92 protein-coding genes, 1 tRNA gene and 1 pseudogene are annotated in these 100,625 nt (G+C 65.8%); 54 read left to right on the plus strand and 40 right to left on the minus strand.

Annotated features, from left to right (window positions below; translation table 11 throughout):
* Positions 1 to 568 precede the first annotated feature (568 nt).
* Positions 569 to 937 carry a CapA family protein gene (locus ACQR1F_RS25195; RefSeq protein ID WP_434882859.1) on the minus strand — a complete coding sequence of 123 codons (369 nt, stop codon included), beginning with the start codon at positions 935 to 937 and terminating at the stop codon, positions 569 to 571.
* Between the two features lie 212 nt (positions 938 to 1,149).
* Between ACQR1F_RS25195 and ACQR1F_RS25200 the strand changes: the two genes are divergently transcribed.
* The 11 genes from ACQR1F_RS25200 to ACQR1F_RS25250 all read left to right on the plus strand — a co-directional run bounded on the left by ACQR1F_RS25200 (position 1,150) and on the right by ACQR1F_RS25250 (position 16,329).
* Positions 1,150 to 2,334: a hypothetical protein gene (locus ACQR1F_RS25200; RefSeq protein WP_315802381.1), complete on the plus strand. Its 1,185-nt coding sequence runs from the start codon at positions 1,150 to 1,152 to the stop codon at positions 2,332 to 2,334.
* A gap of 119 nt (positions 2,335 to 2,453) precedes the next feature.
* Complete coding sequence (locus ACQR1F_RS25205) at positions 2,454 to 3,623, plus strand: hypothetical protein (RefSeq protein WP_315802380.1); 1,170 nt, start codon at positions 2,454 to 2,456, stop codon at positions 3,621 to 3,623.
* 38 nt (positions 3,624 to 3,661) lie between these two features.
* Positions 3,662 to 6,157, plus strand: a complete 2,496-nt coding sequence (locus ACQR1F_RS25210; protein WP_434914055.1) for a hypothetical protein — start codon at positions 3,662 to 3,664, stop codon at positions 6,155 to 6,157.
* Positions 6,158 to 6,250: 93 nt separating this feature from the next.
* Positions 6,251 to 7,075: a DsbA family protein gene (locus tag ACQR1F_RS25215; RefSeq protein WP_315802378.1), complete on the plus strand. Its 825-nt coding sequence runs from the start codon at positions 6,251 to 6,253 to the stop codon at positions 7,073 to 7,075.
* Positions 7,076 to 7,297: 222 nt separating this feature from the next.
* On the plus strand, positions 7,298 to 10,138 hold the full coding sequence (locus tag ACQR1F_RS25220) for an AMP-binding protein (RefSeq protein ID WP_434914056.1): 2,841 nt from the start codon (positions 7,298 to 7,300) through the stop codon (positions 10,136 to 10,138).
* Positions 10,139 to 10,149: 11 nt separating this feature from the next.
* Positions 10,150 to 10,596: a YbhB/YbcL family Raf kinase inhibitor-like protein gene (locus tag ACQR1F_RS25225; protein ID WP_434839789.1), complete on the plus strand. Its 447-nt coding sequence runs from the start codon at positions 10,150 to 10,152 to the stop codon at positions 10,594 to 10,596.
* 408 nt (positions 10,597 to 11,004) lie between these two features.
* Entirely contained in the window at positions 11,005 to 12,816 is a 1,812-nt protein-coding gene (acsA, locus tag ACQR1F_RS25230) for an acetate--CoA ligase (protein WP_315802375.1), read from the plus strand.
* On the plus strand, positions 12,813 to 13,817 hold the full coding sequence (pdhA, locus tag ACQR1F_RS25235; protein WP_315802374.1) for a pyruvate dehydrogenase (acetyl-transferring) E1 component subunit alpha: 1,005 nt from the start codon (positions 12,813 to 12,815) through the stop codon (positions 13,815 to 13,817). Before acsA ends, pdhA begins: the two co-directional genes overlap by 4 nt.
* A gap of 6 nt (positions 13,818 to 13,823) precedes the next feature.
* Positions 13,824 to 14,831 (plus strand): alpha-ketoacid dehydrogenase subunit beta, encoded by a 1,008-nt coding sequence (locus tag ACQR1F_RS25240; RefSeq protein WP_315802373.1) that lies wholly within the window; start codon positions 13,824 to 13,826, stop codon positions 14,829 to 14,831.
* 8 nt (positions 14,832 to 14,839) lie between these two features.
* Positions 14,840 to 16,051, plus strand: coding sequence for a dihydrolipoamide acetyltransferase family protein (locus tag ACQR1F_RS25245; RefSeq protein ID WP_434914057.1), 1,212 nt, complete (start codon positions 14,840 to 14,842; stop codon positions 16,049 to 16,051).
* Positions 16,048 to 16,329 (plus strand): acyl carrier protein, encoded by a 282-nt coding sequence (locus ACQR1F_RS25250; protein ID WP_315802371.1) that lies wholly within the window; start codon positions 16,048 to 16,050, stop codon positions 16,327 to 16,329. The genes ACQR1F_RS25245 and ACQR1F_RS25250 overlap by 4 nt, the downstream gene beginning before the upstream one ends.
* Positions 16,330 to 16,480: 151 nt before the next feature.
* Here the strand turns inward: ACQR1F_RS25250 and ACQR1F_RS25255 are convergent, their stop codons facing one another.
* The 3 genes from ACQR1F_RS25255 to ACQR1F_RS25265 form a co-directional block, all read right to left on the minus strand.
* Positions 16,481 to 17,452 carry a bifunctional enoyl-CoA hydratase/phosphate acetyltransferase gene (locus ACQR1F_RS25255; RefSeq protein ID WP_315802370.1) on the minus strand — a complete coding sequence of 324 codons (972 nt, stop codon included), beginning with the start codon at positions 17,450 to 17,452 and terminating at the stop codon, positions 16,481 to 16,483.
* Between the two features lie 388 nt (positions 17,453 to 17,840).
* Positions 17,841 to 18,365, minus strand: a complete 525-nt coding sequence (locus ACQR1F_RS25260; RefSeq protein WP_315802369.1) for a dienelactone hydrolase family protein — start codon at positions 18,363 to 18,365, stop codon at positions 17,841 to 17,843.
* Between the two features lie 1,010 nt (positions 18,366 to 19,375).
* Positions 19,376 to 19,450, minus strand: a tRNA-Gln gene (locus tag ACQR1F_RS25265).
* A gap of 289 nt (positions 19,451 to 19,739) precedes the next feature.
* Between ACQR1F_RS25265 and ACQR1F_RS25270 the strand changes: the two genes are divergently transcribed.
* Entirely contained in the window at positions 19,740 to 21,518 is a 1,779-nt protein-coding gene (locus ACQR1F_RS25270) for an acyl-CoA dehydrogenase (protein ID WP_434914058.1), read from the plus strand.
* A gap of 308 nt (positions 21,519 to 21,826) precedes the next feature.
* Here the strand turns inward: ACQR1F_RS25270 and ACQR1F_RS25275 are convergent, their stop codons facing one another.
* On the minus strand, positions 21,827 to 22,984 hold the full coding sequence (locus ACQR1F_RS25275; protein ID WP_316216558.1) for an IS481 family transposase: 1,158 nt from the start codon (positions 22,982 to 22,984) through the stop codon (positions 21,827 to 21,829).
* Between the two features lie 869 nt (positions 22,985 to 23,853).
* Between ACQR1F_RS25275 and ACQR1F_RS25280 the strand changes: the two genes are divergently transcribed.
* Positions 23,854 to 24,147, plus strand: a complete 294-nt coding sequence (locus ACQR1F_RS25280; protein WP_315802337.1) for an HdeA/HdeB family chaperone — start codon at positions 23,854 to 23,856, stop codon at positions 24,145 to 24,147.
* Between the two features lie 459 nt (positions 24,148 to 24,606).
* Here the strand turns inward: ACQR1F_RS25280 and ACQR1F_RS25285 are convergent, their stop codons facing one another.
* On the minus strand, positions 24,607 to 24,906 hold the full coding sequence (locus tag ACQR1F_RS25285; protein ID WP_316178380.1) for a hypothetical protein: 300 nt from the start codon (positions 24,904 to 24,906) through the stop codon (positions 24,607 to 24,609).
* Between ACQR1F_RS25285 and ACQR1F_RS25290 the strand changes: the two genes are divergently transcribed.
* Both ACQR1F_RS25290 and ACQR1F_RS25295 read left to right on the plus strand, forming a co-directional pair.
* Positions 24,896 to 25,099 (plus strand): hypothetical protein, encoded by a 204-nt coding sequence (locus tag ACQR1F_RS25290; RefSeq protein ID WP_434914059.1) that lies wholly within the window; start codon positions 24,896 to 24,898, stop codon positions 25,097 to 25,099. The genes ACQR1F_RS25285 and ACQR1F_RS25290 overlap by 11 nt on opposite strands.
* Before the next feature lie 235 nt (positions 25,100 to 25,334).
* Complete coding sequence (locus ACQR1F_RS25295) at positions 25,335 to 25,550, plus strand: hypothetical protein (protein ID WP_316218460.1); 216 nt, start codon at positions 25,335 to 25,337, stop codon at positions 25,548 to 25,550.
* Positions 25,551 to 25,837: 287 nt separating this feature from the next.
* On the opposite strand, the gene ACQR1F_RS25300 is transcribed toward ACQR1F_RS25295, so the two are convergent.
* Positions 25,838 to 27,103, minus strand: coding sequence for a DUF892 family protein (locus ACQR1F_RS25300; RefSeq protein WP_315802333.1), 1,266 nt, complete (start codon positions 27,101 to 27,103; stop codon positions 25,838 to 25,840).
* Positions 27,104 to 27,615: 512 nt separating this feature from the next.
* Between ACQR1F_RS25300 and ACQR1F_RS25305 the strand changes: the two genes are divergently transcribed.
* The 3 genes from ACQR1F_RS25305 (at position 27,616) to ACQR1F_RS25315 (ending at position 28,890) form a co-directional block, all read left to right on the plus strand.
* Positions 27,616 to 27,993, plus strand: coding sequence for a hypothetical protein (locus tag ACQR1F_RS25305; RefSeq protein WP_315802332.1), 378 nt, complete (start codon positions 27,616 to 27,618; stop codon positions 27,991 to 27,993).
* A gap of 1 nt (position 27,994) precedes the next feature.
* Positions 27,995 to 28,363 carry a hypothetical protein gene (locus ACQR1F_RS25310; RefSeq protein WP_315802331.1) on the plus strand — a complete coding sequence of 123 codons (369 nt, stop codon included), beginning with the start codon at positions 27,995 to 27,997 and terminating at the stop codon, positions 28,361 to 28,363.
* 242 nt (positions 28,364 to 28,605) lie between these two features.
* A complete protein-coding gene (locus tag ACQR1F_RS25315) occupies positions 28,606 to 28,890 on the plus strand; it encodes a hypothetical protein (RefSeq protein ID WP_315802330.1) in 285 nt (94 codons plus the stop codon).
* Between the two features lie 29 nt (positions 28,891 to 28,919).
* Here the strand turns inward: ACQR1F_RS25315 and ACQR1F_RS25320 are convergent, their stop codons facing one another.
* Together ACQR1F_RS25320 and ACQR1F_RS25325 are read right to left on the minus strand one after the other, a co-directional pair.
* Entirely contained in the window at positions 28,920 to 29,237 is a 318-nt protein-coding gene (locus ACQR1F_RS25320; protein WP_434914060.1) for a hypothetical protein, read from the minus strand.
* Positions 29,186 to 29,734, minus strand: a complete 549-nt coding sequence (locus ACQR1F_RS25325; RefSeq protein WP_434914061.1) for a hypothetical protein — start codon at positions 29,732 to 29,734, stop codon at positions 29,186 to 29,188. The genes ACQR1F_RS25320 and ACQR1F_RS25325 overlap by 52 nt, the downstream gene beginning before the upstream one ends.
* A 251-nt stretch (positions 29,735 to 29,985) precedes the next feature.
* On the opposite strand from ACQR1F_RS25325, the gene ACQR1F_RS25330 reads away from it, so the two are divergent.
* Positions 29,986 to 30,750, plus strand: a complete 765-nt coding sequence (locus tag ACQR1F_RS25330; protein WP_315802328.1) for a crotonase/enoyl-CoA hydratase family protein — start codon at positions 29,986 to 29,988, stop codon at positions 30,748 to 30,750.
* 21 nt (positions 30,751 to 30,771) lie between these two features.
* A complete protein-coding gene (solA, locus tag ACQR1F_RS25335) occupies positions 30,772 to 31,965 on the plus strand; it encodes an N-methyl-L-tryptophan oxidase (RefSeq protein WP_315802327.1) in 1,194 nt (397 codons plus the stop codon).
* On the opposite strand, the gene bla is transcribed toward solA, so the two are convergent.
* Positions 31,966 to 32,853, minus strand: coding sequence for a subclass B3 metallo-beta-lactamase (gene bla / locus ACQR1F_RS25340; RefSeq protein ID WP_316218409.1), 888 nt, complete (start codon positions 32,851 to 32,853; stop codon positions 31,966 to 31,968). It lies immediately after the preceding gene.
* A 106-nt stretch (positions 32,854 to 32,959) separates the two neighbouring features.
* Between bla and ACQR1F_RS25345 the strand changes: the two genes are divergently transcribed.
* The 7 genes from ACQR1F_RS25345 to ACQR1F_RS25375 all read left to right on the plus strand — a co-directional run bounded on the left by ACQR1F_RS25345 (position 32,960) and on the right by ACQR1F_RS25375 (position 41,867).
* Positions 32,960 to 34,636, plus strand: coding sequence for a bifunctional metallophosphatase/5'-nucleotidase (locus ACQR1F_RS25345; RefSeq protein ID WP_434886935.1), 1,677 nt, complete (start codon positions 32,960 to 32,962; stop codon positions 34,634 to 34,636).
* A gap of 111 nt (positions 34,637 to 34,747) precedes the next feature.
* Positions 34,748 to 35,677 (plus strand): histone deacetylase family protein, encoded by a 930-nt coding sequence (locus ACQR1F_RS25350; protein WP_434914062.1) that lies wholly within the window; start codon positions 34,748 to 34,750, stop codon positions 35,675 to 35,677.
* A 100-nt stretch (positions 35,678 to 35,777) separates the two neighbouring features.
* Complete coding sequence (locus ACQR1F_RS25355) at positions 35,778 to 36,029, plus strand: exodeoxyribonuclease VII small subunit (RefSeq protein WP_315802323.1); 252 nt, start codon at positions 35,778 to 35,780, stop codon at positions 36,027 to 36,029.
* A 960-nt stretch (positions 36,030 to 36,989) separates the two neighbouring features.
* Entirely contained in the window at positions 36,990 to 38,915 is a 1,926-nt protein-coding gene (dxs, locus tag ACQR1F_RS25360; protein ID WP_315802322.1) for a 1-deoxy-D-xylulose-5-phosphate synthase, read from the plus strand.
* 30 nt (positions 38,916 to 38,945) lie between these two features.
* Positions 38,946 to 39,503, plus strand: a complete 558-nt coding sequence (locus ACQR1F_RS25365) for a nucleoside 2-deoxyribosyltransferase (protein WP_434914063.1) — start codon at positions 38,946 to 38,948, stop codon at positions 39,501 to 39,503.
* Positions 39,504 to 39,901: 398 nt separating this feature from the next.
* Positions 39,902 to 40,639 carry a TlyA family RNA methyltransferase gene (locus ACQR1F_RS25370; RefSeq protein WP_315802320.1) on the plus strand — a complete coding sequence of 246 codons (738 nt, stop codon included), beginning with the start codon at positions 39,902 to 39,904 and terminating at the stop codon, positions 40,637 to 40,639.
* A complete protein-coding gene (locus ACQR1F_RS25375; protein ID WP_315802319.1) occupies positions 40,632 to 41,867 on the plus strand; it encodes a class I SAM-dependent RNA methyltransferase in 1,236 nt (411 codons plus the stop codon). Before ACQR1F_RS25370 ends, ACQR1F_RS25375 begins: the two co-directional genes overlap by 8 nt.
* 326 nt (positions 41,868 to 42,193) lie before the next feature.
* On the opposite strand, the gene ACQR1F_RS25380 is transcribed toward ACQR1F_RS25375, so the two are convergent.
* Entirely contained in the window at positions 42,194 to 42,748 is a 555-nt protein-coding gene (locus tag ACQR1F_RS25380) for a septal ring lytic transglycosylase RlpA family protein (protein ID WP_315802318.1), read from the minus strand.
* 300 nt (positions 42,749 to 43,048) lie between these two features.
* Positions 43,049 to 43,903, minus strand: a complete 855-nt coding sequence (locus tag ACQR1F_RS25385) for a DUF1194 domain-containing protein (RefSeq protein ID WP_315802317.1) — start codon at positions 43,901 to 43,903, stop codon at positions 43,049 to 43,051.
* A gap of 224 nt (positions 43,904 to 44,127) precedes the next feature.
* On the opposite strand from ACQR1F_RS25385, the gene clpS reads away from it, so the two are divergent.
* Positions 44,128 to 44,433, plus strand: coding sequence for an ATP-dependent Clp protease adapter ClpS (gene clpS / locus ACQR1F_RS25390; RefSeq protein ID WP_035654766.1), 306 nt, complete (start codon positions 44,128 to 44,130; stop codon positions 44,431 to 44,433).
* A 9-nt stretch (positions 44,434 to 44,442) separates the two neighbouring features.
* Here clpS and ACQR1F_RS25395 read toward each other — a convergent pair whose 3' ends face one another.
* A complete protein-coding gene (locus ACQR1F_RS25395) occupies positions 44,443 to 45,633 on the minus strand; it encodes an adenylate/guanylate cyclase domain-containing protein (RefSeq protein ID WP_315802316.1) in 1,191 nt (396 codons plus the stop codon).
* A 9-nt stretch (positions 45,634 to 45,642) separates the two neighbouring features.
* Positions 45,643 to 45,814, minus strand: a pseudogene (locus tag ACQR1F_RS25400) (chorismate synthase); the annotation flags it as partial.
* Between the two features lie 95 nt (positions 45,815 to 45,909).
* Here ACQR1F_RS25400 and ACQR1F_RS25405 point away from each other — a divergent pair.
* Entirely contained in the window at positions 45,910 to 46,671 is a 762-nt protein-coding gene (locus ACQR1F_RS25405) for a hypothetical protein (protein WP_434914064.1), read from the plus strand.
* Position 46,672: 1 nt separating this feature from the next.
* Here ACQR1F_RS25405 and aroC read toward each other — a convergent pair whose 3' ends face one another.
* The 3 genes from aroC to fabI form a co-directional block, all read right to left on the minus strand.
* Entirely contained in the window at positions 46,673 to 47,758 is a 1,086-nt protein-coding gene (gene aroC, locus ACQR1F_RS25410; RefSeq protein ID WP_315802314.1) for a chorismate synthase, read from the minus strand.
* A 116-nt stretch (positions 47,759 to 47,874) separates the two neighbouring features.
* The gene (locus ACQR1F_RS25415) at positions 47,875 to 48,474 is read right to left on the minus strand and encodes a histidine phosphatase family protein (protein WP_434914065.1); all 600 of its coding nucleotides are present in this window, start codon (positions 48,472 to 48,474) and stop codon (positions 47,875 to 47,877) included.
* A 12-nt stretch (positions 48,475 to 48,486) separates the two neighbouring features.
* On the minus strand, positions 48,487 to 49,320 hold the full coding sequence (gene fabI / locus ACQR1F_RS25420; RefSeq protein ID WP_315802312.1) for an enoyl-ACP reductase FabI: 834 nt from the start codon (positions 49,318 to 49,320) through the stop codon (positions 48,487 to 48,489).
* Between the two features lie 303 nt (positions 49,321 to 49,623).
* Between fabI and ACQR1F_RS25425 the strand changes: the two genes are divergently transcribed.
* Positions 49,624 to 50,112 carry a sigma-70 family RNA polymerase sigma factor gene (locus ACQR1F_RS25425; RefSeq protein ID WP_315802311.1) on the plus strand — a complete coding sequence of 163 codons (489 nt, stop codon included), beginning with the start codon at positions 49,624 to 49,626 and terminating at the stop codon, positions 50,110 to 50,112.
* 91 nt (positions 50,113 to 50,203) lie between these two features.
* The gene (locus ACQR1F_RS25430; RefSeq protein WP_316218403.1) at positions 50,204 to 50,977 is read left to right on the plus strand and encodes an anti-sigma factor family protein; all 774 of its coding nucleotides are present in this window, start codon (positions 50,204 to 50,206) and stop codon (positions 50,975 to 50,977) included.
* A 371-nt stretch (positions 50,978 to 51,348) separates the two neighbouring features.
* Here ACQR1F_RS25430 and ACQR1F_RS25435 read toward each other — a convergent pair whose 3' ends face one another.
* Positions 51,349 to 52,311, minus strand: coding sequence for a DnaJ C-terminal domain-containing protein (locus ACQR1F_RS25435; RefSeq protein WP_434914066.1), 963 nt, complete (start codon positions 52,309 to 52,311; stop codon positions 51,349 to 51,351).
* 112 nt (positions 52,312 to 52,423) lie between these two features.
* A complete protein-coding gene (locus ACQR1F_RS25440; protein WP_434914067.1) occupies positions 52,424 to 52,828 on the minus strand; it encodes an RT0821/Lpp0805 family surface protein in 405 nt (134 codons plus the stop codon).
* A 125-nt stretch (positions 52,829 to 52,953) separates the two neighbouring features.
* Here ACQR1F_RS25440 and pdxH point away from each other — a divergent pair, with 125 nt between their 5' ends.
* Positions 52,954 to 53,604, plus strand: coding sequence for a pyridoxamine 5'-phosphate oxidase (gene pdxH, locus ACQR1F_RS25445; RefSeq protein ID WP_434914068.1), 651 nt, complete (start codon positions 52,954 to 52,956; stop codon positions 53,602 to 53,604).
* A 141-nt stretch (positions 53,605 to 53,745) separates the two neighbouring features.
* On the plus strand, positions 53,746 to 54,498 hold the full coding sequence (locus ACQR1F_RS25450) for an SDR family NAD(P)-dependent oxidoreductase (protein WP_315802306.1): 753 nt from the start codon (positions 53,746 to 53,748) through the stop codon (positions 54,496 to 54,498).
* A 245-nt stretch (positions 54,499 to 54,743) separates the two neighbouring features.
* On the opposite strand, the gene ACQR1F_RS25455 is transcribed toward ACQR1F_RS25450, so the two are convergent.
* Both ACQR1F_RS25455 and ACQR1F_RS25460 read right to left on the minus strand, forming a co-directional pair.
* Positions 54,744 to 55,064: a hypothetical protein gene (locus tag ACQR1F_RS25455; RefSeq protein WP_409997915.1), complete on the minus strand. Its 321-nt coding sequence runs from the start codon at positions 55,062 to 55,064 to the stop codon at positions 54,744 to 54,746.
* Positions 55,065 to 55,377: 313 nt separating this feature from the next.
* Complete coding sequence (locus tag ACQR1F_RS25460) at positions 55,378 to 56,355, minus strand: magnesium transporter CorA family protein (protein ID WP_315802305.1); 978 nt, start codon at positions 56,353 to 56,355, stop codon at positions 55,378 to 55,380.
* Between the two features lie 344 nt (positions 56,356 to 56,699).
* Between ACQR1F_RS25460 and ACQR1F_RS25465 the strand changes: the two genes are divergently transcribed.
* Positions 56,700 to 57,380: a L,D-transpeptidase gene (locus ACQR1F_RS25465; protein WP_315802304.1), complete on the plus strand. Its 681-nt coding sequence runs from the start codon at positions 56,700 to 56,702 to the stop codon at positions 57,378 to 57,380.
* Positions 57,381 to 57,474: 94 nt separating this feature from the next.
* On the opposite strand, the gene ACQR1F_RS25470 is transcribed toward ACQR1F_RS25465, so the two are convergent.
* Positions 57,475 to 58,944 carry an extensin family protein gene (locus ACQR1F_RS25470; RefSeq protein ID WP_434914069.1) on the minus strand — a complete coding sequence of 490 codons (1,470 nt, stop codon included), beginning with the start codon at positions 58,942 to 58,944 and terminating at the stop codon, positions 57,475 to 57,477.
* Here ACQR1F_RS25470 and ACQR1F_RS25475 point away from each other — a divergent pair.
* From ACQR1F_RS25475 to ACQR1F_RS25490, 4 genes are all read left to right on the plus strand, one after another.
* The gene (locus ACQR1F_RS25475) at positions 58,891 to 60,519 is read left to right on the plus strand and encodes a fatty-acid--CoA ligase (protein ID WP_315752068.1); all 1,629 of its coding nucleotides are present in this window, start codon (positions 58,891 to 58,893) and stop codon (positions 60,517 to 60,519) included. The genes ACQR1F_RS25470 and ACQR1F_RS25475 overlap by 54 nt on opposite strands.
* Before the next feature lie 166 nt (positions 60,520 to 60,685).
* Positions 60,686 to 61,891, plus strand: coding sequence for an ABC transporter substrate-binding protein (locus tag ACQR1F_RS25480; protein WP_434914070.1), 1,206 nt, complete (start codon positions 60,686 to 60,688; stop codon positions 61,889 to 61,891).
* Positions 61,892 to 62,009: 118 nt separating this feature from the next.
* Positions 62,010 to 63,233 carry an MFS transporter gene (locus ACQR1F_RS25485; protein ID WP_410051463.1) on the plus strand — a complete coding sequence of 408 codons (1,224 nt, stop codon included), beginning with the start codon at positions 62,010 to 62,012 and terminating at the stop codon, positions 63,231 to 63,233.
* 133 nt (positions 63,234 to 63,366) lie between these two features.
* On the plus strand, positions 63,367 to 64,227 hold the full coding sequence (locus ACQR1F_RS25490; RefSeq protein WP_315802299.1) for a DUF1499 domain-containing protein: 861 nt from the start codon (positions 63,367 to 63,369) through the stop codon (positions 64,225 to 64,227).
* Between the two features lie 86 nt (positions 64,228 to 64,313).
* On the opposite strand, the gene ACQR1F_RS25495 is transcribed toward ACQR1F_RS25490, so the two are convergent.
* From ACQR1F_RS25495 to ribB, 3 genes are all read right to left on the minus strand, one after another.
* Entirely contained in the window at positions 64,314 to 65,228 is a 915-nt protein-coding gene (locus ACQR1F_RS25495; RefSeq protein WP_315802298.1) for an MBL fold metallo-hydrolase, read from the minus strand.
* A 191-nt stretch (positions 65,229 to 65,419) separates the two neighbouring features.
* Positions 65,420 to 66,634 carry an acyl-CoA dehydrogenase gene (locus tag ACQR1F_RS25500; protein ID WP_315802297.1) on the minus strand — a complete coding sequence of 405 codons (1,215 nt, stop codon included), beginning with the start codon at positions 66,632 to 66,634 and terminating at the stop codon, positions 65,420 to 65,422.
* A 64-nt stretch (positions 66,635 to 66,698) separates the two neighbouring features.
* A complete protein-coding gene (ribB, locus tag ACQR1F_RS25505; RefSeq protein WP_315802296.1) occupies positions 66,699 to 67,775 on the minus strand; it encodes a 3,4-dihydroxy-2-butanone-4-phosphate synthase in 1,077 nt (358 codons plus the stop codon).
* Positions 67,776 to 67,950: 175 nt separating this feature from the next.
* On the opposite strand from ribB, the gene ACQR1F_RS25510 reads away from it, so the two are divergent.
* On the plus strand, positions 67,951 to 69,189 hold the full coding sequence (locus tag ACQR1F_RS25510) for a PLP-dependent aminotransferase family protein (RefSeq protein ID WP_434873943.1): 1,239 nt from the start codon (positions 67,951 to 67,953) through the stop codon (positions 69,187 to 69,189).
* Positions 69,190 to 69,201: 12 nt separating this feature from the next.
* On the opposite strand, the gene ACQR1F_RS25515 is transcribed toward ACQR1F_RS25510, so the two are convergent.
* On the minus strand, positions 69,202 to 70,482 hold the full coding sequence (locus ACQR1F_RS25515; RefSeq protein ID WP_434914071.1) for an amidohydrolase family protein: 1,281 nt from the start codon (positions 70,480 to 70,482) through the stop codon (positions 69,202 to 69,204).
* 175 nt (positions 70,483 to 70,657) lie between these two features.
* On the opposite strand from ACQR1F_RS25515, the gene ACQR1F_RS25520 reads away from it, so the two are divergent.
* Both ACQR1F_RS25520 and ACQR1F_RS25525 read left to right on the plus strand, forming a co-directional pair.
* Complete coding sequence (locus ACQR1F_RS25520) at positions 70,658 to 71,104, plus strand: hypothetical protein (protein ID WP_315802293.1); 447 nt, start codon at positions 70,658 to 70,660, stop codon at positions 71,102 to 71,104.
* A gap of 144 nt (positions 71,105 to 71,248) precedes the next feature.
* Positions 71,249 to 71,476 (plus strand): hypothetical protein, encoded by a 228-nt coding sequence (locus ACQR1F_RS25525; RefSeq protein WP_315802292.1) that lies wholly within the window; start codon positions 71,249 to 71,251, stop codon positions 71,474 to 71,476.
* Between the two features lie 91 nt (positions 71,477 to 71,567).
* On the opposite strand, the gene ACQR1F_RS25530 is transcribed toward ACQR1F_RS25525, so the two are convergent.
* The 3 genes from ACQR1F_RS25530 to ACQR1F_RS25540 form a co-directional block, all read right to left on the minus strand.
* Positions 71,568 to 72,389, minus strand: coding sequence for an aldo/keto reductase (locus ACQR1F_RS25530; RefSeq protein ID WP_315802291.1), 822 nt, complete (start codon positions 72,387 to 72,389; stop codon positions 71,568 to 71,570).
* A 192-nt stretch (positions 72,390 to 72,581) separates the two neighbouring features.
* Entirely contained in the window at positions 72,582 to 73,001 is a 420-nt protein-coding gene (locus ACQR1F_RS25535; protein WP_316178335.1) for a hypothetical protein, read from the minus strand.
* Positions 73,002 to 73,318: 317 nt separating this feature from the next.
* Positions 73,319 to 74,200, minus strand: a complete 882-nt coding sequence (locus ACQR1F_RS25540; protein WP_434914072.1) for an aldose 1-epimerase family protein — start codon at positions 74,198 to 74,200, stop codon at positions 73,319 to 73,321.
* Positions 74,201 to 74,530: 330 nt separating this feature from the next.
* On the opposite strand from ACQR1F_RS25540, the gene ACQR1F_RS25545 reads away from it, so the two are divergent.
* Positions 74,531 to 75,727 (plus strand): amidohydrolase family protein, encoded by a 1,197-nt coding sequence (locus ACQR1F_RS25545; RefSeq protein WP_315802289.1) that lies wholly within the window; start codon positions 74,531 to 74,533, stop codon positions 75,725 to 75,727.
* A gap of 367 nt (positions 75,728 to 76,094) precedes the next feature.
* On the opposite strand, the gene ACQR1F_RS25550 is transcribed toward ACQR1F_RS25545, so the two are convergent.
* The 8 genes from ACQR1F_RS25550 to ACQR1F_RS25585 all read right to left on the minus strand — a co-directional run bounded on the left by ACQR1F_RS25550 (position 76,095) and on the right by ACQR1F_RS25585 (position 84,371).
* A complete protein-coding gene (locus tag ACQR1F_RS25550; protein ID WP_434914073.1) occupies positions 76,095 to 76,610 on the minus strand; it encodes a MarR family winged helix-turn-helix transcriptional regulator in 516 nt (171 codons plus the stop codon).
* 13 nt (positions 76,611 to 76,623) lie between these two features.
* A complete protein-coding gene (locus ACQR1F_RS25555; RefSeq protein WP_434890625.1) occupies positions 76,624 to 77,328 on the minus strand; it encodes an ABC transporter ATP-binding protein in 705 nt (234 codons plus the stop codon).
* The gene (locus ACQR1F_RS25560) at positions 77,325 to 78,116 is read right to left on the minus strand and encodes an ABC transporter ATP-binding protein (protein ID WP_434893071.1); all 792 of its coding nucleotides are present in this window, start codon (positions 78,114 to 78,116) and stop codon (positions 77,325 to 77,327) included. Before ACQR1F_RS25560 ends, ACQR1F_RS25555 begins: the two co-directional genes overlap by 4 nt.
* Complete coding sequence (locus ACQR1F_RS25565) at positions 78,113 to 79,999, minus strand: ABC transporter permease (RefSeq protein ID WP_434893070.1); 1,887 nt, start codon at positions 79,997 to 79,999, stop codon at positions 78,113 to 78,115. The genes ACQR1F_RS25560 and ACQR1F_RS25565 overlap by 4 nt, the downstream gene beginning before the upstream one ends.
* A gap of 182 nt (positions 80,000 to 80,181) precedes the next feature.
* A complete protein-coding gene (locus ACQR1F_RS25570; protein ID WP_434893069.1) occupies positions 80,182 to 81,384 on the minus strand; it encodes an ABC transporter substrate-binding protein in 1,203 nt (400 codons plus the stop codon).
* A gap of 27 nt (positions 81,385 to 81,411) precedes the next feature.
* Positions 81,412 to 81,996, minus strand: a complete 585-nt coding sequence (locus ACQR1F_RS25575; RefSeq protein WP_315802282.1) for an amino acid synthesis family protein — start codon at positions 81,994 to 81,996, stop codon at positions 81,412 to 81,414.
* Between the two features lie 39 nt (positions 81,997 to 82,035).
* Complete coding sequence (locus tag ACQR1F_RS25580; RefSeq protein ID WP_434908741.1) at positions 82,036 to 82,923, minus strand: UPF0280 family protein; 888 nt, start codon at positions 82,921 to 82,923, stop codon at positions 82,036 to 82,038.
* Complete coding sequence (locus ACQR1F_RS25585; protein WP_316178321.1) at positions 82,920 to 84,371, minus strand: 6-hydroxynicotinate reductase; 1,452 nt, start codon at positions 84,369 to 84,371, stop codon at positions 82,920 to 82,922. Before ACQR1F_RS25585 ends, ACQR1F_RS25580 begins: the two co-directional genes overlap by 4 nt.
* 285 nt (positions 84,372 to 84,656) lie before the next feature.
* On the opposite strand from ACQR1F_RS25585, the gene ACQR1F_RS25590 reads away from it, so the two are divergent.
* The 10 genes from ACQR1F_RS25590 to ACQR1F_RS25635 all read left to right on the plus strand — a co-directional run bounded on the left by ACQR1F_RS25590 (position 84,657) and on the right by ACQR1F_RS25635 (position 96,921).
* Complete coding sequence (locus ACQR1F_RS25590) at positions 84,657 to 85,139, plus strand: (2Fe-2S)-binding protein (RefSeq protein WP_315802279.1); 483 nt, start codon at positions 84,657 to 84,659, stop codon at positions 85,137 to 85,139.
* A complete protein-coding gene (locus ACQR1F_RS25595) occupies positions 85,139 to 88,684 on the plus strand; it encodes a molybdopterin cofactor-binding domain-containing protein (RefSeq protein WP_434914074.1) in 3,546 nt (1,181 codons plus the stop codon). Before ACQR1F_RS25590 ends, ACQR1F_RS25595 begins: the two co-directional genes overlap by 1 nt.
* Positions 88,685 to 88,837: 153 nt before the next feature.
* On the plus strand, positions 88,838 to 89,620 hold the full coding sequence (locus ACQR1F_RS25600; RefSeq protein ID WP_316178317.1) for an IclR family transcriptional regulator: 783 nt from the start codon (positions 88,838 to 88,840) through the stop codon (positions 89,618 to 89,620).
* Entirely contained in the window at positions 89,620 to 90,495 is an 876-nt protein-coding gene (locus ACQR1F_RS25605; RefSeq protein WP_434914075.1) for an ABC transporter permease, read from the plus strand. Before ACQR1F_RS25600 ends, ACQR1F_RS25605 begins: the two co-directional genes overlap by 1 nt.
* Before the next feature lie 8 nt (positions 90,496 to 90,503).
* Positions 90,504 to 91,379: an ABC transporter permease gene (locus tag ACQR1F_RS25610; RefSeq protein ID WP_315802275.1), complete on the plus strand. Its 876-nt coding sequence runs from the start codon at positions 90,504 to 90,506 to the stop codon at positions 91,377 to 91,379.
* A gap of 14 nt (positions 91,380 to 91,393) precedes the next feature.
* A complete protein-coding gene (locus ACQR1F_RS25615) occupies positions 91,394 to 92,458 on the plus strand; it encodes an ABC transporter substrate-binding protein (RefSeq protein ID WP_316178311.1) in 1,065 nt (354 codons plus the stop codon).
* A complete protein-coding gene (locus ACQR1F_RS25620; RefSeq protein ID WP_316178309.1) occupies positions 92,455 to 93,543 on the plus strand; it encodes an ABC transporter ATP-binding protein in 1,089 nt (362 codons plus the stop codon). Before ACQR1F_RS25615 ends, ACQR1F_RS25620 begins: the two co-directional genes overlap by 4 nt.
* Before the next feature lie 64 nt (positions 93,544 to 93,607).
* Positions 93,608 to 94,267, plus strand: coding sequence for an AroM family protein (locus tag ACQR1F_RS25625; protein WP_434914076.1), 660 nt, complete (start codon positions 93,608 to 93,610; stop codon positions 94,265 to 94,267).
* Positions 94,264 to 95,364, plus strand: a complete 1,101-nt coding sequence (locus tag ACQR1F_RS25630) for a DUF917 domain-containing protein (protein WP_315802271.1) — start codon at positions 94,264 to 94,266, stop codon at positions 95,362 to 95,364. Before ACQR1F_RS25625 ends, ACQR1F_RS25630 begins: the two co-directional genes overlap by 4 nt.
* A gap of 3 nt (positions 95,365 to 95,367) precedes the next feature.
* On the plus strand, positions 95,368 to 96,921 hold the full coding sequence (locus ACQR1F_RS25635) for a hydantoinase/oxoprolinase N-terminal domain-containing protein (protein WP_434914077.1): 1,554 nt from the start codon (positions 95,368 to 95,370) through the stop codon (positions 96,919 to 96,921).
* Positions 96,922 to 96,931: 10 nt separating this feature from the next.
* Here ACQR1F_RS25635 and pncA read toward each other — a convergent pair whose 3' ends face one another.
* Positions 96,932 to 97,567: a bifunctional nicotinamidase/pyrazinamidase gene (gene pncA / locus ACQR1F_RS25640; RefSeq protein WP_434845626.1), complete on the minus strand. Its 636-nt coding sequence runs from the start codon at positions 97,565 to 97,567 to the stop codon at positions 96,932 to 96,934.
* A gap of 170 nt (positions 97,568 to 97,737) precedes the next feature.
* Here pncA and ACQR1F_RS25645 point away from each other — a divergent pair, with 170 nt between their 5' ends.
* Positions 97,738 to 98,031, plus strand: a complete 294-nt coding sequence (locus ACQR1F_RS25645; RefSeq protein WP_434914078.1) for a hypothetical protein — start codon at positions 97,738 to 97,740, stop codon at positions 98,029 to 98,031.
* Positions 98,032 to 98,090: 59 nt separating this feature from the next.
* Complete coding sequence (locus ACQR1F_RS25650) at positions 98,091 to 98,291, plus strand: hypothetical protein (RefSeq protein ID WP_434845306.1); 201 nt, start codon at positions 98,091 to 98,093, stop codon at positions 98,289 to 98,291.
* A gap of 2 nt (positions 98,292 to 98,293) precedes the next feature.
* Here the strand turns inward: ACQR1F_RS25650 and ACQR1F_RS25655 are convergent, their stop codons facing one another.
* Both ACQR1F_RS25655 and amaB read right to left on the minus strand, forming a co-directional pair.
* Complete coding sequence (locus tag ACQR1F_RS25655) at positions 98,294 to 98,509, minus strand: DUF3606 domain-containing protein (RefSeq protein WP_315802267.1); 216 nt, start codon at positions 98,507 to 98,509, stop codon at positions 98,294 to 98,296.
* 76 nt (positions 98,510 to 98,585) lie between these two features.
* Entirely contained in the window at positions 98,586 to 100,136 is a 1,551-nt protein-coding gene (gene amaB, locus ACQR1F_RS25660; protein WP_434914079.1) for an L-piperidine-6-carboxylate dehydrogenase, read from the minus strand.
* Positions 100,137 to 100,625: the final 489 nt, after the last annotated feature.

A 100,625-nucleotide genomic window follows, 5' to 3' on the forward strand; every position in this document is an offset into this window, starting at 1 on the left:
GCGCACTTTCGATGCCCACCGGCGTCCAATATCTTGCACGCCGGTTGACACACCTCGCCGCAGCCCAACCGTATCGCGGGGCGATCTGCTCGGCGCGCTTCGCTGAAATGTCGCAGGCTGCCTATCAGCACGCAGCCATTCAGGCCGCAGTTGGCGCCGCTCTTTCACGCTGCTCGGCCAGACTGCGCTGCAGGGCCTCCGCAAACATTACGACCTTCGCTTGGTACGTAGCCGATGCGACCTCACGTGCCGTGATTGCGAGACATCCGACTGGAGGCTTGCCCGCGAGTTCCTGCATCTGGCCGAAGGCTCTGTCGCTGCCTGCCCCGCCCAGCGTGCAAAAGAACGCCACCGCAGGAAGTCTTGACCTGCTTGCCAGCAGGAAGGCGCGGACGGGCGACGAAAGCGACCAGACCCACACCGGCGTGCCGACAACATGAGATCATAGCTCGATGGATCCTTGGCTATCGTAGCAATGCGCGATGGGACCTGCCGTCGCGCTTCGATCACCGATCGTACATAACCACGCATCCCTCGCCGGCTTACGGCCTCGACGATCTCTTCGCTGTCACAGCTCAGCGCTGTCCAGGCCGGCGTAGCCCCAGTCGAGCACGTGGTTATTGGCCAGGACACAGCGGTCGATTCCTGCTGCGATGAGGCAGCCCGCGTTCTCTGGGCTCATGCGGTAGTTGATGCCCTTGTGAGCCCCGTCGTTACTTTGGGTCACGGCCGTTTCGAGATTGACGATCCGTGCATCCGGCTGCATGCGCGCGAGTTCGTCCAGGGCGGCGCCCCAGATGTAGGATGGTGCATTGCGCCGCGAAATGGGGCCGCTCGCCTGCTCGGCAAGGACCACATAATCCTCGGCCGACCGCGAGGCCTGCTGCTCAATGAGCTTCCGAGATGCGTCAGATGAAGCTGGACGGGTCGCAGTCATCGTCAGCGCGAAGGCGAAGGATCTTGGAGGGTCGAATTCGGGTCCGCTGCGACGGGCGGTTTCGCCCCGCTGTCTTCGGGGCCACGCGTACAAGGAAAGCTGAAGGCGCCGTCGTCGATGACGTGACGAGCATGCCGCGTCGATTGAGGCATCTCAATTTCAATAGATTGGACTTTGCCTAAGCTGGAGGTATCCGGGCTGGGACGACGACGATGACATTTCCCACGGGCTGGTGGATCCAAGGTGTCGCCATCATGGCGGCAGTCGCGCTGCTCGGCTCCTCTGCGCGCGCAGGATGCAGCTTCGAGGACGTTGCCAACGCGTTCTGCGGAACGCTCAAGGCAACATCGGACTGCAAGTCTGTTTGCGAGGATGACGCATCCTGCGCTGCCGCGGTCGCACTTGAAATAGCTCTTGCGGGGGTCGCCCTCGAAGGATCGGACACCGGAAAGGGACAAGGGCTGGTCGATCAATTCTGCGCGGAAGCCAAAGTGAAGGGAAAGGATATCGTCGGTGCGCTGAACACGATATTCGGCAATGCAATCGCGAAGGAAGTGCTCGGCGATTTGTCAACTGAGCTCGCGGCCGTGGGCTCAGCTGCCAAGGTTGTGCAGTGCGCCTGTGAAACGGAGCAGAGCACGAATTCGATCGGCGCCGATATCGGCGCGTGCATTCAAGATGCGTTGTGCGGGGGGCTGGGGATCGGCTGCAACTGCTCGCGGCCACCGCCTCAGATGGCTTATTGCGGATCGGTCGACGTCAAGCATTGCCAGACGGAAGGTCACTTCGATCAGATGAAGGACCCCGCCTGCGTTCCCTACAGCTCGATTGCGAACTGCAATGACAAGTGGCAGAAGTGCGGCTACGGCGACAATATCCCAACGGTGGAGAGGATTGAGTCGGCGGAGGGAACGCTGGCCGTTCAACTACCTCCCACACAAGAGGATACGGGCTGTGACCCGGTCATATCTTGCTTTTGTCCCAAGCCGATGGTGCCGGCCTGGCACGAGATCTCCAATCCGAACAGCGACGTGCATCGCTGGCTATTCGCCTGCGATTGTCCATATGAGGCCAACAATCCGGATCATCAAACACACCCAGGCCCGATCCTACCGAGCGGCTTGTCTCAGTGCCTCTGCGACAACACGGGTAAGCCGGCGAACCTGGGTTTTGCGCCGTTCGGCATGTGTCCGCCGCCGGCGTGCCCCGCGGGACAGACGCGTATGGGCCTGACCGGTGCGTGTGTGACACCGTGCTCCGATCCAACCCAGGGCATGGCGTTTGATGGCAGTTGCTGTAATCCCGCGCAGATGACGTCCTGCGGGCAATGTTGTCCGGTGGGCACGATACCTGACCCGAACAGCGGCACCTGTGTGCCGAAGCAGGCGGTGAAATGAGATTGGCGTCGTGACGCCACGGCCGGCACGATCGGCCGTCTATCGATTGACGCATCTCAAATTCAATGGACGCAGGTTCGGTTATCTCTATCGGGCCAAGTCAGTGGCGGGCGATGGTCATGCAACTTCGAGGAAGTTGGTGGTTCCACGGCGCAGCGATCGCCGCCGCAATGCTGCTGTTAGCGTCGCCGGCGCGAGCAGGCTGCAACCCAAGCGACATATTCAATGCTGCCAAACAGACGGTGGGCGGACTGTCGAGTTGCGCGGATGCCTGCGCGGACGGAGCTGGGTGCGCTGCGGCGGCTGCAGCCACCGGGGTCCTCACCGAGGTCGCCGGCGCTGCGGGGCAAGGCGCGGTCAACTCGTTCTGCAGCAAAGTACAGGGAAACCTCACCCAGATCCTCGCCCAACTGCAGTCGGCGGGCGGCTCGAAGATTGGACAGGGCCTGCTCGGGGAGCTCGCCAATGTGCTGTCCGCCGTCGGTTCGCCCGCGAAGGTCATGCAATGCGCCTGCTCAACCGAGCAGGGGGCGGGTTCCCTTGGCTCGGACATCGGGCAATGCATGGAGGACGCGCTGTGCTGGCTTCAGGAAGAGATTGGTCTCGGCGCTTGCGATTGCACGCGACCACCGCCCCGTTTCGCCAATTGCGCTGCCATCGACCTGAAGAAGTGTGAAGGCAAGGACTTCCTCACCAGAATGCATGACCCTGCATGTGTTGCGCCCGGCTCGATCGGCCACTCCATCCCGAGCTGCCAGAGCACGGGGAGCTACATGGAGCCGTGGCAGCCGACATTGGCATGCACGACGACTGCCGAGGGAACACTCATCGAGCAGTTGCCCCCTTCCGCTGAGGGTACAGGTTGCGAAGGAGTGCAGTATTGCTTCTGCCCGTCGCCGATGAAGGCTGACTGGCAGGAAGTCCCCAATCCTGATTCAGGCGATCATCGATACGCCTTCGCGTGCGAGTGCCCGGACGGCACGCATCCCGGCGCCATGATGCCGAGCGGGATCTCGTCATGTCTGTGTGACAACACGAACCAGCCCGCCAACTTGGGCTTTGCGCCGTTCGGCATGTGTCCGCCGCCGGCGTGCCCCACCGGACAGGTTCGCATCGGCGGCATCGGCGACTGCATCACGCCGTGCGCCGATCCGAGCCAAGGCATGGCGTTCGATGGGAGTTGCTGCAATCCGGCCCAGATGACCTCCTGCGGGCAATGCTGCCCGCCGGACACCATCCCCGACCCGAAGAGCGGCACCTGCGTTCCGCGACCTGAGCCCCCGAAATGAGGCGACAGAGCATCATGGAATATTGTCGTCATACCTCGTTGGCTATCGCCGCCCGTGCGATGCGGCGCATCGTCATCGTGTCGAGCTTGGCACTCGCGCTCGTCAGCACGGCATCGGCTCAGGCCCCCCGGAGCATCTACGCGCCGGGCCAGGCGGTCGTCACCGGTTTCTCCGGCGGTCTGCGTCCGTTCGAGATCGAGCCCGGCCAGGACCCCGATCTGAACTCCTTCATTAATCCAGACGGACCGTCGCTGCGCGTCGTTGATCTCAGCCGCATGGGCGGGCCGCCGGAAGCACAGGTGGTCGGCGCTCCGAAACCGTTCACGGTGAGCGCGAAGTGGATCGGACAGGTGTTCGGTGTTGCGCTGGACGACCAGTCGCCCCCCAACATCTATGTCGCGGCGACATCGGCCTATGGGCTGCCCATCGTCGCACCCGGATCGGATGGCAAGCCGCAGCACATCAGATCCGGGAGGACCGGTGCAGTCTTCATGCCGGCACAATGGGGCCCCGGAGGAGGCCCTGGGTCGATCTGGAAGATCAACGGCCTTACCGGCGAGGTGAAGCTATTTGCGAACGTCCTCACTGAGGGAAAGGCGAACTCGGGCGCAGCGCTCGGCGCGCTCGCGTATGATTCTGCCACGAAGTCGCTGTTCGTCGCCGACCGCGAGACCGGCCTGATCCATCGCCTCGACCCGAACGGCGCGGATCTCGGCGTCTACGATCACGGCACCGCCGGCACGGCCGCCGTCGGGCTTGCGCCGATGCCCGCTGCTGGCGGGGCCGGCATTAATCTCGCGAGCCCACAGTTTGATAGCGCCCGCCCCGAGACCTGGGGCTATGCCGCGACGGCACGGCGCGTGTTCGGTCTCGCGATACGCGATCGTCGTCTCTATTACGCTGTCGCCGACGGACTGCGCATCTGGTCGGTCGGCCTCAAGCCGGATGGTTCGTTCGGCTCGGACATCAGGATCGAGGTCGCAGTGCCACCCGCGGCCGGCCCGACCGAAATCTCGCGCATCACCTTCGATGATGCAGGGCGGATGTATCTTGCCGAGCGGCCGGCGCCGACTGGCGCGCAGGATTTCGAGGCGCTGTCGGCGCCATCGATCGGTCGCGCGCTGCGCTATACCATGATCGGCGTCACCGAGGCCCAACAGCCGATCTGGCAGGCCGTGCCGGACGAATATGCGGTGGGCTTCCCCGAGACCTTCCGCAACGACAATGGCGGCGTCGCCATCGGCTACAGCCACGATGAGCGCGGCAACATCAATCCCCGCTCCTGCGGCGGCTTCGTCTGGATCACCGGAGAACAGTTGCGCTACACGACCGACCCCAAGCTCTCCGCAGAGCTTGGTCATACAGACATGCTCGCAATCGACGGCCTGCAGGGAAATCCAGCTTGGCGCATCCGTCGTGGCGATGCGCCGCCGCGGATGAGCTATTTCATCGATTATGCCGATGCGCCGCCCGATCTGTCGGCCCGGGGGCATCTGGGAGACATTGCTATCCTGCGGATCTGCGCGGAGCAGCCGGCGGAGCTGCTCCCGGGCCCGCTCCCGGCCGGCGTGCCGCTGCCACCGCCGAGTTTCCGCGCCTGTCAGACGCATGTGTGCGGTCCCCCGGGTTTCCCGGTCTGTCCGATCAATCAGGTGTGGAGCAAGGGCGCTTGCGCGTCGAACTGCGCGCCGCCTGAAATCCTCCTGGGCGGCAGGTGCTGTTCACCTGCCGACCTCGGACCCGGCGGTGCCTGTTCGAGCGGCTCGATTCCATCGACTGACATTGCCAAACCGATGTGCGGGGTCACCCAGACGGCGATCGGCCCCAAGCAGGAGTGCTGCAACAACGATCACATCTATTCCGGTCCGGGTGGCGTTCAGGCTTGCTGCCTGAGCGCTCTCGTGAATGGCGTTTGCGAGCCCTCCATTCCGAAAATCCCAAACGGAAAGTGCCCGGATTGCTGTTCGCCCGGCTATGTGAAGATCGCGGGCAAATGCTGCCTGAAAAGCCAGGCGACTTCGAAAGGGGTTTGCTGTCCGATCGGACAGACGCCGAGCGCCGACGGGACACAGTGCCAGCCAACGTTCAAGATTCCCAAGATCTCGCTTTGCTGTGCCGCAGGCTACGTCCCGACCGCGGCGGGCAAGTGCTGCGCGACCGCAAACCTGACGACGAGCGGCGAGTGCTGTCCGGCCGCCGTCAATCCGAAGGATCGCTCGCGATGTGTTGCGCCAGCCCAGAAGAAGTCCGTTCCGCAAGAGCCCTGCGCCGCGGGCAAAGTTCGCGACGACGAGGGCGTTTGCGTGGCGCGAAAACCCTCGCCTGTGCCTGTCGTGCCCGGGCCGTCACCGCGACGTCCCTCGATACCCAAGGTTCCAGACAAGCGCGGGCCGTCTAACACAGGCCCGATCACCTGCCCGCCCGGCATGGTTCCCGGGCCACTCGGCAAGCGCTGCTGGCCGGCCGCACGTGGTCGCATTGCGCCGCTTGCGCCTCGCTGGACTGCACCACCGCCGCTCGAGAGAGGTCGCTAGGAGCTTTGTGTGGTGCCGATGATGATGCAGTGCTCGCTTGTCGTGGTGAAGAACACGAGTGGAAGGAACTGAGGGATGATTGGAGTAACTGACATGCCGAAGCTCTCGCGCATTCGTATTCGTGCCATCACAGCAGTCACGCTCGTTGCCGCGGCGATCGCCGTACCCAGGACAGCCCAGGCTGAGTGGCAGCGCGCGGACATCGACCAGGCGATCCAGCAATATCTCGCCGCGCACCCGGAAGCCCTGGGGCCGGCAATCGAGAAATACCTGGCTGATCACCCGGAGGCGGTGCGCACTGCCCTGATGGCGCTGATTGCCAAGCGCAACGCTGTCGCCCAGACCGCGCCCGCGGCTGCGGCGGCCAGCGTCAAGCAGGCGATCAGTGACAACGCCAAGGCGCTGTACAACGCGCCGTTGCAGACGACACTCGGCGCCGCTGACGGCACCAGGACGGTGGTCGAATTCTACGACTTCAACTGCGGCTATTGCCGCAAGGCGCTCGGCGACACCCTTGCGCTGATCGCCGACGAACCGAACGTGCGCATCGTGCTCAAAGAGCTTCCGATTCTCGGGCCGGACTCCGTCGAAGCCGCGAAGGTCGCGATCGCGCTGCAGATGCATCATCCCAGTGCCGGGGAATCCCTGGAGTTTCATCGCCGCCTGCTGGCGAAGAAGGGAAGGGTCGATCGTGCCGCGGCGCTTGAGGTGGCCGCAGATCTCGGCTTCAACGCAGGCGAGATCGAGAAGGATGCGGCGAGCGTCGAGGTGAACGAGGCCCTGCAGCAGAACACGCGCCTTGCCTCGGCGCTCGGCATCAATGGCACGCCGGGTTATGTCGTCGGCGACAGCATAGTCCCCGGGGCGGTCGGGGCCGCAGGGCTGAAGGCACACCTCTCGGCTGTGAAGGAACCATAGCGCGCGAGCGGCCGAGGCTTGGCACCAGCTCCGCCAAGTGCGTTCCGGTGACGTCCCCGCACAGAAACAGACGCACCTGACGCAATGCGTCGGTCATGGTGGCGACGCTGGTTGCGACATGGATGCGGCGGGCAACTGCTGGCGGTTGCCAGTGCCGCATCTGCGCATGGCCGAATTGACATTGCTCAATAGTCGCGTGAGCTATTCGAGCTACCTGATGTCATGGATGATTTTGCGCCAGGCACTCTCGAGCGTCGTCGCGCCTTGATCGCGCTCGTGAAGGATCTCGTCCACGAGCTTCATCCTCAGCGCGGCCGGTTCATGGAGGTCGAGCCTTCGAGTCGCATCGAGCGAGACCTCGGGATCGACAGCCTCGCGCGCACTGAATTGATCCTGCGCATCGAGCGGGCTTTCCACGTTCGCCTTCCGGCGCAGGCGGTCGGCGAGGCAGAAACCGTCGAGGATCTGGTCCGCGCGCTCGAACGGGCCGGCCCGACGCTGGACCGCCCGGTCTCAGTCGGGCGCCCGGTTTCGGCGCTTCCGGCCGTACCGGCCGCAAGCGAGGCGCGCACCTTGATCGAGGTGCTGGACTGGCACGCCACGCGACACGCCGACCGGCTGCATTTGACAGTATTGCAGGAAGAGGCGACGACGCTCGGGACGCTCACCTATGGAGAACTTGCGGCGAAAGCCCGGCAGGTGGCCCGCGGTCTGATCGCGCGAGACATCACGGCAGGAGACCGGATTGGATTGATGCTCCCAACCAGCATCGATTTTTTCGTCGCCTTCTTCGGCATTCTCTACGCCGGCGCGATACCGGTCCCGATCTACCCGCCGATGCGCCTGTCGCAGCTTGAGGACCATCTACGGCGCCAGACCATGATTTTGCGCAATGCCGGCACCCGGATGCTGATCACCATGCCGGAAGGACGGCGATTAGCCGGCCTGCTTCGCAGTCTGGTGCAAAGCCTGGTCAGCGTCGCCAGTGTCGCCGACATCGAAGCCTCCGCGGCGCCGGCGCCGCTCCCCCATTTGAAGGATGCGAGTGCAACGGCCCTGATCCAGTATACGTCAGGCAGCACCGGTGACCCGAAAGGCGTGGTGCTCAGCCATGCGAAGCTGCTCGCCAACATCAGAGCGATGGGCACGGTGATGGAAGCCGGTTCCGCCGACGTCTTCGTCAGCTGGCTGCCGCTGTATCACGACATGGGGCTGATCGGCGCGTGGCTCGGCTGCATGCATTATGCAGCACCGCTCTACGTGATGTCGCCGTTGAGTTTTCTGATCCGACCGCAGAGCTGGCTGTGGGCGATGCATCGGTATCACGCAACGTTTTCAGCATCGCCCAATTTCGGTTTCGAGCTATGCCTTGCCAAGATCAGCGATGATGATCTCGAGGGACTCGATCTGGGCTCGCTGCGCATGGTCGCCAACGGCGCCGAACCGGTCAGCGTCCAGACTCTGCGCCAGTTTGCCGAGCGGTTCGGCCGTCACGGCTTTCCCGCAAAGGCGATGGCGCCGGTCTATGGCCTGGCCGAAAACTCCGTCGGCCTGGCTTTTCCGCCGCTCGGCCGCGGGCCGGTCATCGATCGCATCAATCGCGACGAACTGAGTATTCACGGCATCGCGAAGCCGGCACCGCCTGGCGATACAGCGGTCCTGGAGATTCCGGCGTGCGGCCAGCCGCTTCCCGGCCATGAAATCCGCGTGGTTGACGCGACCGGCCGCGAGCTTGGCGAACGGCGGGAAGGACGGATCGAGTTTCGCGGCCCATCAGCGACAAGCGGCTATTTCCGCAACGAGACGAAGACGCGCGAACTGTTCCATGGAGATTGGCTCGACACCGGCGACCGAGGCTACATGGTTGGGGGCGACATCTTCGTGACGGGACGCGTCAAGGACATCATCATACGAGCCGGCAGGCATCTCTATCCCCAAGAGATCGAGCAAGCAGTTGCCAATATCCCGGGCGTGCACAAAGGCGGCGTCGCGGTGTTCGGCGTACCCGATCGCGTCTCGGGGACGGAGCGCGTCGTCGTGCTGGTCGAAACCCGTGAGTCCGACCAACCTCGCCGCCTCGAGTTGCAGGCGCGCGCCCAGGAGGTTGTGACGGACGTCGCAGGCACGCCACCCGACGAGATCGTGTTGGCGCCGCCCCGCACAGTGCCGAAGACATCGAGCGGAAAGATTCGCCGCAGTGCGGCCCGGGAGCTATACCAAAGAGGCGATATCGATACGCACCAGGGCACACTTGGTTTGCAGTTGTTGCGTCTTGCCCTTGCCAGCGCGGCGACTCAGGCCAGTCGGCTTGGCCGACTGCTCTACGAGGACATCTATGCAGCATGGTGGTGGATCATGCTCGGCGGCGCCTTCGCTGCGGGATATCTTGCCGTGCTCATCCTTCCGACGCCGAGATCGCGCTGGTCGGCGCTCAGGCAGATCGGTCGCATTGCGCTCGCAGGGATGGGCGTTCCGCTTGCGATCAAGGGCCTGGAGAAAATCCCTGCGCAAGGGGCGGTACTCGTATTCAACCATTCCAGCTATATGGACGCCTTTGCTCTGGCTGCGACACTCCCCGGGGAGCCAGCGATCGTCGCAAAGCGTGAATTGGCCGAGCAGCTTGTCGCAGGACCAATCCTGCGCCGGCTCGATATTCCCTTCGTCGAACGTTACGACGTCTCGGGCAGCCTGACGGATGCCGCGCGACTGGGTGCGCTAGCCCGCGACCGGCGGCTTCTCGTCTTCTTTCCAGAAGGAACGTTCACCCGCAGGGCCGGGTTGTCCGGCTTCTATCTCGGCGCCTTCAAGACCGCGGCAGAAGCCGATCTTCCCGTTCTGCCGGGCATCATCGCCGGCACACGGACAATGTTGCGCAGCGATCAGTGGTTCCCGCGCTACAGCGCAGTCAGCATCGAGATCGGCGATCCGATCCAGCCCGGCGGCATCGATTTTCAATCCATCATTCGGCTGCGCGACCAAGTGCGACAATGGATGCTCGCTCGTTGCGGCGAGCCGGATCTGGAAGAACTCGTCAAGCCCGAGCCGATGTCCCCCGCAGCCTGAAGGAGAGAGCCATGAAGCTCGTTTCCAGCGCCTTTGCCGACGGAGCGGTCATTCCGCGGCACTTTACCTGTGACGGAGACAACGTTTCGCCTCCTCTACAGTGGTTCGGTGCGCCAGCGGGAACGCGGAGCTTCGTGCTGCTCTGCGACGATCCCGACGCGCCCGCCGGCACTTGGCATCACTGGGCGGCCTACGACATTCCGCTCACGAAGACGGAGCTTGCCGAGAATGCCACGAATGTGATCATCAAGGAAGCGGTGAACGACTTCCACAAGACCGGCTATGGCGGGCCCTGCCCTCCACATGACCACGGGCCGCATCGTTATCATTTTCGGCTGCTCGCGCTTTCGACCGACCATGTCAGGGCCAAGGCAAACGCGTCCTGCCGGGATATCGAGCGCGAGGCACGCAAATTTGCGCTCGCGGAAGCGGTTCTTGTCGGCCGCTATGAGAGATAGCGGTGCCAACCTGAGCGCACAGAAACATGACCCATTGTCAATCAGCGGTAAAGCGCGCGTGTCGGGCATCGGCAAGAAGCTCGCGAAACGCGCCCCCATTGATATGACTAGGGTGGCGTGATCGCGGCCCTCGAACTGGATCTCCGGCTCGCTCGCCTGGTGTCATCGACAATGACCGTCAGCTCATATGCGCCTCCAAACGCGGGCGCCGCACCTGCGTCGTCAGTGCAAACCCAACAGGACTCCAATTACGGCTGGATGAAACTTCGGGGACAGGTCACATGGTGCCAAACCGGCAGACCGCGGGGCTCACTGTTGACGCAGATCAACGAGCGTCCGCGCGCTCGGACCAAATTTTAGCTGGTACAGCGACGCGTCGGGCGCGTTCGCAATGAACCGGAGCCAATCATGACCACCACGGACGCGGCGAACTCCCGCGGCGGGAGTGAAGCTCAGACCGAGCAGCAATGGGAACGAATCCGCAAGCGCCCGCAAGACTACGTCGGCGCAAACCTGATCGATTATGATCAGGCCAGGCGGACCTTCTCATGGGCCGATGCGCGAGCCTTGCTCGACGGGCTTCCCGGCGGCGGTCTCAACATCGCCCATGAGGCCATCGACCGCCATATGAAGGCCGGTCGCGGCGACAAGCTTGCGCTGCGCTGGATCGGCCGCGACGACAGCACTCGCGATTTCACCTATGCCGCGCTCGGCGCCCAGGTGAACCGCTTCGCCAACACCCTGGCCCGGCACGAGATAAGGAAGGGCGACCGGGTCTTCTCGCTGCTCGGGCGGGTGCCGGAACTCTACATCGCAGCCCTCGGCACGCTGAAGAATGGCGGCGTGTTTTCACCCTTGTTCTCGGCGTTCGGACCCGAGCCCATCAAGGCGCGCATGACGATCGGCGGAGCCAAGGCGCTCATCACCACCGAAGCCTTCTATCGCCGCAAGATCGAGCCCTGGCGCAGGGAGCTCGCCAGCCTGGAAAGAGTGTTCCTGACTGAATGCTCGGCCACTTTGCCGCCCGATACGATCGACCTTGCTGCGGCGCTTGCGGAGGCCTCTGAAGTCTTCGAGACGGTGCGGACCCTCCCTGAGGATATGGCGCTGCTCCATTTCACCAGCGGCACGACCGGCACGCCCAAGGGAGCGGTGCATGTGCACGAGGCGGTCATCGCCCACAATGTGACCGGCAAGCTCGTGCTCGACTTTCATCCCGACGATATTTTCTGGTGCACCGCAGACCCGGGATGGGTCACCGGGACTTCTTACGGAATCATTTCGCCACTGACCAATGGCGTGACCATGGTCATCGACCAGGCCGAGTTCGACACCGAGCGCTGGTACCGCATTCTGCAGGATCAGAAAATCACGGTCTGGTACACCGCGCCGACCGCAATCCGCATGTTGATGAAGGCCGGCGCCGAATTTGCCAAGAAGTTCGACCTGTCGACGCTGCGCCTGCTCGCCAGCGTCGGCGAGCCGCTCAATCCGGAAGCCGTGATGTGGGGCATGGAGGCTTTCGGCAAGCCGTTCCACGACAATTGGTGGCAGACCGAGACCGGCGGCATCATGATCACGAATTTTCTGTCGATGGACGTGAAGCCGGGGTCGATGGGCCGACCACTACCCGGCATCGAGGCCGGCATCGTCGAACGATTGGAAGGCGGCGGGCTGCGCGAGATTGCCAAGCCGATGGCCATGGGCGAATTGGCCTTGCATCCGGGCTGGCCGTCGATGATGCGGGGCTACCTGAACGAGGAGGCGCGCTACAAGAAGTGCTTTGCAGGCGGCTGGTATCTCACCGGTGACCTCGCGATGCGCGACAGCGATGGCTATTACTGGTTCGTCGGCCGCGCCGACGACGTCATCAAGAGCTCCGGCCATCTGATCGGACCTTTCGAGGTGGAGAGCACCCTGATGGAGCACAAGGCCGTTGCGGAAGCCGGCGTGATTGGCATCCCGGAGCCCACTGCCGGCGAGGTGGTCAAGGCCTACGTGGCGCTCAACCCGGGCTTTGCGCCGAGCGACGCGCTGCGAAAGGAGCTCCTCGGCCACGCGCGGCAGCGGCTCGGACCGGCGGTCGCGCCAAAGGACATCGCGTTCCGCCAGAACCTGCCGAAGACTCGCAGCGGCAAGATCATGCGGCGCCTCCTCAAGGCCCGCGAACTCGGTCTGCCCGAAGGCGACCTCTCCACTCTCGAAAGCGAGGAACGATGACGGTTGCAGCCACAAAGCCGCATTTGTCGCGCGAGCACATGCTGGGTCTGCTCAAGCACATGATCCGCATCCGCCGCTTCGAGGAGAAATGTGCCGAATTGTACACTCAGGAGAAGATCCGCGGCTTCATGCATCTCTACGACGGCGAGGAAGCGGTCGCTGTCGGAGTGATAACCGCGCTGGAAAAACGCGATCGGATCGTGGCGACATATCGCGAGCACGGGCAGGCCCTGGTGCGCGGCGTGCCGATGACAACCGTGATGGCCGAGATGTACGGCAAGCAGGAAGGCTGCAGCCGCGGACGTGGCGGCTCGATGCACTTGTTCAACGCCGCGACCAATTTCTATGGCGGCAATGCCATTGTCGGTGGCGGCCTACCGTTGGCGATCGGCCTTGCGCTCGCCTCCCATATGCAGGGCGATGATCTCGTCACGGCATGCTTCTTCGGAGACGGCGCGGTGGCCGAAGGCGAATTCCACGAAAGCCTGAATCTGGCGGAGCTTTGGCAGTTGCCGGTGTTGTTCGTGTGCGAAAACAATCTCTACGCCATGGGAACCGCGCTCGCCCTTTCGGAATCCGAAACTGACATCCAGCGCAAGGCGGCATGCTACCGCATCACTTCGGAAGCCGTCGATGGCATGGATGTGGTGGCGGTCGAGGCGGCGGCCCGCCGCGCGGTCCAGGCGGTGCGCAAAACGCGCATGCCCTATTTTCTTGAATGCCGCACCTATCGGCTGCGCGCGCATTCAATGTTCGATCCCCAGCTCTACCGCGACAAGGCCGAGGTCGAGTCGTGGCGTCCACGGGAGCCGATTGTGCGTTTCCAGGGATGGCTCGAGGCCAATCACATGGTCCATCCGGACGAGGTGTCCCGCATGACGGCCGAGATCGATGCCGAAATCGCTGAAGCAGTCGTTTTTGCTGAGGCCGGGACATGGGAGCCGACCGAGCAACTGAGCCGCTTTGTTTATGCAGACAGAGCGGTCCCCACCGGGATGTGAGGTTTCATGCAGCAGGTGGCACCCAGGACCAATGCAATCGAGATGACCTATCGCGAGGCGGTGCGTGCAGCGCTTCGGGACGCGCTCAGCCGCGACAACCGCGTCTTTCTGATGGGTGAGGACGTCGGTCGCTATGGCGGCTGCTACGCGGTGAGTCACGGACTGCTCGCCGAATTCGGGCCGCAGCGGATTCGCGATACGCCGCTCTCGGAGTCAGGCTTTACCGGCGCCGGCATTGGCGCAGCAATGGCTGGCATGCGGCCGATCGTCGAGCTGATGACGGTCAATTTCAGCCTGCTCGCGCTCGATCAGATCCTCAACAATGCAGCGACGGTGCGCCACATGTCGGGCAATCAGTTCGGCGTGCCGCTTGTGATCCGCATGGCCACCGGTGCCGGCCGCCAGCTGGCAGCCCAACATTCCCACAGCCTTGAAGGCTGGTACGCACATATTCCCGGCATCAAGGTGCTCGCGCCGGCAACCTTGGAAGATGCCCGCGGCATGCTGTGGACCGCCCTACAGGAACCCGACCCGGTGCTGATCTTCGAGAACGTCATGCTCTACAACATGTCGGGCAAGCTCGCGTCCGGTGCCGGAGCCGTCAATATCGACAAGGCTGCCGTGCGCCGCCAGGGCCGCGATATTTCTCTCATCACCTATGGCGGGTCGCTCTGGAAGACGCTCGAGGCTGCGACCGCGCTCGCAACCGATGGCATCGATGCCGAGGTGATCGATCTGCGCAGTCTGCGGCCGCTCGACGACGCCACGATCATGACTTCGGTGGCCAAGACCCGGCGTGCCGTCATCGTCGACGAAGGCTGGCGTTCCGGGAGCCTGGCGGCAGAGATCGGCATGCGCATCGTCGAACAAGCCTTCTGGTCGCTCGACGCGCCGATCGGGCGGGTTTGCAGCGAGGAGGTGCCGATCCCCTACCCTCACCACCTCGAAAACGCGGCACTGCCACAGACAGCGAAGATCGTGACCGCTGCGAAAACGGCGCTCGGCCGGACGTGAGGCGGGCCGTGGCCGAATTCCTCATGCCCTCTCTCGGCGCCGATATGGAAGCCGGCACGCTGGTGGAATGGCTGGTGAAGCCGGGAGACCGGGTCAAACGCGGCGATATTGTTGCGGTGGTCGAGACACAGAAGGGCGCGATCGAGATCGAAACCTTCCTGGCCGGCGAAATCGAAAAATTCCTCGTCAATCTTCACAGCAAGGTGCCAGTCGGAACGCCGCTAGCACTGATCCGTACCGACGGTGAAGAAGGAGCCGCCGTCACAGCGCCGGTGCCACCGCCGTTACCTCTGCCAACCGCGTATCCCCCGATTGCGGTGCCCTCCCAACCACCGCCCACGCCGATCGGCGCGCCAATGCCGCCACCGCTTGCGGCTGCTGTCGTGGGACGGCTTCCCGCTTCGCCTGCCGCACGACGGCTCGCCGCAGAACGCGGCGTCGATCTCTCCACCATCACCGGCAGCGGACCGGGCGGAGCAATCGTCTACGTCGACGTGGAGCGCCAGTCCGGCGCAACCCCGCCACCAACCGAAAAGAGGCGCGCGGGCTGGCTTGATCTCGCGGCGATGCGGACAGCCATCGCGGCCGCAATGGCCCGGTCGAAGCGGGAGATCCCACACTACTATCTTGAACATCAGATCGACGTCACGCCATGCGAACACTGGCTGGCCGAACAAAACGCGGCGCTTCCGCCCGACAGCCGCCTTTTGATCGGCGCGCTTGCGCTGAAGGCGGTCGCGCTGGCGATTCGTCGCTTTCCAGCCTTCAACGGCTTCTACCGCGACAACAAATTCGAGCTGTCAAAGGCGGTGCATGTCGGGGTTGCCATTGCGATCCGCGGCGGCGGCTTGGCGGCGCCGGCTCTGCATGACGCGGACCGACTGCCGCTCCACGACTTGATGAGCAGCTTACGCGACCTGGTGCAACGAACGCGCTCGGGGCGGATTCGCAGTTCGGAACTGTCAGATCCGACGATCACAGTATCCAGCCTAGGCGAGCGCGGAGTCGAAGCTCTCTATGCCATCATCTATCCACCCCAGGTCGCGATCGTTGGCTTTGGTAAGGTCGTTACGCGTCCCTGGATCATCGATGGCGTGATCGGCCCCCGTTCCGTGGTGACCATGACGCTGGCAGGTGATCATCGCGTGACCGATGGACACGCCGGCGCCTTGTTTCTGGCCGAGATCGGCGGACTTTTGCAGGAGCCTGAAAAGCTATGACCGAGATCGAGATTCGCAAAATCACGCAGGGTGAGCTCAGCGAAATCGTCAAACAGGAGCTTAACAACATCGCGCCAGAAGTCGATCTGGCAAACATTGATCCAGCAGCTGATTTGCGCGAGACCGTCGATATTGACTCGATAGACTTCCTGAACCTCGTGACCGCCCTGCATCACCGGACGGGCATCGATATTCCGGAGATCGACTATCCCAAACTCGTTACTCTCTCCGGAATGATCGCCTATCTCAGAGCCAAACTGGAATCGGCCAAGGAGTAAGTTGGTTGCGCCCGCGGGAATTGCGAGTTCTGAGCCTTGCCCGGCAACTTCAATCGCCGGCCGCTTGAATCAGGATGCAACGGGCGGCGGCGCGCGCCCCCCGGTCGGAGCGATGCTGGGCTCTGTCTAAGGACGAGAAGTCCTGTTTCTGCTAGGCAGTCGGCACGCGATAGCGTGCCCACAGCAACGCGATTGCACAAGATCCGAGTCTCGCCAGTGATTTGTCGGCCCGGCTCGTCAGAATGATGGGAACGCGAGCACCGATCACAACGCCCGCAACGTCCGCGCCGGCGAGATATTCGAGTTGCTTTGCCAGCATGTTACCCGCCTCGATGTCGGGCACAACAAAGATATCGGCCCGTCCGGCAACCGGAGAGACGATGCCTTTGCTCGTCGCCGCCTCCCTGGAAACGGCATTATCGAAGGCGAGTGGCCCGTCGATGACGGCTCCAGTGATCTGACCGCGATCCGCCATCTTGCAGAGTGCCGCCGCATCGATCGTGGAGCGAATCTTCTCGGTAACAGTTTCGATTGCCGAGAGAATTGCGACGTGAGGCGACGGATTGCCAAGCGCATGCGCAAGGTCAACTGCATTTTGCACAATATCCCTTTTGTCGGAGAGATTTGGATAGATGTTGATGGCTGCGTCGGTCACGAAAAGCGGCCGCGGATAGAGCGGGGTGTCGATGACAAATATGTGGCTCATCCTGCGCTCGGTCCGCAGCTTCTCCTCAGCCAGGATCGGCATCATGAATTCATCTGTATGCAGGCTGCCCTTCATCAGCGCTTCCACCCTGCGGTCGCGGGCGAGGGCGGCCGCCTGAACAGCGGCCGCATGGCTGTGCTCAGCCGGAACGAGTTCGTAAGGGGTCAAATCGAGCTTGGCCTGCTCGGCCGCCGCCCGTATCTTCGCCTCGGGCCCGACCATCACGGGCAGAATCAAGCCCGCTCGCGCTGCTTCGATGGCACCGCTGAGAGACAGGGCATCAACTGGATGGACGACGGCTGTGCGGAGGGGCTGCAGGCCTTCCGCTTGCTCAATGATCCTCTGATAGTGACGGCCCTTCGCTTCGGGGCGGACAGACGCGCCTCCTTGCTGGACTGTGATGGTTCCGCTGTCCATAGGATTCATCCGACATGACTCCGCTCGGAGATGCTTGTCATATCCAGCCCCATGGACAGACGGGTGCCATGAGGTAAATCAAAGGTCTGACGACCAGGCAGGCGGCTTGAGAGAAACGTCAATCCAGCCACGGAGGTTGCGAGGCTGGAGCGGATCGGCGATATCCAGCATTGCTTCAAACTGCCTTTCTGCGCAGGGCTGGTCATGACACGTCGCGTGCCTGCATCGTTGTTACTTGGCAGCGAATCGCAGAAGCTTGTCAGCCTTGCGCCCAGCGTCGTGATCGTCGTGCCGTCACGGACTGGCTGTTCACGTTCGGCTGAGGCAGGTCGCATGTGGCCGGAGACGAAAACGATCCATCTCGTCTCCAATCGGCTCTCGAACGGCGCTACGATCCCTTGCGCTCGTTTTCGGTCCCGATACCGGGCGCCGACTTCTCCGAGCCAGCCCCGAGATAATGTTCGAACCAGCGAGCAGCATGCTCAATAACCGCCTCCAGCGCTCCCGGCTCGGGAAACAGGTGGCTGGCACCCGGAATGATTTCCAAGGCCTTCAAACCCTGCAGCCGTGCCAACGCCTCCTCGTTGAGTTCGATCACGCCGACATCCGCTCCTCCCACAACAAGGAGGGTGGGGGCCCGAACTTCATCAAGGAAGTCACCAGCAAGGTCCGGACGGCCGCCCCGCGATACGACAGCCCTCACGCGGCGGGGAAATTTCGCGGCCGCAACGAGTGCAGCCGCAGCTCCAGTGCTGGCCCCAAACAGGCCCAGGGGAAGTCTTGCGAGAGACGGCTGTGCATCCAGCCAGCTGACAACGCCAGCGAGCCGGTCCGCTAGCAGCGAGATATCGAAGACGTTGGCCCGATCATCCTCTTCATCGTCGGTGAGAAGATCGAATAGAAGCGTCGCCATACCCCGGGTGTTCAATGCGTCTGCGACCGCCCGGTTTCGCGGACTCAACCGACTTGAACCACTCCCATGTACGAAGGCGACAATTGCATAGGCATCTCCCGGGACATGCAACACTCCTGCAAGACCAATCGGCGGGATCCGGATGTCGTGGGTGTCACTTCTTACCTGTGCCATCGATAAAGCGGCTCCTCGGTAGAGGCCGCAACCTTGTATTCTCGATAGGCTTTGTTTCTTGACACAGATCAATGAGTGTCCGGTTCTCCGGTGACGATCTTACAATCACCAATTGTCACGGCGAGCGGAAAATGGCGCTCTTCGAGCGAGATTGGGTGTGATCTACGCGAAAGCTTCTATAGCGCGCGTCGGGTCGCTTGACTGGCTTTTCCGCGAATATAAGCAGACGAAGGCGTATCTTGAGAAGGTCTCGAAGCGGTCGTGGCCAAGCTATGAGCACAGCATGCAAGCCGTCTGCGATCTGCGAAACAAAAAAGGTGAGCGCATCGGATCGCTGCCGATCAAGAGTATCACCCCGCGCGCCGCGAATAGCGCGGGCGAAAGTGTCCTCTTTCGGCGCGGCGAAAAACTCGTCGGCCTATGCCGCAAGGCATGGCGCGTAGTTCACCGACTATACCCGGCCGAATTCGCCGTCGAGTGTGAACGTGACGGGCAGACCAAATTTCCTTCCGCATCCGTTGAACGAGCTTCTGCATGCCGGAGAACGAGTAGGGTTTGCTGACAGTCTCGACGCCTGCCGACACGGCGGGATGACCGAGCTTGAGGAAGCCGAACTTACGGAGGGACAGGGGCGCGCCCTGTCGGCACACTGCACAAAGGAAAGTTACGCCGGCTATGCCGAGCGCACAGCTCCGCGCATCCTTGCGGCCACACGCAAACGACGAGCTCACGTCTTGGCGAACACAACGCAAACGGAGTTTCAGAATGCGGTCTCTGGCGAGTTTCAGAACAACAAAATCGTGAAAATGTAAGATACTGACCGGGCAGCAGAAATCTGGCTGGGGCGGGAGGGATCGAACCTCCGAATGGCGGAATCAAAATCCGCTGCCTTACCGCTTGGCTACGCCCCATCAGGCTCGGCGGATCGGCGTAGCGTGGAGACGCCCGGCGATTCCGGATCGGCGTCCGTGGTCTACAGAGCGCGCCCGCCCATTTCAACCGCCGGGCGGCAGGAATTTTACGGCGCGCCCAAGTGATCCGGGGCTGCCGCCAATTCGTCAATTTGGACAAGCTCTTATCCCGCCCGTCCCGAGCCGCCGCGGCGGCCTGCCGCAACGACTTGCGAAAAAGTTGAGACCCGGCCGGTTTCATGGGATGACGGCGGCCAAACCGGCAAATTTCGACCCCCGAGGACACGCCATGACCTATCGCGCCCCGCTCAACGACATGCTGCTCGCCCTCAACCACGGCGCCGGGCTGAAGGCGGCGGTCGAGGCCGGCCATTACGGCGATTTCGACCCCGACATCACCGCCGCCGTGCTCGAGGAAGCCGGCAAGTTCGCCACCGACGTGCTCGCCCCGCTCAACACGATCGGCGACAGGAACGGCGTCAAGCTCGCCGACAAGAAGGTGACGACCGCGCCGGGCTGGCCCGATGCCTACAAGCGCTGGACCGAGGCCGGCTGGAACGCGGTGTCCGGCCCCGAGGCGCATGGCGGCCAGGGCCTGCCGCTCGCCATCAACGCCGCCTGCACCGAGATCTGGAGCGCCTCGAACGTCGCCTTCGGCCTGTGTCCGCTGCTGACACTCTCCGCCATCGAGGCGCTCGACGCGCATGGCAGCGACGAGCTGAAGGACATCTATCTCGGCAAGCTGATCTCCGGTGAGTGGACCGGCACCATGCAGCTGACCGAGCCGCAGGCCGGCTCCGATGTCGGCGCCTTGCGCACCCGCGCCGAGCGCGCCGCCGACGGCACCTACCGCATCACCGGCTCGAAGATCTTCATCACCTATGGCGATCACGACATGACCGACAACATCGTGCATTTCGTGCTCGCGCGGCTGCCGGACGCGCCGGCCGGCACCAAGGGCATCTCGCTCTTCCTCATCCCCAAATTCCTCGTCAACGCCGACGGCTCGCTCGGCGCCCGCAACGACATCTATGCCAGCGGCATCGAGCACAAGCTCGGCATGCACGCCTCGCCGACCTGCACCATGACGATGGGCGACCATGGCGGCGCCATCGGCTATCTCGTCGGCGAAGAGAATGCCGGCATGCGCTGCATGTTCACGATGATGAACCAGGCGCGGCTCGGCGTCGGCCTCGAGGGCGTCGGGGTCGCCGATCGCGCCTATCAGCAGGCGCTGGCCTATGCGCAGGAGCGCAAACAGGGCCGCGCCGTCGGCAGCAAAGGCACCGCCTCCGATGCGATCATCGCCCATCCCGACGTCAAGCGCATGCTGATGCAGATGCGCTCGCTGACCGCCGCCTCGCGCTCGATCTGCTACGCCACCGCCGTCGCGCTCGATGTCGCCGTGCGCGCCAAGGATCCGGCCGTCCGTGCCGAGGCCGCCGCGCGCGGCGCGCTGCTGACGCCGATCGCGAAGGCCTTCTCCACCGACATCGGCAACGAGGTCGCCTATCTCGGCGTGCAGATCCATGGCGGCATGGGCTTCATCGAGGAGACCGGCGCCGCACAGCACTATCGCGACGCCCGCATCACCGCGATCTACGAGGGCACCAACGGCATCCAGGCGATCGACCTTGTGACGCGCAAGCTCGGCGCCAATGGCGGCGCCTCGGTGTTCAAGCTGCTCGACGAGCTCACCGACATCGTCCGCCGCGTCGAGGCCTCGAACGATCCGGCCTTCGGCACCACCGGCGCCAAGCTGCGCGACGCGCTGGGCGCGCTCGACCGCTCCAGCCGCTGGCTGCTGGACAAGCTCGGCACCGCGCCGAACGACGCGCTCGCCGGCGCCACGCCTTACCTGCGCCTGTTCGGCTCCGCGCTCGGCGGCTGCATGCTCGCCAACGAGGCGCTGGCCGCGCGCAGCGAGAACGAGACCGACGGCGCCCGCCACGTCGCGCTGGCCCGCTTCTTCGCCGAGACCTTTGCCGTGCAGGCGCCGTCGCTGGAAAAGACCGTCACCGACGGCGCCGACGCCGTGCTCGCCGCCGACGCCGTGCTGGTGGCGTGAGGACTCGAGCCACACAATGTGCTGGTGGCGCGACATGCGCCACACAAAAGGTGTCGTCCCGGCCTTGAGCCGGGACCCAGACTCACCGGCGGTCATGGCTTGGCCCAATCGCTCCTCCATCGTGCCCCGCACTCCTCCCTGGGGTTATGGGTCCCGGCTCAAGGCCGGGACGACAGTTAAGGTTGTGGCCGCGCCCTGCCCCGCACTACGTCATTGCAAACTTTGTGGCGATGAAGGTCGTTTCTTGCGCAGGCCGTCTACTCGGAATTCCGTCATCGCGAGCGCAGCGTTTAGCCCGGAGACATAGCTTACACCTGTTCGGGGACATGGTTGACACTTTTGGGGTCACGCAAATCGATCGCTGCGATCTGATGAGCGGCAAAGAAAACTCCGAATTTTCCGTCTTGTCTGAGTGGACGAATAGCGAGTCGCTCACCGCGAAAGGCTTGAGGGACTTTCCAGAGCCGTCCCTCGAAACTGACATAGGCCTTCGTGCTCGACACGGAACGGACGATCTCCCCCTCGTCGTAGTCCACCGTCGGAAGGCGATCCGGCATGGTGCGTTGGCTGGGCCGATAGCGGCTTGCCGGCACATTGAAGTCGAGAGCCTCATGGGGGCGGTCGAGATTGTAGACGGCTCGCCATTCGTCGAGTGCCCGCTGGACATCGGGAAGGTCCCTGTAACGCTTGAAGGCAAAGACCTCGGCCTTCAGGCTGCGGTGGAAGCGTTCGTTCTTGCCGCGGCTCTGGGGATGATAGGGCCGGCTATGGATCGTTCGAACGCCGAGCTTCAGCAGCCAGACCGTCAACGCGGTCCAGGGGTCTTCGAGAGTAAAGCCCCAGGGGCCACCGTTGTCGACGAACATCGCATCCGGCAGTCCATAGCGGCGGAACGTCGTCTCCAAATGTCCTTTGACCGTAGAGCCGCGCTCATTGTCGCAGGCCGCCAGGCACAAGGAAAAGCGCGAGTGATCGTCCAGCGCGGTGAGCGGATGACAAGACACACCGTTCTCCAGCGCACTGTGTCCCTTGAAGTCCATCTGCCACAGCTGATTGGGCGCATCCTTCTCGAACCGCGTGTAGGGCTGCCCGGGCGTGCCGCCAGGCTCCGTCACCCGATCGTAGCGGCGCAGGATGTTATGCACGGTGGAGATCGCCGGGACAGCTTGCCCATCGCGATCGAGACGATGCGCGAGCTTGCGCGCGCCCCAGGCCGGGTGAGCATCGCGCAACGCGACAATCTGCTGCTCAGTCGCAGCTGCGGTGCGCTCCGGACTTCGATGCGGCCGCCGCGACCGGTCCGCCAGCGTCGTATCGCCGGCGTCAGACCGCTCGATCCATTTGTAGCCGGTCTGGGGGCTGATGCCGAACCGCCGACACAGCTGCCGCCGGTTGGCTCCCTCCTGCTTGGCAAGCATCACAAACTCTCGTCGCTGGTCCATGACAGACACCTCTCGCCACGGCATCGCTCGCCCCTTTGCTTGACGAATCGAGCCAATTTTGAGGTGTCAACCATGTCTCCGAACACCTGTCAGCCATGTCCCCGGGCTGAACACTGCGCTCGCAATGACGCCAGGCGCACAGTCCCGATCCACACTGCCATACAAAATGCCGCATCAGATGAGCTCGTGATGAGATGAGCATTCGCGCTCTCGCGACGCCTGCCGCGCCCGAGTGATGCCCAGAAGTCCCGCCCTCTCCAGATGGAGGGCGCGAGGAAGGCCGGACCTCGGCTGAGGCCCGTGGCCCGCCTGCAGAAAAAAAGCAGGCGGCAGTCACCACAGGTACAGCCGGACAGACCCGGCCTTCCCCGCGCGATGGTTTTAACGGGCTATAGCGCGCTCTTCCTGGTGCACCGGGCTTTCTGGCCACCATGTCGCGACGACGCGCTCTCGCGCATCGCGCTGGATACTAGCATCGGAGTATCAGAACCACACGCCTTCACCGTCCGCGAGCCTGACGTTCGTCCGTGCTATCAGCACGCCGCCCGCCCGCGTCCACCGCATCCCGCTGCCAACGTCCGTGACGACCGCGAACCGTCCCCTACCGTGCAACGGGATGCGCGGACCATAATGCTGATTTGGGGAAGCCGCCAAGCGATTTATGTTTTTCGGAATCCATTGACACCACGGCTTCGGATCGAGGTGAGTTGCCCGACGGGCGCATCGGATCGCCGCACCCAACCGCCGCATCCTTGACTTCTGAGCGCGCTCCGGCCAGTGCTACCACTGCCGCTCGCCGCGACCGGGACCACGTCTTTCAGCTCGGTCTGCGAAGGGATTGGTAACGCTCTGCATAGTTCATTGTTTTCATCATATCCGTTTGGAGACGCCCCATGAAATCGCTCGTCGCTCCTCTGTTCACCGCGGCCGTTCTGCTGTCCCCTGCTCCGGCCTCCGCCGTCGTGCTCGATCTCTCGACCATGAGCTGCAAGCAGTTCGTCGAAAGCGGCGACGACACCATCAAGATGGTGCTGATCTGGCTGGACGGCTGGTACAAGGGCGACCAGGACGAAGCGCTGTTCGACACCGAGGAGTTCGTCGCCAACGCCAAGAAGTTCGGCACCTATTGCGCCGAGCATCCCTCGGTCAGCATTGTGACGGCCGCGGAGAAGATTCTCGGCAAGTAACAGGCCATCGACGAATTGCTGAAGCAGGCGGCGTAGGGCGGGTTAGCGACAGCGTAATCCGCCGTCTCGCCGCTCCTCGAACGGCGGATGACGCTGCGCTCATGCCCCTGCTCCGTCGGGACGGCTCATACGCCCAACCAGATCAGCCCACCCGGCAACTCGTCCGCCGTAAAGTCGACCTGCAGCACGACGATGTCCGGGCTGCACGGACGGCTCCGACGCGTGCAGGATCGGTGTCGCATACAGCCAGATGTCGCCCGCGTGGCCGGACAAGGCCGCGATAAGTCCGCGCAACGCCGACGCATCGAGCGACGCCGGCAAATGCACCGCACCGGCGTCAGCAAAGCGGGACTTCTGGAGAGAGGAGAACTCGACGGTCATACGCGCGTGAGATTAGAGCGCACCCAAGGCGTTTGGCAATCGCCAGTTCGGCGACAGCGCAGCGGGGCACGGACACAATCAGACGCAACTCGTCGCGCCAGCTCCGCGCTCTCGTTGCGTTGAAGAAGCAAACCGCGCGGCTCGCGCGGTTGGTCCCTCTTCACGCGAGAGTCCCATGTCGATCAGCTCCGTCAGTTCTCCTCTCTCCACGGTCTCGGCCCAGGCCACCACCGCCCCATCGTCCACCACAGCAACTTCGTCGACGACCGCCACGGCCTCGTCGTCGGCCACGAGCCCGGCCGACGGCGCATCGCAAAGTTCCTCCCGCAGCGGTGGCTCGTCTTCGAGCAAGGCAGTGGTCAGCGAGGTGTCGATCACGCTCGATGGCGTCACCACGACAACCATCACCTATTCCGACGGATCGACCGAGGTGACCAAGACCGCAACTGCATCGGACAGCAGCAGCAAGGGCGCGGAGGGTTACAATGCGCAAGGCTACAATGCACAAGGCGCTTCCGGAAACGGCACGAGCGGCGGCACCGGCACGTCAAGCCAGAGCATGACGGTGTGAGCCGTCGTGCATCCGCGATGGCCTGACTAACAGTTCCCGCGCGGAACCGTGGCGTATCGGCAGTCGGCCGTGACACTGCGGTGACGCCGCCAAGCAACACTGCGCGTCAGACTTCGCGATCGGGCGATTGTTAATTTGCGCCGCCGGCACGATTCACTGCTGTTAGCAAACAAGGCAATCAGGGGGGATGTCGATGTTGCGGGGCGTGATGGCTGGGGGGCTGCTGATCCTGGCGATGGGATCGGAGCTTCAGGCGGCGGGCGAGTCAGGTGCGGAGACGCGGATGTCGTGCTCAGATGTCCGTTACTACGTCGAGAAGTACACGGCCGAGGTCGCCGAGATGTATGCGCGCAGCCGCGGCGCCACCGACGCTCAGATCAACCGTGCCCGGCGCTGCCTGACGCCGGTGCATGCCCGGCGCGCGGAGCGGTGGCGGACGTCCGCAGAATAAGTCGAGCCGCTGCGGCACGCGATCGCAGCGTTGGTTACTCCGTCATGCCCGGGCTTGTCCCGGGCATCCACGCGGTTCTCAGCGCGCGGTATGACGTGGATGGCCGGGACAAGCCCGGGCATGACGACGTGGAGGGAGACGAGCACATAGCTGCGATGTTCGACGCGAGCCTTGCCTCCAGGGAGGTCGGCCGCTGCGTAGAAAATAGGGCGGGTTAGCCGAAGACGTAACCCGCCATCTTCGCGGAAAAACGGCGGATGACGCTTGCTCATCCGCCCTACTCCCAATCACGCCTGCTCGATCGCGGCAGGCATCTTGGCGACGGACATCAGCGAGCGGGCGACCTGGTTGAGGAGCTGATCGGCGTTCTCCTCCTCGGCCAGCGACTTCGACAGCAGCGCGACGACGGCGCTGTGGCGGAGCTGCTGGGCGAGATTGCGGGCGGTGGTGTAGCCGGACATCTCGTAATGCTCGACGCGCTGGGCGGCGCCGATCAGCGCCAGATCGGCGGCGGCATCCTCCTTGTCCTCGCCTTGCGCGATGATCTCCTGGCCTTCCTCGACCAGGCCCATCATGCCCTTGCAGGGTTTTGCCCGCGGCGTCTTGCCGAGCAGCTCGAAGCATTCGTTGATGCGCTCGATCTGCGCCTCGGTCTCGGCCAGGTGCTGCTCGAACAGTTCGCGGAGCTGATCGAAGCGCGCGGCCTCCGCCATCTTCGGCAGCGCCTTGGTGAGCTGCTTCTCGGCGTGGAGGATGTCGCGCAGCTCCTCGATCAGGAGATCGCCGAGGCCGGCCTCGTCGGCCGGCGGCGAGCTCTCGGTGACGATCGCATTGGCCGCGCCGTTCTCGGCCTGGATCGCCGGCGATTCCGTGAACACCCAGTCGCCGCCCTCGTTCCAGGGACCGCGGGTGTCGATCTCGCCGTGGTCGCCGGTGCCGGTGGAATCGTTGAAGAACTGATCGACCAGGCCCGGCGTCGGCGCGATGCGGCCGATGCTGAAGGCCGGCTTGTTCATGCTCTCCAACGCCAGCGCGAACGCCTTCATGTGGGTGATCTCGCGCGTCATCAGGAACTGCAGCGCGTCCTTGGTGCCGGCATCGTCGGTGAAATTGATCAGCCGCTCGTAGACGATCTTGGCGCGGGCTTCGGCGGCGATGTTGCTGCGCAGGTCGACGTCGAGCTCGCCGGTGATCTTGAGATAGTCCGCGGTCCAGGCGCTGCCCTGCGAGTTGAACAGGTTGACGCCGCCACCGCCGGCGATCGCGATCAGCGGATCGGCCTCGGCCGCCTCGCGGTCGAACTTGGCGGGCTTGAGATGCATGCGGGCGAGCGTGCCGACGACCTCGAGATGGCTCAGCTCCTCGGTGCCGATGTCCATCAACAGGTCCTTGCGATCGGGGTCCTCGCAATTGAGGCCCTGGATCGAGTACTGCATGGCGGCGGCGAGCTCGCCATTGGCGCCGCCGAACTGCTCCAGCAGCATGTTGCCGAAGCGCGGATCGGGCTCGTCGACACGGACGGTGAACATCAGCTTCTTGACGTGGTGATACATGGAAGGCCTCGGACGTTTGCGGGGACGGCAAGCAAGGTCCGAACGGCCGGGCATCACGGTTGTTCCTTACCTCCGACTGATGGCCTTGCGCGTTCCTGCCGGCCGCGCGGCCCGGCAGACCGGCCACGGCACGAAGGGTCGGGGGCCGAGTCAAACCAGCTCCCCCGCCGGCCAGGTCCATATGCACGCCGAAACGCACTTCACACCTGGGTTGCCGGCGTCATCGGCGCTTCGCGCGTTTGTGCCAGGGATCCGCAAGAGGAACCTGCCGGGGGTCAGCGCATGCGCCGCCGGGCGCCGGCTACTGCGCGACATCCTGTTGGCAGCTGAACGATGGCCTCTTGCTAAGGTTTTCCCTGCTCGCCTAAGCTGTTCCGCTGGAGAGTGACATGTTGATGCGAACACCGGCCAGGGAGAAGCCAGGTCTCGGCGAGCGAGTCCGCCGGGTCATCGAGCGACTCCGCGACCACGCATCGTCGTTTACGCTATCATCGCCCGCGAATGGGGCGACAGTGCGGAAGCCCTCCTACGTCGTCGAAGAGGAGCCTGACGACAGCAACATGGATGTCGCGCTGGCGGCGCTGATCGACCAGATCGAACGTCCCGCGCGGACGCCGCCGCCGCGATTTCCAGGTCTGGCACGCATCACCTCATCGCGTCAGGCGCCGCACATCCCGGTCTACGAGCGGCCGCCTTATTTCGACGTCGCGCCACGCCCCGTCGAGGTCGAGCCGCGGCGGATGCCCTATGATGAGCCAGCCGAGCGGATCGTGCCGGAGGACGAGCTGTCGGAGCTGCGCAAGGATCTGATGAGCGCGATCTCGGCGCGACTCGGATCGCCGGAGGATCATCTGGCGACGATCAGGAACCTGCTGAGGTCGGTGAAGTAGGATGTGGGGCCGCAGCAACATCGGCAAGACGGTCGAGGAGCTGACCGATCATCTGCGGCTGGTCGATCACGTGCGCGCGCTGCAGGACGGCCAGAAGGAGATCGCCGAGGCGATCCGGGCGGTGAACCAGCGCCTGACCTCGATCGAGGCCGAGTTCAGGGTGCTCAAGGCCGAGACCCAGCGTGACGCACTGCGCGAGGTGCAGCACGCCGTGCAGGGCGTTCAGGGCTCGGTCCATGACGAACTGACGCGCATGGCGACGCGGCTGGTGGTGCTGGAGCAGGCCTTGCGGCGCGAGGCCGTCCGCCAGCAGGCTCCAGCCGCTGCCTCGCGCGCAGCGCCCGTCCCCCGGTCCGACGGCGCCAAATAGGCGGCAGAGGCGGATCGATCGCGTGCGGCCGGTCGCGCCACGACGGGGCAGCCCGACGCCCGCGGGCCCTGCGGCGCGCCCAAACGCCGCGAGGCGCGTTGAGACATTGTTAACCCGGCGGCGCGAGCCTCGCGGCGGACCTCACGCACGAGGCCAAAGGCGACGACAGTCCCGTCGCAGGGTGCGGACGTCAGCACCGGATCCGCAGCCCGCATCGGCCTCACATCCGAGCGAGGCGAGCCATGCCCATCAATGCCATCGGCTCCGTCACCACGACGTCAGCAGCCCCGGCGGCGACCGCCCTGGCGCGAACGGGATCGCGCTCCGCGGTCAGCACGGCCGGCGTCCCGACGGCGAGCAGGATCGTGATCAGCAAGGTCTCGATCACGGTCGCCGGCGAGATCATCACCACGACCACCTATTCGGACGGCACAACCGGGGTGACGGTCTCCACAGCGCCGCCGAGCACGGGGCTGCAGACCTACACCGCCCGGGGAACGCTCAGCGGCGGCCGCATCGCCGCGTGAGACGGTGCGCTTGGCGTCGCCGTCGGCCCTCAGCGCAGCCTGGCCGCGCGGCTCGCGATGTCGATGACAACGCTGCCGGTCTTGGCGTAACCCTGCGGCACCGAGCCCTCGCCCGCCGCGGGCTCGCGCATGTCTTCCGCATCCTTCGGCTTCGGAAAGCCTTTGCCACAGGCTGTCTCGATCGTCTCGCGGTCGGCGTAGCTCACGTCCGCAACGACCGTTCCGGGGCTCGGCCCGGCCGCGAGCTTCGACAGATCGAAATATTTGAGCTGCTCCGAACAGGTAACGATGTTGGTCAGGTAGGCTCCCGTCGTGTCCTCGGCCTGCAGCAGAAAATCATAGGACATCTCGATGGCCCGCCGCTGGCATTGGCGAAGCCGACGCGCGCCACGCCCGTCTCGACCACCCCCTGCCCCATATGCCCGGTCAGGCAGACGAGCACGTCCTGCGCTTCGTTCCTGGTGGTGGAGATGACGCATTCATCCACCTGCATGCCCGGCTGGAAGCCGCGAAATTTGTAGGCGCCGCCGACCTGCTCGAACACGACCGCGCCGCCGAAATCGGTCGCGTGCGGCTCGCAGCCACTGCCATAGCTCACGAGCAGCAGCGGATTGCTGGAGGCCAGGAAACGTCCCTGCTGCCGCTCCGGCTTCAGGGTGACGTCACAGCGGCGCCCCTCGGAGTCGGGATAGGATCTGGCGCGCTTGCAGGTGGTGCCCGCGATCGCGCCGGGCGCGCAGAACAGCGACAGCAGCGCGCGGTCGGTGGCGGCAGCCTCAGCGATCCCCGGGAAGACCTGACAGAGCAGCGGCAGCGACAGCAGTACTGAAAAGAGCTTGGTCATCGAATTGCCTTGCAAAACATCGCAGTTCTGCGCGGGACGATAGCGGACGCCGATACTGTTGCAAACCAGTCGTAAACCACGGCGAGACTCATGGCGAACGCTCGCCTCCGGTCACGCCCGCATTCCCTTCGCGACCAATGACCGCTTCAGCCCTTGGCGCGACCAGCGGATGATGTAGGCTGCGGTGAGATGCAGGACTGGACAAATGGCCGGCGGCAACGCAGCGGCCGGCGCACACGCATGAGGAGCCCATGACCGACCATCTGATCGTCACCGACGAGGGCGAGACGCGGACGATCAAGCTCCGGCGTCCGGAGAAGAAGAACGCGATCACCCAGGCCATGTATCTCGGCATGAGCGATGCGATCGACACCGCGCAGAACAACCCGCTGGTGCGATGCATCATCATCACCGGCGGCTCCGGCGTGTTCACGGCCGGCAATGATCTGGAGGATTTCCTGCATGCCGGCAATGCCGGCAGCGACGCCGCGCGCACGTCGGCGGCGACCAAGTTCCTGTATTCGCTGGCGCATAACGTCAAGCCGATCATCGCCGCGGTCGACGGCGTCGCGATCGGCATCGGCACGACGATGCTGTTCCATTGCGACTACGTGCTGGCGTCGACCACGGCGACGTTCTCGACGCCCTTCATCCATCTCGGCCTGGTGCCGGAGGGCGCCTCGAGCCTGCTGATGCCGCAGACCATGGGCTATCAGCGCGCGTTCGCGATGCTGGTCATGGGGCGCACCATGACCGCGGAGGATGCGCAGATCGCGGGCTTCGTCAATACGGTGGTGGCGCCGGGCCATACCGAGGTCGAGGCGCACAAGGTGGCGCGCGACATCTGCCGGCTGCCGGCCGAGGCGGTCGCGATCGGGCGCAGACTGATCCGCACCGCGCCGGACGAGCTGACCCGCCGCATCGACCAGGAGGCCTATCTGTTCGCCGAGCGCATGACCTCCGAGGAGGCGGTCGGCGCGTTCAAGGCGTTCCTGTCGCGCAAGAAGAAGAAATGAGCGGAGCCGCGGCGGGCGCGCATGGCGCAGTTTGATGTCATCGTGATCGGCTGCGGCGCCGTCGGCAGCGCCGCATTGCTACATCTCGCCAAGGCGGGCAAGCGCGTGCTCGGCATCGACCGCTTCCAGCCGCCGCACAAATTCGGCTCGACCCATGGGGAGACCCGCATCACCCGCGCGGCGATCGGCGAAGGCGTCGACTACACGCCGCTGGCGCAGCGCTCGCACGTGCTGTGGCGGGAGCTGGAGCGCGAGACCGGCGCACGGCTGTTCGAACAATGCGGCTGCCTGTTCATCCCGAGCCAGGATGGCGGCGAGGTCCACGGCGTCAGCAGCGCGCAGTTCTTCGCCAACATCGAAACCGCGGCGCGGCTGCACGGCGTCGACGGCGAGACGCTGTCGTCAGAGCAGTTGCGCGCCGCCTTTCCGGCGTTTGCCACCGCGGCGAACGACCGCGCCTTCCTCGATCGCGAAGGCGGCTATCTCATGGTCGAGGACTGCGTGCGCGCCGAGCTTGCGGTGGCCGCGCGCCATGGCGCGGAGCTCGTGACCGGCCGGCGCGTGGCGGCGTTTCGCCGTGCCGCGGGCGCCCTCGTCGTGACCCTAGACGACGGCGCGACGGCCTCGGCGGACACATTGATCGTCACCACCGGGCCGTGGATCACCGAGCTGATCGCGCCGCTGCGCCGCCGCGTCAATGTCACCCGCCAGGTGCTGTACTGGTTCGAGGTGCTGTCCCATCCGGAGCGCTTCGGTCCGGATGCGCCGGTCTTCATCTGGGACGTCACCGGCCGCGACCGCGCGGCCTCCGACATCTACGGCTTTCCGTGGCTGGGCTCGCCTGACAATGGCGTCAAGATCGCCAACGAAGTGCTGACCGGCGAGACCGATCCGGACGACGTCGCGCGCGAGGTCACGCCGGACGAAATCGCCGCGACCTATGAGACCTATGTCCGCCCCTTCGTGCCGGATCTCGGCCCGCGCTGCCTGCGCAGCGAGGTCTGCCTCTATACCAACGCGCCGGGCGGCCGCTTTATCATCGACCGCGATCCCGGCGATGCGGACGTGATCTACGCCTCGGCCTGCTCCGGCCATGGCTTCAAGCATTCGCCGGCGGTCGGCGAGGCGCTCGCCGCGATGGCCCGGGGCGAGACACCGAGGGTCGATCTCTCCGGCTTCACGCTGGACCGGCTGGCCGCCGCCGATCCGGCCTGACTACTTGCCGGACTGCAGCGCCGCCGTCTGCTTGGCCAGCCCCTCGTTGAACTGCGTCTCCAGCTTGTCGAGATAGGCGTTGAACTCGCCCGGCTTGACGAACGGGTTGGCCGCGCCTTCCGCGATCTTCGCCCGCTTGCCGGCCATGTCGTACATCTCCGGATGGGGCGCCAGCAGGATGTCGGGATGCGCCGTCTTGGCCCAGGCGAAGGTCTTCTTGTAGTCGTCGACGATGCCCGGATAGGTGGGACGGCCGACCAGCCGGTTCAGCGCCACGGTGGCGCTGCAGAAGAAGATCAGGCTGCGGGTGGCGTCGCCGTCCTTCACGTCGGTCGTCCAGCTGGTGCAGCCCGGCGAATGGCCCGGCGTCTCGTGCGCCGTCAACGTCACGCCGCCGAGCGTGACGGTGTCGCCCTCGCGCACGGCGCGGTCGACCTTGACCGGCGGGAAGCCGAGATAGCGCTCCTCCTCGCGGCCCGGATAGAAGCCGCCTTCGAGCAGCGGCACGTCCTTGGCGCCCGCCACCATCTGCGCCCCGGTCTCCTGCTTGATCTGCGCCAGCCCGCCGGTGTGGTCGATATGGGCGTGGGTGTTGAGGATGTATTTGATGTCGGCGACCTTGAAGCCGAGCTTGCCGATGCTGGCCTCGATCTGCGCGGTCGATTCCGGCATCACGGTATCGATCAGGATATGGCCCTGCGGTGTCGTGATCAGGTAGGAGGCCAGCCCGTTGGTGCCGACGTAGTAGACGTTGTCGATCACCTTGAACGGCTCGGTCGGCTTATTCCACGCCGCGACCATCTGCTTCATCAGGTCCGGCAGCGATTGCGCTGCAGCGGAGCCGGCGGCCAGCGACAATGTCGCCGCGAGCAGCATCATTCTTTTCATTCCGGCCTCCCGATGTATTGTTGTTATGCAATCTTTTTATGTCATTGCGACCGCGGCGGGGCAATCGCGCTTCGTCCGTCGGACCTGCACCACACGTGACCCTGCCATGAGCCGTCTGTCCCGCTTTGCGCTTGCCTGCCTGCTGACCGGCGCCGCCGTTGCAAGCATCGCCGGCCCGCCCGCCTCGGCCGAGGACGAGCCGGTGGCGTTGCGCATCCTCGCCATCAACGACTTCCACGGCAATCTGAAGCCGCCCTCCTCCGGCATCCGCGTCGCCGATCCCGCCGACCCGACCAAGACCACCGTGGTTCCAGCCGGCGGCGCCGAGCACATGGCGAGCCTCGTCAAGCTGCTCGCCGACGGCCAGCCCAACACGATCTTCGTCGCCGCCGGCGACCTGATCGGCGCGAGCCCGTTCCTGTCGGCGATGTTCCACGACGAGCCGACCATCGAATCGATGTCGCAGATGGGGCTCGCGCTGTCGGCGGTCGGCAACCACGAGTTCGACGAAGGCAAGGCCGAGCTGCTGCGGATGCAGAACGGCGGCTGTCATCCGACCGACGGCTGCCGCGGGCCGCAGCCGTTCACCGGCGCCAAATTCCATTATCTCGCGGCGTCGACGTTCCTCGCCGGCACCGACAAGACGGTGTTTCCGCCCTACGAGATCCGCACCTTCGAGGACATCCCGGTCGCCTTCATCGGGCTGACGTTGAAGGGGACCGCGGGCATCATCTCGCCGGCGAGCGCGGCCGGCCTCGACTTCCGCAACGAGGCCGAGAGCGTCAACGCGCTGATCCCGGAATTGAAGGCCAAGGGCGTGCAGGCGATCGTCGTGCTGATCCATGAGGGCGGCTGGCCGTCCGGCGGCATGAACGAATGTCCCGGGCTGTCGGGGCCGATCGTCGACATCGTCAAGGACCTCGACAGCGCGGTCGACATCGTGATCTCCGGCCACACCCACCAGGCCTATGTCTGCACCATCGACAAGCGGCTCGTCACCTCGGGCGACAAGTTCGGCACGCTGGTGACCGCGATCGACGTCAAGCTCGACCGCACCACGCGCGACGTGATCAGCGCGACCGCCACCAACATCGTCGTCGACACCACACTGCCGAAGGATCCGGCACAGACCGCGCTGATCGACGCCTATGAGAAGCTCGCCGCGCCCTACGCCAACCGGCCCGCCGGCGTGCTCAGCGCAACGCTGTCGCGGATGCCCGATGCGTCCGGCGAGAGCGTGCTGGGCGACGTCGTCGCCGATGCCCAGCTCGCGGCGACGCGGGCGGCCGACAAGGGCGCCGCGGTGATCGCGATGACCAATCCCGGCGGCATCCGCACCGATCTCGTCCGCCGCGACGACGGCGCCGTGACCTATGCCGACGTGTTCGCGAGCCAGCCGTTTCGCAACCAGCTGATGACGGTCACCCTGACCGGCGCCGAGATCAAGGCCGCGCTGGAGCAGCAATGGCTCGACCCGGCGCGGCCGCGCATCCTGCAGGTCTCCAGCGGCTTCTCCTATGCCTTCGATGCCAAACAATCCGCGGGCGCGCGGATCGATGCCGCCAGCATGATGCTCGACGGCAAGGCCATCGATCCCGCCGCGTCCTACCGGGTCACCATCAACAACTACCTCGCGCTCGGCGGCGACGGCTTCACCGCGTTCAAGAGCGGCCGCGATCCGATCACCGGCCCCTATGACGACGAGGCGCTGTTCGCCTATCTCAAGGCCAACGGCCCGCTGGCGCCTCCGCCGCGCGGCCGCATCGTCAACAAGGCCTCGTGACGCCCCGCACGCTGGGCGGAAAGCCGGTCATATCGCCCGCGGGGCTCTTTCCGAGGCTGCGTTCAGCGCATAGATTGGGCACTCCCGCAACGCGCGAGTGGCAGAGCCCTGATGTCGACGCTGTATCTCTCTCATGAAGCCTGCCTCGATCACGCCACGCCGTCCGGCCACCCCGAGCGCGCCGACCGCCTGCGCGCCGTCGAGGAGGCCCTGACCGAGGAGCGCTTCGCCCTGCTCGATCGCGACGAAGCCCCGGAGGCGGACATCGAGCTCGCCCTGCTCTGCCACAACGAGCACTACGTCACCGAGCTGCGCCATATGGCCCCGACCTCGGGGATCATCTATCTCGACGGCGATACCTCGATGTCGCCGGGCACCTGGGAAGCGGTGATGCGCGGCGTCGGCGGCGCGGTCGCGGCGACCGAGTCGGTGATGTCCGGCCGCCACCGCAACGCTTTCGTCGCGGTGCGCCCGCCCGGGCACCATGCCGAGATCGCCAAGCCGATGGGCTTCTGCTTCTTCGATAATGTCGCGATCGCCGCGCGCTACGCCCAGCGCACCTTCGGCATCGCGCGCGCCGCCATCGTCGATTTCGACGTCCACCATGGCAACGGCACCCAGGACATCTTCTGGGCCGACAAGAGCGTGATGTACTGCTCGACCCACCAGATGCCGCTGTTCCCCGGCACCGGCGCCCGCGACGAGCGCGGCGAGCACGACACCATCGTCAACGCGCCGCTCGCCTCCGAGGACGGCAGCCTCGAGTTCCGCTCCGCCTTCGAGAACCTGATCCTGCCGCAGCTCACCAAGTTCAGCCCCGAGCTCGTGATCATCTCGGCCGGCTTCGACGCCCATTATCGCGATCCGCTGGCGTCGCTCAACCTGCGGGCCGAGGATTTCGGCTGGGTCACCCGCAAGCTGATGGATCTGGCTGACAAGACCGCCGGCGGCCGCGTCGTCTCGGTCCTGGAGGGCGGCTATGACCTTCAGGGGCTTAAGGAATCCGTCGCGGCCCACGTCGCGGCGCTGACCGGGGCGTAATCCCCAGGTTCCGGCCGATCCACCCCGGCAGGGCCTGACAGGGCCGCGAGCGGGGTGTAAAAGCACGGCCCCGAAGTTGAGTGAGCTGCAGGGAACCCGCATGGCGGACAACACCGTAACCGACGTCAAGAAGCTGTCGTTCGAGCGCGCGATCGAGGAGCTGGAAACGATCGTGAAGCGGCTCGAGGACGGCAAGGTGCCGCTCGAGGAGTCGGTGACGATCTATGAGCGCGGCGAGGCGCTGAAGCGGCGCTGCGAGGAACTGCTGCGCCAGGCCGAGGCCCGGGTCGAGAAGATCACGACCGACGCCAGCGGCCATGCGGCGGGAACCGTACCGCTCGACGTGCAATAGCGGCTAGCGGCGGGCCTCTCCGGGCAACAGTCCGGATTTATTTCGCTGCCGTCCGGCGCGACTTTCACGCGCGGTCGGAGCGCCTCTCAATCGTGCAATTCGGCCGCACATCGGAGCAGCTGCATTGTCGACGGGCTTGGCCGCCAAGTGCCCCCTGGCGAAGTCTCTGCCCCGCGTTCACCGATCGAGAGCCGCCGCTACGTGCTTCGTTTACCATGCGACACGATTGGATCCTGGCAGTTCGACCATGGCGTCCCCGATCCCATGATCGCGCCGGTCCACGGCTGCAAGCGTCCGGGCCCGATCATGACAACGTGCTGCGCTCATAGGCCTTCCGCGTCCGCTTCGTGACGGCCCACGAAAGGCCGCACGCCGGCGACTTCTTCATGATCGTCCGCGGACCGATCCCCTTACGCGAACGCATGGCTCACCGCGCCGCGGCGCGCGCAATCGCCGCATCGGCGGATTCTGTGCCGCGGGAAAAAGCCTGGACCGAGCTCGCGTCCCCGGTCTATTGCGGAGCGCTGGCTGCCGTCGATTTGAGCAGCGCACTGGAACCTCCGGCACGCCGCCGCGGTTGAGACGTGGCGCAAAGGTACCGTTTGCGGGCTTGCCAACGCCCGCCGGGTTGGCTTTAAGACGCTCTTTGGTGTAAAGCTTCTCGCAACTGCGGGTTTTTGGAAGTGTCCATCCTCTCCAGAGAGAGGAATCTAAGCGCTTGCAAGAGCTAGCAAAACTCACTTGGCTGAACGACTTGGCGATCTTGGGCGACTAACGAGGACGGCAAGGCCACCAAGAGTGACTTACATCACATAGATCGATCCCAAACCCGGCTAGTCTTCGGACTGCGGCTTCGATCCGCGCGGATGTGACCTTCAAGACCTCAGGTTTCGCCGCCCGTTACGATGAACCTCTCAGATGTCGGCCCTTGAACCCGACCTGCAAAATTGGAATGTCACCGTGACCACATTTAGTAAGACGCCGCTTCTCGACACCATCAAGACCCCGGAAGATCTGCGCCGGCTGAAGGTCGAGCAGGTCCGGCAGGTCGCCGACGAATTGCGCCAGGAGACCATCGACGCGGTCTCGGTGACCGGCGGCCATTTCGGCGCGGGTCTCGGCGTGGTCGAGCTGACCACGGCCATCCATTACGTATTCGACACCCCGCGCGACCGCCTGATCTGGGACGTCGGCCACCAGGCCTATCCGCACAAGATCCTGACCGGACGCCGCGACCGCATCCGCACCTTGCGCACCGGCGGCGGCCTGTCCGGGTTCACCAAGCGCGCCGAGAGCGACTACGATCCGTTTGGCGCTGCGCACTCGTCGACCTCGATTTCCGCCGGCCTCGGCATGGCCGTGGCGCGCGACCTGTCGGGCGGCAAGAACAACGTGATCGCCGTGATCGGCGACGGTGCGATGTCCGCCGGCATGGCCTATGAGGCGATGAACAACGCCGGCGCGATGAACTCCCGCCTTATCGTGATCCTCAACGACAACGACATGTCGATCGCGCCGCCGGTCGGCGCGATGTCGGCCTATCTGTCCCGCCTCTACTCGGGCAAGACCTACCGTACCCTGCGCGATGCCGCCAAGCAGCTCGGCCAGCATCTGCCCAAGGTGATTGCCAACCGCGCCAGCCGCGTCGAGGAATATTCGCGCGGCTTCATGATGGACGGCGGCACGCTGTTCGAGGAGCTCGGCTTCTACTACGTCGGCCCGATCGACGGCCACAACCTCGACCATCTGCTCCCCGTGCTGAAGAACGTCCGCGACATGGAGACCGGCCCGATCCTGGTCCACGTCGTGACCCAGAAGGGCAAGGGCTACTCGCCCGCGGAAGCGGCGGCCGACAAATATCACGCGGTGGCCAAGTTCGACATCGCCACCGGCACCCAGGCCAAGGCCAAGCCGAACGCGCCGGCCTATCAGAACGTGTTCGGCCAGAGCCTGGTCAAGGAAGCCGAGAAGGACGACAAGATCGTCGGCATCACGGCCGCGATGCCCTCGGGCACCGGCATCGACATCTTCGCCAAGGCGTTCCCGAAGCGCACCTTCGACGTCGGCATCGCCGAGCAGCATGCGGTGACCTTCGCCGCCGGCCTCGCGGCGGAAGGCTACAAGCCGTTCTGCGCGATCTACTCGACCTTCCTGCAGCGCGGCTACGACCAGATCGTCCACGACGTCTGCATCCAGAGCCTGCCGGTGCGCTTCGCGATCGACCGCGCCGGCCTGGTCGGCGCCGACGGCGCCACCCATGCCGGCTCGTTCGACAACGCCTATCTCGGCTGCCTGCCGAACATGGTGATCATGGCGGCCTCCGACGAGGCCGAGCTGGTACACATGGTGGCGACCCAGGTCGCGATCAACGACCGGCCGAGCTCGGTGCGCTATCCGCGCGGCGAAGGCCGCGGCGTGGAAATGCCCGAGGTTGGCGTTCCCTTGCCGATCGGCAAGGGCCGCATGATCCGCCAGGGCAAGCAGGTCGCTCTGCTCTCGTTCGGCACCCGGTTGGCCGAGTGCGAGAAGGCGGCCGACGAGCTCGCCGCCCATGGCCTTTCCGCCTCGATCGCCGATGCGCGCTTCATGAAGCCGCTCGACGAGGAGCTGGTGATGAAGCTCGCCCGCGAGCACGACATCCTGATCACGATCGAGGAAGGCTCGATCGGCGGCTTCGGCTCGCACGTGATGCAGTATCTGTCCGACCAGGGCATGCTGGACGGCGGCCTGAAGATGCGTTCGATGGTGCTGCCCGACGAGTTCCAGGACCACGACACGCCGGCGGCGATGTACGCCCGCGCCGGGCTGGACGCCAAGGGCATCGTCCGCAAGGTGTTCGAGGCGCTCGGCAAGGACTACGCGACCGAGTCGGTCAAGCTCGCCTGAGGGCGGGCTTGCGTCCCGCAGCGGTGAGCCATGAAGATCTATCTGGCAGGTCCCGACGTGTTCCTGCCGGATGCCATTGAAATCGGCCGGCGGAAGGCCGCGATCTGCGACCGCCACGGCATGATCGGCCTTTACTCCCTCGACAACAGCATCGACCTCGCCTCCTCCGACGCCTCGCGCCAGATCTTCCATGGCAACGAAGCGATGATGGACGACGCCGATGCCATCATCGCCAATCTCACGCCGTTCCGCGGCCCCGGCGCCGATGCCGGCACGGTCTATGAGTTCGGCTACATGGCCGGATCCGGCAAGCTGTGTCTCGGCTACTGCAACGACCCGGCCATCTACGCCGATCGAGCCCGGCGCTTCACGGCGGTGACGGAGCAGGACGGCCGCCTGGTCGATGGCGAAGGCCTGACGGTCGAGGATTTCGGCCTGCCCGACAATCTCATGATGATCCACGCGCTCGAGCTGCGCGGCCATCCACTGGTGCTGCCGCGCGAGCGGCCGGCGAATGTCTGGAACGATCTCTCGGCGTTCGAGCTGTGCGTGAAGCTAGCGGCGGAGCGGCTGGCCACGGTCTCGTAGGGTGGGCAAAGCGGCGCCGCCAGGTGCAGCGTGCCCACCGTCCATCCACGCTCTGCAATCGAGATGGTGGGCACGGCGCGTCAATTGCGATACGAGCTTGCGGAAACACCGGTGCACGCGCCTTTGCCCACCCTACGAGTCTCGCGTGGTGGCACGATCGATGACACGAACTCCCATGTCGTCCCTGCGAAAGCCGGGACCCATAACCACAGGACGGTGTGTTGGGCAGACACGTAGTTGCCATCTTCCTACAAACTACGTCCTGTGGTTATGGGTCCCGGGTCGGCGCACCGACGCGCGATGCGCGCCAGTGCTTGCCCGGGACGACACCGGAATGGTTGCGCGACCTCCACAACTCATGACCACTCCACAACTCATGACCATTCATCAAACCGCCCATGACCCCTGCCCGCAAACGCGCTGACATCCTCCTCGTCGAACGCGGCCTGTTCGAGAGCCGCGCGCGGGCGCAGGCGGCGATCGAGGCGGGGCTCGTGTTCGCCAACGACAAGCAGGTCGGCAAAGCCTCGGAGAGCATTCCCGCCGACGCCGTCCTGCAAGCCGAGCCGGCGCATCCCTGGGTGTCGCGTGGCGGCGTCAAGCTGGCGGCGGCGCTGGAGCATTACGGCATCGAGGTCGAGGACCATGTCTGCCTCGATGTCGGCGCCTCCACCGGCGGCTTCACCGAGGTGCTGCTGGCGAATGGCGCGGCGCTCGTGTTCGCGGTCGACGTCGGCCGCGACCAGTTGCACCCGTCATTGCGCAATCACCCGAAGATCATCTCGATGGAGCAGACCGACATCCGCAGCTACGACGGCAAGCGGCTGGCGCAGCGCCCCGACATCGTCGTGATCGACTGCAGCTTCATCTCGCTCAAGGCGGTGCTGCCGGCCGCGCTATCGCTCGCCGCCTCGCCGATGAGCCTGCTGGCGCTGATCAAGCCGCAATTCGAGGCGCAGGGAAAGCACGGCAAGGGCGGCATCATCAAGGATGCAGCCGTCCATCAAGCCGTGTGCGATGACATCGCCGCCTTCGCCGCCTCGCTCGGCTGCAGCGAAATCGCGATCTTTCCGTCATCGATCAAGGGCGGCGACGGCAACGCCGAATTCTTCCTGGGAGCGCGCCGCCATGGTTGAACGTCTCGTCATCGACCAGGTCGGCCATCGCGGCGATGGCGTGTCGCTGTCATCGGGCGAGGCGCTGTACGTGCCCTACACGCTGGCCGGCGAGACCGTGGAGACGGCCGTCGTGCCCGGCCATCCCGATCGCCGCAAGCTGCTCGCGGTGGAGACGGCGAGTCCCGAGCGGATCGCGCCGTTCTGCGCGCATTTCGGCGTGTGCGGCGGCTGCGCCATCCAGCACTGGATGCCCGGGCCCTATCAGCAATGGAAGCGCAACATCATCGTCGAGACGCTACGGGCCGCCAAGGTCGACTGCGACGTGGCCGATCTGATCGATGCCCACGGCGCCGGCCGGCGCCGCGCCACCTTCCACGCCCGGATGGGCACGCACGACGTTCTCAGGGTCGGATTCTCGGCCGCGAACAGCCACGATATCGTGCCGATCGACCGCTGCCCGATCCTCGATCCTGCTCTGGACGGTGCGCTGGAAGCCGCATGGGCCCTGGCTGAGGCGCTGAAGCCGACCGGCAAGCCGCTCGACATCCAGGCGACCGCGACCAGCAACGGCCTCGACATCGACATCCGCGGCTCCGGCCCGCTGCCGCCGCCGCGCATCGCGGCCCTGTCCCGCCTCGCCGAACAGCACCGACTGGCGCGGCTGACGCGCCACGGCGAGCTGGTGCTGATGCGCAATGCGCCAGTTGTCACGATGGGCACGGCGCAGGTGACGCTGCCGCCCGGCTCGTTTCTGCAGGCCACCGTGCAAGGCGAGGAGACGCTGGCGCAGCTCGTGATGGAGCGGACCGGCAAGGCCAAGCACGTCGCCGACCTGTTCTGCGGCGTCGGCCCGTTCGCGCTGCGGCTCGCCACGCGGGCGCGCGTCACCGCCATGGACAATGATGCCGGCGCGATCGCGGCGCTGCAGAAGGCGGCCGGGACGCCCGGCCTCAAGCCGATCAAGGCCGAGGCGCGCGACCTGTTCCGCCGCCCGCTGATGCCGCCGGAATTGCGCGACATCGATGCCGTCGTGTTCGACCCGCCGCGCCAGGGCGCGCAGGCCCAGGCCAGGCAGCTCGCGGCCAGCAAGGCGCCGGTGATCGTCGCGGTGTCCTGCAACGTCACCACCTTCGCCCGCGACGTCCGCATGCTGATCGACGGCGGCTACAAGCTCGAGACGGTCGTCCCCGTCGACCAGTTCCGCCACACGCCGCATGTGGAGTTGGTGGCGCGGCTGGTGCGGTGAGGCGGTGATGCGGGATGCCTATTAGTTGAGCGCAGAGCTTGCTCGGCACGAACGGTGCGCACCCTCTCCCCGTTCTTACGGGGGCGCGACGAGCTTCGCTCGCGCTGAGAGGGTTGGGGTGAGAGGCAGCCGCACGGGAAGTGTCAGCAGGGGCAAACGCACCGGGTGTGTGCGTGGATAGACCTGTCCCCCTCACCCGGATTGCATCTTCGATGCAATCCGACCTCTCCCCGCAAGCGGGGCGAGGTGCACTGCCGCCGCTGCGAGATCCCGGCCACTCAAGAAACACGAGAGGTCAAGCAGCGGCGCTGCCGTGTCTATGACTGCTACCGCACCACGCTGACCTTCACCGGGGCGACGCCGGTGTGGATCATGCCGAGCGCCTGGGCGGCGGAGTAGGACACATCCACCACCCGGCCCTGCACGAACGGTCCACGGTCGTTGACACGCACCACCACCGAGCGGCCGGTCTTGACGTTGGTGACCTGCAAACGGGTGCCGAACGGCAGGCTGCGATGGGCGGCCGTCAGCTCGGAGGGATCGAAGCGTTCGCCGCTCGCGGTCTTGCGGCCTTCCGAGTAGTAGCTGGCGAGGCCCGACGAGGTGGCGTGGGCTGGAGGCGGGCTGAGCTCGGCCTGCTGGACGCGCACCACCGACTCCGGCGCCGTCTCCGCACGCTGCACCTGCGGCCGGAATTCGGCGGCAGCTTGCTTCGTCGGCGCCGCCCAGCGCGCCTGCCGGACCGCCGACGATTGCGCGCAGGCGGCGAGCGAAGCCGCCGCCGCACACAGCAGCGCTGGCCTCAGAAGTTGGGATGCGAGCCCTGCACCCGGGCCATGGACGACTGACGAGGGACCTGCTGTCCGGTCGATGATACGCATGTTCTGTGCGCCTCCGCCTCAACCCGCTCATGGTCGCGGCCCAATCGCGGCGGCACAGTGGCAAAGAGAATTTTGGCGCCATGCAACCCCTGGTTTTCAGATCATGTGTGGCTGTGAGGTCACAGATTCGCCGGATCGGCAACAGGACGGGGTTTTTCCACACGAGATCGGGATACCAATCCTTGCACCCGACACGCGTCCGATGGGTGCGCAGTGCACGCCTCCGACCAGGACAGGCGGTGTGAAGCGCTGCGCGCCGGTCGATGGCGGATCAGGGGCGCCGGTGTGGCGCAGCCCGGGTCACCGGCCCCAGCGATCCTGCCAGATCTTCTCGCCGATCGTGCAGGACACGCGCGGCTCCTTGTCGGCGTCATCGGCGACCGGCACGATGCGCGGCGGCGGTGCCCGTCCGGCGACCTCCATCAGCAGCTTGGTGCGGATGGCCTCCTTGAACTCCTCGCGGCTCTTGATCGTGACCACGAACGAGCCGTGGCCGCCGGTGACGCAATCCTTGTAGTAGAGATCGAGGTTCTCGATATCCATGGTCGAGTAGGACGGCTCCTTGACCATGATCGGCAGGCCGTTGATCGTGATGCCCTTGTTGACGGCCTCGTCGCGCGCGATCGTCACCGGCGAGGGACCGTTGTTGTTGGGCCCGTCGCCGGAGATGTCGATGACGCGGCGCAGCCCGCGATAGGGGTTCTCATCGAACAACGGCATGGCGAAGTAGATCGCGCCCGAGATCGAGGTGCGCGACGCCCGGCGGATCGGCGTCTTCATGATCTCGGCGGCGACGGCGTCGGCACTTTCCGGTCCGTCGATCAGGCGCCATGGAATGATGATCTTCTGGTCGCTCGAGGCCGCCCATTCGAAATAGGTCACGGCGATGCGGCCGTGCACGCCGTTCTTCAGCGCCTGCAGGAACTCGCGCGAGCTGAGCGCCTGGGCGTAGCCTTCGCGCTGGATCGCCAGCTCGTCCAGATCCATCGAGTAGGACACGTCGACGGCGAGGATGAGCTCAACGTCGACGGAGGCTTCCTTCTCGCTCAGTTGCTGCGCCGGCTGGGTCCTCGGCGCGGCCACGACGCTGGCGACGTCGCCGCCAGCCAAGGCGCCCGCCAGACACGCCACCCCGATCGAGATCCACCAGCGCATGAGCTGCCCTCCAATCGCGTCTGATGATGGTGACATGCAATCCGCAGAGCGCAAAGCGGGAACGCACACATCCATTCACATTCCGGTTAGTCCCCTGGATTTCCCGGATGTCAGGCAGCCGCGTGCGCCCATCGCGCAAGGCATGCAGCCCGTGGTTTCCCGGAGCGTTCGAAGCCTGTATCGTGGCGTGACTGCCGCATCAGGAACACAGGCGCGCCCTTCAAATGAACGATGCCGTCACCAAGCCCAAGACGAAGGTACGCACCAAGACCGAGCGTCCGCGGCTCTACAAGGTGATCCTCGTCAACGACGATTTCACGCCGCGCGATTTCGTGGTGATGATCCTGAAGGCGGAATTCCGCATGACCGAGGACCAGGCCTACAAGGTCATGATCACGGCCCATAAGCTCGGCGTCTGCGTGGTGGCGGTGTTCACAAAGGACGTCGCCGAGACCAAGGCGACGCGCGCGACCGATGCCGGCCGCGCCAAGGGATATCCGCTGCTGTTCACCACCGAGCCGGAGACCTGAGCCGGCGAACTAATTCCCTTCCTCGCGCAGCCCGAACACGCGTTGCGCGGTCGCGAGGCCAGCGATCGGAAATTCGCCGAGATCGGTCCAGAGATCGGTCAGCGGCTCGGGACAGGCGCCGGCAAAGGCCTCGGACGCGACCACCGTGCGCTTCAGCTGCGCGGCCATCTTCTCCAGCCTTGCGGCGAGATTGACGGCGGGGCCGATGCAGGTGAAGTCGAGCCGGTTGCCGCCGCCGATATTGCCATAGAGCAACCGTCCGACATGCAGCGCCACGCCGAAACGAAACCGCTCCCCGATGTCGCCGACCGCATATTCCAGCGCGTCGACGCGGGCGCGCGACGCCCGCGCCGCCGTGAGCACGCGGCCGCAGACCTCGCTCGGATCGCCGCCCTGCGCGCGAATGGGGAACACCGCGAGCAGGCCGTCGCCCATGAACTTGAGCACCTCGCCGCCCTGCTCGCGGATCGGATCCACCTGGCAGTCGAAGTACTGGTTGAGGATGTCGACGACGTTCTCGGCCGGCAGCCGGTCCGACAGCGGCGTGAAGCCGCGCAGATCCGACAACCAGATCGCCGCATCGAGCGTATCGGTGTGGCCGCGGCGGATCTGGCCGCCGAGGATGCGCTCGCCGGCGCTGTTGCCGACATAGGTGTCGAGCAGCATCGAGGCGGTCCGGCGCAGCGTGACGATCTCGGTGTAGCGTGCGAGCGCAGGCATCAGCGACCGGATCGCGTTCAGCTGCGCGTCGGTGAAGCCTCTTGGAGATTTGGTGGTCCAGCTCGAGGCATGGACCGCGCGATCGATGAAGGTCATCGGCAAGGCGAGATAGTCGGTCACGCCCTCGGCACGCAGATCCATCAGGATCGGAAAACGCTCCGCCTGCGGATGGCGAGGATCGGCCCCGAACTCCCTGCCATGCTCGAACACGAGCGCGAGCGGACTGTCCGTGTAGGCCGGGGTGCTCTCGAAACCGAAATCGACCGTGCCCATCTCGACCTCGGCGCCCTGGCGCCAGATGAAGCTGCGGCCGGCGATATCGGGATGAAGGGTGCGGACGAACACGCCGACGCGCCACAACGGGATGCCGAGCCCGACCAGGCGCTCGCAGCATTCGGACATCATCTGGCTCGGCGTCGCCGCGGAGCGCGCACCATCGACCAGCCAGTCCTTGATGTCCCGCAGCTTGGAAGTGTCCATGGGCTGAGATTAAGCGACGGACGTGACAACAGTAAACAGGTACTCCGTGCGCGACCAACCGACCTGGCCGCGATGGCGCAGCAGATGATCGGCGAGCACGCAGGCCATCATCGCCTCGCCCACCGGGCCCGTGCGGATTGCCGACGCAGGGGTCGTGATGGCCCTTGGTGAGGCTCTTCGTGACAGCTCATGGAGACAGCGAGACGCACGCGGCGTGGCGGCAATTTTAGCCATTTGCGAGGAAGGCCGTTCAGCTCCGCGCGGTATCCTGACACGATGAGAGAGACCCCCCGCAGCGTATCATCCACCATTGTTCCTCAGACCTCGTTCGGACCGTTGCGGCTACTGCCGGCGCTGCCATGGCTCATCCTCGCCGCGGCAATGCGGGTGATCGCGTTTGCCGGCGGACCGGCCAGCCTGCCCGCTCTGGTCGTGGCCGCGGTCGCCGTGCTGCACGCCTTCATCGTCACGGCGCAGCGCTGTATCGAGGCAAGCGGCGGCCAGACGAACCTCGGCGAGCTGAGCGTCACCGACCAGCTTCGATTGTCCCTGGCCGTGCTATGGCGGATCGCCTTGCTGATGATCGCGGCTGCGCTAGCCCTGGTGTTCACGCCCTATGCGGGACAGAGCCCCCATCTGATGGCCGGACTGGATGGCATGGCCTTCGACCAGTTCACGCATCTCGGCCGGTTCTGGAGCGCATTCATCGCAGCGCTGGTGCTGCTGATGATCCTGCAGGCCGAGCGCAACAATGGCCGGACCGCGTTCTTCCCCGCACTCGGTGAGTTCGCCCGGCGCGGGCTATGGCTCGGGACCGCCGTGCTGGTGCTGGGCCTGGTCAACATCGGACTGGGCCACGGCCAGAATGCCGTCCGTGGCCTGATCTGGACGTTCGGGCAGACCGAGGCCAGTCAGTTCACCAAGAACCTGGTGTTCTTCGTGTTCATCTTCTCGTTCGCGATGCTGCGGCTGTGGGTCACGCTCTCGATCGTGACCTTCGGGCTGAAGGCGTCGTATGTGTACGGCGAGAACGATTAACCTACCCCACCTGGCCGCGATGGCGCAGCAGGTGATCGGCGAGCACGCAAGCCATCATCGCCTCGCCGACGGGAACCGCGCGGATGCCGACGCAGGGGTCGTGACGGCCCTTGGTCAGGATCTCGGTCTCCTGGCCTGAGCGGTCGACGGTCTGGCGCGGGGTGAGGATCGACGAGGTCGGCTTGACCGCGAAGCGCAGCACGATCGGCTGTCCCGTGGCGATGCCGCCGAGAATGCCGCCGGCATTGTTGGAGAGGAAGCGCGTGCCGTCATTGGCCGAGCGCATCTCGTCGGCATTCTCCTCGCCGGTCAGCTCGGCCGCACCGAAGCCGGCGCCGATCTCGACCCCCTTCACGGCGTTGATGCTCATCATCGCCGCGGCGAGATCGGCATCGAGCTTGCCGTAGAGCGGCGCGCCAAGTCCCGCCGGCACGCCCTCGGCGACGATCTCGAGCACGGCGCCGATCGACGAGCCGGACTTCCTGATGCCGTCGAGATAGTCCTCGAAGAACGCTGCCTTGTCCTTGTCGGGGCAGAAGAAGGGATTGCGCGCGACCTCGTCCCAGTCCCAGTTGCCGCGGTCGATCTTGTGCGGCCCCATCTGCACCAGCGCGCCGCGCACCTTCACGTCGGGCAGGACCTTGCGCGCGATCGCGCCGGCCGCAACGCGCGTCGCGGTCTCGCGCGCGGAGGACCGGCCGCCGCCGCGATAGTCGCGCAGGCCGTATTTGGCCTCGTAGGTGAAGTCGGCATGGCCGGGACGAAACTTGTCCTTGATCCCGGAATAGTCCTTGGAGCGCTGATCGGTGTTCTCGATCAGGAGCGCGATCGGCGTGCCGGTGGTGACCTGCGCTCCCGTGTCTGGATCGGCCATCACGCCGGACAGGATCTTCACCTGGTCCGGCTCCTGGCGCTGGGTGGTGAAGCGCGACTGGCCGGGACGGCGGCGGTCGAGATCACGCTGGATCTCCTCCGCTTGCAGCGGGATCCGCGGCGGACAGCCGTCGACCACGCAGCCGATGGCCACGCCATGGCTCTCGCCGAAGGTGGTGACGCGGAACATGTGGCCGAAGGTGTTGAAGGACATGAGCTGATCACCCAATCGGAAAAACCGTCATTCCGGGACGGTCCAAAGGACCAGACCCGGACTCTCGAGATTCCGGTTTCGCCTCTCACGACGCGCCCCGGAATGACGGGGACAAACTAACTGTACTTCTCGAAGCCGTTCTCGCCGAACACATAGACCGCGCCCTGCTGGATCGGCAGGTCGACGGCGCCGTGCGGCGTCTCGAAGCCCAGCGCGACCATCAGCGCCCGCGCCGTGCCGCCATGGGCGACCGCCACGATATCGCCAGACAGCCCATCGTACCAGTCGCGCACGCGGCGCTCGACGTCGGCATAGGTCTCGCCGCCCTCGGGCGCCAGCGACCATTTGTCGGTCAGCCGCCGGGCATAGAAGGCGGGATCGGCCGCCTGCATTTCCGGCAGCGTCGCCCCTTCCCATTTGCCGTAGCCGATCTCGCGCAGCCGGGCATCGAGCGCATAGCCCTCGGCTGGCAGCCTCAGGGTCTCACGCACCAGTTCCATGGTCGCGCGGGCGCGGCTGAGCGGGCTCGCGACGTAAGGCAGGCGCGCCGCATCATGGCCGTTGCGCGCAGCGAGCTCGGCCAGGAGGTTGCCGGCCTGCACCGCCTGCACCCGCCCGAGCGCGTTCAGCGGAATGTCCTGCGTGCCCTGCAGCCGGCCGAGCGCATTCCATTCCGTCTCGCCGTGGCGGATGTAGTAGATCATGGGCCGTGGCATTGCGTGTTGACGTTAGTCCTTGGCGCCGACGGAGTTGCTGAGCGAGATGTCGGGCGCCTCGGGCCGCTTCATGCCGACGACATGATAGCCGGAATCGACGTGATGCACCTCGCCGGTGACACCACGCGACAGGTCGGACAAGAGATACAGCGCGCTGTCGCCGACCTCGTCGATGGTCACGGTCCGGCGCAGCGGCGCGTTGTATTCGTTCCACTTCAGAATATAGCGGAAGTCGCCGATGCCCGACGCGGCCAGCGTCTTGATCGGGCCGGCCGAGATCGCGTTGACGCGGATGCTCTTCTCGCCGAGATCGGCGGCGAGATAGCGCACGCTGGCTTCCAGCGCGGCCTTGGCGACGCCCATCACATTGTAGTGCGGCATCCACTTCTCTGCACCATAATAGGTCAGGGTGATGATCGAGCCGCCGTCGGTCATCAGCTTCTCGGCGCGCTGCGCGATCGCGGTCAGCGAGTAGCAGCTGATCAGCATGCTCTTGGAGAAATTGTCCTGCGTGGTCTCGATGTAGCGGCCGTCGAGCTGGTCCTTGTCGGAGAAGGCGATGGCGTGCACGACGAAATCGATCTTGCCCCACTTCTCCTTGAGCACGTCGAACACGGCATCGATGGTCGATGGATCGGTGACGTCACAATGGCCGAGCACGAGGCCGCCGAGCTCGGCCGCCAGCGGCTCGACGCGCTTCTTCAGCGCGTCGCCCTGGTAGGTCAGCGCGATTTCCGCGCCGGCCGCGCGGGCGGCCTTGGCGATGCCCCAGGCGATCGACCGGTTGTTGGCCACGCCGAGGACGACCCCGCGCTTGCCCTGCATCAAACCTGAAATCTGCGCCATGCGGCTTCCCATCGAACTGATTATGAGAGCATGATCCGGAAAAGTGGAAACCGGTTTTCCGAAAGATCATGCTCAAACAAGGAGATGAGCATCATGCGTTTCCGTGGAAGCGCATCATGCTCTGAGGACTGGACGTACACCACCGGTCTGGCCCGGTACAGCCCCATTCCGCCCGCTCTGTGGCAAACGTCCAGCCAGCTTGCCCGGCTGGAATAGGCCTGAGATCGCGGGGTTATGATCTTTGCAAGGCGCCGGCTGCGGCCTGCGCCCTTGTCATCGCAGCGAACAGCCGCAGGGCAGTCCATGAACGCGTTCCGCCAGAGCGTCGAGACCATGATTCCGGCACTGCGCCGTTATGCCCGGGCGTTGGCGCGCGACATGGACGCGGCCGACGAGCTGGTCCAGGACACGCTGGTGCGGGCGCTGCGCTCGGAACGGCTGTTCCTGGGCGGCGACATCAGGAGCTGGCTGTACACGATCCTGACCAATCTGAACAAGAACCGCCGGCGCTCCCTGGCACGGCGACCTCACTTCATGCCGCTCCAGGACGACAATGCCGACGCCAGCGGCACTGAGGCCGAGGGCCGGGACATCGAGCGCGCGCTGGCGACCCTGGTGGAGGAGCAGCGCGCGGCGCTTCTCCTCGTCGTGCTCGAAGGCATGAGCTACCGCGAGGTCGCCGACATCCAGGGTGTCCCGATCGGCACCGTGATGTCCCGCCTCGCCCGCGCCCGCGCCCATGTCCGTGCCGTGCTCGAGGGCGAGCGGCCGGCGCTGCGGAGGGTGAAATGACCACTGCACAAAAGCCGCCCTGCCATGTTCGGCTGCCCAAGCCTGCAGCGACCGCGCATCGCCGCAGCCGCTCGATTGCAACGAGATCCCGATGATGACCGAGCCGACCATTCCCGTCACCGAAGACGAGCTGCACGCCTACGTCGACAACGAGCTGCCGGCCGAGCGCCGCAGCGACGTCGAGCGCTGGCTGGCCGCGCATCCGGCGGACGCCGAGCGCGTGCAATCCTGGCGCAGCATGGCTGAGGCGCTCCATGCCCGCTACGATTCCATCGTCAACGAGCCGGTGCCGCCGCGGCTCGACCTCGACGGTCTGGAGCGCCGGCCGCGGCGCTGGGTCGTCGCAGCCATGGCGGCAAGCGTGGCGGCCTTCGCGGCCGGCGGCGCGGTCGGCTGGGTCGCGCGTGGCGCTGCGTCCTCGCCGTCGCCGCTGCAGGCCCTCGCCGGCGAGGCGCTCGATGCGCACCGACTCTACGTCGTGGAGGTGCGCCATCCGGTTGAGGTCCCCGGCGACGAGAAGGCCCATCTGCAGCAATGGCTGACGCGGCGCTGCGGCCGCACCGTGCAGGCGCCGGAGCTGGAAACCACCGGACTGAAGCTCGTCGGCGGCCGGCTGCTGCCGGGGCCGACCGGTCCGGCGTCCTTCCTGATGTACGAGAGCACCTCCGGCGAGCGCTTCACAGTGTATGCGACCAAGGTCGGGATCGAGGCGGCCGAGATGCGCTATACGGCGCAGGGCAACACCGCTGCACTGTCCTGGGCGGAGCGCGGCGTCAGCTACGTCGTCAGTGGCAGCAGCGACCGGACGCGTCTCACCCAGGTCGCGCGCCTTGTTTATGACCAGTCCGAACGGGCGGGCGGCTAGCGGCGGACCATTGCCCGATTTCGCGAGGTGCCGGCCTCGGCGCGATTACGGCCGTGATCAGAAGCGTTTGCAGGATGGCCGCAAACGCTGCGCGAAAGCGTACCGATCCCCGCCTCGCCCGGGCGGGAGACACGCCAAGGTCGGCGCCGCAATTCGGTCACCGGAAATCTGGAATCAGGTCACCGGCACGTCTCAATATAGCGCCAAATGTTCACGAAAAAATGAGGAGTGTTCGATCCGCCGATCGACACGGAAGCGGCCTCGATCGGGGTTTTGTACCGCGCTGGTCCCCCTTTCGAGGCCGCACTTTTTCTCTCAGCTTTCCAGCTCGCCCCCTCAACTTTAAGCCGAGTGGCCTACAACGCGCAACCTCAGGAGAGATTGCTGCGCGGATTGTAGGGATGACGGTCACGCCATTTGGTCATCAGGGCTTCGAGCTCGGCATCGTTGCCGTCGGGCAGCACGATCCGGGTGGTGACGAACAGATCGCCGGCCGAGCCATCGCTCTTGGGCAGGCCCTTGCCCTTGAGCCGGAAGGTGCGGCCGCTGGAGGTGTTCTTCGGGATCGACAGCTCGACCGCGCTGCCGAGCGTCGGCGCCCTCACCTTGGCGCCCAGGACCGCCTCGTAAAGCGTGATCGGCAGATCGAGCCTGAGGTCGCTGCCCTCGACCTTGAAGAACGGATGCGGCGCGATCTGGATCGTGATCAGGAGATCACCTGGCCGGTGTCCGGGCGCGCTCTCGCCCTGCCCCTTCAGCCTGATCTGCTGGCCGGCGGTGACGCCAGCGGGGACCTTGACGTTGAGCTCCTTGCCCGACGGCAGCCGAACGCGCTTCTCGCCGCCCTTCACGGACTCCTCGAGCGAGACCGACATCGCAACCTTCAGATCGAGGTCGAGGCCGACGCCGCCGGTGTCGAACTCGAACGAGCTGCCGCCGCCACGTGCACCGCGCGGGCCAGCGCCGCCGAACATGCTGTTCAGGATGTCCTCGAATCCGCCACCGCCAAAGCCGCCACCCGGCCCGCCGCCGCTGCGGAAGGTATAATTCTCGAATCCGCCCCCCGGCCCGCCGCGGCCGGCGCCGCCGCCAGGGAAGCCCTGGAAGCGCGGCTTGCCTTCGGCGTCGATCTCCCCGCGATCGAACTGCTTGCGCTTCTCCTCGTCGCCCAGGATCTCGTTGGCCGAATTGATCTCGGCAAACCGCGCCGATGCCTTCGGATCATCCTTGTTGCTGTCGGGATGGTGCTTCTTGGCGAGCTTGCGATAGGCGCTCTTGATGGCCGCAGCGCTGGCGCTTCGCGGCACCCCCAAGACCTCATAGGGGTCGCGCATCCGTCACGTCTCCTTACAGAAAGTCAGATACTAACCTATGGGCTCCCCGCCCGCTTTGCATTTCATCTGGGGAGTCCGTTGTATTTTTGCAACGGGTTCCTGATGGTCCCGGCTAGCTTTGCTGCCAGGGTTTGAGCGTCTGGATGTCCCAGCGCCCACGCTCGATACGGCACGCCGAGCCCTGCAGCCAGCGCTCCGTCTTGCCGTTGACGTAGCTCGCGAGGAAATCGCGGCACGTGCGGCCGTTGTCGGCCGTGTAGGACTTGGCGATCGGCGTCACCGAGCCGCGAGCGCCGGTCTGCGGATTCTGCCAGGGCTGGCTGGAATCCTTGCTCCCCCTGGTCAGCACGTCCGACGCGGCGTTGCGGGCAAAAGCGAGATCGGCTTCGGTCGGCTCGCGCTCGGGCGGCGGGCTGACCGCGCCGGTGATCTCCGCATCGTCCATCTTGGCAAAGGCCGTTTCAGGGCGAGTCAGGCTGCAGCCGCCGCCGGACAGGCCGATTAGAATGAGTGTCAAAGCGGTGCCGGCATGACCGATCGCGGATAGGCCAAGTCGGACCGATGCCCTATATAGGACCGGACCCGGATGGACTTGCGCGCGCTTGGCCGCGGGTGAACGCAAAACTCGGACTCCCCAAAGACATGACCGACCTCACGAGCATCAAACACCAGACAACCTTAACATCCGGTACATCGGCCGATTTTACCCAGGCCGGCGAGCCGTTTGCGCTGTTTGCCGACTGGTTTGCGGAGGCCAGCAAGAGCGAGCCCAACGATCCGAATGCGATGGCGCTGGCGACGGTCGACGATAGCGGGTTGCCCGACGTGCGCATGGTGCTGATGAAGGGCTATGACCAGGACGGCTTCGTCTTCTACAGCCACAAGGCCAGCCAGAAGGGCCGTGAGCTCGCCGCCAATCCGAAGGCCGCGCTGCTGTTTCACTGGAAGTCGCTGCGCCGCCAGGTCCGCATCCGCGGCCTCGTGACGCCGGTGAGCGACGAGGAGGCCGACGCCTATTTCGCGACCCGGCCGAAGCAGGCGCAGCTCGGCGCCTGGGCCAGCAAGCAGTCGCAGCCGCTGGAGAGCCGGTTCGCGTTCGAGCAGGCGATCGCCAAGGTCGCCACGCAATACATCATCGGCGAGGTGCCGCGGCCGCCGGGATGGAGCGGCTGGCGCATCGCGCCCATCAGCATGGAGTTCTGGCACGACCGGCCGTTCCGCCTGCACGACCGCATCGAATTCCGCCGCGACGCCGCCGACCAGCCGTGGACCAAGGTGCGGATGTATCCGTGAGACATCGCCGAGCGCGCCAGCGCCCGGCTGCCGGCGTCTGATGCCTTGTCGGACGAATCGCCCGCGCGTGCGTGAATCGAGCGTCGCACCTGCAACCATTGTGGTAAGTTGATCCGTCCGGGATCGTGAGAGACCCAGTTCATGCCGACTCCTTCGAACCAGCCGCGGCGCACGATGCTGCTGACCGGCGCCAGCCGCGGCATCGGTCATGCCACCGTCATCCGATTCTCCTCCGCCGGCTGGCGCGTCATCACCTGCTCGCGGCATCCCTTCCCCGAGGAATGTCCGTGGGGCGCAGGTCCCGAAGACCACATCCAGGTCGACCTTGCCGATCCCGAGGACACGCTGCGGGCGATCGAGGAGGTCAAACAGCGCATGGACAGTGGCGAGCTGCATGCGCTGGTGAACAACGCCGCGATCTCGCCGAAGGGCGCCGGCGGCGCCCGGCTCGGCACCGTCGACACCGACCTCGACACCTGGAATCACGTCTTCCGCGTCAACTTCTTCGCGCCGATCATGATGGCGCGCGGCCTGATCAAGGAGCTGAAGGCGGCCAAGGGCTCCGTCGTCAACGTCACCTCGATCGCCGGCTCGCGCGTGCATCCCTTCGCCGGCGCGGCCTACGCGACCTCCAAGGCGGCGCTGGCCGCGCTGACCCGCGAGATGGCGTCGGATTTCGGCCGCGTCGGCGTCCGCGTCAACTCGATCGCGCCGGGCGAGATCGACACCTCGATCCTGTCGCCGGGCACCGAGAAGATCGTGCAGGAGCAGATCCCGATGCAGCGCCTCGGCACCCCCGACGAGGTCGCCAAGATCATCTATGTGCTGTGCACGGAGACCAGCTCCTACGTGAACGGCGCCGAGATCCACATCAACGGCGGCCAGCACGTCTGAGACCGTCGCCGCGGAGGGGCCTGCCCGTCTCCGGTTTGGTTCACGGCGGATTGCCGCGCGCGGCAAGTTCCAGATGGCCGTGCGAAGCGGCGATTAACACCGTTTCCGAAGATCGATTCGGCCGCCACAAACAAAACAGCGCTCCCCGGAGGGAGCGCTGTTCAAGGGATGACATCGGCTGCTGAATTTCCGATCGTGGACTTTCGGGCGGCATGCCGGGATACCGCTCGGCCGAGAACAGTCGTTCAGCCTTCGCACACCAGGCCACGAAGGATCTGCGCGGCGCGCCAGCGCAGGCGGTCGGACTCGACGTTGAGGGCGCTGGAGCAATCATCCTCGCGCTCGTCGTCATCGAGCTCGGCGCCGCAATAGCGGCAGGTGCGCGGCGACAGCGCATGGGCCACGACGATATCGGCGCGGCTGCGTTGATAGTTGGCCAGCTCGATCACGTTGTTCGATGCCGTTATGCGTTTCTCAACCATTGCCGCCTCTTGGATAAGGCGCGATGAACGCGCCCTCGAGCTCTGCCTTGCATGCCACGCGCCGAGACGCTCGTAGTCGGTCATGCTCACGAGCAGATTTATCGCAGAGAAGTTTCGATCAAACGTTCAGGGTTCCCGTCAAATTTTACCTGAGGAATTGGGGCGGCTTTGCAGCGGCGTTGCGGCTGGCCTAACAAGTATTTCTGTTATGCGTTGCACGTTGCCGCTTGTGACACTTGCAGTGCATAGCGACTATCAGTCGGCGGCACGCGACCAACGAACATGTCGCCCACGCAGCTAACAACGGGGCACGAATGAGGCGCTGCGGATGGCGCTTTGCCGCAGCCTTCGCGCGGGCGAGCGGCCTGGGGCGGCCGGCGATTCCAGCTCGGCTGCGCTACAGCCACTTCTTCAATTTGAAGATGTAGTACGGCACGATCGCACAGATCAGCATCAGCACCAACGCCATCGGATAGCCGTGCACCCATTCGAGCTCCGGCATCATCTTGAAGTTCATGCCGTAGATCGATGCGATCAAGGTCGGCGGCATCAGGACCACCGCCATCACCGAGAACAGCTTGATGATGTTGTTCTGCTCGAGGTTGACGACGCCGAGCATCGCATCCAGCACGAAGGTGATCTTGCTCGCGAGGTAGGACGCGTGGTCGGTCAGCGAGGCGACGTCGCGCTGCATGGTCTTGAGCTGCTCGCGCATGTCCTTCGACCACTTCACGCCTTCGACCACCGCAGACAGGAAGGTGACGAGGCGGCCGATCGACACCAGGCTCTCACGCACCTTCGAGGTCAGGTCGCCCTTGCGCCCGATCGCGATCAGAATCTGCGAATATTGCTTGGCGTGTCCGTGACGCTCATTGTTCGGCTCGAAGATCTCGTGGCTGACCTGATCGATATCAGCCCCGACCTTCTCGAGAATGTCGGCGCAGCGGTCGATCACGGCGTCGAGCAGCTCCATCAGCACCATCTCGCCGGTGATCCCGGGCGCACAGTTGCGGGCGAGCTTGGCCTCCACCACCGCGAACGGGCGCGGCTGGTCGTAACGCACCGTCACCAGGCGGTGGCCCGCCAGGATGAAGGTGACTGCCGTGGTCCTCGGCATATCGGAGTCCGAGTGACACATCAGCGTGGCCGTCATGTAGCGGGCCCCGTTCTCGATGTAGAGACGGCTCGAGATCTCGATCTCCTGCATGTCCTCGCGGGTCGGCACCGCGATCCCGGCCAGCTTTTCCACGGCCCGGTCCTCGGCGCTGCTCGGGTTCACGAGGTCGACCCAGACCGCATTGTCGGGCAGAGCCGCGGGATCGGTGATCGCCAGCTTCTTCAGCGCGGCTTCGGACGGAACGAACACCGAGAACATGGACAAAACTCCGAATCGCGAAACGTGAATTTTCGGGGACTTAGCGGCGGGATGCTGCCGCCTTGTGACGCAGCTTGCCGGCCCGGTCCATGGGCTTTCTCGCGAAGGCCATGGTCTCAAGGGCAACGCCCCGGGAGAGAGACGATCGTGCCATTCGGAGCACAGCTGTGGATGACTGCCCGCATTTTTGCGGCAAAAAAGCAACAATCGCGGCGCTGCAGCGTGACCTGTGCGTGTATCGGCTGGAATTGAGAACGATTTTGACGATAATGGGACATGTGGAATCGCGCTGCAGTGGCGCGGCCGTACCATTGCAACGTCAGCTGTCAATTGGAATTGGTGACATGTCGCTGAAGGTGAAACTCGGACTCCTGGCCGCCGGCCTGATGCTGTCGGGCTGCATGCAGGCCACGACGTACGAGGCGACCAACACGCAGGCCTTCAAGCCGAAGGACAAGGAGCTTCTCGCGAAGATCCGCTACACCAACACGCCGGTGGCCGAGCCCTATCGGCGCGCGATCGTCGAGTATCACCGCAAGGAAGCCCCGGGCTCGATCGTCGTCGATTCCGACAGCCACTACCTCTATTACGTCCTCGATGGCGGCAAGGCGATTCGCTACGGCATCACCGTCGGCGAAGAGGCGATGGCGTGGTCGGGCATCGCGAAGGTCGGCGCCATGACCGAATGGCCGGCCTGGCATCCGACCAAGGGCGAGATCGAGCGCCTGGGCGTTCCGACCTTCGTCGCTCCGGGTCCCGACAATCCGATGGGCTCGCGCGCGATGTACCTCTATGCCAACGGCAAGGACACGCTGTTCCGCATCCACGGCACCAACCAGCCGGAATATATCGGCGCCTCGATCTCCTCGGGCTGCATTCGCCTGACGAACGAGGATGCGATCGACCTCTATAACCGGGTGAAGGTCGGCACCATCGTCGTGGTGCTGGATCCGAAGAAGGGTGATTCGCCCTACAAGCCGCAGATGGCGCTGCAGGGCGGCGGCACCTTCGCTGCGATGCAGTGAGCCCCGGCTGAAGCCGGTACGATATTCAAAAGCCGAGAAGCGCGTTTAGCAGCCTTTCCAAGGCGCCGGTCACCCGGCGCCTTTTTGTTTGGGGCTAGAACAATCCGCGGAACGGATCCCAGCCACGCCGGCCGTGATGGCGCTTCCGTGGAGCCGGCTTCGATGGCGAAGCCCGTTCCCCACTTGAGCTGTTCAGGGCGCGCTGGTCCCGCCCGGCTGTATTCCGTGCCTTGTCGGACGCTACGGTCGGCGCGCGCGTCTCTGCGGCGACGCGTCCGGACTTTTGCTGTTCAGGCGCAGACTTCGACGCGGTCTGCCGATTGCGGACCGTTCCGGCGGGCTTTGCGGCCGGAGGCTGCGCTTCCGTATCGGCCCGTCCGGAGCGGTCGTCAGCAGAAGGGCTCTGCGCGGTGGCCGGCGGCTCGGCCTTCTCGTCGGTACCGGCGCGACCGCTGCTGTTGTGTTCGGCGTCGGTGCTCGCGGTCTTCCGGACATTTTCGGTGCCAGCCTGCGCGGTCTCGCGTGACGGCGCGTCGTCGGGCCTGGCGGCGGGCATCAGGGGCGCGACCTTCGGCAGCGGGTCGAGCACGTCCCATTGGCAGATGCGGTAGTTGTTGCGGCGTTCGATCAGGTCGAGATGAATGTGGTCCTCGTGGTACCAATCCGAATCGGGGCCGAGCACCGTGGAGAAATGGGTGCAGACCGCGTGCAGCACGGACTCGCGCAAATCGCGCGGCTGATTTCGGTCGGTGAGATCGATCATGCGGCCGTCGGCCAGCTTGAAGCCGTGGACGTCCAGCGCATTGGCACGGCCGTGCTCCGATAGCTGCGCGCCGCTGACATTGTTGCGGCCGCGGCACTGATAGGAATCGAAATTGTCGAGCGCAGTGACCGCGCTGCCGAGCCGTTCGGTCAGCGGCGCCACATCGTTGCGCACCCAGTTGACGACCGCGGTCGCCATCGGACAACGCATGGTCGCCGCGGGCGTCAGCGCCACCCTGCGCTTGTCAGGCAGCACCACCGCCTCCAGCCGCACCAGGTCCTCGCCGCCGCATCCGCCTGGCCCCTTGATCGGCGGAATCGACGGCGCGATCGCGACCTCTTCGGTCAGGGCCAGCCTGCAGGCCGAAGGCGGCGGCGGGGCTTGGGCATCCACCTTTGGACCGGCGCTGGCCGCGTCGCGCGGGGCGGCATCCTCCCCCTTGGCCGCTGCCCGCGCCGGCGCATCGGCAGGCCGCGGCTGCGGAAGCGGCACCTTGGCAACACCGTCGGCCAGCTTCGCTGCGGGCTCGGCGGCCGTGGGCGGGCTGCGGTGCGCCGATTTCGCGGCCGCCGCCGGCGCCGCCATGAGCCAGCTCAATGCGATCGCCACGGCCACAGCGCTAACCATCACGCCCGGCGCGACGTCGTGGCCATCACAAGCCCATTTGCGTCGGGTGCGGCGCGCGCTAAAATTGACCAAAGAGACCAAAAGACCCTCGCTGCAAGCGAATACCGGAGGAACGACCTGATGCTTGGTTTGATGCAAGACTGGCCCCTGCTTTGTCACCGGATCATCGAGCATGCGGCGACAATCCACGGCTCCCAGGAGGTCGTGACCCGCTCGGTCGAGGGCCCCATCGTTCGCACCACCTACCGGCAGATCCACGACCGCGCTCTCAAGGTCTCGCAGAAGCTGACGCGCGACGGCATCAAGCTGGGCGACCGCGTCGCCACGATCGCCTGGAATACCGGCCGTCATCTCGAGGTCTGGTACGGCATCATGGGAATCGGCGCGATCTGTCACACGGTCAATCCGCGCCTGTTTCCCGAGCAGATCGGCTGGATCATCAACCATGCCCAGGACCGCATCGTCATCACCGATCTGACCTTCGTGCCGATCCTCGAGAAGCTCGCCGACAAGCTGCCGAGCGTCGAGCGCTACATCGTGCTGACCGACGCCGCGCACATGCCGCAGACGACGCTCAAGAACGCCGTCGCCTACGAATCGTGGATCGGCGAGGCCGACGGCGATTTCGCCTGGGGGACCTTCGACGAGAACACCGCAGCCGCGATGTGCTACACGTCCGGCACCACGGGCGATCCGAAAGGTGTGCTGTATTCGCATCGGTCCAACGTGCTGCATGCGTTGATGGCCAATAGCCGGGATTCACTCGGTACGTCCGCAGCAGACACAATGCTTCCGGTGGTTCCGCTGTTCCATGCCAACAGCTGGGGCATTGCCTTCTCCGCTCCGTCGATGGGCACCAAGCTGGTGATGCCCGGCCCCAAGCTCGACGGCGCGTCCGTCTACGAGCTGCTCGACACCGAGAAGGTGACCTACACCGCCGGCGTGCCGACGGTGTGGCTGATGCTGCTGCAGCACATGCAGGCGCATAACCTCAAACTGCCGCATCTGAAGATGGTGGTGTGCGGCGGCTCGGCGATGCCGCGCTCGATGATCCAGGCCTTCCTCGACATGGGTATCGGCGTGCGCCATGCCTGGGGCATGACCGAGATGAGCCCGATCGGCACGCTCGCTACCCTGAAGCCGCCGTTCCTCGCCGCCGACGGCGACGCCAAGCTCGACGTGCTGCAGACCCAGGGCTTCCCGCCGTTCGGCGTCGAGATGAAGATCACCGACGATGCCGGCACCGAGTTGCCGTGGGACGGCAAGACCTTCGGCCGGCTCAAGGTGTCCGGGCCCGCGGTGTCGAAGGCCTACTACAAGGTCGACAGCAACATCCTCGACGATGAAGGCTTCTTCGACACCGGCGACGTCGCAACCGTCGACGAGCATGGCTACATGCGCATCACCGACCGCTCCAAGGACGTCATCAAGTCCGGCGGCGAATGGATCTCCTCGATCGACCTGGAGAATCTCGCGGTCGGCCATCCCGCGGTCGCCGAGGCTGCCGTCATCGGCGTCTATCATCCGAAATGGGATGAGCGCCCGCTGCTGATCGTGCAATTGAAGCCCGGCCAGACGACGACGCGCGAGGACATCCTGAAATACATGGAGGGCAAGATCGCCAAATGGTGGATGCCCGATGACGTCGCCTTCGTCGACGGCATTCCGCACACGGCAACGGGCAAGATCCTGAAGACCGCGCTGCGCGACCAGTTCAAGAGCTACCGCTTCCCCAACGCCGCAGCTTAGCAACAACTCCCGTTCCGCGCGAGACTCACGGCCCCTGCGCCCCCCGCGGGGGCCGTTTGCGTTCCGCGCAAAAAGTTCCATCGCCCTCGCCTCGACCAAAGGCGAATAGGAAGCCCATGGGCGGGTTCCTAAGGTCCGGCACCATAAAAAACGAGGGAACGCCACCATGCGAAAATCAATCCGCCTGCTGCCCTGGCTGCTGGGAGCATCACTGGTCGCCACGGCCGCTCACGCCGCCGGCAACAAGGTCGTGATCGGCGACATCGACGACATGTCCGGGCTCTATGCCGACGTGATCGGGCCGGGCGGCGTCGAGGCTGCAAAGATGGCGATCGAGGATTTCGGCGGCAGCGTGCTCGGCAACAAGATCGAGTTCATGGAGAGCGATCATCAGAACAAGCCGGACGTCGGCGCCCAGAAATTGCGCGAGTGGGCCGATCGCGACGGCGTCACCATGATCCTCGGCGGCTCCAACACGGGGGTCAGCCTCGCGATGGCCACCGCCGCCAAGGAGAAGAAAATACCGTTCATTGCGATCGGTGCCGCCGGCGCCTCGCTGACGGGCAAGGACTGCACGCCCTACACCGTCCACTACGCCTACGATACGACCTCGCTCGCCAACGGCACCGCCAAGACCATGGTCAGCCAGGGCGGCAAGAGCTGGTTCTTCCTGACCGCCGACTACGCCTTCGGCACCCAGTTGCAGGAAGCCGCGTCCAAGGTGGTCGAGGCCAATGGCGGCAAGGTGGTCGGAGCGGTCCGCGTGCCGCTCTCCACCTCGGATTTCTCAAGCTATCTGCTGCAGGCGCAGGGCTCGGGCGCGCAGGTTCTGGGCCTCGCCAATGCCGGCAATGACTTCACGAACTCGATCAAGGCCGCGGATGAATTCGGCATCGCCAAGACGATGAAGCCGGCGGCGCTGCTCGCCTTCATCAGCGACATCCACAGTCTTGGCCTGAAGACCGCGCAGGGTCTCTATCTCACCACCGGCTGGTATTGGGATCTCAACGACAAGACCCGCGCCTTCGCCAAGCGCTATTTCGAAAAGACCAAGCGCGAGCCGACCATGAACCAGGCCGCCTACTACTCGGCGACGACGACCTATCTCAACGCCGTGAAGGCGGCCGGCACCACCGACTCCGACAAGGTCATGGACCAGCTGCGCAAGATGAAGATCGACGACATGTTCACGTCGAACGGCAAGGTCCGCGCCGACGGCCTGATGGAGCACGAGATGTACATCATGCAGGTCAAGAAGCCGGAGGAGTCGAAGTACCCCTGGGACTACTACAAGCTGATCCAGACGATGTCGGGCGAGGAGGCGTTCGGCAAGCTCGCCGACTCGGCCTGCCCGCTGGTGCATGGGCACTGAGCATCCGGCGCAGCCTGACCAAGGAAGCCGCGGCCCCTCCCTTTCGGCGGGGCCGTGGCGCTTGTGCCGCTGCGGCTTTGACGTGGCGCAAGATGGCAGTCTCGGCCGCATCTAGAAGATGGGCATGGGTTCAAGAGCGCGCGTCCCGGCTTCCACGACATGGCGCGACGTACCGTCGACGGTGCTGACGCTCGGGCTGGTGTCGCTGCTGATGGACATCTCCTCGGAGCTGATCCACGCGCTGCTGCCGGTCTTCCTCGCCACCGTGGTCGGCGCCTCCACGGTGACCATTGGCCTGATCGAAGGCGTGTCCGAGGCTACCGCCGCAATCACCAAGGTGTTCTCCGGCGCACTGTCCGACCGCATCGGCAAGCGCAAGCTGCTGGTCGCAATCGGCTATGGGCTGGCGGCATTGACCAAGCCGGTGTTTCCGCTCGCCGGCACATCCTGGCAGATCCTCGCCGCGCGCTTCGTCGACCGCATCGGCAAGGGCATCCGCGAGGCGCCGCGCGACGCACTGATCGCCGACGTCACGCCGGAAGGCATCCGCGGCGCGAGCTACGGCCTGCGCCAGGCGCTCGACACGATCGGCGCCTTTGCCGGTCCCCTCCTCGCAGTGGCGCTGATGGCGCTCTATGCCAACGACTTCCGGGCGGTGTTCTGGTGGTCGGCGCTGCCGGCCACGCTTGCCGTGCTGCTGATCCTGTTCGGCGTGCGCGAGCCGGTGGAGACAGCGCCTGCGCCGCACCCCGGCTGGCCGGTCCATGCGCGCGAGCTGCGCCGGCTGCCATCAGCCTACTGGATCGTGGTCGCCATCGGCGCGGTGTTCGCGTTGGCCCGCTTCAGCGAGGCGTTCCTGGTGCTCAAGGCGCAGGCCGACGGCCTCGCTCTCTCCCTCATCCCGTTGGTCTACGTGCTGATGAACCTGATCTATGCCGGCGTCGCCATGCCCGCCGGCATCCTCTCCGACCGCATCGGCCGCAACAACGTGCTGACCTGCGGCCTCGTGGTGCTGACAGCCGCCGACCTGACGCTGGCCTTCGTGCCCGGCCTGATCGGCACCGCGATCGGCGTCGCGCTGTGGGGCCTCTACCTCGGGCTGTCGCAGGGGCTGTTGTCGGCGATGGTCGCCGATACCGCCCCGCCGGACCTGCGCGGCACCGCGTTCGGCCTGTTCAACCTTGTGACCGGCGCTGCGCTGCTGGTCGCGAGCCTGCTGGCGGGATGGCTGTGGCAAGCCTATGGGTCGCAGGCGACGTTCGCGACCGGCGCGGCATTCTCCGTCGCAACAATCCTATTGATGCTGACGGCCTTGCGCGCCCGCCCCATCCCAAGCGCCTGACGCAGTCAACGGATCAACCGCCCTCTCCGGGCCAGACCCCTCTTGAATTTAGCCCCTCCGCGTGGTCTCACACGGATGACCCGGCCGCCCGGCGCAACGCAGGCAGCGGCCCAACCCGGCAGTTCCTGACACGATGGCACGCAGGTTTCACGCCCCCTATCTGTCGGAGCCCATCTCCAGCCTCGCGACCTGGACCCGCAATCTGGCGGTGTTCTCGGTCGTCGCCGTGCTGGTCTCGATCCTGATCCTGCGCTTCGATTTTCTGGAGATGAAGCCGGCGCTGGCGACGTTCTTCGGAGCGCTGGGGCTTGCCGTGCTGTCGATCCTGCTCGGGCTCGCGGCCTTCGTCGCGATCTGGCGCAACGGCAGCCGCGGCATGAGCCGGATCCTGCTCGCCTTCATGATCGATGCCGTGGTGCTGGCCTATCCGGCCTACCTCGCGCTCCAGTACCGCAAGCTGCCGAAGATCTACGACATCACCACCGACCCGATCGATCCGCCGCGCTTCGAGGCCTTGGCGCCGCTGCGCAACGGCGACGGCACCAACACGGCCGTGTATGCCGGGCTGTATTCAGCCGAGCAGCAGCAGAAATTCTATCCGGACATCGAGCCGGTGCAGATCGAGCTGCCGCCCGATCGTGCCTATGCGATCGCGCTGAAGCTGGTCAACCGGCGCAAATGGTTCGTGGTCGACGAGCGCGCGCCGCAGCCGCCGCGCCGCGTCGGCCGCATCGAGGCGGTCGCACGCACGCCGATCATGGGCTTTCGCGAGGACATCTCGATCCGGATCCAGCCCGACGGCGAGGATTCCCGCGTCGACGTCCGCTCCGCCTCGCGCTATTTCGAGTCAGATATCGGCAGCAACGCCGCGCGCGTGACCAAGCTGATCGAGGATCTCTCCAGCGCCGGCGAGGCCGAGGCGCAGAAGCCGGTGAAGAAGGTGACGCCGCCGCCCATGGCAGCGAAGGGGAATGCGAAGACGGTGAAGAAGTGAGAGGCGAATAGGGATTACCGAACAGGGAGAACGTCGAGCACGACCGTGCTTCCTTGCCTCCTCCCTACTCCCTCTTCGCCTATTCGCTACACCAGCCGATACGTCCCGCCGATCACCGGATCGCCTTCCGTCGCGACCACGCCGCGGGCGACGAGGTCTTCCAGATGCGCCAGCACGGAATAGCCGGCCGCCGTGGTGAGCCGCGGATCGATGCCGATATAGATCGCGCGCACCATGGTCGGGATGTCGGCCTCGCCCTTGGCGAGGCGATGCAGGATCGAGGCTTCGCGCGCCTGGCGATGGCGCATCAGGAAGCGCGTGTAGCGCGGTCCCTCCGGAATTTCCGGTCCGTGGCCTGAGAAATACAGCTCCTCGGGCCGCGCGGCGAGCCGCTCCAGCGAAGCCATGTAGTCGACCATCGAACCGTCGGGCGGCGCCACGATCGAGGTGGCCCAGCCCATCACGTGATCGCCGACGAAGGTGGTGCTACGCGCGCCCCAGGCGAAGGCGAGATGGTTGGCGGTATGACCGGGTGTCGCCAGCGCCTCGAGCTGCCAGCCCTGCCCCTCGATCACGTCACCATCGGCAACGGTGACATCGGGCGCGAAGTCCCGATCGACGCCGGATTCCGGGCTGTGCTTCTCGCTCTCGTAGCGCGGCCGCGACGCGCGATGCGGGCCCTCGGCATAGACGGTGGCGCCGGTCGCGGCCTTGAGCCGGCCGGTGTTCGGCGAGTGATCGCGGTGGGTGTGCGTCACCAGGATGTGCGTGACGGTCTCGCCTCTGACGGCATCGAGCAGCGCCTGCGCATGGGCCTCGTTGTCCGGACCCGGATCGATGATCGCGACGTTACCGGTGCCCACGATGTAGCTGACGGTACCGGTGAAGGTGAACGGGCTCGGATTGTTGCAGAGGACGCGGCGAATGCCCGGACGCACCTCCTCGACGACTCCAGCTGCAAGCGGGAAGTTGCGGTTGAATGGGACGTCTTCCTCGGCCATCTGCTGCCCTTAACTCTGCGCGGGCGCTTGAATGGCCCGCTTCCTCCGGCGTCATGCCCCGCGCAGGCGGGGCATCCGGTACGCCCTGGCATATCGGCTGATCACTCTCGTCTCGGCATACTGGATCGTCCGCTTGCGCGGACGATGACAGTTGAGGACTCAGGGCCCGTCCCCAAGATCGACCAGGCGAATTAGAAGAACGCCTGGATGCCGGTGATGGCGCGGCCGAGGATCAGCGCGTGGACGTCGTGCGTGCCCTCGTAGGTATTGACCGTCTCGAGGTTGGCGACGTGGCGCATCACCTGATACTCGATCGAAATGCCGTTGCCGCCGTGCATGTCGCGCGCGACGCGGGCGATGTCGAGCGCCTTGCCGCAATTGTTGCGCTTGACGATCGAGATCATCTCCGGGGCCATCTTGCCCTCGTCCATCAGCCGGCCGACGCGCAAGCTTGCCTGCAAGCCAAGCGCGATCTCCGTCTCCATGTCCGCAAGCTTCTTCTGCACCAGTTGCGTGGCGGCAAGCGGACGACCGAACTGCTTGCGGTCCAGCGTATACTGGCGGGCGCGATGCATGCAGTCCTCGGCGGCGCCGAGCACGCCCCAGGAGATGCCGTAGCGGGCGCGATTGAGGCAGCCGAACGGCCCTTTCAGGCCGGACACGTTGGGCAGCAGCGCGCTCTCCGGCACCACCACGCCGTCCATCACGACCTCGCCGGTGATCGAGGCACGCAACGAGAGCTTGCCGCCGATCTTCGGCGCCGACAGCCCCTTCATGCCCTTCTCGAGGATGAAGCCACGGATCTGGTTGTCATGCGCGGCCGACTTCGCCCACACCACGAACACGTCGGCGATCGGCGCGTTCGAGATCCACATCTTGCTGCCGGTCAGGCGGTAGCCGTCGGCGACCTTCTCGGCGCGGGTCTTCATGCCGGCCGGATCGGAGCCGGCATCCGGCTCGGTGAGGCCGAAACAGCCGACCCATTCGCCGCTGGCGAGCTTCGGCAGGTACTTCTTGCGCTGGCTCTCGTCGCCATAGGCGTAGATCGGATACATCACCAGCGAGGACTGCACCGAGTTCATCGAGCGATAGCCGGAATCGACGCGCTCGATCTCGCGCGCCACGAGGCCATAGGCGACGTAGCTCGCATTGGCGCAGCCATATTCCTCCGGCAAGGTGATGCCGATCAGGCCGAGCTCGCCCATCTCGTTGAATATCTCGCGATCGGTCTTCTCGTCGAGATAGGCCTTGGTCACGCGCGGCAGCAGCTTGTCCTGGGCATAGGCGCGCGCGGTGTCACGCACCATGCGCTCGTCCTCGGTCAACTGCTCGTCCAGCAGGAAGGGATCGTCCCACTGGAAGCTCGACTGGGCCGGCTTGTCCTTTGCCTGAGGGCGCGCGCTCATGAATGGTCCTTTCGCGTCTCGCTGCGCACGGGTCGCAGCAGTCTAGAGGTTAAATCCTGGAAGTTCAGCCTTCAAGCCGCTCGTTGGCGACGATCTCGATGCCGAAACCCGACAGGCCCTTGTAGTCATGCGCCGACGACGTCAGGTTCCGGATCGAGGTCACGCCGAGATCACGCAGGATCTGCGCACCGACGCCGACCTCGCGCCACTGCCGATGGCGATCGGCCTCCGCGGTATGCGGCTCTTCGACCGGCTCGACGGGAACGCCGGCCGCGCCGTCGCGCAGATAGATCAGCACGCCGCGACCGGCCTGCTTGAAGTGCTGCAGCACCGCCTGGATACGCTGCGGGCCCGCGATCAGATCCTTCACGATGTTGGGCTTGTGCAGCCGCGTCAGCACGTTCTTGCCGTCGCCGATGCCGTTGTAGACGAACGCGGCGTGGGTGATCGGATCGAACGGCGAGCGGTAGGCGAAGCCCTGCAGCGGCCCGATCGGGCTGTCGGTCGTGAACGTCGACACCCGCTCGATCAGCTTCTCGCGCGCCTGCCGGTAGGAGATGAGATCGGCGATGGTGACATGCTTGAGATTGTGGGCCGCGGCGAAACGAACGACCTGCTCGCCCTTCATGACCGTGCCGTCATCGTTCATCAACTCGGAGATGACGCCGACCGGCGGCAGCCCCGAGAGCTTGCAGAGATCGACCGCCGCCTCGGTGTGGCCCGAGCGCAGCAGCACGCCGCCGTCGCGCGCGATCAGCGGGAAGATATGGCCGGGCCGCGCAAAATCATTGGCGCCGGCATTGGGATTGGCGAGCGCGCGACAGCAGGAGGCACGCTCCTCGGCCGAGATTCCGGTGCCACCGTCCGGCTTGTAGTCGATCGAGACGGTGAACGCCGTGGTGTGATTGGAATCGTTGTGCGCGACCATCGGGTCGAGCCGCAGCCGCCGCGCGTCGTCGGCCGTGATCGGCGCGCAGACGATGCCGGAGGTATGGCGAATGATGAACGCCATCTTGTCGGGCGTGCAGAGCGAGGCGGCGACGATGAGATCGCCCTCGCCCTCGCGGTCGTCGTCATCGGTCACGACGACCATCTCGCCCTTGGCGAAGGCGTACAGAACTTCCTGGATCGAGTCGGCCATTGCAAGTCTCGCTGCTTTTCCGGGCTGCTTTAGCCGGGATCGCAGGCGCGCGCCAGAGCGGCGGAATCGCCGCGCGAAGGTCGCCTTCCCCGGGAAAAGGACCTGCCCTGCCAGGACAAGCGCCCTGGTATCTGTTTAAAGTCGCCTCAAATCGAGAACAAGGGAGCCGCGCCTCATGGCCGCATTCGATTTTGCACCCCTCCTCAGCCCCGGCCTGCCCGCGCCGGCCGCGCGCTGGACGGGACTCGCAAAATACAGCTTCGTCGGTGGCAACAACGACGCCGACGCCGTGCCCGTGGAGGGCTTGCGCGCGGCTGCCGACGCCGTGCTCGCCCGCGAGGGACGCGCGCTCGCCACCTACGGCCTCGCGCACGGGCCTCAAGGCTACCGGCCGCTGCGGGACTTTCTTGCCGCCAAGCTGACGCGGGACGCGGGCATGTCGGCGCGCGCCGACGACATCATGATCCTGTCCGGCTCGCTGCAGGGCCTCGACCTCGTCAACCAGGCGCTGCTGACGCGCGGCGACACCGTGCTGGTCGAGCAGGACAATTACCAGGGCACGCTGACGCGGCTGGCGCGACTGGGCGTCAAGGTCATCGGCATCCCGCTCGACCAGGACGGCATGCGAACCGATGCGCTGGCGACGGTGCTGGCCGATCTGAAGGATCGCGGCATCCGGCCGAAATACATCTATACCATTCCGACGGTGCAGAACCCGACCGGCACCATCATGCCGGAAAGCCGCCGTGCCGAGCTGCTGTGGCTGTCGCGCGCCTATGGCGTGCCGGTGTTCGAGGACGACTGCTACGCCGACCTGATCTGGGAGGGCAAACGGCCCCGCGCGATCCACGGCATGTCCGATCATGGCGGCGTGATCCACCTCGGCTCGTTCTCGAAATCGGTCGCACCCGCGCTGCGGGTCGGCTTCCTGGTCGCGCCCTGGGAGATCATGTCGGTGCTGCTGGCCCTCAAGACCGATGCCGGCTCGGGCGCGCTGGAACAGATGGTGCTAGCGGAATATTGCAGGCCGCATTTCGCGACCCACGTGCCGCAGTTGGTGCGGGGCCTGCGCGCCAAGCTGGACACCCTGATCGAGGCGCTCAACGCGGAGTTCGGCACCTCCGCCGAGTTCGCGCCACCCAAGGGCGGGATCTTCCTCTGGGTCAAGCTGCCGGACCAGGTTGACGCGATGAAGCTGTCACAGGCAGCGCTCAAACGCGGCGTCTCGATCAATCCGGGACCGGAATGGTCCACCGACGCCGCGCATGCGCGGAGCCGCCTGCGGCTGTGCTTCGCCAGCCCCTCGCATCAGGAGATCCGCGAGGGCATCGCAGTGCTCGCCGATGTCTGCCGGGAGGAGTTCGGCGTGCCGCTCCGCTCGTCCAATGTGGAGCGGACGCGCGCGATCGAGTGATTTGCGCGCCGCTCACCGCACCGAAAAGGGCGACTGATAGGGCCGCCCGAACGGCACGCCATTGATGACCGTCTGCACCGGCTTGAGCTGCAGCTTGCCGTCGCGCTTGTTGCCGCGGGTATCGACGAAGCTGACGGGACCCTCGACCAGGTCCATGATTGCAACGTCGGCCGGCGCGCCGACCTGCAACGTGCCGATCTTCGGCGCACGGTTGATGATCTTGGCCGGCACAGAGGTGGCCATGCTCACCACCTGCTCCAACGAAAATCCCATCGCGATGAATTTCGCCATCACGTTGGGCAGGAACGGCATGCCCGGGCTGTTGCCGGAGAACACATGGATGTCGGAGGAGATGGTGTCCGGGCCGCAGCCGCCGGGGATTGCGACTTCGGCCACGGTGAAATCGAAGCTGCCGCCGCCATGGCCAACATCGAACAGCACGCCGCGCTGCTTGGCGGCGAGCGCCGCGGGCAGCAGCTTGCCGTCCTGGACGATGTTGGTGAAGGCGCCGCCCATATTCGGCGCGCCGGAATAGGCATGGGTCAGGATGTCGCCGGGGCGCAGCAGGTCCAGGATCTGCGACATCAGCTCGCCGGTCTCGACGCCACCGATATGCACCATCATCCGCGCCGGCCAGCCGCACAGCTCGCAGGCCTTGATGCCGCGCTTCAGCGGCTCGAGCCCGTGCTTGAAGATCACGTTCTCCGACATCCGCACCTTGACCCCGAGCAGGAAGTCCGGGTTCTCCGCCAGCGCCATGGCGCCGGCGTCGACCTGCGCGTTGTCGATGTTGTAGAGCTCGGCCACCGGGAACGCCGACAGGCCGTTGTTGGCGATGTGGACGAAGGCGTAGATGCGTGCCCGCGACTGGGCGGTGATGAAGCGGCGCAGCGCCGCCAGATTGTTCACACCGGCGTCGCCGGCCGAGACGACCGTCGTGGTGCCCTGGAATTGCACCAGTTCGTCCGGGGGAATCCCGATCGCCGAACCATAGGGGTAGACGTGACTGTGGAGATCGATCAGGCCCGGCGTCACCAGCCGGCCGTTGGCGTCGATCGACCGCAGCGCCCGCTCGGCCGGTATCTCGGGCTCGACCGCTTCGACGACGCCCCAGCGGATCCCGATGTCGCGCCTGCCTCGGAGCGACTGGCTGGGATCGATCACGTCGCCGCCCTTGATCACCAGATCGAACTTGTCGGCCGGCCCCATCGCGGCGCCGACGGGACCCGATAGCGCGGCCATGGCGGCCGCTCCGGACGACAGCAGGAATTTGCGGCGCGACAGCGCAGACATGGTCAGCCTCCCCACGCTTGTTTGTAGTTGCGGGGAGCATGCGCCTTGTCCCCCTCGCCAGCAAGGCCGGCCCGGAAAGAATGAGACTTTGTGCCAACGATCTCGGCGCAGGTCTGTCGTTGCGCCGTTGACGCAGTGCATTAAGATGTCACGGCAGTCATCCCCGCGAGACCGCATGATTTCGATCTCCCGCCCTCTCATCGCAATCGTCCTCTGCGCATCATCAGCGTCTGCCGCCCGGGCCGACGACACCGTCGAGGTCGCCCGGACCTGGGGCCTGATCGGAACCTGGGCCGCCGACTGCAGCGCACCGCCGGTCAAGGGCCGCGGCGCCATCATCTCCTACGAAGTCACTGACGATCGTCACCTGATCTATCGTCGTGACCACGATCCGTCCGACGTCAACCAGGTGGCGAGCGCACGCGTCGAGGCGGACCAGACGCTGGTGCTCTCGATCGTGCTGCCCAAAGCGCGCCAGACGCGAGAGAACGGGATCACCCGGACCGCCGACGGCAACATCCGCTCCGTGTTCAATCGCGGCGAGGACGACAGCTACACCATTCGTGACGGCCGCTTCGTTGCCAACGGCAAGCCGACGCCAGCGCTCAGGAAATGCGACTGACGCGGCGGGCTCGAGGGGGCGCCGCGATTCGCCCGCGAGCTTGAAGACCAAATCTGAACGTGCATTCAGCAACTTCGTGGAAGTTCCTGCGGAACGTTCTTTCACACTTCAAGTTGATCCCGCACTTTCATTCTGGAGGACAACATGAAGAAAATCGCTCTCGCGCTCGCTTCCCTGGCGGTCGTCGCGCTCGCGGCACCGTCGATCGCCAATGCCGAGACCGTGGTCATCAAGCGTGGCGGTCATCACTACCACCACGGCTGGGATCGGTCCCGCGCCGAATACCGCATGCATCGTGAGTACCGGCCTCACCGTTATGTCCGGCCCTTCCACCGCCATCACGATCGCACCGTGATCATCCGGCGCGACTGATCTGCAACTTCGACACAGCAATGGCCCCGCAAGGGGCCATTTTCTGTGGCGTTCGTTCTGACGCCCGTTCTTGCAGGGCTTCGCGTGGTCGTCAGCGGTCCCAGTCCGGCGCAAAGGCCGGATTGACGAAGCGCTTGTCCTTCGGGAGGGACGCGATGGTGGCGCGATCCTCATCGTCGAGTTGAAGCTTCATCGCATCCCAGTTCGCACGCTGACTTTCCGGGCGCGCTGCCTTGGGGATCGCCGCCACCCCATCCTGGTCCAACAGCCATTTCAGCGCGACCTGGGCGGCGCTGGCGCCATGCTTCCTGCCGATGGCCCCAAGCGTCTCGTCGGCGGCGGCCCGTCCCTGCGCCAGCGGGCAATAGGCCACCAGGGGAATCGAGCGGCCCGCCATGTAGGCCATCAGCTTCGACTGGTCGAGCATCACATGATATTCGACCTGATTGCAGGCGACAGGTGCCTGGATCTCCTCGACCGCCTGCTTCAGCAGCGCGACGGTGAAGTTGGCGACGCCGATCGCGCGTGTGCGCCCCTCCTCCTTCAGCTTCAGCAGCGTCTCCAGGGCGGCGGGCAGGTTCATCCCCTTGGCCGGCCAGTGGATGAGATAGAGATCGACGAACTCCAGCCGGAGCTTCTTGAGGCTCGTGTCGAAGGCACGGCGGATCGCATCCGGCGCGAGGTTCTCCGGCCAGACCTTGGTGGTGACATGCAATTCGGCGCGCGGCAGATTGGTCGCCGCAAGTGCAGCACCGATCGCGTCCTCGTTGGCGTACATCTCGGCGGTGTCGATGTGGCGGTACCCGAGCGCAAGCGCGCTCTCGACGGCCTCGCGGCAGACGGTGCCCTGCATGCGAAAGGTGCCGAGCCCGAGCTTGGGCAGGCGGATACCCTGGGTGTCGATGGCGTTCATGAAATCTCCTGGAATCGCGCGAGCCGCTCGCCAGCGAGCGCCGGCGGCAGCCTCGAAACATCAAGACCTTGGCGGGAAGTGCTCAGCTTGCCTTCGCTCCGCTTGTGAGTTCAAGCAAGCCGGCATCCACCTCGATCAAGATGTCGGGAGCGAGGTTCCTGGACGCAACAGGCGCGCGGGTAGACCCGCCGATCAGCGCCAGTTGCAGATGCCGCCGCTGCCAGGCCGGCACGGCCAGGTCTGAATGCGCGTATCCATCGCCTGCGCGTCGAGCGGATTGCCGCGCCGATGGACGAGCTTGGTGCGGGCGGCGCCGCGGGGCCGCTCGGCCGTCCTCGTACCATGAGGCCGCCGGGTGGCGACGGCGCGCGGGATTCCGGAACTGACGTCGGGGTCAACAGCAGAACGGACGGCGACCGCAGGTCGATCTGTTTTGGCTTCGATGGGCACGGGTTCGAAATGCGCCTCGGGGCCGAGCGGCTCCGGCGACAACACGGCCTTCGATAAATCGAGCTTGAGGAAGTCACCCGGCTGATAGGCCCCTGCCACAGCATCGGTCGCTGCGAGCAACACGGCGCATGTAATCGCGCCGACAACAGCTCTCAACACCATCCCATCCTCCCGTTCCCCCGCGTAACGCCACTTACGCGCGCCCCTGCCATGAGATCTCCGCGCGCCCGCTGATGGCAAAGGCGCACGGCTGCAAGAACCGGCTGCGAGCGCCTGAGTTCGCGCCACGCATCATGTTCGATGATCGACCGTTATCAGTTCGGAGAAAGCGCCCGCCAACCGCCGGTCGTTCGACGCATCATAGCCAAAGTTCCGCGCTCGTCTCTCATGTAGGTCACGGCGCCGTCATTTCCAGGCCCAAAACTGCTGATCACGGTTACCGCTGTGCACGCAAACGGGCGCTCGCGAGATAAGTCATACTAATTCGAGGAATCGATTCTGATGCGGCAGCGTAGCCTCTCGGCGACGCCCGGCGCGATATGCATGACGCCGGGCTTGGCCGCGAACTCGCCGTCGAAATTGAGCGGACTAGCGAAACCGCGCCACGGCTCGATGCACAGGAACGGCACGCCGCCGGGCTTCGACCAGATTCCAAGCTGACGAAAATTATCCCAGGCTAACTCAAGCGCCGGTCCCCTGGTTCCGACGAGGCGAACCGAACGGCTGGCCGGCTGATCGAGGATCACGGCATCATCGTCGAACAGGCGTTCGCTCAACGGGAGAACGCGCCCCTCGATCGGTGAGGGCTCCGGCCGCTCGCGCAGCAAACCGCCGGTCAGACGGCGGATCGGCGCCAGCTCAGGCTCTGCAAAAATCAGCCGATAGCTCTCCTTCGGCTGGCCGGGGAGCAGCGGCCAGTTGAAGGCGGGATGGCCGCCGAACGAGGCGGGCAGCATCTCCGCACCGGGGTTGGCGATCTCGACCGCCACGTCCAGCGCGTCAACGGCGATCCGGTAGCTCACCGTGAGACGGAAGGCGAACGGATAGCGCACCCGCGTCGTCTCGTCGTCGGTCAGTTGCAACACGCACGACTCGGCCCCGCGCTCCAGCCAGGTGAAACGCAGGTCGCGGGCGAAGCCGTGCTGGGTCATCGGATAGGTCTGGCCGCGGTGGTGGAGATGGTCATTCCTGAGTCGGCCGACGATTGGAAACAGCCATGGCGCATGGCGCGGCCAGGCGCCTCCGGCCTGCCAGAGCAACTCCAGGCCCCCGGCCGTCTTCAGCGAGCACAGCTCGGCGCCATCAGCCTTGACCGAGGCGGTGATGCCGCCCGCGCCGATCGTGTGAAGGTCGTCGCTCATCTGCCGTCACCCTCGTCGCAAAGAGATCACACGAGGTGATGCCGGATCGCGGCAGCAACGTCCAGGGTGCGGTTCATCACCAGCGCGGAGACCACCGCCACAAGCACAGGGGACGGGGATGTCGAACACGCGGCCGAAGCCGAGGATATCGCCGCGTTCATAGGGCCCGCGCGGTGTCCGAAGGGTAGGCAACCCGCGCCAAATCTTCGTGCAGGCCGCCGCTTGCCGGACCTGATCATTCGTGTACGAATGACCGAAACCGGCTTGATGCTGCGCCGCGTGCAGGCGCAAACTGCCGCAAATGCTTTGCCAGGAGAGAAGGATATCCCGATGGCCCATGACGCGCCGCAAGCAACCGGTCCCAGCAAGCTGGTCATCCGCAACATCGGCCTCATGCTGTCCGGTGCCCTGGAACGGCCCATCCTGGATGCCGACACGATCGTCGCCGAGAACGGCAAGATCACGGGAATCGGCCGCTTCAAGGACGTCGACACCGAAGGCGCGACGACCATCGTCGATGCCCATGGCACGACGGTGGCGCCGGGCCTGATCGACAGCCATGTTCATCCGGTCGCCGGCGACTGGACGCCGCGGCAGAACCAGAGCAACTGGATCGATTCCTATCTGCATGGTGGCGTCACCACGATGATCTCCGCCGGCGAGGTGCACATGCCCGGCCGGCCGCGCGACGTCGTCGGCCTGAAGGCGATGGCGATCTTCGCGCAGCGCGCATTCTGGACGCTCCGTCCCGGCGGCGTGAAGGTGCATGCCGGCGCGCCGGTGATCGAATGCGAGATGGTCGAGGACGACTTCAAGGAGCTCGCCGCCGCCGGCGTCAAGCTGCTCGGCGAGGTCGGCCTCGGCGGCGTCAAGGACGGCCCGACCGCGCGCAAGATGGTCGGCTGGGCGCGCAAATACGGCATCCAGAGCACCATTCACACCGGCGGTCCGTCGATCCCCGGCTCCGGCCTGATCGACAAGGACGTCGTGCTGGAGGCCGGCACCGACGTCATCGGACACATCAATGGCGGCCACACCGCGCTGCCCGACGATCAGATCCGCTGCATCTGCGAGGGCTGCAAGGCGGGGCTCGAGCTGGTGCACAACGGCAACGAGCGCTCGGCGCTGTTCACCTTGCGCACCGCGCGCGAGATGAACGATCTCCACCGCGTCATCCTCGGCACCGACGCGCCGGCCGGCTCCGGCGTGCAGCCGCTCGGGATCCTGCGCATGGTCTCGCTCTTGTCCTCGCTCGGCGATGTCCCGGCCGAGATCGCGTTCTGCTTCGCCACCGGCAACACCGCGCGGATGCGCGAGCTCGATTGCGGCCTGATCGAGGTCGGCCGCTCCGCCGACTTCGTCATCATGGACAAGGCGCAGCACTCGCCGGCCAAGACCCTGCTCGACAGCGTCCAGCTCGGCGACCTCCCCGGCATCGGGATGACCATCATCGACGGCATCGTCCGCACCCAGCGCAGCCGCAACACGCCGCCGGCGACGAAAATTCCGGAGATCGTGGCGAAGTAGTTGCCACAAGCTTCGTCATTGCGAGCGCAGTGCTCATGAATGCGCCCTCTCCCCTTGCGGGAGAGGGCATGCAGGACGGAGCAGAAATCTCGGTCGGGTGAGGGGTATCTCTGGGGTATCTCTCCGCGAGTCTCGCTCGCCGAGAGATACCCCTCACCCAATCGCGAATGTGGATGGACCGGAGATGCCCTCTCCCACAAGGGGAGAGGGTGCTGTATCGGGCTGCGCTCATAGCGACTGAGCAAACAAGTAGGGTGGGCAAAGCGACGCCGCCAGGCGGCGCGTGCCCATCATGTGCAGATGCGCTCTCGGTGAGAATGGTGGGCACGCTTCGCTTTGCCCACCCTACGCGGGCGGTTTGCAACAGCTATTTCAGCCGGCTCAGCAGCGACAGCAAGCTCTCGCGCTCTCTCGCATCCAGCGGCGCCAAGGTCTCCTTGGAGATCGCGAGCGCCAGCGGCGCGGTCTTCTCCGCGAGCTGCTGACCCGCGCGGGTCAGGCTCACCAGTAGCCGGCGGCCATCCTGCGGATCCGAGCTGGTCTCGGTGAGACCGCGTGCGGTCAGCCGGTCGATCACGCCCTTGATCGTCGCGACGTCCATCGCCGTGAACCGTCCCAGCTGGTTCTGCGAGCACGGTCCGGTCTCGACCAGCTTCGACATGGCCGCCCATTGCGTCGGCGTCAGGTTGCTGCCGATGTCGCGGGCGAAGATCATGGTGTGGCGCTGCCAGACCTGGCGCAGGATGAAGCCGATCTGATCGTCGAGCACGTAGTTTGATTTCGCCGCCTTGGCCGTGGCCTTCGCAGCGGGCTTTGCCTGCGGCTTCGGCGCGGTCTTCGTCGTGGCTTTCGCCGATCGCTTCAGCGGGGCACTCTTGGCCATATCTTCCCTCGCCTCAGATCGACAGATGCGCGTCGCGGATGTCGGGCCGCGCGTCGAGCTCGGCCATGGTGCCGGAGAAGCAGATGCGGCCGCGCTCGATGATGTAGGCGCGGTCCGAGATCAGCTTGGCGAAATGCAGGTTCTGCTCGGAGACGACCAGCGAGACGCCTTCCTTCTTCATGGTCAGGATCGCATCGACCATCTGCTCGACGATCTTCGGCGACAGGCCTTCCGAGGGCTCGTCGAGCAGCACCAGCGACGGATTGCCCATCAGTGTACGGGCGATGGTGAGCATCTGCTGTTCGCCGCCGCTCATGCGGCCGCCCGGGCGGTTCTTCATCTCGCCGAGATTGGGAAACAACTGATAGAGTTTCTCACGCGTCCATTGCGGCGCATTCGGCCGCGGCTTCTGCCGCCCGACCTCCAGGTTTTCCTCCACCGTCAGCTCGGTGAAGATGCGGCGCTCCTCCGGAACGTAGCCGAGGCCGGCGCGGACGATCTCATGGGTGGGCGCCGACGAGATGTCCTGCCCCTCGAACATGATCTGGCCCTCGCGCAGCTCGACCAGGCCGACGATCGACCGGAAGGTCGTCGACTTGCCGGCGCCGTTGCGCCCGAGCAGCGCCACCACCTCGCCCTCGCCGACCTCGAGGCCGATGTCGAACAGGATATGCGCCGGACCATAGTGGCTGTTGAGATTGGCGACGGACAGCTTCATGCCGGCGCTCCCTCGCGATGATCGGCATCATAGAGCAGGCCTTCGCCGAGATAGATCGCCTGCACCTCCCGGTTGGCGCGCACCTCGGCTGGCGATCCCTCGGCAATGAGGCTGCCGCGATTGAGCACGAGAATGCGGTCCGCATGCTCGAACACCACGTCCATGTCGTGCTCCGTGAAAAGGACGCCGATCGACTGCTCGCGCGCGATTCCAGCCGTCAGCCGCATCAGCTCGACACGCTCGCGCGGCGCCATGCCGGCGGTCGGCTCGTCCATCAGCAGGAGCTTCGGTTGGTTGGCCAGCGCGATCGCGAGCTCCAGCCGCTTGAGGTCGCCATAGGCGAGCTCGCCGCACGGACGCTCGGCATAGCCGGCCATGCCGACGAGATCGAGCAGGCGATCGGCCTCGCCGCGCTTGATTGAAATCATCGGGCTCCAGAAATCGAACAGACGGTGATGATGCGAGACCAGGGCGACCTGGATGTTCTCGCGCACGGTCATGGTCGGATAGGTCGCGGTGATCTGGAAGGTGCGGCCGACCCCGAGCCGCCAGACCTCGCGCGGCCTGTGCCCCGTGGTCTCCTGCCCCATCACCGTGATGCGGCCGCTGTCCGGCACGTTCTGACCGTTGAGCATGTCGAAGCAGGTGCTTTTCCCCGCGCCGTTCGGGCCGATCAGCGCCAGGATCTCGCCGGCCCGCAGCGTGAACGACACGTTGCGGACCGCGTGAATGCCGCCATAGGATTTCGACAGGCCTTCGACCGAGAGCAGCGACACGCCGGGGCTCATTGCGCGCCCTCCATCTTGGCCGACAGCGAAGCGCCCTTGGGGGCCAGTGCGCGACGCCGATGCATGACGGTTTCGACCACACCCACGATACCTTTCGGGAACACCACCACGATCAGCACGATGAAGATGCCGAGCACGAGCTTCGACCAGTCGGTCTGGCTGACCAGCCAGATGTTGAGCGCCTTGTAGACGATGGCGCCGAAGATTGCGCCGGGCACCGTCTCCACGCCGCCCAGCAGCACCATGACCAGCGCATCGACCGAGAGCGAGATGCCCATGTTGTCCGGAAACACGCTGCCCTTGAGATAGGCGAACAGGGCGCCGCCGATGCCGGCCGTGGTGCCGGCGATGATGAAGGCCGTCCACTGGATGCGCTTGCCGTTGATGCCGATGGACTCGCTGCGCAACGGCGAGTCCCGCATGCCGCGCAGGGCATAGCCGAACGGCGAGAAGGTGATCAGGCGCAGCACGCCGACAACGAAGGCGGAGACGCCAAGCGCGAGCCAGTAGAAATGCGACGGCGACGCCGCCCATTTCTCCGGCCAGAGCCCGAGAATGCCGTTATCACCACCGGTGACCGCGACCCATTGGAACGCGATCGACCACACGATTTGCGCAAAGGCCAAGGTGAGCATCGCGAAATACACGCCGGAAAGCTGGACGGCGAAGGCGCCGAACACGGCCGCACCGAGCGCGCCGAGCAGCGGCCCCAGCAAGAGGCAGGCGATCATCGGCAGTCCCGCCATCTTGGCAAGGAAGGCGACGCCGTAAGCGCCCAAACCGAAATAGGCGGCGTGGCCGAAGGAAGCAAGGCCGCCGACCGCCATCAGGAAATGCAGGGACGCCGCGAAGATCACGAAGATCGCGATCTCGGCGCCGACGGTCAGCGCGTAGTTGCCGGCGATGAAGGGCAGCATCGCCGCCAGCGCCAGCGCGACGAGAGAGGCCAGCCGCTCGACCGAGCTCAGCGGGCGCCACGGAATGACGGTCAGGCCCGGCGTGCGGCGCGCCGGCGCCTCCTTCTTGCCGAACAGGCCCCAGGGCCGCACGACCAGCACGACGGCCATCACCAGGAACACGAGGATCAGCGAGATCGTGGGGAAGATGAGAATGCCGAAGGCATTGAGCTCCGACACCAGCACGGCGGCAACGAACGCGCCGAGGATGCTGCCGAGGCCGCCGATCACGACGACCACGAACACCTCGACGATGATGCGCAGGTCCATCGCGTGATGGACCGCGTCGCGCGGGATCTGCAGCGCGCCGCCGAGCGCGGCGAGGAAGACGCCGACCGCGAACACCGAGGTGAACAGCCATTTCTGATTGACGCCGAGCGCCGCGACCATGTCGCGGTCCTGCGTCGCCGCGCGCACCAGGATGCCCCAGCGGGTGCGCTGGAACAGCAACCACAGCACCCCGAGCACGATCGGACCGAGCGCGATCAGGAACAGGTCGTAGCTCGGAATGTTCTGACCGAAGAAATCGACCGCCCCTTTGAGGCCGGGTGCACGGCGGCCGACCAGATCGTCCGGTCCCCAGATCAGCACCACGAGATCTTCGACCATCAGGGTCAGGCCGAAGGTCGCGAGCAGCTGGAACAGCTCCGGCGCATGATAGATCCGGCGCAGCAGCACGATCTCGACGAGGACGCCGATGGCCGCGACCACGAGCGCCGCCACGACGATGCCGCCCCAGAAGCCGAGCGAGCCAGACAGCCGCTCCGTGAGCGAGAAGGCCACATAGGCGCCGAGCATGTAGAACGCGCCATGGGCGAAATTGACGATGCGGGTCACGCCGAAGATGATCGACAGTCCCGACGCCACCAGGAACAGCGAGGCTGCGCTGGCAAGGCCGGTCAGGAACTGGACGAAATAGAAGGCCATGGGCGGTCCGCGTCAGGAGATCGTCTGTGTCGAATGAGCCGAGTTCGAGCTCGTGTGCTCTGTCAATGAGCCGGCGAGCAAGCGTGGGGTGAGGGATCTCGGCCTGAACCTGTAGATCAGGCGTCGCGCGCCCTCACCCCGCCCGCTCTCCTCCGCGGGAGGAGGAGGCAGGAAGACCTCACTCAGTCCTTCGGACGGAGCTTGGAAACTTCGGCATCGCTCGGCAGATAGTCCGAGCCCTTGCGGTAGACGGTGTCGACCATGATGCCCTTGCCGTCCTTCAGCGCGGTCCTGCCGACATAAGCGCCGAGCGTCGACTGGTGGTCGATCTTGCGGAAGGTGATCTCGCCGAAGGGCGACGGAACGGACAGGCCCTCAGCCGCGGCGATCAGCTTGTCGGTATCGGTCGAGCCGGCCTTGGCGAGGATGGCGGCCGCCGACTTGATGGTCTGGTAGCCGACGATCGAGCCGAGCCGCGGATAGTCGTTGTACTTGGCCTGGTAGGCCTTCAGGAACGCGTCGTGCTCGGGCGTCTTGATCGAATACCAGGGATAGCCGGTGACGATCCAGCCCTCGGGCGTCTCCTCCTTGAGCGGATCGAGATATTCCGGCTCTCCGGTCAGGAAGCTGACGACCTTGCGGTCCTTGAACAGGCCGCGGGTGTTGCCTTCGCGGACCAGCTTCACGAGATCGGCGCCGAAGGTGACGTTGAGGATCGCCTCCGGGTTGGCGGCGGCGACGGCCTGCACCACCGGACCGGCGTCGATCTTGCCCTGCGGCGGCCACTGCTCGTCGACCCACTGGATGTCCGGGCGCTTCTCGGAGAGCAGCTTCTTGAACACGGCGACGGCCGACTGGCCGTATTCGTAGTTCGGCGCGATCGTGGCCCAGCGCTTGGCGGGAAGCTTCGCGGCCTCCTCCACCAGCATTGCCGCCTGCATGTAGTTCGACGGACGAAGGCGGAAGGTGTATTTGTTGCCCTTCGCCCAGGTGATGGCGTCGGTCAGCGGCTCGGCCGCCAGGAAGAACACCTTCTTCTGGTTGGCGAAGTCGCTGACGGCCAGACCGATGTTCGACAGGAACGTGCCGGCGAGCATCGCCACGTTTTCGCTCGACACCAGCTCATTGGCAGCGGTCTGCGCGTCGGCCGGCTTGCCGCTGTCGTCCTTGGAGACGACGACGAGCTTCTTGCCGTTGATGCCGCCGGCCGCATTGACCTCCTCGACCGCGAGCTGCCAGCCCTTGCGGTAGGGCTCGGTAAACGCCGGCAACAGCGAGTAGCTGTTGATCTCGCCGATCTTGATGACGTCCTCGGCACGCGCCGTGCCCGTCAATCCGGCAACGGCAAGGCCCAGGCCTGCCGCAAGCATCGTTCTCCGTCGCATCCCTTCAGCCTCCAATTTTGATTTGAATTATCTTAGACCGTCGTCGCCCTTGATCTCGGCGACCGTGAGCCCGCCGACCCTTGGCAAGGGACGCCCGCTGTCGGTGACCGCGAGCGCGACCATGATCTCGTTGGCGCGTGGCGCGTCGTTGATCTGCACCTCCATGCCGTCGAAATGGCTGCGCACGAAGGCGGCGTCCTTGTGCCCGAGCGGGATGTCGAGCGTGCAACCGACGCCGCCGCGCTTTTTCGATGACGGGATCAGCGCCGCGCCCTTGCCGAGCACCTTGCGCACCGGCGCGCCCATTTTCGGATGCAGGATCGCGGCGGCATGCTCCAGCTCGCCGTCGCTGCCGACGGCCGCGGCCTTGCCGTAGCTGTGCGCCGCCGGCCCCTCGATGCCGAGCGCGGCCACGGCGCGCTTGGCGAGCATCTCGCCGAGCTCCTCGCCGATCGCGATCAGCGGCGTGAGGTCCTCGACATAGCGGCCGGCAAACGGATTCTCGATCACCGCCACTGCCGCCGCGCGCCGCGTCGGCGGCGACACGGTCCGGCCCATCTCCTGATGGACTTCCTCGACCACGGTCACGATCTTTCTGATGACGGCGCTCATCGTCGACCCTTCGTATTCCTGCACATCATGCATCAAACCTCACGCCGCCGCCGCCCGCAACTGCGGCCGACGAACGATCTCGATCGCGCGCGGACCGACAACGCGAATGTTGCCGCGGAGCTGCAGTACGGCGCCTTCGATCAGGCCGGCCGAGAGCAGCGACTGCGCACGATGCTCGCCCACGGCCAGCGCTTGGGCAATCTCGGCATCACCGAGATCTCCGACCTCGCATGTGACGAGGCGGTCACCGAGATCGCTGTCCGGCTGCAGCTCGCAGGCGGGTCGGCGAAGCACGGCCGGATGACCCGGAAGGTCAACGGCGTTGCCGATCGCCGTCGCCGCCGCATCGGCCTGCGCCGCGCTGCGCGCGAGCACCGTCACCGCGTCGGCAATGCCCAGCGAGAAGCTGCGGCCGTGGCGGCCCGATGTGGCGACGCCTCCGATCGCATCGGCAGCACGAAGCGTCATCCTGCGCATCACGCCTGCGCCGTCGGGACGGTCCATCAGCCCGACGCTGAACGTGGCGGCATCCCGCAGATGTAGTGCGATGTCACCGCCATTGTTGACATAGGCCCGCGTCAGCTTCGCCGCGCCGCGCATGGCGCCGAGAATCTCCTCGGCGACGCTGCCCGCGACCGCGGCCATCGGCGTGATGAACATCTCGCGCGCGAACGGCGACACGGCCGCATGCATCCGCCGCGCAACGACGCCTTTCAATGGGCAACGATCGTGATCGGCTCCCTTGCGCAGATCGGACAGTTCCGCACACAGCTCGTCCAAGAGACCCGTGAAACGCTCGGCCGCCGCACGATAGGCCGCGCGAACATCGCCATCGGCGGCGTCGGCGCCGATGATCAGATCGATCGGGCCGTCCTGCAGATGCAGCCGCCGCTCGGGCAACAAGGCGATCTGTGGCTGCCGGGTCATGCGCCCGGCCTCGGCCACGGCAGCTGGCGAATGTCCTTGCTGACATCCTTGAGCGACGTGAGCGGCTGGACGTAGTCCATGTGCCCACCGAGCGCCGCGTAGTCCGATAGCCTCAACGTGAACTCGATCGGTGCGACGATCGCCGGCGTCGGCACATAGCCGAAGGCGCCGGCCGGCATCTGGGTCACGTCGACCATGTAGGTGATGCCGCCGCCCGGCCAGACATAGACCGGCGCACCGCCGCTCGTGACCCGCGTCAGCGTATCCTTGACCGACCGCGTCAGCCGCACCGGATTGTCGGTGACGCCCGCGCGCAGCGAGCCGCCGGCACCGGCCATGAACAGCACGGTGCACAGTGCCGGCTCGCAGTTCTCCTGGATGCGCTCGACCGAGAACTGCAGCTCCGGCGGCATCTCACGCTGCACCGGCTTGAGCGACTCGTCGAGCACGTAGTAGGCGGCATGTTCGCCCGTCGTGGACACCATCAGCAGCGTCGTGCCAGGCTTCGCCGTCTTCGCATCGAACGGCCCGAGAATCGACAGCGGATCGGAGATGTCGGTGCCGCCCCAGCCGGTTCCGGGCTGCGCCACCTGGAAGTAGCGGCCCGGCGTGGAGCGCCGTCCCTTCATCTTGATGCCGGTCGCGGCAATGTCGAGCAGCTTGCCGGCCTGGTGCTCCGACAGCACGCCGGTGATGTGATCATCGACCACGACGACCTCGTCGACCTTGCCCTGCCATTGCTTGGCGAACATGCCGATCGTGGCCGAGCCGCAGCCGACGCGCATGCGCTCTTCCTTGACGCCGTTGACAACAGGCGGCTGCCCCGCCTGCACGATCACGCTGGAGCCGCCGTCGACGACGAGCTCGACGGCCTTGCGGTTGCTGAGGTCCATCAGCGCGTCGCAGGTGACGCGCCCCTCCTTCTTGGAGCCGCCGGTGAGATGATGCACGCCGCCGAGCGAGAGCATCTGCGAGCCGTATTCGCTGGTCGTGACGTGACCGACCGCTTCGCCGTCGACCCGCACCGTCGCCGCTTCCGGGCCGAGATAGCGATCGGTGTCGATCTTCACCTTGACGCCGCAATAGCTGAAGATGCCCTCGGTCACGACCGTGACCATGTCGACGCCCTCGACCTGCGAGGACACGATGAACGGCGCGGGCTTGTAGTCGGGATAGGTGGTGCCGGCGCCGATCGCGGTGACGAACAGCTCCGGCTGATGCACGATCTTGCCGTCCCAGTCGCCGCTCGCCTGGAACGGCACCAGCTTGCCGCCATGCGACACCGTGCGCTCCAGCAGGATATGCGGATCGACGCGCACCAGCACACCGTCCTGATTGGCATAGCGGTCGCAGGCGCCAGCCGCGCCCGGCTTGATGTAGCACATCACCGGACAGGCATCGCAGCGGATCTTGTCCCCTGCACCTTCGCTCGCCGTCTCAGTCACCATGCAGAGAAGCCCATCTTGAAGCGGAGTTGACGGCAACCGTCCGCACGCCGCGGCAATTCGTTCGTATACGAATGATGTCGCGCCCCTCCGCCGACTGTCAAGCGCCACCGCGAACGAAAAGCACGATTGCCGGATAAACGATCAGTTTGCCCTGCACAATGACGACAAATCGTGCACACGCTGCAGCGCAAAACGTGGCACTTGCATGTTAGTACACAAACGATACGCTCGGAGCGATCACCATCGCATCCTCGTTAACGATAGCACAGCGGACGGCAGAAGGGCATGACGCCAGCAACGATTCGGCTGACCGTGAACGGACGGGCGCATGACGTTGCGGCCGCGCCGGACACGCCCCTGCTTCACGTGCTGCGCAACGACCTCGCTCTGAACGGTCCGAAATACGGCTGCGGCCTCGGTGAATGCGGCGCCTGCACCGTGCTGATCGACGGCCGTGCCGCCCGCTCCTGCGTCATTCCGGTGGAAGGCTGCATCGGCCGCGACGTCACCACGCTGGAAGGGCTGGGTTCGCGCGAGGCGCCCGATCCGGTGCAGCAGGCCTTCATCGCCGAGCAGGCCGCGCAATGCGGCTACTGCCTCAACGGCATGATCATGACGACCAAGGCGCTGCTGGCGATCAAGCCCGATCCGTCACGCGACGAGATCAAGCAGGCGCTGCGCTACAATCTCTGCCGCTGCGGTGCCCATGTCGAGATCCTCCGCGCGGCGATGCGCGCGGCCGGCCACACGCTCGAGGCGCTGGACTGATGAACGATCGCCTCACCAAGGACGCCGACACGCCTCGCGGCTGGCTGGCTGTCGAACGTCCCATCGCCGGCAACGATGGCCGGTTCGAAACCTTCATCCGGATCACGGCCGCAGGCGAGGTTTCCGCCTTCAACGGCCATGTCGATCTCGGCACCGGCATCCGAACCGCGCTGGGACAGATCGTCGCGGAAGAGCTGGATGTCTCCTTCGCCCGTGTCGTGGTCGTGCTCGGGGACACCGCGGTCGTGCCGAATCAGGGCGCAACCATCGCCAGCGAGACAATTCAGATCACCGCCGTGCCGCTGCGCAAGGCTGCGGCGCAGGCCCGCGCCTTCCTCCTGGCGCGGGCGGCAGCGCAACTCGACCTCGACGTCGTGGATTTGAGGGTCGAGGACGGACTGGTCCGCGGTCCCGACAACCGCGTCCTCAGCTATGGCGAGCTGATCGGCGATGAGACGTTCCGCCTCGCGCTCGCCGACGATATCGTCGTCAAGTCGGTGAACGACTATCAGGTCGTCGGCCGGTCGGTGCCGCGCGTCGATCTGCCGGCAAAGGCGGCCGGTGAACTCACTTATGTCCATGACGTTCGCGTCCCCGGCATGCTGCATGGCCGCGTCGTGCGTCCACCCTATGCCGGTGTCGATGCCGGCCCCTTCATCGGCACCAGCCTTCTTGGCGTCGACAGGGAGTCGGTGCGCGACGTCCCTGGCCTGGTTGACGTCGTCGTCATCGGCGACTTCATCGGCGTCGTCGCCGAGCGCGAGGAGAACGCGATCCTCGCCGCCGAGCGGCTCCAGGCGAATTGGAAGCCGGTGCCGAGCTTGCGCGACCTCGACGATGTCGAGAACGCGCTGCGCGCCAATCCGTCCGAGCCGCGTCGGCTGCTCGACAAGGGCGATGTCGATGCCGCCATCGCCGGCGCCGCCAAGCCGATGCGGCGGACCTATCTCTGGCCCTACCAGATGCACGGCTCGATCGGGCCGTCCTGCGCGGTGGCCGACTATCGCGACGGGCAGACCCGCATTTATTCCGGCACGCAGAATCCGCACATCCTGCGCGGCGATCTCGCCAAGCTGATCGACTGTCCAGAGGATCACATCGAGCTGATCCGGCTGGAGGCCGCCGGCTGTTATGGCCGCAACTGCGCCGACGATGTCACCGCCGATGCGCTGCTGCTGTCGCGCGCGGTCGGCCGTCCGGTGCGGGTGCAATTGTCGCGCGAGCAGGAGCATCTGTGGGAGCCCAAGGGCACCGCACAGCTGATGGACGTCAATGGCGGCCTCAATGCCGATGGCTCGGTTGCGGCCTATGAGTTCGCCACGCGCTATCCGTCGAACGGCGCGCCGACGCTGGCGCTGCTGCTGACCGGCCGCATCGCGCCGGAGCCTGCGGTGTTCGAGATGGGCGATCGCACCGCGATCCCGCCTTACGACTACGACCACATGCGCGTCACTGCGCATGACATGCCGCCGATCGTGCGTGCGTCCTGGATCCGCGGCGTCTCGGCGCTGCCCAACACCTTCGCGCATGAGTCCTATATCGACGAGCTCGCGGCGGAGGCTGGCGTCGACCCGATCGAATACCGGCTGCGCTATCTGAAGGACGAGCGCGCGCGTGATCTCGTGAACGCCGTGGCCGAACGCGCCGGCTGGACGCCGCGCCCCGTGAGGGAAGAGAAGACGCCCGAGAACGGCGTCGTCCATGGCCGCGGCTTCGCCTATGCGCTCTACGTCCACAGCAAGTTTCCCGGCTACGGCGCGGCTTGGTCGGCGTGGATCGCCGATGTCGCGGTGAATACGACGACCGGCGACGTCAGCGTCACGCGGGTCATCGCAGGCCAGGACTCCGGCCTGATGATCAATCCGGACGGCGTACGCCACCAGATCGAAGGCAACGTCATCCAATCCACCAGCCGGGCGCTGATGGAGGAGATTCCGTTTTCGCGCGGCAAGGTCGCGGCGCGGGAATGGGGTGCGTATCCGATCATCACCTTCCCCGATTTGCCTGAGATCGACGTGCTGATGCTGCCGAGACCGGATCAGCCGCCGCTCGGCGTCGGCGAGTCCGCGTCCGTGCCGAGCGCCGCTGCGATCGCCAATGCGATCTACGACGCCACCGGCGTCCGCTTCCGCGAGCCGCCATTCACGCCGGAGCGCATTCTGAAAGGGCTGCGCGGCGAACAGGTCGAGACGCCGGCGCCGCAGTCGCTGCCCGCCCCTGAAAGACCGGCGACCACATGGCTCAAGCCCTTTGCCAGGCGGGGCGGCGTGATCGCCAGCGCCGTCGCGGCCTGCGCCGCGGCGATCGGCGTCGCCACCGCCGTGTTGCCCTGGCGCGCCATCGCGCCGATCACGCGCCCCGATCCCTCGGTCTATTCCGCCGCGACGATCGCACGCGGCGAGGCACTCGCGGCGCTCGGCAATTGCGCGGTTTGTCACACCGCGGATGGCGGCCTGATCAATGCCGGCGGCCGTGCGCTGGAGACGCCGTTCGGCACGCTGTTCAGCACCAACATCACGCCCGACGTCGAGACCGGCATCGGCGCCTGGTCCTATCCCGCCTTCGAGCGCGCCATGCGCGAGGGCGTGCACCGCGACGGCCGGCAGCTCTATCCGGCGTTTCCCTACACCCATTTCGCGCGAACCGATGAGGCCGACCTGCAGGCGCTCTACGCCTACCTGATGGCACAGGTGCCGGTGAGACAGCAGGCGCCCGACAACGCGCTGCGCTTCCCGTTCAACCTGCGGCCGCTGATCGCCGGATGGAACGCGCTGTTTCATGACACCCAGCCGTTCAGGCCTGATCCAACCCAATCGGAGCAGTGGAATCGCGGCTTCTATCTCGTCGAAAGCCTCGGCCATTGCAGCGCCTGTCATTCGCCGCGCAATGCGCTCGGTGCCGAGCAGCGCAACGCATATCTGGCTGGCGGCTTCGCGGAGGGCTGGGAAGCCCCCGCGCTGACCGCGCTCTCGACTGCCCCGATCCCGTGGACCGAGGACGAGTTCTACACCTATCTCCGCTCCGGTCAGTCGCGCCTCCATGGCGTGGCCGCCGGTCCGATGGCGCCGATCGTGAAGGATCTCGCGACGCTGCCCGACGCAGACATTCGGGCCATGGCGGTCTATCTCGCCTCCTTCCAGACGCCCTCGCCCGAGGCAGCGAAGCTGGAGGCGACGGCAGCGGAGTTGGAGGCGCGCACCAGGGTGACCTCGGCGGCATCTCCGGCCGCCCGGCTCTATCTCGGCGCCTGCGCGGTCTGTCACGAGATCGGCGGCCTGCCGCTGTTCGGCAGCCGGCCCTCGCTGGCGCTGAACAGCAACCTGCACAGCGCCACACCCGACAACCTGATCCAGGTGATCCTGCACGGGATCATGAAGCCGGCCTCGTCCGATCTCGGCTACATGCCGGCGTTCAAGGACCATCTCAGCGACGTCCAGCTTGCCGAACTCGTCTCCTATCTCCGTCAGCAATTCGCCCCGGACAAGCCGGCCTGGACGGACGTGGACGCCGTCATCGGTCGCATCAGGTCGGCCGCGGTGCAGTGAGGCCGAGCATGCTCCTTCAGCGCCCGGCGCCCCGCCCACCACCCTGACGCGCATTCGGGCACCTGCTTGCCAGTAATTTCGCCTTGCGGCAGTCGCCCTGCCGCTTCTAGAATTCGGGACTACGTTCCAAAAAATGGAACAAACGGTATCATCATGAGCGCCCTGACCAACGCCATCGACATCCTGCGCTGCTTCTCGACCGCGCGGCCCGACCTCTCCTTTGCCGACGTCCAGGTCCTGACCGGCAAGCCGAAGAGCTCGACCTCACGCCTGCTCCGCTCGCTGCGCGATTGCGGCCTGCTCGAGCAGGATCCGCACAGCCGCCGCTACCGGCCGGGCCTGCTCACCTTCGAGCTCGGGCGGCTGCACCGGGCCCATGACGACCTGATCGCCACCGCCGAGCGCGAGCTGCGTGATGTCTGCGCGCGCACCGGACACACCGGCTACATCGCCGTGCTCGACGGCTATCAGCAGGTGGTGCTGCGCATCGTGCCCGGCTCCAACCCGCTGCGCGTCGTCAACCCGCCGGGCCAGCGCACGCCGGCCATCATCACCTCGAACGGCCGCGCCATGCTGGCGCGTCTGTCGGACCAGGAGATCCGGGCGCGCGTGCCGCTCGACTATCCGAAGGTCCCGGCCAACTCGCCGCAGAACTTCACCGAGCTGATGGCGCGGCTGAACGAGATCCGCCGGACCGGCATCTCGGACGCCGCCGACGAGGCCATCGAGGGCGTCGGCTCGCAGGGCTTTGCGCTGGCGAGCGGCGAGAGCGGTGAGCTGATCGGCATCGCCGTCTCCTACTCGGTCCAGGCCACCACCGAGATCGAGCGCGCCAACGTCCGCCGCGAGCTCGGCGGCATGGCCGCGAAGCTGCGGCGCATGACCGGCGATCCGCTTGGCCAGACCATCGAGCAATTGGCCGGACTGGCCTCCTGATGACGAGCAGCAGCGCGCCGCGCGTCAACAGCCTGGCGCTGTTGATCCTGCCGAGCGCGCTGCTTTTTGCGCTGTTCTTCTTCCTGCCGATCGGATTGATGGCGGTGATGAGCGTCCTGACCGGCAACCCCGTGGTCATGCCGAACGTCGCCCTCACCGCCAGGCACTATGCCCGCATGGGCGATGACGGCTACTATCTCGAGGTGATCTGGACCACGATCCGGATCGGCCTCTGGACGACCCTGGCCGCGCTCATGATCGGCTATCCGCTCGCGCATTGGATGGCGCGGATCAAGAGCCGCACCGGCCACGCGCTGCTGCTGATGGCCGTGCTGGCGCCGATGCTGACCGGCATCGTGGTGCGTACCTTCGCCTGGATGACGCTGCTGTCCGACAAGGGTGTCATCAACCAGATCCTGACCTCGCTCGGGCTGGTCACCAGGCCGTTGCAACTGATGTACAATGAGACCGGCATCATCATCGGCCTCGTCCACATCTATGTGCCGTTCATGGTGCTGACGCTGACCGGCGTGATCGGCCGCATCGACGAACGGCTGGAGCAGGCGGCGGAGAATCTCGGCGCCAGCCCGTGGCGCGCTTTTCTCGAAGTCACCCTGCCGCTCAGCCTGCCCGGCATCCTCGCCGGGTCGCTGCTCGTGTTCGCGCTCGCGATCAGCGCCTATGTGACCCCGATCCTGCTCGGCGGCTTCCAGGTCATGACCTTGCCGATCCTGATCTACCAGCAGATCTCCGCCAACTTCAACGTCGGCTTCGCGGCTGCGCTCGGCATGGTGCTGCTCGTCGTTTCGCTCTCGCTCGTCATCGCGTATAATCACGTGCTCGGCCTCGTCTCGGGCCAGCGCGAGCTGCAATGAGGGCGCAGATGACGAGCCTTGCTCCAGGATCGCAGCCGCCGCTTGCTGCGCCGATCGATCTGGGGGCGGCACCTGCCCGTCGCAGCACGACGCCGCTCCGGTGGGGCCGCAGGCTCTATCTCGCCGCCAACAGCGCCATCCTCGCCTTCCTCCTGGCGCCGATCGCGATCGTGATCGTGTTCGCGCTGAATCCGACGCCCTTCATCCAGTTTCCACCGGTCGGCGTCTCCTTGCGCTGGTTCGAGAAATTCTTCGCCTCGCGCGACTTCATGCACGCGCTGCTCTTGAGCATCGAGGTCGCAGCGATGACCACGGTCGCGGCCACCGTGCTCGGCGCGTCGGCCGCGCTGGCGGTCGCGCGCGGCAACCTGCCGGGCTCTCGCCTGATCGTGGCGACCATGCTGTCGCCGCTGATGCTGCCCGCGATCCTGACCGGTCTTGCACTGTTCCAGTCCTATGTGCTGCTCGATGTCGGGCGCCCGTTGTGGGGCCTTGTCGCCGGCCATACGCTGGTGACGATTCCCTACGTGGTGCGCACCACCCTCGCCGTGTTGCATAATTTCGATGTCAGGCTGGAGGAAGCTGCGCAAAATCTTGGCGCCAGCCCCACCCGGACCTTCTTCGAGATCACGCTGCCGCTGGTGAAGCCCGGCGTTCTGGCAGGCGCGATCTTTGCTTTCATCGTCTCGTTCGACCAATTCCCGGTGTCTCTGTTTTTGGTCGCGCCGGGCAGCGAGACCTTGCCGATCACGCTGTTCAACTATCTGAAGTTCGATCTCGACGGCACCATCGGCGCGGCCTCGGTGGTCTCGATCCTGCTCGCCTTCATCGTCGTCATCGCGCTCGACCGCACCGTTGGCCTGCGCTCCTACGTCAAACTCTAAGGGAGATTCCGGACATGACCGACTCATCGCGTCGCTTCCCCATGAGCCGCCGGCGCCTGCTGACTTCGGCTGCTGCGCTTGGTGCAGGCGTCGTCGCGGCGCCTTACGTCGCGCGCGCCGAGGAGCCCGTGCTGAACATCACCGGCTGGGGCGGCAAATGGGGCGACGTCATGAAGGCCGAGATCGGCCCCGCCTTCGAAAGCGAGTTCAAGTGTAAGCTCAGGACCGACACTGCGCTGCCGTTCCTGCCGAAGCTGCAGGCGAGCTCGCGCTCCGCGCCGATCTACGACGTGCTGCACACCAACTCCAACGAGCAGTGGGCAGCCGTCGAGATGGGCCTCGTCGAGCCGAAGGTCGACCCCAAGCTGGTGCCGAACATGGCCGACGTCTACCCCTACGCGGTCAGCGACAAGATCGTCGGTGTCTGCATCTTCACCAGCGCCATTGGCTTGGGCATGCGCACCGACAAGGGCTACGCCAACGTCACGTCCTGGAAGGAGCTGTGGGACGCGAAGTACAACGGCGTGCGCGGCGGCTATGTGATCCCTGTCAACAGCCTGGGACAGGCTTTCCTGATGATGTGCGGCACTCTCTACGGAAAGGGGCAGACCGATCTCGACGCGGCCTATGCGGCGCTCGAGAAGCTGAAGCCGATCAAGCTCGTCGACTTCACCGGCGCGATGGAGAAGCTGTTCCTGTCCGGCGAGGTCGGCCTCGGCGTGATCCACGACTCCGGCATCTACCGCTATGACGGACAAAACCAGCCGATCGACTTCGTCACCCCGAGCGAGGGCGTGCTGTCGCTGGAGCAGGTGCTGAGCATCACACCCGGCAGCAAGATGAAGGAGCTCGCCAACGCCTATGTGAACTACATGCTGCGCCCCGAGGTCCAAAAGCGCCTCGCCGAGACCGTCTGGTACTCGCCGGCCAACAAGAAGGTGAAGCTCGACGCCAAGTACGACGCCAAGCTGCTGACCACTCCGGAAAAGGTCAGCAAGCTGATCCAGGTCGACTGGAAGTGGTACAACGCGCAGAAGGACGTGATCGACAGCCGGGTCAACCGGATCTTCCGCGCATGAGCGCAAGCATCGAGATCGCCAGCGTCAGCAAGGTCTATGACGGCGGCGTACGCGCCGTCGACGCGGTCGCCATGGACATCCGTCCGGGCGAGTTCTTCTCGCTGCTCGGCCCGTCCGGCTGCGGCAAGACCACCACGCTGCGCATGATCGCGGGCTTCGACAGCCCCAGCACCGGCGAGATCCGCGTCGACGGCGCCGACATCACCCATGTCCCCGCGCACAGGCGCGACATGGCGATGGTGTTCCAGAACTATGCGCTGTTTCCGCACCGGACGGTGGCGGAGAACGTCGCCTTCGGCCTGCGCATGCGCAAGACCGACAAGGCCACGATCGCGTCCAAGGTCACGGCCGCGCTGGCGATGGTCGAGCTGTCCGGCATGGAGGACCGCAGGCCGGCACAATTGTCGGGCGGCCAGCAGCAGCGCGTCGCGCTCGCCCGCGCCATCGTCATCTCGCCGCGCGTGCTGCTCTGTGACGAGCCGCTCGGCGCGCTCGACAAGAAGCTGCGCCAGCAGATGCAGTTCGAGCTCAAGCAACTGCAGAAGACTCTCGGCCTCACCCTCGTCTTCGTCACCCACGACCAGGAGGAGGCGCTGGCGATGTCCGACCGCATCGCGGTGATGAACGCCGGCCGCGTCGAGCAGATCGGCACACCGGTCGAGATCTACGACCAGCCGCGAACCCGCTTCGTCGCCGACTTCATCGGCGACACCAATATCTTCCGCGGCCAGCGCGTGACGCTGGACCACGGGACCGGAATCGCGGTCGGCAACGGCCTGGTGCTGGCCCTGCCGGATGTGTCCGCAACGGCCGGTGGCGAGGTTCTGTCGGTCGCCTTGCGGCCGGAGAAGATCATGGTGTCGCCAGCCGGCCCGGTCGATGCCGAGAGCAAGGGCACGTCCGCACGCGGTACGGTCGAGAGCACGAACTTCCTTGGCGGTGCCGTCCTCTACCGCATCGTCCTGGACGGTGGCGAGCGGGTGCTGGCTCAGCAGCCGAATTCAGGAGCCGGTCCACTCCACGCACCCGGCCAAGCCGTCGCGCTCGGCTGGCGGCCGACCGATCTCGTCATTCTCGAGGATTGATATTGTGAACGTCATACTCCCGTCCCCTTCCCTCGATGTGGCGGATCGCCCTTCGCAACGGCGCATGGGCGTCGTCGTCATCGGCCAGAGCCCGCGCCCCGCGATCGAAGCCGAGATCGCAGCCGTGCTGTCTCACGGCACGACCATCGAATTGCGCGGCGCGCTCGACGGCATGAGCCGCGGCGAGATCGATCGCATCCCGCCGGTCGACGGCGCCGATGCGCTGTTCACCTTGCTGCCCAACGGTGACAACGTGCGCATCAGCAAGAAGGCGGTCGAGGGCCGGGCCAATGCACAGCTCGCGAAATTTCGGCACGACGGCATCGACGTCGCGATGCTGGCCTGTACGGGCAAGTTTCCCAACCTCGCGCCAGAAGGGCTCGTGATCCTGCCCTCGGCAGTGCTGCACAAGATGGTGGAAGCCGTGCTGCCGAGGGGCCGGCTCGGCGTGTTCTCGCCGCTGGCCGAGCAGACCGCGCTGATCGCCGGCAAATGGCAGCGTGATCACGTCGAGGTGGTCGGCGTCACGCTGCAACCGGGCTCCGATGACGCAGCCGTCGACGCCGCGGCGCGCGCGATGGCGGCCAAGCAGCCCGACCTCGTCGTGCTCGACTGCATGAGCTACACCAGCGCCAACAAGGCCCGCGTCCGCCGCCATTATTCCGGGCCCGTGATCCTGTCGATCGCCGCAGCCGCCCGCATTGTCGAGGAACTGTTGTCGTGAGCGGGGTGGAATTGAAGACGATCGGCCTCGACGACATCGAGGCGCTCGCGGTCGGCGCCTGGATCCTCGGCACCGGCGGCGGCGGCAGTCCCTATCTCGGCCTGCTCAACCTGCGTCGGCTCTATGCCGAGGGACATCGCGTGCAGATGATGTCGCCGCTCGATCTTGCCGACGACGACTGGGTCGCCGTGGTCTCCAACATGGGCGCCCCCTTGGTCGGGCAGGAACGGCTCGCCGACAGCCGCAGCATTGCGCGTGCGGTGCGCATGCAGGAGGAGCTCAACGGCATCACATTTCGCGCCGTGATGTCGGTCGAGATCGGCGGCGGCAATGGCATGCAGGCGCTGATGGCGGCAGCACATCTGAACATCCCCGTAGTCGACGCCGACTGCATGGGCCGCGCCTTTCCCGAGGCGCAGATGACGTCGGTTGCGATCGGCGACCTCAAGCCGTATCCCTGCACGCTCTACGATCCGCGCGGCATCGAGGCCGTCGTGACCAAGGTGCCGAGCTGGAAGTGGATGGAGCGCGCCAGCCGCAAGATCTGCGTCGAGATGGGCTCGATCGCCTCGACCAGCAAGGCGCCGCGCACGGGCCGCGAGGTCAAGGACTGGGGCATCCATTTCACGACCACCAAGGCCATCACGATCGGCCGCGCGGTCGAGGCCGCCAACCGGAGCCACCAGGATCCGATCGCCGCGATCCTCGATTGCGAGGGTGGCCAGCGGCTGTTCAGCGGCAAGATCGTCGACGTCGAGCGCCGCACCACCGAAGGTTTCTTGCGCGGCTCTGCCGTCGTGGAGGGCAGCGACGATGACCGCGGCACGCGCCTGAAGCTGTCGTTCCAGAACGAGTGGATCGTGGCCTGGCGCGATGGCGAAGCCATCGCGATGTCGCCGGACCTGATCTGCGTGCTCGACAGCGTCAACGGCCACGGCATCGGCACGGAGACGGTGCGCTACGGCCAGCGCGTCACCGTGATCGCGCTGCCGGCGCCTGCCGTGCTGACGAGCCCGCGCGGACTCGAATTCGTCGGCCCCCGCGCCTTCGGTTACGACCTCGATTTCCGGTCGCTGTTTGCGCCCCCTGGAGCATAGTGAATGAAGCGGATTGGCATTGACGTCGGTGGCACCAACACCGACGCCGTCCTGATTGCCGACGACCAGGTCGTTCACTCCGTCAAGGCTGCGACCACCGCCGACGTGACCTCCGGCATCCTCGCGGCGCTGAAGGCGCTGCGAGAAAATCCCGCAGCGGCCGTACCGGTCGATGCGGTCGTGATCGGCACCACGCATTTCATCAATGCGGTGGTGCAGCGGCGGCACCTGCAGAAGATCGGCGCGATCCGCATCGGAATGCCGGCCTCCGCCTCGCTGCCGCCGTTCTGCGACTGGCCGGGCGACCTCGCCGCCCTGGTCAACGGCGAGACCTTCATGCTCGAAGGCGGCCATGACTATGACGGCCGCCCCTTCATGCCGCTCGACACCAACGGCCTGAGGGCCGCCGCGCGCGCGATCAAGGCCAAGGGCCTGCGCGCGGTTGCGGTCGCCTCGTCGTTCTCTCCGCTCGATCCGAGCTGCGAGAACACGGCGCGCGAGATCCTGGCCGAGATCTGCCCTGATGTGGCCGTCACGCTCTCGCACGACCTCGGCCGCATCGGACTGCTCGAGCGCGAGAACGCCGCCCTGCTCAACGCCGCGCTGCACGACCTCGCGGTCACGACGGTCGCCGCTTTCCGCAAGGCGATCGCGGAGTCCGGCATCGATGCGCCGCTGTTCCTGACGCAGAACGACGGCACCGTGATGCAGGCGGAGATCGCGACCGCCTTCCCGGTCATGAGCTTCGCCTCCGGCGCCACCAACTCCATGCGGGGTGCCGCGTATCTGTCCGGCCTCGACGACGCCATGGTCGTCGACGTCGGCGGCACCACCAGCGACATCGGCCAGCTGCGCCACGGTTTTCCGCGCGAGGCCAACGCCGTCGTCGAGGTCGGCGGCGTCCGCACGCTGTTCCGCATGCCCGATCTGCTCTCGATCGGGCTCGGCGGCGGCAGCCACATCACGCAGGATCCGGTCCGTGTCGGCCCGCTCAGCGTCGGATACCGGCTGACATCCGACGCGCTGGTGTTCGGCGGCGACCAGCTCACCGCGACCGACATCGCGGTCGCAGCGGGGCTGATCGACATCGGCGACAGATCGCGCGTCGCGCATCTGCCGAAAAGCCTGATCGACGCCGCGCTCGCCGACGCCCACCGCAAGCTCGAAGGCGACATCGACCGCATGAAGACCGAGGCGGGCGACGTGCCGCTGCTCGCGGTCGGCGGCGGCGCCTTCCTGGTGCCGGAGCGCCTCGCCGGCATCTCCACCATCGTCTGCGTCGACCATGGCGACTGCGCCAATGCGGTCGGCGCCGCCATCGCCCAGGTCTCCGGCGAGGCCGACCAGGTCTTCCGCGACATGACCCGCGACGAGGCCATCGCGGCGGCGCGGGCCATCGCCGAGGTGCGCGCCGTGCAGGCCGGCGCCGACCGCGACACGCTCAAGACGGTCGATGTCGAGGACATGCCGATCGCCTACCTCCCCGGCAACGCGCTCCGCGTCCGCGTCCGCGTCGCCGGCGCCATCGCCGAGCCGACCATCGGCGCGGCGGCGTAGTCCACGATCATCACGCCAGCTCGGCGATCCGCTCGACCCCGGCCTCCGCGCCCTGCGCCTTGGCCGCCGCCATCGAGCCGCCGAGGTCGATGCCCCGGCAGGCGTTGTCGACGACGATGGCCGCAAAGCCGAGCCGCCGCGCATCGACCGCCGAATAATGCACGCAGAAATCGGTGGCGAGACCGACCAGGAAAACCCGCTTCAGGCCGCGCTCGCGCAGGTATCCGGCGAGGCCCGTGGGCGTGGTCTTATCGTTCTCGAAGAACGCCGAGTAGGAATCGATCGCGGCGCGAAAGCCCTTGCGGATGATGAGCTGCGCCTTGTCGGTCGCAAGATCGGCATGGAAGGCGGCGCCCGGCGTGCCCTGGATGCAGTGGTCCGGCCACAGGGTCTGCGGCCCGTAGGGCATCGTGACGCTTTCGAACGGCGCCTTGCCCGGGTGGCTCGAGGCGAACGAGCTGTGTCCCGCCGGGTGCCAGTCCTGGGTCAGGACGACGTGATCGAACATCCCGCTCAGCCGGTTGATCACCGGCACCACGGCATCGCCGTCGGCCACGGCGAGCGCACCGCCGGGACAAAAATCGTTCTGCACATCGATGATGAGCAGCAAATCCTCGTTGGCCCTGATCTGCATTCCTGCCTGCATCCGTTTCACGCGAACTCCATCAAGGATGGCCCCGGGCCGCGGCGATCTCAAGCCGGGCCGCCGAATAATCCGCGGCCAGCCAGTCCCTCCATTTTGGAATCCCTGCTCTGCAGGCCGGGCCTGGAAACGCCCGCCGATTCATGGATTCTCCCGGCGGGAGAGAATGGCCGATGCCGACTGCTGTCACACACCATTCCGCGAGCCAGCGTCTCGAGCGCTGGGCGGTCGCCACCCTGCGCGAGGCCGGCGCGATCGTCGAATGCGAACGGCACGGCTGGATGCGCGAACGCGGCGACCCGGAAGCGCTGGCGCGGGCGCTTTGCGTCGCACGCGACGATCCACCACCCGGGCTGTGCAGTTCGGACGCGCTCGCAGCCATCGGTGAGGTCCTGGCTGCGACCGGCGACACCTGCCCTGATTGTTCACGGCACGGAGAGCCGGAAGATCCGCCGCGATTCAAATAAGTGATTCCGCGGCTACCCCAAGATGCCCTAGCCTGAGGCCTCCACCGGGAGACGCCATCATGCAGAAGCATCCGGTCCCATGGCTGCTGCGCAAGCCGTGCCCGACCTGCGGTCGCGCGCTCGCGGTGCGCGAGGGCAAGGGCGAACGTCGCCAGCTTGTTTGTCCAACCTGCGACGGGCCCGATCCGCTGCACTCGCCCAAGGCGCTCGGCTGGGCGAGGGGATCGCTTCGGCCGCCGCAGCGGCCGAAGCAGCATTGACGTCACTTGCGCGTCAGCTTGCGCTCGACCTTGTTGCGGCTGTTGCCGACCTTCTTGACCGCCTTCTTCACCGCGGACGCCGAGCGGCCGCTCTTCTTGGCTTCGTAGCGGACTTCGTAGTCCTGTCCGCCCGCGACGCGGGCGCGATCCTGCTTGCGTCCGCGCCCGGATGTTGCGGTAGCTGACTTCGCGGTGGATGTCTTCTTCTTCACTGCCATGGTGCATCTCCTTGTCAGCGCGCAACGCACGACACATCGAAGCGGTTCCGCCGATGAGGAAGACCCATCACGTCGATCAGCCGAGGTCGAACCTGACGCCCTGCGCCAGCGGCAGGCTGCGGCCGTAGTTCACGGTGTTGGTGGCCCGGCGCATATAGGCCTTCCATGAATCCGAGCCGGACTCGCGGCCGCCGCCGGTCTCCTTCTCACCGCCGAACGCGCCGCCGATCTCGGCGCCCGAGGGGCCAATATTGACGTTGGCGATGCCGCAATCGGAGCCGCGCGACGACACGAACAGTTCGGCCTCGCGCAGATCATTGGTGAAGATCGACGACGACAACCCCTGCGGCACCGCATTGTGCAGCTCGATCGCGGCATCGAGATCGCGATACGGCATCACGTAGAGAATCGGCGCAAACGTCTCGCGCTCGACCGGGCCGCATTGTGCGTCGATCTCGACCAGCGCCGGCCGCACGTAATAGGCCTCCGCGCAGCCGCTGACCGCGACGCGCTCGCCGCCGAACACACGGCCGCCGTGATCCCGCGCGGCGCTCAGCGCATCCTGCATGGCGTCATAGGCGCCGCGGTCGATCAGCGGTCCGATCAGGGTGCCCTGCTCCAGCGGATTGCCGATCGCCACCGAGGCATAGGCCTGCTTCAGCCGCGGCACGAGCTGGGCGTAGACGTCGGCATGCACGAACAGGCGGCGCAGGCTGGTGCAGCGCTGGCCCGCGGTGCCCATCGCCGCGAACGCCACCGCGCGCAAGGTGAGATCGAGGTCGGCGGTGGGCGTGACGATCGCGGCATTGTTGCCGCCGAGCTCGAGGATGGCGCGGGCAAAGCGGCCGGCAAGGCAGGCGCCGACGACGCGCCCCATGGCCGTCGATCCTGTCGCCGACACCAGCGGCACCCTGGCATCGTCGACCAGCATCTCGCCCACCGCGCGGCCGCCGAGCAGCAGGCCGGCGAGCCCCTCCGGGGCCTCGCCGCCCTCGCGGCGATAACGCTGCAGCGCGCGCGCCAGCAGCGCGTCGGTCGCAAGCGCGGTCAGCGGCGTCTTCTCCGACGGCTTCCAGACGACGCTGTTGCCGCACACCAGCGCAACCGCCGCATTCCAGGCCCACACCGCCACCGGAAAGTTGAACGCCGAGATCACGCCGGTGACCCCCAGGGGATGCCAGGTCTCCATCATCCGGTGCTCGGCGCGCTCGGTGGCGATGGTCAGGCCATAGAGCTGGCGCGACAGGCCGACGGCGAAGTCGCAGATGTCGATCATCTCCTGGACCTCGCCGAGCCCCTCGGAGACGATCTTGCCGGCCTCGATCGAGACCAGGCGGCCGAGCGCGGCCTTGTGGGCGCGCAGCTCCTCGCCGAACAGCCGCACCAGTTCGCCGCGCTTCGGCGCCGGCTTGAGTCGCCACTGCAGGAACGCGGCATGCGCGCGTGCGATCACCGCCGTCGCATCCGCTCTGCTGTCGTCATGCACATGGGCCAGCACCTCGCCGGTCACGGGCGAACGGGCGGCGCGCGTCCCGCCGCGCAGCCGCTCCGGCGCAACGCCGAGCGAGGTCAGGATCTCGGCCGTTTCCGCAACGAGTGTCAGGGGCGATGCTTGGCTGGGCGACATATGCAACTCCGGATTGTCCCTTGCGCCGGTGCACGCGAGACGTCATGAATGGTCCATCGTAAACGCCCCCGTGTAGATCAAATCCGGCTGCGGCGCGAGCACCCGCGCGCTGGGCAAACCGCCACTGGAGCCGATCGCCTATCCGCTCCCGCGAGTCGTTATCTCTCACGCTCGTTGCCCGCGTCGCGCCCTCCGGATGGGCCATGAGTCGCGCATCGGTGCGATCCCGCGACGCGGCGCGCCCGGGCTGATGGGATCGACGAACCCTCGCGAAACACGAGGGCGCAGGGAATGCCGGGAGCTGGCCGCCCCCATGGCCCGCCTGCGAAAAAAATGCAGGCGGCAGGAACCACAGGTTCAGCCGAGACATCCCGGCATTCCCCGCGCGATGGTCTTCACGCTTATATCGTGATCTTGTGTGTTCGAAACCTGCCAGAATGTGCGAACGGGCGGTTCTGACCAACCGCCCGTCGCTGGATCTGAGCCCGA

This window comes from Bradyrhizobium sp. HKCCYLS3013 (assembly GCF_051167615.1).
Lineage (GTDB): Bacteria > Pseudomonadota > Alphaproteobacteria > Rhizobiales > Xanthobacteraceae > Bradyrhizobium.

Coding starts and splice junctions, on each gene's coding strand:
- ACQR1F_RS25415 (WP_434914065.1), bottom strand. CDS start 48,474: ATGCCACGGCCCATGATCTACTACATCCGCCACGGCGAGACGGAATGG.
- ACQR1F_RS25325 (WP_434914061.1), bottom strand. CDS start 29,734: ATGACCAAGCTCTTTTCAGTACTGCTGTCGCTGCCGCTGCTCTGTCAG.
- ACQR1F_RS25455 (WP_409997915.1), bottom strand. CDS start 55,064: ATGACCGACTACGAGCGTCTCGGCGCGTGGCATGCAAGGCAGAGCTCG.
- ACQR1F_RS25625 (WP_434914076.1), top strand. CDS start 93,608: ATGGGCGTCGTCGTCATCGGCCAGAGCCCGCGCCCCGCGATCGAAGCC.
- ACQR1F_RS25600 (WP_316178317.1), top strand. CDS start 88,838: ATGAGCGCCCTGACCAACGCCATCGACATCCTGCGCTGCTTCTCGACC.
- ACQR1F_RS25425 (WP_315802311.1), top strand. CDS start 49,624: ATGAACGCGTTCCGCCAGAGCGTCGAGACCATGATTCCGGCACTGCGC.
- ACQR1F_RS25395 (WP_315802316.1), bottom strand. CDS start 45,633: ATGGACACTTCCAAGCTGCGGGACATCAAGGACTGGCTGGTCGATGGT.
- ACQR1F_RS25225 (WP_434839789.1), top strand. CDS start 10,150: ATGAAGCTCGTTTCCAGCGCCTTTGCCGACGGAGCGGTCATTCCGCGG.
- ACQR1F_RS25645 (WP_434914078.1), top strand. CDS start 97,738: ATGCCGACTGCTGTCACACACCATTCCGCGAGCCAGCGTCTCGAGCGC.
- pdhA (WP_315802374.1), top strand. CDS start 12,813: ATGACGGTTGCAGCCACAAAGCCGCATTTGTCGCGCGAGCACATGCTG.
- ACQR1F_RS25280 (WP_315802337.1), top strand. CDS start 23,854: ATGAAATCGCTCGTCGCTCCTCTGTTCACCGCGGCCGTTCTGCTGTCC.
- ACQR1F_RS25275 (WP_316216558.1), bottom strand. CDS start 22,984: ATGCCGTGGCGAGAGGTGTCTGTCATGGACCAGCGACGAGAGTTTGTG.
- ACQR1F_RS25435 (WP_434914066.1), bottom strand. CDS start 52,311: ATGCGCGACCCCTATGAGGTCTTGGGGGTGCCGCGAAGCGCCAGCGCT.
- ACQR1F_RS25550 (WP_434914073.1), bottom strand. CDS start 76,610: ATGGCCAAGAGTGCCCCGCTGAAGCGATCGGCGAAAGCCACGACGAAG.
- solA (WP_315802327.1), top strand. CDS start 30,772: ATGGCGCAGTTTGATGTCATCGTGATCGGCTGCGGCGCCGTCGGCAGC.
- ACQR1F_RS25515 (WP_434914071.1), bottom strand. CDS start 70,482: ATGTCTGCGCTGTCGCGCCGCAAATTCCTGCTGTCGTCCGGAGCGGCC.
- ACQR1F_RS25620 (WP_316178309.1), top strand. CDS start 92,455: ATGAGCGCAAGCATCGAGATCGCCAGCGTCAGCAAGGTCTATGACGGC.
- acsA (WP_315802375.1), top strand. CDS start 11,005: ATGACCACCACGGACGCGGCGAACTCCCGCGGCGGGAGTGAAGCTCAG.
- ACQR1F_RS25545 (WP_315802289.1), top strand. CDS start 74,531: ATGGCCCATGACGCGCCGCAAGCAACCGGTCCCAGCAAGCTGGTCATC.
- ACQR1F_RS25220 (WP_434914056.1), top strand. CDS start 7,298: ATGGATGATTTTGCGCCAGGCACTCTCGAGCGTCGTCGCGCCTTGATC.
- aroC (WP_315802314.1), bottom strand. CDS start 47,758: ATGTCCTTCAACACCTTCGGCCACATGTTCCGCGTCACCACCTTCGGC.
- ACQR1F_RS25540 (WP_434914072.1), bottom strand. CDS start 74,200: ATGAGCGACGACCTTCACACGATCGGCGCGGGCGGCATCACCGCCTCG.
- ACQR1F_RS25655 (WP_315802267.1), bottom strand. CDS start 98,509: ATGGCAGTGAAGAAGAAGACATCCACCGCGAAGTCAGCTACCGCAACA.
- ACQR1F_RS25255 (WP_315802370.1), bottom strand. CDS start 17,452: ATGGACAGCGGAACCATCACAGTCCAGCAAGGAGGCGCGTCTGTCCGC.
- ACQR1F_RS25565 (WP_434893070.1), bottom strand. CDS start 79,999: ATGGCCTTCTATTTCGTCCAGTTCCTGACCGGCCTTGCCAGCGCAGCC.
- ACQR1F_RS25315 (WP_315802330.1), top strand. CDS start 28,606: ATGCCCATCAATGCCATCGGCTCCGTCACCACGACGTCAGCAGCCCCG.
- ACQR1F_RS25205 (WP_315802380.1), top strand. CDS start 2,454: ATGCAACTTCGAGGAAGTTGGTGGTTCCACGGCGCAGCGATCGCCGCC.
- ACQR1F_RS25525 (WP_315802292.1), top strand. CDS start 71,249: ATGAAGAAAATCGCTCTCGCGCTCGCTTCCCTGGCGGTCGTCGCGCTC.
- ACQR1F_RS25430 (WP_316218403.1), top strand. CDS start 50,204: ATGATGACCGAGCCGACCATTCCCGTCACCGAAGACGAGCTGCACGCC.
- ACQR1F_RS25470 (WP_434914069.1), bottom strand. CDS start 58,944: ATGCTCGATGATCCGGTGACAAAGCAGGGGCCAGTCTTGCATCAAACC.
- ACQR1F_RS25260 (WP_315802369.1), bottom strand. CDS start 18,365: ATGGCGACGCTTCTATTCGATCTTCTCACCGACGATGAAGAGGATGAT.
- ACQR1F_RS25350 (WP_434914062.1), top strand. CDS start 34,748: ATGTCGACGCTGTATCTCTCTCATGAAGCCTGCCTCGATCACGCCACG.
- ACQR1F_RS25595 (WP_434914074.1), top strand. CDS start 85,139: ATGAACGATCGCCTCACCAAGGACGCCGACACGCCTCGCGGCTGGCTG.
- ACQR1F_RS25310 (WP_315802331.1), top strand. CDS start 27,995: ATGTGGGGCCGCAGCAACATCGGCAAGACGGTCGAGGAGCTGACCGAT.
- ACQR1F_RS25270 (WP_434914058.1), top strand. CDS start 19,740: ATGACCTATCGCGCCCCGCTCAACGACATGCTGCTCGCCCTCAACCAC.
- ACQR1F_RS25650 (WP_434845306.1), top strand. CDS start 98,091: ATGCAGAAGCATCCGGTCCCATGGCTGCTGCGCAAGCCGTGCCCGACC.
- ACQR1F_RS25460 (WP_315802305.1), bottom strand. CDS start 56,355: ATGTTCTCGGTGTTCGTTCCGTCCGAAGCCGCGCTGAAGAAGCTGGCG.
- ACQR1F_RS25560 (WP_434893071.1), bottom strand. CDS start 78,116: ATGAGCCCCGGCGTGTCGCTGCTCTCGGTCGAAGGCCTGTCGAAATCC.
- ACQR1F_RS25240 (WP_315802373.1), top strand. CDS start 13,824: ATGCAGCAGGTGGCACCCAGGACCAATGCAATCGAGATGACCTATCGC.
- ACQR1F_RS25355 (WP_315802323.1), top strand. CDS start 35,778: ATGGCGGACAACACCGTAACCGACGTCAAGAAGCTGTCGTTCGAGCGC.
- clpS (WP_035654766.1), top strand. CDS start 44,128: ATGAACGATGCCGTCACCAAGCCCAAGACGAAGGTACGCACCAAGACC.
- ACQR1F_RS25345 (WP_434886935.1), top strand. CDS start 32,960: ATGAGCCGTCTGTCCCGCTTTGCGCTTGCCTGCCTGCTGACCGGCGCC.
- ACQR1F_RS25250 (WP_315802371.1), top strand. CDS start 16,048: ATGACCGAGATCGAGATTCGCAAAATCACGCAGGGTGAGCTCAGCGAA.
- ACQR1F_RS25450 (WP_315802306.1), top strand. CDS start 53,746: ATGCCGACTCCTTCGAACCAGCCGCGGCGCACGATGCTGCTGACCGGC.
- pncA (WP_434845626.1), bottom strand. CDS start 97,567: ATGCAGGCAGGAATGCAGATCAGGGCCAACGAGGATTTGCTGCTCATC.
- ACQR1F_RS25475 (WP_315752068.1), top strand. CDS start 58,891: ATGCTTGGTTTGATGCAAGACTGGCCCCTGCTTTGTCACCGGATCATC.
- ACQR1F_RS25530 (WP_315802291.1), bottom strand. CDS start 72,389: ATGAACGCCATCGACACCCAGGGTATCCGCCTGCCCAAGCTCGGGCTC.
- ACQR1F_RS25555 (WP_434890625.1), bottom strand. CDS start 77,328: ATGAAGCTGTCCGTCGCCAATCTCAACAGCCACTATGGTCCGGCGCAT.
- ACQR1F_RS25520 (WP_315802293.1), top strand. CDS start 70,658: ATGATTTCGATCTCCCGCCCTCTCATCGCAATCGTCCTCTGCGCATCA.
- ACQR1F_RS25480 (WP_434914070.1), top strand. CDS start 60,686: ATGCGAAAATCAATCCGCCTGCTGCCCTGGCTGCTGGGAGCATCACTG.
- ACQR1F_RS25570 (WP_434893069.1), bottom strand. CDS start 81,384: ATGCGACGGAGAACGATGCTTGCGGCAGGCCTGGGCCTTGCCGTTGCC.
- ribB (WP_315802296.1), bottom strand. CDS start 67,775: ATGGCCGACTCGATCCAGGAAGTTCTGTACGCCTTCGCCAAGGGCGAG.
- ACQR1F_RS25635 (WP_434914077.1), top strand. CDS start 95,368: ATGAAGCGGATTGGCATTGACGTCGGTGGCACCAACACCGACGCCGTC.
- ACQR1F_RS25295 (WP_316218460.1), top strand. CDS start 25,335: ATGGGATCGGAGCTTCAGGCGGCGGGCGAGTCAGGTGCGGAGACGCGG.
- ACQR1F_RS25510 (WP_434873943.1), top strand. CDS start 67,951: ATGGCCGCATTCGATTTTGCACCCCTCCTCAGCCCCGGCCTGCCCGCG.
- ACQR1F_RS25200 (WP_315802381.1), top strand. CDS start 1,150: ATGACATTTCCCACGGGCTGGTGGATCCAAGGTGTCGCCATCATGGCG.
- amaB (WP_434914079.1), bottom strand. CDS start 100,136: ATGTCGCCCAGCCAAGCATCGCCCCTGACACTCGTTGCGGAAACGGCC.
- ACQR1F_RS25495 (WP_315802298.1), bottom strand. CDS start 65,228: ATGGCCGAGGAAGACGTCCCATTCAACCGCAACTTCCCGCTTGCAGCT.
- ACQR1F_RS25380 (WP_315802318.1), bottom strand. CDS start 42,748: ATGCGTATCATCGACCGGACAGCAGGTCCCTCGTCAGTCGTCCATGGC.
- ACQR1F_RS25575 (WP_315802282.1), bottom strand. CDS start 81,996: ATGAGCGCCGTCATCAGAAAGATCGTGACCGTGGTCGAGGAAGTCCAT.
- ACQR1F_RS25610 (WP_315802275.1), top strand. CDS start 90,504: ATGACGAGCCTTGCTCCAGGATCGCAGCCGCCGCTTGCTGCGCCGATC.
- ACQR1F_RS25365 (WP_434914063.1), top strand. CDS start 38,946: ATGAAGATCTATCTGGCAGGTCCCGACGTGTTCCTGCCGGATGCCATT.
- ACQR1F_RS25580 (WP_434908741.1), bottom strand. CDS start 82,923: ATGACCCGGCAGCCACAGATCGCCTTGTTGCCCGAGCGGCGGCTGCAT.
- ACQR1F_RS25590 (WP_315802279.1), top strand. CDS start 84,657: ATGACGCCAGCAACGATTCGGCTGACCGTGAACGGACGGGCGCATGAC.
- ACQR1F_RS25195 (WP_434882859.1), bottom strand. CDS start 937: ATGACTGCGACCCGTCCAGCTTCATCTGACGCATCTCGGAAGCTCATT.
- ACQR1F_RS25375 (WP_315802319.1), top strand. CDS start 40,632: ATGGTTGAACGTCTCGTCATCGACCAGGTCGGCCATCGCGGCGATGGC.
- fabI (WP_315802312.1), bottom strand. CDS start 49,320: ATGGCGCAGATTTCAGGTTTGATGCAGGGCAAGCGCGGGGTCGTCCTC.
- ACQR1F_RS25500 (WP_315802297.1), bottom strand. CDS start 66,634: ATGAGCGCGCGCCCTCAGGCAAAGGACAAGCCGGCCCAGTCGAGCTTC.
- ACQR1F_RS25385 (WP_315802317.1), bottom strand. CDS start 43,903: ATGCGCTGGTGGATCTCGATCGGGGTGGCGTGTCTGGCGGGCGCCTTG.
- ACQR1F_RS25465 (WP_315802304.1), top strand. CDS start 56,700: ATGTCGCTGAAGGTGAAACTCGGACTCCTGGCCGCCGGCCTGATGCTG.
- ACQR1F_RS25485 (WP_410051463.1), top strand. CDS start 62,010: ATGGGCATGGGTTCAAGAGCGCGCGTCCCGGCTTCCACGACATGGCGC.
- ACQR1F_RS25300 (WP_315802333.1), bottom strand. CDS start 27,103: ATGTATCACCACGTCAAGAAGCTGATGTTCACCGTCCGTGTCGACGAG.
- ACQR1F_RS25215 (WP_315802378.1), top strand. CDS start 6,251: ATGCCGAAGCTCTCGCGCATTCGTATTCGTGCCATCACAGCAGTCACG.
- ACQR1F_RS25605 (WP_434914075.1), top strand. CDS start 89,620: ATGACGAGCAGCAGCGCGCCGCGCGTCAACAGCCTGGCGCTGTTGATC.
- ACQR1F_RS25405 (WP_434914064.1), top strand. CDS start 45,910: ATGAGAGAGACCCCCCGCAGCGTATCATCCACCATTGTTCCTCAGACC.
- ACQR1F_RS25615 (WP_316178311.1), top strand. CDS start 91,394: ATGACCGACTCATCGCGTCGCTTCCCCATGAGCCGCCGGCGCCTGCTG.
- ACQR1F_RS25330 (WP_315802328.1), top strand. CDS start 29,986: ATGACCGACCATCTGATCGTCACCGACGAGGGCGAGACGCGGACGATC.
- ACQR1F_RS25535 (WP_316178335.1), bottom strand. CDS start 73,001: ATGGTGTTGAGAGCTGTTGTCGGCGCGATTACATGCGCCGTGTTGCTC.
- pdxH (WP_434914068.1), top strand. CDS start 52,954: ATGACCGACCTCACGAGCATCAAACACCAGACAACCTTAACATCCGGT.
- bla (WP_316218409.1), bottom strand. CDS start 32,853: ATGAAAAGAATGATGCTGCTCGCGGCGACATTGTCGCTGGCCGCCGGC.
- ACQR1F_RS25585 (WP_316178321.1), bottom strand. CDS start 84,371: ATGGTGACTGAGACGGCGAGCGAAGGTGCAGGGGACAAGATCCGCTGC.
- ACQR1F_RS25320 (WP_434914060.1), bottom strand. CDS start 29,237: ATGTCCTATGATTTTCTGCTGCAGGCCGAGGACACGACGGGAGCCTAC.
- ACQR1F_RS25490 (WP_315802299.1), top strand. CDS start 63,367: ATGGCACGCAGGTTTCACGCCCCCTATCTGTCGGAGCCCATCTCCAGC.
- ACQR1F_RS25370 (WP_315802320.1), top strand. CDS start 39,902: ATGACCCCTGCCCGCAAACGCGCTGACATCCTCCTCGTCGAACGCGGC.